Raw genomic sequence first — 115,343 nt, 5'->3', positions numbered from 1 at the left:
CCAGGCTTGTCGGGGCGGTTGCGGTCCTCGGCGTAGTCGGCAAGGCGAGAGTCGACGAACTCCTCCCACCGGGCCAGGGCGGCCGCCTCGCCGGCCTCGATATCCAGCTCGACGCCCGGGTCGGGAGCCTTGACGTGCAGCTTCGACGACACCTCCGCCGGGTCGATCCAGCTCACCTTCGCCTTCGTCGACGCCGCGGGTGCGCGCCAGCCGACCTCTCGCCACCGGGCGAAATACGGCGTGAACACCTTGTACGGCGTCCCGTCGTCTTTCGTGACCCGGCCCGGTGACACCAGATACGGCGAGCCGGTGGCCCGAAGCGCCGCGCCGGCGTCGGCCAGCGCGGCACCGACCGCGTCGTCGCGACGCACGCCGAACGGGCTGAAGTCCGCCGACATGTGGACCTCCGTGGCTCCGGTCTGCTTGCACAACAACGGGATTCGCTCTTCGGGCCGGCCACGGGTGATCAACAGCCTGCCGCCGAGGGCATCGGAGAGTGCGCGCAGGGAATCGCCGAGGAACTGCAGCCGGCGCGGTCCCGACGATTTCTCCAATCGCGGATCCAGCACGAAGCAGGCGAGCACGTCGGCGCCATCGGCGGCGGCTTCCACCAACGAAGGCAGATCGTGCAGTCGCAGATCACGGCGAAACCACAACAACGTGGACGGCATGTTTCTATGCTGCCCTGCCTGGGCATCGGATACCCAGACGAAAAGAGGCTCCCGTGGCTATCGAACACCATCCCGGATTGCAGAAGACGCTACGGCTGCGCTCAGTCGTGCTCTTCGGGCTCGCCTATATGGCGCCGATCATCGTGCTGGGCATCTTCGGCGTGATCGCCGAGAAGTCCGACGGCGGCAGCGCCGGCTCCTATCTGCTGGCCACCGTGGCGATGCTTTTCACCGCGTTCAGCTACGGGCTGATGGCGCGCCACTTTCCGGTCGCCGGGTCGGCCTACACCTACGTGCGTAAGGCGCTGGACGCCCGGCTGGGATTCATCGTCGGCTGGGCGATCCTGCTGGACTATCTGTTCCTGCCGTTGGTGATCTGGCTGATCGGCGGTGCGTATCTGTCCGGCCAGTTCCCCGGAGTGCCGTTCTGGGTGTGGATTGTCGCGTTCATCGTGACCACCTCCGCGCTCAACATCATCGGGCTCAAGGTTGCTGACCGCACCAACTTCGTGTTGATGACCTTCCAGTTGCTCATTCTGGCGCTATTCGTCGTGTTCACTATCGTGCACCTGGTCTCCACCTCCCAATCACTGGTTTCCGCAACACCTTTCACCGGTTCCGGCGGAGTTTCGGCGATCGCGGCCGGTGCCGCTGTCGCCGCGTATTCGTTTCTCGGCTTCGACGCGGTCAGCACCCTGACCGAGGAGACCCACGACGCGGAGCGAACCATCCCGCGCGCGATCGTCATCGTTGCGTTGGTGGGTGGGGCCCTCTTCGTGATCGTCTCGTATTTCGTCACCCTGGTATCGCCGGGCGGGTCGTTCGAGAACACCGATTCCCTGGCCAACGACATCGCCAAGACGATCGGCGGCAGTGTGTTTGGGGCGGTGTTCCTGGCGGGGCTGATCCTCGGCCAGTTCACCTCCGGCCTGGCGGCACAGGCCGCCGTCGCCCGGCTGCTCTACGCGATGGGCCGCGACGGGGTGCTGCCGCGCCGCGGTTTCGCGCTGGTCATCGAGCGGTTCCACACCCCGGCGTTCAACATCGTGCTGGCCGGCATCATCGGGTTGGCGGCTATTTTCCTCGACGTCGCCACGTCGACATCGTTCATCAACTTCGGCGCATTCACCGCGTTCACCCTGGTGAACCTCTCGGTCATCGGCTATTTCGTCCGGCATCGCGCCGACTCGCTGAACCCCTGGCGCTATGTTCTGCTGCCGGCGGCAGGTGTCGTCATCGATATCTATCTGCTGACTCAGCTCGACTCGCGGGCCTTGATCCTGGGCCTGAGCTGGCTGGGGTTGGGCATCATCTACCTGTTGGTGCTCACCCGGGGATTGACGCGGACGCCGCCGGAGGTGGACATCAGCGAAGCCGGCTGAGAAAAGCGGCACAATTGACGGGTGAGCCCCGCCAACCGCCTGAAGGTCCTGATCTTGGGCAGCACCGGTTCCATCGGAACCCAGGCGCTGGAGGTCATCGCCGAGAACCCGGACCGCTTCGAAGTCGTCGGTCTGGCTGCTGGTGGCGGAAACCCCGACCTGCTGGCTCGCCAGCGCGCCGAGACCGGCGTGACCAATATCGCTGTCGCGGATCCGGCCGCCGCCGAGCAGGTCGGTGACGTCACCTACAGCGGGCCCGACGCCGTCACCCGGCAGGTCGAGAACACGCAGGCCGATGTCGTGCTCAACGCCCTGGTCGGGGCGCTGGGGCTGCAGCCGACGTTGGCCGCGCTGGCCAGCGGCGCGCGGCTGGCGCTGGCCAACAAGGAATCGCTGGTCGCAGGCGGTCCGCTGGTAGTCAAGGCCGCTCGTCCCGGCCAGATCGTGCCCGTCGACTCCGAGCATTCGGCGCTGGCGCAGTGTCTGCGCTCGGGCAGCGCCGCGGAGGTCGCCAAGCTGGTGCTCACCGCCTCCGGTGGCCCGTTCCGCGGCTGGTCGGCCGCCCAGCTCGAGCCCGTCACTCCTGAGCAGGCCGGTGCGCATCCCACCTGGAATATGGGCCCGATGAATACGCTGAACTCGGCGTCGCTGGTCAACAAGGGTCTGGAGCTGATCGAGACGCACCTGCTGTTCGGCGTCGCCTATGACCGGATCGAGGTCGTGGTGCATCCGCAGTCGATCGTGCACTCGATGGTGACGTTCACTGACGGCTCCACGATCGCCCAGGCCAGCCCGCCAGATATGAAGCTGCCGATCTCGCTGGCCCTTGGCTGGCCCGACCGAGTGCCGGCCGCCGCCGCGGCCTGCGACTTCACCACCGCCTCCACCTGGGAATTCGAGCCCCTGGACGCCTCAGTTTTCCCCGCGGTTGACCTCGCCCGGCACGCCGGACAGACCGGCGGCTGTCTGACCGCCGTCTACAACGCCGCCAACGAAGAGGCCGCCGCGGCCTTCCTGGCCGGCAAGATCCGTTTCCCGGCCATCGTGCGAACAATTGCCGACGTCCTGCACGCCGCCGACCAGTGGGCCGCTGAACCCGCTACCGTGGAAGAAGTACTTGACGCGCAACGCTGGGCACGGCAACGCGCCCGCGAGGCCGTCACACAGGAGGTCGCTTCAATCCGATGATGTTCGCTCTCGGCATTGCGCTGTTCGCACTGTGCATCCTGATCTCGGTCGCGCTGCACGAGTGCGGTCACATGTGGGTGGCGCGCGCCACCGGAATGAAAGTGCGCCGCTACTTCGTGGGCTTCGGGCCCACGCTGTGGTCGACCTTCCGGCCCAACAAGCTCGGCTCCACCGAATACGGCATCAAGGCTGTACCGCTCGGGGGCTTCTGTGACATCGCCGGCATGACCGCGGTGGACGAGGTCGCACCCGAAGACCGCCCCTACGCGATGTACAAGCAGGACACCTGGAAGCGGGTGGCCGTGCTGTTCGCGGGGCCGGCCATGAACTTCATCATCGGGCTGGTGCTGGTCTATACGATCGCGGTTATCTGGGGTCTACCCAACCTGCACGCGCCGACTACCGCCGTCGTCGGCGAAACACAGTGTGTCGCATCGGAAGTCACCAAGGGCAAGCTCGGTGACTGCACCGGCCCCGGCCCGGCGGCGCTGGCTGGCATCAAGGCAGGCGATGTTGTGCTCAAGGTCGGCAACACCAACGTCAAGAACTTCGACGAGATGGTCACCGCTGTGCGCGGGGCGTCCGGCCCGACGCCGTTCGTCGTGCAGCGCACCGAAAACGGAGCCACTCGCGAATTCACCACCACCGTCGACGTCAGCTCCACCCAGCGGTTCGCGGCCAAGGAGAAGGGCGCCGAGCCGGTGCCCACCACAGTCGGCGCCGTTGGCGTCAGCATGGCGACGTTCCCGCCGACGCAGTACAACGTGCTGACGGCCGTGCCGGCCACCTTCACCTTCACCGGTGATTTGGCTGTCGAACTCGGCAAGTCTCTGGCGAAGATCCCGACCAAGGTCGGCGCGCTGATCCACTCGATCGGGGGCGGTGAGCGCGACCCCGAGACACCGATCAGCGTGGTGGGGGCCAGCATCATCGGCGGCGACACCGTCGATCACGGCTTGTGGGTGGCCTTCTGGTTCTTCCTGGCCCAGCTCAACTTCGTGCTCGGAGCGATCAACCTGGTGCCGCTGCTGCCGTTCGACGGCGGCCACATTGCGATCGCGCTCTTCGAGAAGATCCGCAATGTCATCCGATCGGCGCGCGGCAGAGTCGCCGCAGCGCCGGTGAACTACATGAAGCTGATGCCCGCCACCTACGTGATCCTCGTCGTGGTGGTCGGCTACATGCTGTTGACCGTCACCGCAGACCTGGTCAATCCAATTCGACTGTTCCAGTAGTCGGCCCAACTCTTGGAGATGAAATCGTGGAGATGAACTAGTGACTTCCATAGGCCTGGGCATGCCGGCCCCGCCGGCGCCGGTGCTGGCCCCGCGACGAAAGACCAGGCAGCTCATGGTGCGCGACGTCGGGGTCGGTAGCGAGTCCCCGATCTCGGTGCAGTCGATGTGCACCACCAAGACCCACGACGTCAATACCACGCTGCAGCAGATCGCCGAGCTGACCGCCGCCGGCTGCGACATGGTCCGGGTGGCTTGCCCGCGTCAGGAGGACGCTGACGCGTTGGCCGAAATCGCCAGGCACAGCAACATTCCGGTGATCGCAGATATCCATTTCCAGCCCAAATACATCTTCGCCGCGATTGACGCTGGCTGTGCGGCCGTGCGGGTGAACCCCGGAAACATCAAGGAATTCGACGGCCGGGTCGGCGAGGTCGCCAAGGCGGCCGGCGCCGCGGGCATCCCGATCCGCATCGGCGTCAATGCCGGCTCGCTGGACAAGCGCTTCATGGAGAAGTACGGCAAGGCCACCCCGGAGGCCCTCGTCGAGTCGGCGCTGTGGGAAGCCTCGCTGTTCGAGGAGCACGGCTTCGGCAACATCAAGATCAGCGTCAAGCACAACGACCCGGTCATCATGGTGGCCGCCTACGAACTGTTGGCCGAGAAGTGTGACTACCCTCTGCATCTCGGGGTGACCGAGGCCGGCCCGGCATTCCAGGGCACCATCAAGTCGGCCGTCGCGTTCGGCGCGCTGCTGTCGCGGGGGATCGGCGACACCATCCGGGTGTCGCTCTCGGCCCCGCCCGTCGAGGAAGTCAAGGTCGGCATCCAGATCCTGGAGTCGCTGAACCTGCGGCCCCGCGGGCTCGAGATCGTGTCCTGCCCGTCCTGCGGGCGCGCGCAGGTCGACGTCTACACGTTGGCCAACGAGGTGTCGGCGGGTCTCGACGGGCTCGACGTGCCACTGCGGGTGGCCGTGATGGGCTGTGTCGTCAACGGTCCCGGCGAGGCCCGCGAAGCCGACCTCGGCGTCGCGTCGGGTAACGGCAAGGGACAGATCTTCGTCAGGGGTGAAGTGATCAAGACCGTGCCGGAGGCGCAGATCGTCGAGACGCTGATCGAAGAGGCAATGCGACTTGCCTCCGAGATTGGCGAAGCTCAGCGCGGCACGGATGCATCTGCCAGCGGTTCACCGGTGGTGACCGTAAGCTGATGGCGTAACCCCACAGGGGTTTTCATGACCCGCAGAAAGTAACCCCATGTCGGCACCGCCACTGTTTCGTCTGGTCGACGAACGTCGGGTGTCGGTGGTGCGCGACTCCGCCTCGCTAGAGCGAGTCTTCGCCGACGATCCGGTCGGTTCCTGCATGGTGGCGGCGCGGGTTGCCGACCACGGTGTCGAGCCGCAAGCGATCGGGGGCGAGTTGTGGACGCGGCAGCGCGCCGAGGAATCGCTGTGCTACGCCGGGGCCAATCTGATCCCGCTGCGCGGCGCGCAGCCCGACCTGCATGCGTTCGCCGATAAGGCGATGAGTACGGCGCGGCGCTGTTCGTCATTGGTCGGCCGGGCCGAGTTGGTGCTGCCGATGTGGGACCGGCTGCAGAACGCGTGGGGTCCGGCTCGTGATGTGCGCGATCGCCAACCGTTGATGGCCCTCGGGGTGGGGCCGGCGTGCCGGATCGACCCGGCGGTGCGCCGGGTGCGGGTCGACGAGCTCGATGCCTACCTGGTGGCCGCAATCGACATGTTCATCGGCGAGGTCGGCATCGATCCGCGGATCGGTGACGGTGGCCGGGGATACCGTCGCCGGGTGGCCAGTCTGATCGCGGCGGGCAGGGCTTACGCGCGCTTTGAGCACGGCCAGGTGGTGTTCAAGGCTGAGGTGGGTTCGCAGTCCCCGGTGGTCGGCCAGATCCAGGGCGTGTGGGTGCATCCGGAATGGCGCGGCCACGGGCTGGGCACGGCGGGCACTGCGGCGGTGGCCGCCGCGGTCGTCGACAGCGGACGCATTGCCAGCCTGTACGTCAACAGCTTCAACGCGGTGGCCCGGGCGGCCTACGCGCGAGTCGGCTTCGCCGAGGTCGGGATGTTCGCGACCGTCTTGCTCGACTAAGCATTGGCCAACGCCCCCCGAACCGGCGGATCAATTATTGGTTAATTGCCGCTAGCGGTCGGATTTACTGTTTTCAATTCCGTACTAATGGCGTCGATACCGGCTTAACATCTGCTGTGGACGACAAATGTCGCACAACTATCGGGTAGTCCGTGGTGGGCCGCCGGGGTTTTTAGACCGCACCCATTCGCGGTAATAGCTCACGGGGGTTCGAATGCCAGGGTTTATTTGCGCACGCAATTTTCGGCTCGCTGAGACGTCGCTTGCGCCACATTGCGGTTGGGTCGGTGGGGCTCTGGTCGCGCTGGGACTGGGTACGTCGATTGCGGCGGGCTGCGGCGCCGCGGCTGCTGACAGCACACCGGGTCCGCCCAGTTCGACCTCCAGCGCTGTGCAATCGCGAGATTCCGCAGCCCCAGCCAAGGCCGTCGGCAAGTCGGGACCAGCGCTGTCACCGCGCGGAGTTGCTGTTAGTCGCGTCCAGGGGCAGCAGGCAACAATTGCCGGACCCGCGCGGCGGTCCGGGGCGAGCGCAGTTGTCGCGCCGACAGCAGTGAATGTTCCCTCGGTCGGATCGACAGGCCGCAGTGCGGCCGCCACGACAGTCACGCAAGCCGCCGCAGCGTCAGTGGGCGATGCTCTGTCCTTAAATGCGAATGTGACAACCAAGAGCGCGTCGACATTCGAAAGCCCGGTTTCGATTATTAATTCGCTTATCCGGCAGATTCAAATAACGTTCTTCAATAAAACTCCGACCATTTCCTACAATTCATCCGACAATGTGGAGAACTCTGACGGCACAATCACTGGCCAGATCATTGGCAACGACTCGGACGGTGACAAACTGACGTATACGGTCAGTAAACCGCTCAACGGCGGGACCGTAGCTATCGACCCCGATGGGTATTTCACATACACCCCCGGGGCAGATTTCGTTCAGGACGGGAGCACCGACCTCTTCACCGCCACCGTCAGCGACGCACAGAACGGCTTCCGCATCCATGGCCTGTTAGGCCTCCTGATACCCGGCTGGGGGTCCGCCGCCAGTATCAGCGTCCGCGTGAACGGGGTGTCCGCGGTGGGCAGCGACCCGGGCAGCGCTGGTGCGCCGCCCACCGATGGCGCGGGTGCTGGTGGCGGTGCTGGCTCTCCTGCTGGTGCGGGCACCGCGACCAACGACGGTTTGGGCAACTGGGGCCAGCCGACGCGCTCCACGTACTTCACGGACTCGTCGGCGCTGGCAGGGTGGTGGATTTATTCGGGACAGACGCAACAAGGCAATCGGACCGCCAGTGCGATTTCGTTTGCTGGCGGCATCATGACGCTGACCGGAGACGCCAGCGGCAACGACGCGGGCATCGCCTTAGGGCCCGGTCAGATGTACGGCGCCTGGGAAGTGCGGATGCGCGCACCGGCCGGCGCCGCGAACTACGACCCCGTCCTGCTGTTGTGGCCCGACGCCGAGAACTGGCCCACCGGTGGCGAAATCGACTTCGCGGAAATCTGGGATGACCCGGCACGCCAGGCGGTGAACTCGGTCCTGCACTACTCGTCGACCAACCAGCAGGCTGGCGCGACCATGACCATCGACGCCACCCAGTGGCACACCTACGCGGTGACATGGACTCCGACAGCGATCACCACCTACGTCGACGGGATCCCGATCTTCACCACCACCGACACGTCCACCTTCCCGCCTGGGCCGATGCACCTGTGCATCCAGCTCGATGTCGGCGGCAGTGACATCGCTGCCGGGGCGCAGATGCAGGTCGCCTGGATGAAGGAGTGGTCGCTCGATTCCATCGTCTGACGGCGGGCATCCTCGACTGGGCCACCGGCCGCCGGTGTGTTGGCGGCGGTTTCGAGTCACGGCCTCATAACATTTGCCCCAATGGCTACTTGCACCTCATTAGCAACACGAGTCACAGGGCTTGCATCGATTATGGCCGTGGTGGCGGCGTCGACGACGTTGTCGGCCTGCACTCCACGACCCGACGGGCCCGGCCCGGCCGCGGAGAAATTCTTCGCCGACCTCACCAAGGGCGACACCGCGTCGGCCGCGCAGCTTTCCGACAAGCCCGCCGACGCCCAGGCCGCCCTCAACGAGGCGTGGGCCGGCCTGCAGGCCACCCACCTCGACGCCCAGATCCTCGGCTCGCGCTACACCGAGGACACCGGCAGCGTGAACTACCGCTTCACCTGGCAGCTGCCCAAGAAGCGGACGTGGACCTACGACGGCGTGCTGCAGATGATCCGCGACGAAGGCACGTGGCGCGTGCGCTGGAGTCCCGCCGGGCTGCATCCGAAACTCGGTGAACACCAACACTTTGCGCTAGAGGCTGACGCCCCGCGGCGCGCCTCGGTCAACGAGTTGGGTGGCACCGACGTGCTGGAGCCGGGCAACCTGTACCGCTACCAGCTCGACGCTGCCAAGGCCGGCAGTGAGCTGATGTCGACCTCGCGGGTGGTCGCCGACCAGCTGCGCCCATTCGACAACACCCTGGACCCGCAATGGCTGGCCGAGCAGGCCAGCTCCTCGAGCAAGCCGCTGGAGCTGATCACCCTGCGCCCTGCCGACCACGACAAGGTCGGCCAAGCACTGGACAACCTGCCCGGCATCGTCGTCACCCCGCAGGCCGACCTGCTGCCCACCGATGACCACTTCGCCCCGGCAGTCATCGGCGAGGTGAAGAAGGCCGTCATCGACCAGCTCGACGGTCAGGCCGGCTGGCGGGTGGTCAGCGTCAACCAGAACGGCGCCGACGTCGACGTCTTGCAGGAGGTGCCGCCCACGCCGGCACCGTCGATCTCGATCACGCTGGACCGTTCCGTGCAGAACGCCGCGCAACACGCGGTAGACACCCAGGGCCGCAAGGCCATGCTGGTCGTCATCAAGCCCTCGACCGGCGAGATCCTCGCGGTGGCCCAGAACGCCGCGGCCGATGTCGACGGCCCCGCCGCCACGACGGGCCTCTACCCGCCTGGGTCGACGTTCAAGATCGTGACCGCCGGAGCCGCCATCGACCGCGACATGGCAACGCCCAACACCCTGCTGGGCTGCCCCGGCCAGATCGACATCGGCCAGCGAACGATCCCGAACTACAACAAGTTCGACCTCGGCACGGTCCCGATGTCCAAGGCGTTTGCCAACTCCTGCAACACCACGTTCGCTGAGTTGGCCAGCCGGATGCCACCGACCGCGCTGACGGTAGCGGCCTCCCAGTACGGCATCGGCCCGGACTACACCATCGACGGGCTGACCACGGTCACCGGCACCGTACCGCCGACAGTGAACCTGGCCGAACGCACCGAGGACGGTTTCGGGCAGGGCAAGGTGCTGGTCACCCCGTTCGGCATGGCGCTGGCGGCCGCGACCGTCGCCGCTGGCAAGACGCCAAACCCACACCTGATCGTGGGCAGTCAGACCCCTGAGTCCGGCGATCACCCGCCCATCACGCCGGCCATGCTCGACGGGCTGCGGCCGATGATGCGGATGGTGGTCACCAACGGCACCGCCAAGGACATCAACGACGCCGGCGACGTGCACGGCAAGACCGGTGAGGCCGAGTTCGAGGGCGGCTCGCACGCCTGGTTCGCCGGCTACCGGGGCGATATGGCCTTCGCGGCGCTGATCGTCGGCGGCGGCAGTTCGGAGTACGCCGTGCGGATGGTCAAGATGATGTTGAACGAGCTGCCCAGCGATTACCTCGCTTGACGCCTGCGGGTGTCGCCATCTGAAACTGCCCTCAACGCAACGCATTTGGTCTGTCGCTAAAAGGGCGTCGGACCAACGCTGTGGATTGGTCCCTGTTTGTTGATGTTCGCACCGGTTTGCGGCTACCTTAGGGTTCGGACACATCCACGCAGCTCATAGGTCGGGGACCATTTATGAATGCTGCGGGGCGTCCAGGAAGGCGCCTAACGCGATGCCCAGACAGCTGAAGCCACACTTCGAAAACGTCCAGGCGCACTACGACCTGTCCGATGAATTCTTCCGTCTGTTCCTCGATCCGACGCAAACGTACAGCTGCGCCTACTTCGAGCGCGACGGTATGACGCTGGAAGAGGCGCAGATCGCCAAGATCGACCTGGCGCTGGGCAAGCTGGACCTGCAACCGGGTATGACGCTGCTCGATGTCGGCTGCGGCTGGGGCTCGACCTTGAACCGGGCGCTGGAGCGCTATGACGTGAACGTGATCGGGCTGACGCTCAGCGCGAACCAGCAGGCCCACGTCGAGCAGTTGTTCGCCGCATCGGACAGTCCGCGCTCCAAGCGCGTGGAACTGCGCGGCTGGGAGCAGTTCGACGAGCCGGTCGACCGGATCGTATCCATCGGTGCCTTCGAACATTTCGGCTTCGACCGCTACGACGACTTCTTCACGTTCGCGTACGAGGCGATGCCCGACGACGGCATCATGCTGCTGCACACCATCCTCGGTCTGCACCCCGACGACGTGCTGGCGCTGGGCATACCGCTGACCTTCGACATGGCCCGGTTCTGCAAGTTCATGATCACCGAGATCTTCCCCGGCGGCCGGCTGCCGTCGGTACGGATGATAAATGCGCATGCCGTCAAGCCCGGCTTCACCGTGACCCGGTTCCAATCGCTGCAGGCCCATTACCCCACGACGCTCGACCACTGGTCAGCGGCGTTGGAAGCGCACAAGGACGAAGCCATCGCGATCCAGTCCGAGGAGGTCTACGACCGCTACATGAAGTACCTCGTGGGCTGCCCTCCCTTGTTTCGCAGCGGCTTGATCGATGTGGGTCAGTTCACGCTGTCGAAATAGCCCAATTATCAAGTAGCACAGGCACTTCGACGTGTGTGCTTAGATGATGCGTGACCAACCGGATCCAGAGTTTGTTGGGCGTCACCTATCCCGTCGTCCAGGCGCCGATGACCTACATCGCACGGGCGCCCCTCGCGGCCGCGGTTTCCGAGGCCGGCGGTCTGGGCATTATCGAGACACTCACCCCGGAGGGTCGCGCCGATCTGCGTGCGGTGCGCGATCTTACCGACCGGCCGGTGGGCGCCAACCTGATGATCCAGGGGTGGAAGCGGGACCCGTCCATCGTCGACGTGCTGGTCGAGGCGAACGTCCGGCACGTGTTCACCTCCGCGGGCGACCCCGGGCTGTTCACTGCTCGACTACACGACGCGGGCATGACGGTGGTGCACGTCGTGGGGTCGCTCAACGGTGCCCGTAAGGCGGTCGACGCCGGCGTCGATGCCTTAGTGGTCGAAGGCGTCGAGGGGGGTGGCTTCAAATCGGCGCTCGGCGCCTCCACGATGGTGCTCCTCCCGCTGATTGCCGAGCAGGTCCACCTGCCCCTCATTGCGGCTGGTGGGATCTGCGACGCCCGATCGGCCGCCGCCGCGGTGGTGCTGGGTGCCGAGGGTGTACAGATGGGTACCCGCATGCTGGCCAGCCGCGAAGCTGCCGTGCACGCCAACTTCAAGGACGCCATCGTGGCCGCCGATGATGCCGGAACGATCCTGCTGAATCTGCCCGGGAATCCCACCATGCGGGTGTTGCACGTCGGCTTGGCCCGTCGGGTGTCCACCGAGGGTGCCGCAGTTCCACTGATCGACGGTGTGACCCGCCTCTACTTCGACGGGGACATGGACGCGAGCGTGGCCAATACCGGCCAGGTCTCGTCCCGCATCGTCGAGGTCCTCCCGGTGGCTGACGTCATTCGCAGCACATGGGTGGGTGCGCAGAGCGCGCTGAGTGCGGCCACAAGTCGATTCTGAGTCACCCCGGCCGGGTCCTTGGAGGTGGCTTCTCGCGCCCTACCAACACGCTGGGGACGGGCTCTGGGCAGTGCGAACACGGATAGATTTCCCCGTGTCGGCTACCACGAGGGAGGCAGATGAAGGGCGTGTCGACGGTGCGGTCGGGAGCGGAAATCTTCGCAGCCGGTAGGGCATTGGCCGTGCCGGCGCTCTTGAGCGCGTCATCTGCGGTCGCCGACCCCAACACCACCAGCGGGCGGCGCTGAGTCAGCCGGCGACGACCTGACCACCCTGAATTTTCACCGCCACGGGCTCCAGCGGCGCCACGGCCGGCCCGCGTAGCACCGAGCCGTCGACGGCGAACCGGCTGCCGTGACACGGACAGTTGATGGTGTCACCGCTGACCGACGGCAGCGCGCATCCGGCGTGGGTGCACCGGGCGACAAACGCCTCGAACACACCGGGCGTCGGCTGAGTGACGATGGTGTCGCCGACGACCGTGCCCGACCCCACCGGGATGTCGGTGGTGGCAGCGAGAACCTGACCGGGCGTCGCGGTTGTCGGCGGCGCGACGAGCGTGCCGGTGTTGGTATTGCAGGCGGCGATCGGTGCGACCGCAGCTCCGATCAGCACGGTTCGGCGCGGCAAGGCGAACATCGCCCCAGGCTAACCGAGGGTTTTCCCGCGTCCGAACGGGTGGGCGAACAGGTACCGTGGAAAAGCCATGACCGGAATCGACCACACGCCCGCGATGCGGGTGTCCGATGCCGACCGCAACGGGACGCTGCGGCGGCTACACAACGCTGTCGCGCTGGGTCTGATCGACATCGGCGAGTTCGAGGAGCGCTCGGCGCAGGTATCGGCGGCGCGGATGCAGACCGATCTCGAGATCCTGGTCGGCGACCTGCCCGGACCGGGCGCCATCGTCACTTCCGCTGCCGATCGGGTCGAGCTGCGCGGCTGGATGGGCTCCCTGAAACGGCACGGGGAGTGGACCGTGCCGACACGGCTGGCGTTGGTGCGCCGGATGGGCTCCGTCGAGCTCGACCTCACCAACGCCCGGTTCGCCGGCCCGGTCGTCGTCATCGAGCTCGACATGGTGCGCGGCTCGGTGGACTTGCGGCTGCCCGAGGGGGCCAGCGCCTCCATCGACGACGTCACCGTCTATGCCGGTAGCGCCCGCGACCGCCGCAAGGACGCACCCGCCGAAGGCACCCCGCATGTGGTGCTCACCGGCCGGGTGGTCATGGGGTCGGTCAACGTCCGCGGTCCCAAGCATCCGCTGCTGCGGCGCCATTAGGCTGGTCACATGCCCGTACGCAGTGCACTCCGGCCCGGAGAGGTTTCACCGACCCTGCCCGTCCCCAAGACCATCGAACGTCCCGAATATGTGGGTAAGTCGACGGTGGCCGAAGGCAGCGAGCCTTGGGTCCAGACGCCCGAGGTCATCGAGAACATGCGCATCGCCGGGCGGATCGCTGCCGGCGCGCTGGCCGAAGCCGGTAAGGCCGTCGCGCCGGGGGTGACCACCGACGAGCTGGACCGCATCGCCCACGAGTACATGATCGATCACGGTGCCTATCCGTCGACGCTGCACTACAAGGGTTTTCCGAAGTCCTGCTGTACCTCGCTCAACGAGATCATCTGCCACGGCATCCCGGACTCGACCGTCGTGGAGGACGGCGACATCGTCAATATCGACGTGACCGCGTTCATCCGCGGTGTGCACGGTGACACCAACGCCACCTTCCTGGCCGGCGACGTCAGTGAGGAACACCGCCTGCTGGTGGAACGCACCCATGAGGCGACGATGCGGGCGATCAAGGCCGTCAAACCCGGCCGAGCCCTGTCAGTGGTCGGACGAGTCATCGAGGCGTACGCAAATCGCTTCGGCTACAACGTAGTTCGGGACTTCACCGGCCACGGCATCGGCACCACGTTCCACAATGGACTGGTGGTGCTGCACTACGACCAGCCCGAGGTGGAGACCCTGCTGGAGCCGGGAATGACGTTCACCATCGAACCGATGATCAACCTCGGCGCGCTGGACTACGAGATCTGGGGCGACGGCTGGACCGTGGCCACCAAGGACCGCAAGTGGACTGCCCAGTTCGAGCACACCCTGGTCGTGACCGAGGATGGCGCGGAAATTCTGACCCTGGCCCCGTGACCGGCGGCGCTCTGCTGATCGCGGGCACCACATCGGATGCCGGCAAGTCGATGGTGGTCGCCGGCCTCTGTCGACTACTGGCGCGCAAGGGAATTCGCGTCGCACCGTTCAAAGCTCAAAACATGAGCAACAACTCGGTGGTCACCGTCGACGGCGGCGAGATCGGCCGGGCTCAGGGCATGCAGGCGCGCGCAGCGGGCCTGCAACCCAGCACCCGGTTCAACCCGGTGCTGCTCAAACCCGGCAGTGACCGGACCTCACAGCTGATCGTCAAGGGCCACCCGGTCGGCACCGTCGGCGCGGCCGACTACATCGAACACCGTGATCGGCTGGCCGGGGTGGTCGCCGACGAATTGGACTCGCTGCGAGCCGAATTCGACGTCGTGGTGTGCGAGGGTGCCGGATCGCCCGCCGAGATCAACCTGCGGGCAACCGATCTGGCCAACATGGGACTGGCGCGCTCGGCGAATCTGCCTGTCGTGATCGTTGGCGACATCGACCGTGGCGGGCTGCTGGCCCACCTGTTCGGCACCGTAGCCGTGCTGTCACCGGAGGACCAGGCGCTGATCGCCGGCTTCATCGTCAACAAGTTCCGCGGCGATCCCGCGTTGCTCGCGCCCGGTCTGGACCAGCTGGCGCAGCTCACCGGCCGGCCCACCTACGGGATCGTGCCCCACTGCGACGAGCTGTGGCTGGACACCGAGGATTCGGTGTCGGTGGTGGCCGGCCAGGTGATCGGGGTGCCGGCGCCTCCGCGCGGTGAGCAGTGGCTGCGCGTGGCGGCGATCCGGTTGCCGCGTATCTCGAACTCCACCGACCTCGAAGCGCTGGCCTGTGAGCCTGGGGTGCAGGTCCGGTGGGCAGCCGAACCCACCGAAGTGGCCGACGCCGACGTCGTCGTGATCCCGGGCAGCAAGGCCACCGTCGCCGACTTGGGCTGGCTGCGGGAGCGCGGACTGGCTGACGCGATCGCCGCCCATGCCCGCGCCGGGCGTCCGGTGCTGGGGATCTGCGGCGGCTTCCAGATGCTGTGCCGGCGCATCGGCGACACCGTCGAAACCCGTTCGGGCGATGTCGACGGGCTGGGATTGTTCGACGCCGACATCGACTTCGCACCCGACAAGGTGCTGCGACGGTGGCCGAGTCCGTTGAGCGGCTACGAAATCCACCACGGCCGCGTGACGCGCTGCGCGGAGGACGAATGGTTCGAGGCCGACGGCATCGTGCAGGGGTACGTCCGGGGTGCGGTGTTCGGCACCCATTGGCACGGCCTGCTCGACAACGACGAATTCCGTCGCGACTGGCTCGCCGCGGCGGCCGTGGCGGCCGGCCGGTCCGGATTCCAGGTCGCCGGCGATGTCAGCGTGCCCGCCCGCCGAGACGCCCAGCTCGACGTGATGGCCGATCTGCTGGTCGCCCACCTCGACATCGACGCGCTGTTGTCGCTGCTAGACGGTGGTGTGCCGGTGCGCCCGACGATCAGCACGCGGCTTGATCGGTAGCCTGAGAACTATGTCGGGTCGCATGGCGGTGGTCACGACGGCGGCGGCTGCCGCCGTGCTGGTCGCCGGTTGCGGATCGACAGTCATCGGCACCGCGACGTGGCCGGGCGCAACACTGGAGAAGGCCACGCTGACTCCCGCTGACTTCCCGCCGGGCGTTCAGTACGACCGCATCGTCGAGCACCCCGGCCAGCCCGACAACACCGGCAGTCCGCCATCGATGCTGTCGCGCCCCGAAGGCTGCGCCAACGCCATGACCAACGTGATTGCCGATTCGGCTGAGCGCGGGCCCGGTAGCGCCTCGAAATACGCGGCCACCTACAACGGTGCGCGCATCGTCATGACCGTGTTGTCGTGGCCGTTGGACATGGACAAGCTCGAGGCCGCGGCCGGGCGGTGTGCGAAATTCGAAGCGTTCTTCGACTCGAAGAGCAAGGGCATTCCCATCACCACCACCGAGCTACCTCCTTTGGGGGACGACGTCCTGGCGTATCAGCAAACGATGCAGCTGATGGGTTCGCCCAGTAGTGTTTACATGGCATTCCAAAACGTGGGCAGGCACGGAATGTTCGGAATCGCTTTTCCCATGCCCGATCCCAGCATTGACGCCAAAGCGTCACTGCCGCAGACGTTCCTGGACGTCTTTGCCAAGCAGGCCGCCAAGATTCGTCAAGCCACCTGAGTAGGAGTTGAGGAACCCTGCCGAAATTGCCCGCCGAAAGCCACTTTCCCAGTAACGTGGCGAAATGCTGTCGACAATGGTGACTGTCGATGGGTTCCCCGTGCCGGTCAGCGTGACCGGCCCGGAAAAGGGGCCCTTCGTCGTGGTGCTGGGTGCGGCCCAGCATGCGCCGGCCGCCTACGACGGGGTCTGTCAGCGTTTGCACACAGCGTCCGTGCGAACGGTCGTGATCGGTGCCGACCCACGGCTGCATCCCAAGGCCGTGGTGGGCATCCTCGATGCACTCGATGTCCGCTGGGGCGTCTTGGTGGGTGACCGCGCCGGCGCTGAACTCGCCTGGGAGCTTGCTGCCACCCGCCTCGACCGGTTCACCGGTCTCGTCGTCGTTGATCGTGGCCATCCTCGGGTGCCCGACCAGAACGGCATGATCCGCGACGAGGACTGCCCGCCAGTGGAGATCAACACAACCGCGTTGGTCAGCACACCGGCCGCGCGGGCATTGGCCAGGGCCAGCCAGCGCTACGTCTACAGCGATTACCGTCTGGTGGAGTTCACCGGTCGGCGCAATGCCGCGGAGTCCACCGCGCAGCTGGCCGCCGAGATCGTGTTGCGCACCAGCACCTGGTGAGCTCAGCGCGGCGGTTCCTCAGGGGTCCAAGCCTGCGGTAGCCCGGGCTGCCCGGGAAACAGGAAATCGACGAAAGCCTGTGCGGTTGGCTGAGGCTCGTGATTGGCCAGGCCGGGTCGCTCGTTGGCTTCGATGAACACGTACTCGTCGCGAGTCACATCGGGCACCAGAAGGTCGATGCCGGTGACCGGGATGCCGATGGCGTCGGCGGCAGTCACGCCGACCCGGCACAGCGCGGGATGCACCTTGGCCGTCACGTCGTGAATGGTGCCGCCCTGGTGCAGATTCGCGGTCCGGCGAACCCGCAGCCGTTCCCCTTCGGGCAGTACGTCGTCGAAGGCCCAGCCGGACTCGGCGACGGTTGAGACGGTGACACCGTCGACGGGAATGTGCGACTCGCCCCCAGTGGCCGCGGCGCGGCGGCGGCTCTGGGTCTCGATCAGCTCCCGGATGGTGTGCTTGCCGGTGCCCACCACCTCGGCCGGCTTGCGCAGCGCCGCGGCGACCACCTTGCCGTCGATGACCACCAGGCGAAGATCGTCGCCGGGAGCACGCTGCTCGATCAGCACCTCAGGGTGCTGTTCTCTGGCCCGGGCCAGCGCGGAATCCAGTGCGTCGGGTCCGTCGACCCCGACGGTGATGCCCTTGCCTTGCTCGCCGCGGGTCGGTTTGACGACGACATCGCCGACCTCGGCCAGGAACGTATGGTCGTCGGCGTCGAAGGTGGCCAGCCGGCCCCTGGGCACCGTGATGCCGGCCTCGGAGACGATGCGGCGGGTGAGCCGCTTGTCGTCGCAGCGGCTCATCGCCACCGCAGAGGTGTATTCGCTCAACGACTCCCGGGTCACCACGCTGCGTCCGCCGTGTGACAACCGCATCTCACCGGTCTCGGCGTCGAGCACCTCGATGCGGATTCCCCGGCGCATGGCCTCGTCGGCAATGATGCGCGCGTAGGGGTTCAGATCGTCAACGGTCTCCGACGCCGGCGTGAACAGCGGTTCGTTGATCGCGTTCTTGCGTTTGACGGCCAGCACCGGCACGCGCTCGAAGCCGAGCTTCTCGTACAGCCCGATCGCTGCTTTGTTGTCGTAAGCCACCGACAGGTCCAAGTAGGCCCGGTCCCGGCCGCGGAAGATCGCGGCCAGCGTGCGCGTCAGCGAGGCGCCGATGCCGGGCAGGCTGGTCGTCGGGTCGACGGCCAGCGTCCACAGGCTGGAGCCGTCCTCGGGATCGTTGAAGAGGCGCTTGTGATCCACCCCGGTGACCGTGCCGACGATCGAACCGTCGTCGTCGCGCACCGCGACCAGGTATTCGACCGCGTCGCAGTGCAGGTGGTTGTTCCAGATCACGTCAGTCGGCGCGGCCACCATGCCGCAGCGCAGGTACACCCGGTTCATCTCGTCGGCTTCGGCTTTGTCGCGCAACGGCCGCACCGAGAACCCGATCGGGTCGGGGTCGGCCGCGTCGTCGGGGTGCAGCCGCCACCGGTAGGTGTGGCTGGGGTCGATGAACAGCTCGGCCGGCGACTTGGCCACCAGCACATGCGATTCGCGGGCGTAGATACAGATGTCCCTGCGGCCCTGCGCCTCCTGTTGCAGCACCGCGGCCAGCTTGCCTGGGTCTTCGAAGGTCTGCCCGAAAAGTAAACGGCCCCAACCAAGTTCGAGCACCACGTCGTCTCTCATCTCGATGACCAGGTGCTGCGGCGAAGCCCCGTGCAGGCCCATCGTGATCGCCTCGGTGTGGCCGCTACTCATGCGGCCGGCCCGGTGATGCCGTGCTGCTGCAGCCACAGCTCGAGAAGTCCGATCTGCCACAGTTCATTTCCGCGCAGCGGGGTCAGTCGTCCGTTGGGATCGGCCAGCAGCCGTTCGACGGCGTCGGGCCGGAACAGGCCGCGTTCCTTGGCCTGAGGCGCGTACAGCGCGTCGCGGACCATGTCCAGATACGGCCCCTCTAGGTGGGTGAGCGCGGGCACCGGGAAGTACCCCTTCGGCCGGTCGATCACCTCGGACGGAATCACTTGCCGGGCAGCCTCTTTCAATACACCCTTGCCGCCGTGGGCGGTCTTCAGATCCGGCGGGCAGGTCGCCGCCAGTTCGACCAGCTCGTGGTCGAGGAACGGCACCCGGCCTTCCAGCCCCCACGCCATCGTCATGTTGTCCACGCGTTTGACCGGGTCATCCACCAGCATCACCATGGTGTCCAGTCGCAGTGCGCGGTCAACGCCGGTCTGCGCGCCGGGCCGGGCGAAATGGTCGGCGACGAATGCCAGGCTCGGGTCGACGCCGTTGACCCGGTCGGGGGAGAGCAGGGCGGCGACGCCGTCGTGGTCGCGGTCGAAGAACGCTCCGCGGTAACGGCCGACGGAGCCCTCGACGGAGGCCGCGTCGGGCTCGCTCATCGGGGGATACCAGTGGTAGCCCGCGAACACCTCGTCGGCGCCCTGACCGGACTGAACGACCTTGACATGCTTGGCGACTTCCTGGCTGAGCAGATAGAACGCCACACAGTCGTGGGAGACCATCGGCTCGCTCATGGCGCCGATCGCGCCCTCGAGGGCGGGCAGCATCCGGGCGGTGTCGATGCGGATCTGATGATGGTCGGTGTCGAACCGCTTGGCCACGATGTCGGAGTAGGCGAACTCGTCGCCCTTGACGCCGCCGACGGATTCGAAGCCGATGGAGAACGTCGAGAGTCCGGTCTGACCCGCTTCGGCAAGCAGGCCGACGATCAAGCTGGAGTCGACTCCGCCGGAGAGCAGGCAACCAACGGGCACGTCGGCGACCAGGCGGCGCTTCACCGCGCTGCGCAGTGAATCGAGAACCGCGTCCTGCCAATCCCGTTCGCTCCAGTGGGAGCGCTCCTCGCTACGGGTGAAATCGGGTTCCCAGTAAGTGATCTCGCGGCGCGTGCCGTTGGGTTCGATCGCCATCAGGGTGCCGGGGGAGAGCTTGCGCACCCCGCTCAGGATGGTGCGGGGTGCGGGCACCACCGAGTGGAACGTGAGGTAGTGGTGCAGCGCGATCGGGTCGATGCGGGTGTCCACGCCGCCGCCGGCCAGCAGTGCGGGCAGCGACGACGCGAATCGGATGCGGTGCGAATCTTCAGTGATATAAAGCGGTTTGATGCCGAGGCGGTCGCGCCCGAGCAGCACCCGGCCGCTGTCGCGTTCGGCGATGGCGAACGCGAACATCCCGTACAGCCGCTCGACGAACCGATCGCCCCAGTGGTGGTAGGCCTTGAGCAACACCTCGGTGTCACTGTGCGAGAAGAACCGGTAGCCGTGCCCGACAAGCTCGTCGCGCAGCGCCTCGTAATTGTAGATACAGCCGTTCCAGCAGATCGTCAGCCCGAGGTCGGCGTCCACCATCGGCTGGGCCCCGGCCTCGGAGAGGTCGATGATTTTCAGCCGTCGATGGCCGAGCGCCACCCGGCCCGCAGACCACACCCCGGCCGCGTCGGGCCCGCGGCGTTCCATCGTCTCCGCCATGGCAGCCACGGCTGCCACATCGGGGACCTGACTGTCGAGGCGGACTTCGCCCGCCGCTCCACACATCGTCTCCCGACCTATCCCGTCTGCTCGCTGACTTGGCGTTTCCGTTTACCCGCGGCTGAGGAGTCCTAACCCCGGCCGAGACACCGCTCACACAAACCGCGCCCCTCGGCCAGGGGCACGAGGGGCGCGGGGCCCGCCTCACGGAGGGCCTGGGGTGTGGTCTCCTTCAGCGAATCAGGAAACCCCCTCCAGCTGTTCGCCCGACGCGTCGACCTGCTTGATCGGGCCGGTGAACCACTTCTTCACCGATACGTGCCAGTAGATGTAGAGCAGGATCAGCACACCGCCCACAAGCAGGGGGGTGTAGTTGACGTACTTCCACTCGAAGCTGTCGTCCCACGGCGTGCCACTGATCGACGTCGGGAACATCGCGATGATCGAGGTGACGATGATCTCGATCAGCGCCACCGGTGCCATCCACTTGTGGTGACCACGCAGGTTCCATTTGCCAAGCGGGAACGAGTCGCCGGCCTTCCAGCGGTAGTAGATCGGCACCGCGAAGCACAGGTACAGACCGACCACACCGATCGACACGACGGCGAAGAACGCGACCGGCACCGGTGCACCGTTGATATCCACCTGGACCAGCGCGGGCAGCGTGATGATTGCCGCGATCACCGCGGTGACGATCACCGCGTTGGCCGGCACCTTCTTGGCGCTGAGCTTCGCCCACAACTGGTGGCCGGGCACCGCCCGGTCGCGGCTGAACGCGAACAGCATGCGCGAGGAGCTGGTCTGGCAGGCGGTCGTACAGAACAACTGGCCTGCCGTCGAGATCAGCAGGACGATGCCGGCCCACTTGGAGTCCATGGCCTGAGTGAAGATCGTGGCGACCGCGCCACCACTCTTGGTTACGCCGTCGACGTCCTGCACGGCGAACAGGAAGGTCAGCAGCAGGATCCAGCCGCCGATGGCCGAGTAGAAGATCGACCGCCAGATGCCCTTGGCGGCACCGTCGGCCGCGCTCTTGGTCTCCTCGGACAGATGCGCCGATGCGTCATATCCGGTGATCGTGTACTGGGTCAGAATGGCCGACATCGGCAGCACGAACAGCAGGAAGGTGATCCCGGAGGTGGAGCCGCCGAAGAAGCCGGTGTTGTTGACCGTGGTGGCGAAGACCGTGGAGAAGCTGGCGTGCTGTTCGGGTAGCGCCCACAGGATGACGATGACCGCGGCCGCACCGATGACATGCCACCAGACCGAGATGTTGTTGATGACGGCCAGCAGGTGGCTGGAGAAGATGTTGATGACCGCGACGATCACCAGGATGCCAAGGAAGATCCAGAACGTCCGGGTCAGGCTGTAACCGGCCAGCCAGCTCTGACTGAAGGTGCCCAGCGTGAGGTCCAGGAAGGTCGCGCTGCCGTAGGCGACCGAGGCAAGGATGGCGATCAGACCGATCAGGTTCAGCCAGCCGGTGTAGTAGCCGGCCTTCGGGCCGCCGAGTTTGGCTGCCCACCAATAGATTCCGCCCGAGGTCGGGAACGCCGACACCAGCTCTGACATACAGAGCCCGATGATCAGGATGAAGACCGAGATGATCGGCCAGCCCCAGGCGATGGCCGCCGGCCCGCCGTTGTTCCAGCCCAGACCGAACGAGGTGAAGCAGCCGGCCAGGATCGAGATGATCGAAAACGAGATGGCGAAGTTGCTGAACCCGGACCAGGACCGGTGCAACTCTTGGGTGTAACCGAGGCTGGCGAGTTGCTTTTCGTCCTCGTCGAGCAGTTCGTGACCCTCTGGCACGGCGCTTCTCCTTCTGATCCGTTCTGGGCATCGATGACGGAAAGGCGCCCGCCGGCGCTCCCTGAGTAGGGACAATAGAGCGCTATTGGTCTGGTGTCCTACCTTTGGAGTGACGTTTATGTAAATCTGGAGGACGACGTTGCCGTCGTGGTGACATCCAATGGTTGACTTTCCGTCGAATCATTCTCATCGAGAGGGGCACGCGTGACGCCTGATGGTGTTGGCCGCCGCCGGCCTGGTCTGTTGTCGCAGGCCGAGCTGGAGAACATGGTGGCCGCCGGTGAGATCGACACGGTGATCGTGGCCTTTACCGACATGCAGGGCCGGCTGACCGGCAAGCGGGTGGCCGCGCGGCTGTTCGTCGAGGAGGTCGCCGCGCACGGCTCGGAATGCTGCAACTACCTGCTGGCCGTCGACGTCGACATGAACACCGTCGACGGGTATGCGATGTCGAGCTGGGAGTCCGGCTACGGCGACATGGTGATGACGCCCGACTTCTCCACTCTGCGCGTGCTGCCGTGGCTGCCGGGCACCGCCCTGGTGATGGCTGACCTGTCGTGGGTCGACGGCGGACCGGTCAACCCCGCGCCGCGCGGCATCCTGCGCGCCCAGCTGGATCGGCTGGCCCAGCGTGGGCTGGAGGCGTTCATCGGCACGGAGCTGGAATTCATGGTGTTCGACAACACCTACCGCGACGCCTGGGCGGCTGGCTACCGGGGGTTGTCCAAGGCCACCGACTACAACGTCGACTACGCGATCCACGCCTCCACCCGGATGGAGCCGCTGCTGCGTGACATTCGGCTGGGGATGGATGGCGCCGGCATGTATTGCGAAGGCGTCAAGGGGGAGTGCAACCTCGGCCAGCAGGAGATCGCGTTCCGCTACGACAGAGCGCTGGTCACCTGCGACAACCACACCATCTACAAGAACGGCGCCAAGGAGATCGCCGACCAGCACGGCAAGAGCCTGACGTTCATGGCGAAATACGATGAGCGTGAAGGCAACAGCTGTCATATTCACATCTCGCTTCGCGGCGAGGATGGCTCGGCGGTGTTCGCCGATGCCGACGAACCGCTGGGGATGTCGCCGATGTTTCGCAGCTTCATCGCCGGTCAGCTGGCGACCTTGCGCGAGTTGACCCTGTTCTATGCACCGAACATCAACTCCTACAAGCGATTTGTGGAAGGTAGTTTCGCGCCGACGGCGATCGCCTGGGGCCTGGACAACCGGACCTGCGCGCTGCGGGTGGTGGGCCAGGGCGATTCCATGCGAATGGAGTGCCGGGCGCCCGGCGGTGACGTCAACCAGTACCTGGCGGTGGCCGCGCTGGTGGCCGGCGGCCTTTACGGGATCGACAACGGGCTCGAACTGTCTGATGCCTGCGCCGGAAACGCCTACACCAGCGGGGCGCAGCGGCTGCCGACCACATTGGCCGAGGCGGCCGCGCTGTTCGAAGCGTCCACGGTGGCCCGTGAGGCGTTCGGGGACGAGGTTGTCGAGCACTACCTGAACAACGCCCGGATCGAGCTGGCCGCATTCAATTCCGCCGTCACCGACTGGGAAAGGGTGCGCGGCTTTGAGCGGCTCTGAGCGGCGCCCTGTTATCGGGCTCACCACTTATCTTCAGCAAGCCAAGAGCGGTATCTGGGACGTGCACGCGGCGTTCCTCTCGGACCGTTACATCCACGGCGTGAACTCCTCCGGCGGCATCGCCACGCTGCTGCCGCCCCAGCCGGTGGACGACGACATCGCGGGGCGGATCCTGGATGGGATCGACGGGTTGGTCCTTACCGGTGGCCGCGACGTCGACCCGGCCGCCTACGGACACGAGCCGCATCCCACGACCGACGACCCGGATACCCAGCGCGACAGCTGGGAGTTCGCACTGGTCGCCGCGGCGCTGCGCAGGCGCCTCCCGGTGCTTGGAATCTGCCGCGGTGCACAGGTTCTCAACGTGGCGCTCGGCGGCACGCTGCATCAGCACCTTCCTGACATCGTCGGTCACACCCACCATCAGCAGGGCAACGCGGTGTTCGGCACGTCGTCGATCAGCACCGTGGCCGGCAGTCGGTTGGCCGGGCTGCTCGGCGAGAGCGCGAGCGCACAGTGCTACCACCACCAGGGCATCGACAGGCTCGGTGACGGTCTGACGATCAGCGGGCTGGACGAGGACGGTGTGATCGGTGCCGTCGAAATCCCGGGCGAAGACTTCGTTCTGGCGGTGCAGTGGCATCCCGAGGAGACCTTGGACGACCTCCGGTTGTTCGCAGGTCTGGTCGAGGCGGCACGGACCTATACACACGAAAGGCTCCCTGGGGGCGGGAGCGAAGCGACACGAGGGAGAGCGCGAGCGTGAGTACGACAGAACTGGTCAACCCGGCCACCGAAGAGGCGCTGCGCACGGTCGAGCTGACCGACGTCGACGGTGTCGACGATGCGATTGCCCGGGCCAAGGTCGCGCAAAAGGGTTGGGCGGCAGCGCCTCCTGCCGAGCGCGCCGCCACACTGCGGGCCTTCGCCGCGGCGGTCGACGCCCATGTCGGGGAGCTGGCCGCCCTCGAAGTCGCCAACTCCGGGCACCCGATCGGAGCGGCCGAGTGGGAAGCAGGCCATGTGCGCGACGTGCTGCAGTTCTATTCGGCGACCCCGGAGCGCTTGTCGGGCAAGCAGATTCCGGTGGCTGGTGGTTTGGATGTCACCTTCAACGAGCCAATGGGTGTGATCGGGGTGATCACACCCTGGAACTTCCCGATGCCGATCGCGGCTTGGGGGTTTGCGCCCGCGCTGGCCGCCGGTAATGCCGTCGTACTCAAACCGGCCGAGTGGACGCCGCTGACCTCGATGCGCCTCGGCGAGCTGGCGCTGGAAGCCGGCCTCCCCGAGGGCCTGTTCCAGGTGTTGCCCGGCAGGGGTTCGGTGGTCGGTGAGCGGTTCATCAGCCACCCCGATGTGCGCAAGATCGTGTTCACCGGTTCCACCGAGGTCGGCATCAAGGTCATGGCCGGCGCTGCCAACCAGGTCAAGCGGGTGACGCTGGAGCTCGGGGGCAAGAGCGCCAATATCGTCTTCGCCGACTGCGATCTGGAGAAAGCCGCGGCCACCGCGCCCTACGGCGTCTTCGACAACGCCGGGCAGGACTGCTGCGCTCGCAGTCGGATCCTGGTGCAGCGCAGTGTGTTCGACAAATTCATGGAGCTGCTCGAGCCGGCAGTCAAGGGCCTCGTGGTCGGCAACCCCGCCGCCCGCGAGACCGAGATGGGTCCGCTGGTGTCACGCAAGCACTTCGAATCGGTGGCCGCCTACGTGCCCGACGACGCGGCTGTCGCCTTTCGCGGATCCGCGCCTGGCGGGCCCGGATTCTGGTTCCCGCCAACGGTGCTCACCCCGGACCGCACCGACCGGACCGTCACCGAGGAGATCTTCGGCCCCGTGGTCACCGTCCTGCCGTTCGAAGACGAGGCTGATGCGATCGCCCTGGCCAACGACACCGAATACGGTCTGTCCGGCTCGATCTGGACCGACAACCTGTCGCGGGCGATGCGTGTGTCGCGGGCCGTCGAGGCCGGCAACCTGAGCGTGAACTCCCATTCGTCGGTGCGGTACAACACGCCGTTCGGCGGATTCAAGCAATCCGGGCTGGGCCGCGAGCTCGGACCCGACGCACCCCTGCACTTCACCGAGACCAAGAATGTCTTTTTCGCAGTAGAGGAGAACTAGATGGATCTGTCCCAGCGGCTCAAGGACAAGGTCGCCGTCGTCACCGGTGGCGCGAGCGGTATCGGGCTGGCTGCTGTCAAGCGGATGCGGGCCGAAGGCGCGATCGTCGTCATCGGTGATGTCGACCCCAAGACCGGCCAGTCCGTCGCCAACGACCTCAACGTCACGTTCGTCCAGGTCGACGTCGCCGATCAGGCCGCAGTGGACAACTTGTTCGACACCGCTTTCGAGACGCATGGCGGGGTCGACATCGCGTTCAACAACGCCGGGATCAGCCCGCCCGACGACGACCTCATCGAGACCACCGGCATCGACGCCTGGGACCGCGTGCAGGACGTCAACCTCAAATCGGTCTTCTTCTGCTGTAAAGCCGCGCTGCGACACATGGTGCCCGCGCAGAAAGGGTCGATCATCAACACGGCGTCGTTCGTCGCGGTCAACGGCTCGGCGACTTCCCAGATCTCCTACACCGCCTCCAAGGGCGGCGTGCTGGCCATGTCACGCGAGCTCGGAATCCAGTACGCGCGCCAGGGAATTCGAGTCAATGCGCTGTGCCCCGGACCGGTCAACACCCCGTTGCTGCGGGAGCTGTTCGCGAAGGATCCCGAGCGGGCCGCCCGCCGGCTGGTGCATGTGCCGATGGGCCGGTTCGCCGAGCCGGAGGAACTCGCCGCCGCGGTGGCGTTCCTGGCCAGTGACGACTCGTCGTTCATCACCGGGTCGACTTTCCTGGTCGACGGCGGTATCACCGGCCACTACGTCACTCCGCTGTAGGAGCATCAATGGCGTTTTCGGCGGGCAGGAGCGAAGCGACCCGGGGATCTGCTGTGGTTCCGGAACCGCAGCAGGCCTCGCAGGCTCTGCTGCGTCCGGTGCGCCTCGGAAACGCCTTCGAGGACACCGTCGGTCGGCTGCTTCAGACCATCAAGCTCGGTGTGCTCGCGCCGGGGGACTCGCTGCCGCCGGAACGTGAACTGGCCACCCGCCTCGGTGTCAGCCGTGACACCGTGCGGGAGGCGATCAAGTCACTGGCCGACGCCGGCTATCTGGTGTCGCGGCGGGGCCGCTACGGCGGCACCTTCCTGGCGGAGTCGCTGCCTAGGCCGACCGAAGGTGTGGTGCGGTTCGGCCGCGCCGATATCGACGACGCGTTGCGGCTACGGGAGATCCTGGAAGTGGGTGCGGCCCGGATGGCTGCCACCCGCACCCTGACCGCGGCCGAACGAGACGGACTGTGGTCGCGGCTGTCCGACGTGCGCTGCGCGTGTCTGGAGGATTACCGGCGGCTGGACTCCCGGTTGCACCTGGCGGTCGCGGAGGCAGCCGGATCCCCGTCGCTGGTGCCGCTGGTTGCCGAGAACCGGATGCGGCTGAACGCGCTGCTGGACCAAATTCCGTTGTTGCGCCGCAACATCACGCACTCCAATGAGCAGCACGAGGCGATCGTCATCGCGATCCTGGCCGGCGATCCCGACGCGGCGGCCGCCGCCATGCAGGCACACATTGCCGGTTCGGCCGCCCTGCTGCACGGCTTCCTTGACTGACGAGAAGTAGCACTGGTCACCAACGGGTGCGATCATGCCCGGTGTGGCCACCGACAAATTGCAGACCATCGCTTACCCGGCAGCAGGTGCGCGTCCGCACCGCCGTGACGCCGAGAGCCTCGATCCCCACGTCATCGTCCTCTTCGGAGCGACAGGCGATCTTGCCAAGCGCAAGCTGCTGCCCGGTATGGCCTATCTCGTACAGTCGGCGCTCGCGCCCGAGATCCGGGTGGTCGGGACCTCGCTCGAGGAGCTCACCGACGACGAGTTCCGCGCGATCACCAGGAAGGCCGTCGAAGACTTCGGCACCCATAAGCTGACCGACGAGCAGTGGGCCAGCTTCGCCAGCCGGGTCACTTACGTCCCGCAGGGTGCCGGCCCGGCCGCGTTGGCCGCCGCAGTGGCCGACGCCGAAGCCCAACTCGGCCCGGATGTGTACAGGCTGCACTACCTTTCGGTGCCGCCCAAAGCCGCCAAGGCGGTCATCACCATGCTCAAAGAGGCCAACCTCGTCGAGCGGTCACGAGTGGTGATGGAGAAGCCCTTCGGTACCGACCTCGCGAGCGCGATCGAGCTCAACGACTTCGTGCACGAGACGTTCCGCGAGCGACAGATCTTCCGCATCGACCACTTCCTCGGCAAGGAGGCCGCTCAGAACATTCTGGCGTTCCGGTTCGCCAACGGGCTCTTCGAGCCCATCTGGAATCGCAACTTCATCGATCACATTCAGATCGACATCCCGGAGACCCTCGGTCTTGACCAGCGCGCGAATTTCTACGAGAGCACCGGCGCGTACAAAGACATGGTCGTCACTCACCTGCTGCAGGTGATGGCCTTCGTGGTGATGGAGCCGCCGACCGCGCTGGAGCCGCGCGCGATCAGCGAAGAGAAGAACAAGGTCTTTCGCTCGATGCTGCCGATCCACTGCGACCACGTGGTCCGCGGTCAATACACCGGCTATCGCCAAGAGGCCGGGGTCGCAAAGGATTCCGACACCGAGACGTTCATCGCCCTCAAGGTCGGAATCGACAACTGGCGCTGGGCCGGGGTGCCGATCTACCTGCGGACCGGTAAGAAGATGGCAGAGGGTCAGCGGATCATTTCGATCGCGTTCAAGGAAGCGCCACGCACGATGTTCCCCGCCGGCTCTGGCGTCGGCTCGCAGGGACCCGATCACCTCACCTTCGATCTGGCCGACAGTTCCAAGGTGTCGCTGTCGTTCTACGGCAAGCGCCCCGGGCCGGGTATGAAGCTCGACAAGCTCTCCATGCAGTTCTCCACCCAGGAAACCGATTCCCAGGGCGATGTGCTGGAGGCTTACGAACGGTTGATCCTGGACGCGATGCGCGGCGACCACACCCTGTTCACCACAGCCGAAGGCATCGAGTCACTCTGGGAACGCTCGGCCCAACTCCTGGACGACCCGCCGCCGGTCAAGAGCTACCCGGTCGGCACGTGGGGGCCCAATGCCATCCATCAGCTCATTGCCCCGAATGCGTGGCGGCTTCCGTTCGAACGGGCGTGGCGGGAGAAGAAGTCCTAGAGCTGGTCAGCCCACCTGGTCGTCGCGGAGGGCGGCGCTGATCAGATCCTCGCGAGCTCGCGCGACGCGTGAACGGATCGTGCCCACCGGGCACCCGCACACCTCGGCGGCCTCGGCGTAGGACAGCCCGAGCACCTGGGTCAGCATCAGGGCATGGCGACGGTCGGTGTCCAGCCCGTCGAGCAGCATCCGGATCTCGATGACGTCCTCGAACCGGGCCGCGCTCGGCCGGGTGTCCAGCAGCTGATCCAGGTCGATCGCGGCCGCGGTGCGTGGCCGGGCCTGGTTGCGGCGGATCTGATCGACGACCACCCGGCGGGCGATCGACATCAGCCAGGTGCGTGCCGAGGACCGGCCGGAAAATCGGGGCAGCGCGCCCAGGGCGCGCAGAAAGGTCTCCTGGGTGAGGTCGTCGGCCTGACCGGGGTCCCCGAGGAAGGCGACGGTACGCCAGACGTCGCGCTGGGTGGCCTTGATGAACGCCTCGAGTGCGGCTGAATCACCCCGCCCGGCGGCCAGGGCCAACACGGTCACCTGGTCGTCGTCGCGTTCTCCCACGCTCAGTGAGAGTAGGGGATCGGGAGGCCGGGCACATCTGCGGGTCAGCAACGCGGCGTAGTTTGGTGCCGACGGGGAACCCGGCGGCCTCGGCAACCGACTATCCCTGGACAGCACCAGCACTATCACTGGACAGCACCAGCTAGGGAGGGCGATGACGGTATCCGTCGTGGGCGGTCCGGCCGCTACGAACGCGGCCGGCGTCGCGCACCGCGTCGAACTCGACGTCTCTGGCATGTCTTGCGCCGCGTGCGCTGCCCGTGTCGAGACCAAACTCAACAAGCTCGACGGTGTCCGCGCGTCGGTCAACTTCGCCACCCGGGTCGCCAGCGTCGACGCGCCGGAGTCGGTGGACGCCGACGAGCTGTGCGCGGTGATCCGCAAGGCCGGCTACGACGCGGCCCCCCGGTCGGTGTCGCTGGCCGACCCGGCAGACCCCGACGACCAACTGGCCCGCAACCTGCTGCGCCGGCTGGCCATCGCCGCGGTGCTGTTCGTGCCGCTGGCCGACCTGTCGGTGATGTTCGCCGTCGTCCCCAGCACCCGGTTCGCCGGCTGGGGCTGGCTGCTGACCGCCCTGGCCGCACCGATCGTCACGTGGGCGGCGTGGCCGTTCCACCGGGTGGCCCTGCGCAACGCGCGGCACCGGACCGCTTCGATGGAGACGCTGATCTCGGTGGGCGTCACAGCGGCGACGCTGTGGTCGCTGTACACGATCTTCCTCGGTCACCACACCCGGCAGGTCCACGGCATTTGGCAGGCGCTGCTGAGCAGCGACGCGATCTATCTGGAGGTCGCCGCCGGCGTTACGGTGTTCATCCTGGCCGGCCGGTATTTCGAGGCCAAAGCCAAGTCACGTGCGGGCAGCGCGCTGCGGGCCCTGGCGGCGCTCAGTGCCAAGAACGTGTCCGTGCTGCTGGCCGACGGCAGTGAGATGGTGCTGCCGGCCGACGAGCTCAAGGAGCAGCAACGGTTCGTGGTGCGCCCCGGCGAGACCATCGCCGCCGACGGCCTGGTGGTCGAGGGCAGCGCAGCCATCGACATGAGCGCGATGACCGGCGAGGCCACACCCTCTCGCGTCCATCCCGGTGGGCCGGTGATCGGCGGGACCGTGGTGCTCGACGGCCGGCTCATCGTCGAAGCTGCCGCCGTGGGTGCGGACACCCAATTCGCCGGCATGGTGCGGCTGGTCGAGGAGGCGCAGGCGCAGAAGGCCGACGCCCAGCGGCTGGCCGACCGGATCGCCGGGGTCTTCGTGCCCGCGGTGTTCCTGATCGCGGCGCTGACCGCAGCCGGGTGGCTGCTTGCAGGAGCCGACGCCGACCGGGCATTCTCGGCAGCGCTGGCCGTGCTGGTGATCGCCTGCCCCTGCGCACTGGGGCTGGCGACGCCGACGGCGATGATGGTGGCCTCCGGACGCGGAGCCCAGCTCGGCATCTTCCTGAAGGGCTACCGCGCACTGGAGGCCATCCGCGCGGTGGACACGGTGGTGTTCGACAAGACCGGCACACTGACGACGGGGCACCTCACGGTCACCGAGGTGACGGCCGCCGACGGCTGGCAGGCAGGCGAGATCTTGGCGCTGGCCGGTGCCGTCGAGGTGGCCTCCGAACACGCGGTCGCGGTGGCGATCGCGACCGCCACCGACGACCGCCGCGCGGTGGCGGATTTTCGTGCTCACCCCGGTCGAGGGGTGACTGCGACGGTGTCGGGGCGACCGGTCATGATCGGCCGCCCGTCCTGGGCCGGCGCGCAGGCGCGGATACCCGAGTGCCTGCAGTCGGCCCGCCGAACCGGCGAATCCCGCGGCGAGACAGTCGTTTTCGTCACCGTTGACGGCGCGGTGTGCGGGGCGATCGCGGTGGCCGACGCCGTCAAGGAGTCCGCGGCCGACGCCGTGGCCGCCCTGCATCGCAGAGGGCTGCGAACCGTGTTGCTCACCGGTGACAACGCCGCCGCCGCGGGTGCGGTGGCCGCCCAGGTCGGCATCGACGAAGTCATCGCCGAGGTCCTTCCGGAGGGCAAGGTCGACGTCATCGAGCAGCTGCGCGACCAGGGCCGGGTGGTCGCGATGGTCGGCGACGGGATCAACGACGGACCTGCGCTGGCGTCGGCGGACCTCGGTCTGGCGATCGGTCGCGGTACCGACGTGGCGATCGGTGCCGCCGACATCATCCTGGTGCGCGACGATCTCGACATCGTCCCGCAGGCGCTCGACCTGGCCAAAGCCACGATGCGCACGATCAGGACAAATCTCTTCTGGGCGTTCGGCTACAACGTGGCCGCCATCCCGATCGCCGCGGCCGGGTTGCTCAATCCGCTCATCGCTGGTGCGGCGATGGCGTTCTCGTCGTTCTTCGTCGTCTCGAACAGCTTGCGGCTGCGGACCTTCGACGCCCGCGACTAGACACCGAAAGGTAGTACTCATGTCCCAGCAGACCTTCATGGTCACCGGCCTGCATTGCCAGAGTTGTGTACGGGTGGTCAGCGGCGCGTTGACGGCGCTGCCCGCGGTCAGTGCCGTCGAGGTCGACCTGGATGCCGAGGGGGCATCGACCGTAAGGGTCGACGCCGCTGCTGATCTCAGCGTCGAGCAGGTTCGGGACGCGCTGGCCGACGAGGGCGACTACACCGTCGTGGGTTGATTGCACGCCGAGTAAACCGTGCCTAGTTGATTCGGGTTAGCTGGAACGGGATCGAGATCACCAGTGGTTTGTTGATGCCGCACCCGCCGCTGGGGCCTTGGGTGATGTCGCGGCCCGCGAACATGGCGGACTTGGTGTCGTCCACCAGCCCGGTTGTGCCGTCTACTGGGTAGAACCGGTAGAGCTGGTTGCCGGCGACAGTTGTGCCGTCGGGGCAGGTTTCCCAGTCGGGCACGGGGCGTTTGATGTGCCATTCGCCTGCGGCTTGGTTGTTGATCGGCGCGGTCCAGCCTTGGTCGCTGTGGACTTCGCCGGTGCAGTTTCCGTCGGTGCAGGTGGTGGTGATGGTCCAGGTGGCGATCACCGTTGCTTCGTTGCGGTATTGGTCGTTCGTTTGTGCCCAGTCGCCGTTGGATTGGGCACGGAAGGTGCCGTTGAGCGCGCCGGCGGGGGAGCCGCTGGCGTGCGGGAGGATAGCGCTGTAGCCGGCGAGGGCCGCGGCGAGCAAGACGGCACAGGGTAATGCGCGTCGTCGTGTCATGCATCTGGGCCTGTCAGTCGGGGATGAGCGGACCGGTCGGTGTCGTGGTCGTGGCGTGGACGAGAAGCTCGGCGAGTGCGGCCGGCTGGCTGAGGAACGGCGAATGGGAGGTGTCGATGGTCAGCTGGTCGACGCCAAGACGGTGGGCGACCGTATCGGCGAGCCATCGCGGCATGGACTGATCCTGTTCGCACACAATGAAACTGCGGGGCAGGTCCGCTTCCCAGAAGTGCGGCACATGCACCGGCGCGATGGTGGTTTCCCCGAACCGTTCGGGTCCGAGGCGCTCGAAAGCCCAGCGGGCCGTCGCCTCGTCGCAGTCGTGGTAGAAGTACTTCCAGGCATGCTCGAACTCGGCGAAGGTCATGTCGCCGTCGTCGCCGAAGTGGAGGTAGCTCAACATCTCTCCGACGTCACCGTCGAGTTCGCCGTCCTCGGCGTTGTTCATGGTCATTGCTTCGGTGTAGCTGCGACCCTCGCGGGGCAACGCGGCGGCCAGGTAGACGATGTGGCGGATGCGGTCCGGGTGGGTGTCGGCACCCAGGGTGGCGTCGAATCCGCCGCCGGAGTGCCCGACGAGCACATCGCCGGGCCGCAAAACGCTGGCGACGGCGTCCCGCCGGTTGGCCAGTGTCGACTCTTCGTCGAGCCGGCTGCCGTGGCCGGGTAGGTCGATGGCGATGGCGGTGTGGCCGAGCTTCTCTAACTCGGTGATGGTCGGTGAGAAGCACCATGCGGCGTGAAAGCCGCCGTGCACGAACACGAATCGCATAGTTGGACCCTTCCTCGAGGTTTCGCTGTAGAGATGGTTGAGGCAATGTTCATTGAACGGGTAGCAGGTCTTTCCAGCTGTTGGGTGTAGCACCGGGGTCGGTGTGTCGCTGCCACGTCCCGTCGGGGGTGCGGTATTCCCCGGTATCGGGGTTGTACGCAGCGATTGCCACCGAAGGTGAATGATCGCTCGGGTTGTAGGCACTTGGCGCGGCATTCGGCGGTGGCGGCGGTGGGGTGCCTTCGAGCGGTCCGAAGATGTTGTCGTCGCTGTTGACTCGATCGTCGGGCGGAACACCTTGAGCGATCAGATTGGGGTCGATGGGGTTTGGCCCCAGGGTGTGTTCACGCATGGCCAGCGGGACGTAGGGTTTATCGCTGTCGCAGATCTCGACGGTGGGCGCGCGTTTGCCGGGGTGACCCATGCAGGGATAGTTGCGGGCTCCGCGCACCGACAGCGGTGAGTCTTGCGGCAGTTTGCAGTAGAGCCCGCTGGGGGTGTCGATTGTCGTGGTGTCGGCGGGGTTTCGCCATTGCGACGGCGGCAGGAATCCGACGGTGCATGCCGGGGGATCGTCGAGGGTGATGGAGAACTCACCAGAGGGAAGGCCGGTCGGGTTGTTTTTTGCGAGGCCATAGGATTGTTGGGCGGCGCTGTAGGGCGGAAGGAGCACCAGCAGCTGCTCCAGCGACGGGTTGTAGGTCACGCCGACCTGACCGATGGTGGTCAAGTTGGCCAACAGAATCGGCAACGTGGGTTTGAGTTCGCTGAGCAGTCGGGATAATTCGGCGGCGAAGCTGGGCCCTTTCTGCAGGATTGACCGGATCTGCGGGTCGTTGGTGGCGAGTTGCTCGGTGAATCCGGCGAGGCTGCGCGACCAAATACGGATGGCGTCACCGGTTTGGGCTTGGGTGGCCAACAACGGGCCTGCATCCTCGGCCAGCCCGCGGACCTGTGGACCGGCACCGTTGAGGTCACGGCCCAACCTTGCCGATGCGTCGATGAGCGAACTCAGGTCGTCACCGGCGCCGTTGAAGGCATTGAACGACTCGTCGAGGACGTGGCCCAGTTGGCCCTGCGGGATGCTGCCGACCAGGGACGCGACCTGGTCGAGCATCGGCCCGACGGCCTGCGGAATTATGGTGTCCTGCAGCGCAATTATCGACCCGTCGTGCAGATACGGCGGGGCGTCGGTGCGCGGCTCCAGTTCCACGAACTGCTCGCCGACCGCGGACATCGACCGCACCTGGGCTTGCAGGTTGGCAGGAACCCGGGGCGAGTCAGCTAACGATAACGTCGCCTGGGCGAGGTGGGGTCCCACGATCGTGACGTCAGTGACCTTGCCGATCTCGGCGCCACGGTAGGTCACGTTAGCGAACCGGTAAAGGCCCCCCGAACCGGGCAGTTCCATCGTGACCGTAATGCGCCCGATGCCCAGCAGGGTCGGAATCTGCATATACCCGAACAACATCGCGCTGATGCCAACGATGCCGACAACGGTGAAGATGATCAGCTGGATGCGGACGAATCGGGTCAGCACTAGCCACCACCCCCTGCGGCGGCGTCGGCCGGCGGGGTACTGCCGGTCGGGGGAGCAGCAGGCGCGGGCGGCGGTGCCAGCGGCGCGGTCAGGGGATCGTAGGTGTACTGCAACTGCCAGGGATCGCCGGGCGCGGGCACGAGAGTCGCACCCTCCTGGCCCCACCGGGTACCCAGGAACAGAGTGCGTTTCAGTCGGGGGATGGTGAGGTCGACGACGGCGAAAACGTTGAAATAGTCGCCGCGGACACCGCGGTCGATAATGTTTTGACCGAACGGGAAGGTCGTGGCGTAGGCCAAGGCGGTGTCGAGTTCGGGCCCGATATCGGCCAGCGCCTGCAGCGTTGGTTGCAGATGGGTGAGGTTCTCGACGAGATCGTGCTGGCTGTCGTCGACAAGCCGGGTCGCGGTGTCACTGAGCACCCGCAGCTTGTCGAGTGCGGTGGTGAACCGCGGACGCTCGCGGATGAGGACGTCGAGCGCTGGTGGGATGGCCTTCAGTGCATGAGTGATCGCGTCCCGCTGGGTGGCGAAGGTGTTGGCCAACCGGTCGAGGGAGTGGATGCTGGCGATGAGGGTGTCGCGTTGAGCGTCAAGGGTTCCCACGGCGGTGTCCAGGCGCGTGATCAGGTCACGCACTTGGTCCTGGCGGCCGGCGAGCGCACCGTTGAAACTGTGGATGATATCGCCGATCTGGCCAAGCCCACCCCGGGTGACGACCGCCGACAGTGCGGCCAAGGTCTGCTCGGTGGACGGATAGGTCGACGGGTCGGCCAGTGCAATCGTGGAGCCTGGGGCGAGTTGGCCGCGTGCCGCCTGCCCAGGTGGCGGGTCGAGGGCGACGTGCATCGAACCGAGCAGACTGGTTTGCCCAACGCTGGCCACCGCGTTGGCGGGGACGACGACGTCAGGCTTGATGGAGATCTCCACGTCGGCGTGCCAATTGGTGAATCGCATCGACCCGACACTGCCGACGACCACATCGTCGATTAACACTGGTGAATTCGATTCCAACGTGCCGGCATTGGCGATTTCGAGGTGGTAGATGTGTGCGCCGGGACCACGGCCGACAGCACCCGGTAGCGGCAGCGAGTTCACGCCCGTGAAAGAGCAGCCCGACACCGCTAACACTAAGCACAACCCGATGATGGCGAGCCGGCGCACCGCCGCACCGCCGCCGGTCGGGGTCATGTTGGAGGTCCCTGGCCAGCCGGCGGGGCCGGGGCGGATTCAGCAGGCAACAACACATCGCCGATAGATGGTGCGGCGACCGCGGGCGGCACGTTCTCCACGGTGGGGATGGGAGCATCGGGAAGCAGCGCCGGCGACGGGTACGCCGGCAGATTCGAACCCCCCTGCGGTAGAACGGAATTCCCGAACCCGGGCGGCGGGGTGACGTCGCCGGCGCCGGTATAGGCGGATACCGCCGGGGGATCTTGGGGCGGACCCGGTGGCGCACCGGCCCCGCCAGGCGCCAGGGCGGGATCGGAGTAGACGAGGTTGCTGGGGCTCGGTGATTTGGCGAGGTAGGGGTTGATGGGAATAGGCAGGTAATTGAAATTGAGCAGCCGCAACGCCGGGCCGAGGTATTGCTTGCAGAGTTTCGCGGTCTCCGGGGCCGTCGTGTTCTCGACGCCGCCGATTGCGCCGCAGATGAATTCGGCGGGATTGGCGAAGTTGTTGAAAATGAACGCGCCGATTGGGCTACCGGTGTCCGGGTTGTAGATGTTGTAGCCGTTGGAGAACGCGTTGGGTGCCACATGCAGCACGTTCTCCAGGTCGATGCGATGGTCGGAGACGGTTTGGGTGACATTGGCTAGCCGCCGGATCTGTTCTGCGGTTTGGTCACGGGTACCGGCGATGAACCGCCGCACGTCCTCGATGGCGCTGGACAGGGTGGTCAGTGCCGAATCCAGGTCTGACCGAGACCCGTCGAGCACACTGGTGAGCGCGGCGAAGCGGTTTTCGAACTGCACGATCTGGGTGCCTGAGTTGCGCAGCGCCGCAACGAATGTCGCGAGGTTTTTCAGGACGTCGACAAGGCTGCCGTGGCCGCTGGCAAGGATCCGGCCGACCCCGGAGAGTTGTGCCAACGTCTGCCGCAGCTTGACGCCGTTGCCGTCGAGTGCGTCCGCTGTGCTGTCGATGAATCGTGCGACTGAGGTGTCGGATGCGCCAGCCTTCGGTCCGAGTTCGGTGGCCAGCCGCATCAGTTGGGTTTTGACGTCGTCCCATTCGACGGGCACCGCGGTCCGGTCCATGGGGATGACTGCTCCGTCGGGCAGCGTCGGTCCCGCGGTCTCGTAAGCAGGCGTGAGCTGGACGTAGCGGGCTGCGACCAGGTTCTGGGCCACGATGACGGCCTTGACGTCTGCGGGTAGGCGCACGGTGCGGTCGACGGCGAGGGTGAGTTCGGAGCGTGTGCCTTGCGGATCGACCGCGGCGATGGTGCCGACCTTGACCCCGGCGACGCGGACCTCGTCGCCGGGGTAGATGCCGATCGCGGTGGTGAACAATGCGCTGACGGTGCGGTGACCAAAGTATCGCGCGTGCACGATCAGGGCCGTCGCGGTTGCCGCTACAGCAACCAGCACGACGGCCAGGATTACCGCGCTCCTGCCAGATCTCATCGCGAGCCTCCGGGAATCCCGTTGTAGGGGAAGGGGAATTCGGCGCGCGGTCCCACATTGTCGGGTGGTTGTCCGGCGTCGGCGCCGCGGCGGAAGCCGAACGCGTAGTCGAGGAATGGCTGTATCGTCTGACCGGGGATCAAGTTGGGGACGTAGGCGTTGTAGTAGAAGCCACTCGACACGGTCTCACCTTGGGTGACTTGGAATTTGGCCAAGCCCGGTAGTGCTTTGGCGATGTTGTCCCGGTTTTTCTCCAACATCGCGGTGACCGCATTGAGTTTCTCCAGGGTCGGTGCGAGCTGCTTCTCGTTGTCGGCCACCAACCCCGAGAGTTGTCGGCCCAGGACCGAGATGTTGGCGAGCAGTTCGGCGATGGCCTGCCGGCGATCGCTGAGCACACCGATTAGGTCGTTGGCGTTGAGTAACAGGGTGTTCAGCTGGTCGCTGCGTTGGGCGAGGATGCCGGTCACGTTGCCGGCGCTGGACAGCAGCGTGCGCAGGGTGTCGTTGCGGTCGTTGATCGAGCGGGAGAGGCGGGTCAAGCCGTCGAAGGTCGGGCCGAGTTGCGGGGCGATCTGGTCGAGCACGGCAGACAGGGCATCGAGGGACTGGTTGAGCGAGGCGGTATCGGTGTCAGCGGTATTCGTGGTCAAGTCGCTGACCGCCTCGGTCAACGAGTACGGCGAGAAGGTGCGGTCGACGGGGATGACGTCACCTGGACGCAAGCGGGTCGTCCCAGCGGACTCCAGGGTCAGGACGCGTTGACCCAACAGCGAGCCGGTGCGGATGTGTGCCGTCGTATCGGCTCCCAATCGGACCGAGCCGTCGACGGTGAAGGTCACCAAGGCTTTTCCGCGGTCGAGGACGACCGATGAAATGGAGCCGACCTTGATGCCGGTTTTGGTGACGTCGTTTCCCACCGCCAGGCCCCCGGCCTCGGTGAACAACGCTTGGTATCGAACCTGGGTGGCCCAGGTGGTGATTCGTTCCGTATTCAAGCCGATCATGATGGTCAGCAGAATCACGGCGAAGCCGATGAAGCCGGCTTGAATGAGTTGAGTGCCGCGGTATTTGAGCATTAGGGTTCGGCACACCGCCCCTGGTCTTGCTTGAACCACGGGAACACGGCGGTGCGGCCTTGAAGGTCACTGACCCGCAGCTGAATTCCGCAGATGTAGTAGTTCACGAAACTGCCGTAGGCGCCCAACCGGATCAGCTTGCGGTAGTTCTCCGGTGCTTTCTGCAATGCGGTGTCCAGACGCCCCTTGTCACTCTCGAGCAGCGGCGCAAGTCGAGCGAGCTGATCGACGGTTCCCTTCAGGGGAATTCGACTCTGGCCCAACAGGTCTGTGAGCGATGCGGTGCCGCGGTCGAGGGCGTCGATGGCCTCACCGACCGGCTCCCGCTGGGTCGACAGCTCGGAGATAAGGCGTTCCAACCGATCCAGCGTGGCCGAGAACTGTCCGCTGTTTTGATCGAGGGTACCTACCACCGTGTTCAGGTTATCGATGACCTGCTGGATGAGGGTTCCGTTGTCGGCCAACGCAGTGGTGAACGACGAGGTTTTCGACAGCAGCGATGCCATGGTGTCGCCCTGGCCTTGGAAGATCTGTAGTAACGAGGCGGTCAGTGCATTGATATCTTGCGGATTCAGACCCTGAATGACGGGCTTGAGTCCGCCGAGGAGCAGGTCCAAATCCAATGCCGGAGTGGTGCGTTCCAGCGGAATCTGCGATCCGGGCGGAAGCAGACGTGTCGAGCCAGGGCCGTCGACAAGCTCGAGGTAGCGGTCGCCTACCAGATTGAGGTAGCGCACCGCAGCGGCGGTTCCGCTTGTCAGCGCCACGCTGCGATCTGCATCGAACGTCACCAGGACCCTGTCTTCGCCCGCCGCGGCGACCGCCGTGACGGTGCCCACGCGGATACCCGAGGCCCGCACCGCATCGCCGGATTTGAGCCGTGAGGCGTCGGCGAAGACTGCCGAGTAGCTGTTGGTCGCGCCGCTGCGGAATTGACCGAACGCCAGAAACAACAGCCCCGTGAACGTGATCATCACGATCGCGAATACGCCGAACTTGAGGGAAATGGCCGTGTGTCGGCTCATCCGGGCTGCCCGGTCTGGAAGGAGTTTCGGGGCGGTCCGTCGATCGGTCCGAACAGCATCTGCTTCAGGCCGTCAGAGTTGAGCAGGATGCCTTGGTTGCCGTACCGGGCCGGACTGGCGCCGACGTCGGTCACCAGGAACGGCGGTCGGTTGCCGGGCGCCACGTCCGGCAGGCCCATGCAGTGGGGGCCGCCGGTGGCGGCGACTTTGGGCAGGTCTGCGGGGTAACGGTAGCGTTCGGCGCCCAATGTGAAACCCGCCGAGACCAGGATGCCGGGCAGCGGCAAGGGTGGTTGGTGGACGTAAGGGAGCATGCCGGCGATACCGCAATTGAGGGCCTGGTGATAGCGGTCGGCGAGTTCCGTCGTCGGCACGAGCAGATGGAGAACATCGGTGAGTGCCTGGCGATTTCCGCCGACGACGGCATTGCCGATATCGGCGAGCCCGATCGTGGCGATCAACAGGGCGTCGAGCTGCTGCTGCTCCTCGGTCACCGTCTGGAGGATCCGGGTGCTGTTCACGACACTGCGCAGCAGATCGGGCGCCGCGTCAGCATAGGTCTCGAGAACAGGCTGACTCAGCTGTAAGTCGCGGGTCACATTGGGCAAACTCGGTTCGATTTCGGCCAGGAACTCATCGAGATCCGACAGCGCTGGCCCGAGCTGTTCGCCGCGCCCGCGCAGCGCAGCGCCGATCGCGCCGAGTGTTTGATTGAGCTTCGTCGGGTCGATTTTGGCCAGGATCTCGGTCAGTCGCTGAAAAACCGTGTTGATCTCCACGGTGACGCGCTGAGATTCCAGCACCTGATTGGGCCGGATCGACTGCGAGGACGCTGTGTTCGGGGCGGCCAACTGCACATATTTTGCGCCGAAGACCGTGGTGGCGGAGATTTCGACGACGACGTTGTCCGGTATGGCACGAATCGTGTCGGGGTTGAGTGCCAGATGGATGGCGGCCTGCCCATTGGGCAGGTAGTCGATGGACGAGACCCGCCCGACCTCAACACCGACCATTTTCACCTTGGCGCCGGGGTCCATGACGAGTCCCGCGCGCGGTGAAAGCACTGTCACGGCTACGGATTTGGTGAAGTCACCGTTGAATGATCCGGCGGCGCCGATGACGACGCCAATGATTGCCCCGACGGTCAGCAACCCGGCCAACGGACGCGCGAAAGCTCGTTTCGTCGGCGCCGGTGCTGTCATGCGCGCGACGCTATCAGACTATCTACATATGTAGAAGAAAAATATCTACGGACGTAGAAGGCCGGACGGAGTCAGGTTGCGCGCTCCCGTATGACTGCAATCCCCGCGACCAGGGCGTGCAGGAGCTCGCCGAGGTGTGCGGCGCTGTCGACCGTGCGTTCCCCGAGCGCCAGGCGCAGCATGACGCCGTTGATGAAGGTGGTGACCGCGTAGGCCTGTTCCTCGATTAACTGTCGGTCGAGCGCCGCGCCAGGTTGGGCAAGTCTGACGGCTTCCTCGCTCAGCGCGATGAACTGGCCGATGGCGTCGGTGAATGCGCCCATGACCTCTGGGTCGCGCGAGGCGTGAAGCGACAGCTCGTATCGTGCTCGTGACCGGTTGAGGGCCGGGCCGCTAGCGGAGCGCATCGCCATCTCGGCCAGCAGAGACAGAGTGGACACCGGCGGGTCGGTATCAGCGGCGTCCGTGGCAACCGAGATGAACTCGGCGCGGTCGAGCTCGGCAACGCGCTCGGATATGGCGCGCAACAATGCTGAGCGGGTCGGAAAGTACGACGATGTCGTGCCGTCGGGTAGCTCCGCTCTCTGTTCGACCTTGCGGTGCGTCAAGCCTCGCGCACCCTCTTCGGCGAGGACGTCGATGGCGGCGTCGCAGAGTTCCCGTCGGCGTTCCTCTGCATTGGGCTTGCGTTTCCCTGTGGCAGCCTGCGGGCTGACGGACAAAAGCGTGCGCGGACGGCCGCGGTAACCCGGATCCTCGATGCGCGACTCCAACTCGACGAGCGTTCCGTCGGCGATCAGCTCGGCCACGATGGTGGTGATCGAAGAGCGGGCGAGGCCAAGCCGGTCGGCGAGATCGGCCCTGGCCAGGGGGCCGACAGTCTGCAGCAAGCGAACCACTCGTTCGCGATGTGGGGTTGGCCGCGCGCGTGTTCGCCCGTTGTCTGGTTGTGGCCGTTTCGGAATGGCCCCCGATGCCTTCATCAGTGAATTATATACGGAATATATGAATTAAATCATGGTCTGGACACCACGATCGCCGCGGCGGCCCCCACGTCCCATCCGCGGCGGTCTCAACGGCGCTTCGCCGATACCGAATCCGCAATATCAACTACTTGTTATTCTGCGGAGGCAGTCCTACCGTCGATCGTGAACCCTGTCGAAGGAGTGAACGTTGCCTCGCTTCCCCAAGCCGGCCGAAGGCAGTTGGACCGAGCACTACCCCCAGCTGGGCACCGCGCCGGTGTCCTACGAGGACTCGATAAGCCCCGAGTTCTACGAAGTCGAACGTGCGGCCGTCTTCAAGCGGGCCTGGCTCAATGTGGGCCGGGTGGAGCAGATTCCGCGCACCGGTAACTACTTCACCAAGGAACTCAAGGTCGTCAACACCTCGATCATCGTGGTGCGCAACCGGGACGGGAAGGTGAACGCCTTCCACAACATCTGCCGGCACCGGGGCAACAAGCTGGTCTGGGACGATGATCCGCGCGCGGAAAGCTCGGGCACCTGCCGCCAATTCGTCTGCAAGTACCACGCCTGGCGCTATGACCTGGACGGCAACCTCACGTTCGTGCAGCAGGAAGAGGAATTCTTCGACCTCGACAAGGACCGGTACGGCTTGGTGCCGGTGCACTGCGACGTCTGGGAAGGGTTCATCTTCGTCAACTTCGCCGCGGAACCCGAACAGCCGCTGCGGGAATTCCTGGGTCCGATGATCACCGGCCTGGAGGGCTATCCGTTCGGCCGGCTGACCTCACGCTTCTCCTACCGCTCCGAGGTCAAGGCGAACTGGAAGCTGTACTTGGACGCGTTCCAGGAGTTCTACCACGCACCGGTTCTGCATGCGAACCAGTCGCCGGCCAAGTATTCGCAGGCCGCGGCCGAGGCTGGCTTCGAAGCCCCGCACTACCGCATCGACGGGCCGCACCGGCTGGTGAGCACCTCCGGGGTGCGGGTGTGGGAGATGGATTCGGAGATGCGCAAGCCGATCGAAGATATCTGCCGCAGTGGGCTTTTCGGGCCATGGGATGGACCCGATCTCGGCGAGATGCCAGCGGGGCTGAATCCCGCCAAGTGTGATCCGTGGGGTCTTGACTCATTCCAGCTGTTCCCCAACTTCGTCATTCTGATCTGGGGGCAGGGCTGGTACCTGACCTACCACTATTGGCCGACGTCGCACAACACCCACATCTTCGAGGGCTCGGCGTACTTCCCGGAGCCGCGCAGTCCGCGGGACCGCATCGCGCAGGAGTTGGCCGCCGCCTCGTTCAAGGAGTACGGCCTGCAGGATGCCAACACCCTGGAGGCCACTCAGATGATGGTCGAGTCGGGGTATGTCGACAGGTTCCCGCTCAATGACCAGGAGGTGCTGTTGCGGCACCTGCACAGGGAGACCGCCGACTGGGTCTCCGATTACCAGCGCAAGAAGGCGGGGGTGTGAGGCCGATGCCCATGCTGCCTGAGGAATTCGCCGAGCTCGAACAGTTCACGGACTGGTGCCTGCCCACTGAGTCGCAGCGCTATGCCAAGCGGCTGGGCAGCACGATGGCCGACATGCAGGCGTTCTACGACGCCATCACCCCGCGCGCCGAAGAGGCAATCGCGTTCTGCGACAAGTTCTCTCTCGACGATCTGCCCGAGGACGTGCTGAACCTGATGCACCTGCTGTACTCGATGATCATCGTGTCCTTCCCAGCGGAGTGCTGGAAGCAACCGAAGGTGCCCGATACCGGTTCTACCAGCCTCGATTGCGTCATCGAACCGGTCCCATGAGCGGGCCGCTGGTTCTGCGTGCCGCCCGATGGGCCGACATCGGGGCCGGGCAGGTGCGGTCCCCGGCGGTCGTCGTGGTCGCCGGCCATCGCATCTCGGCGGTGAATCCGACTGAACCTTTACCGGATTCCGCCACCGTCATCGACCTCGGCGACGTGACATTGCTGCCCGGGCTGATGGACATGGAGCTCAACCTGCTCATCGGCGGTCCCGGCGGCCCCGACGGACTGCCCAGCCCGATGCACGGTGTGCAGGACGATCCGGCGTACCGGACGCTGCGGGGGGCGGTGAATGCGCGAACAACGCTGGAAGCCGGGTTCACCACTGTGCGCAACCTCGGCCTGATGGTCAAGACGGGCGGCTACCTTCTCGACGTCGCGCTGCAACGCGCGATCGACCAGGGCTGGCACATCGGTCCGCGGATCTATCCGGCCGGCCACGCGGTGACTCCCTATGGCGGGCATCTGGATCCGACGGTCTTCCAGCGACTGGCTCCGGGCATCATGCCGCTGAGCGTTGCCGAGGGTATCGCCAACGGGGTGCCGGATGTGCAAGCCTGCGTGCGGTATCAGATCCGCCACGGCGCAAAGCTGATCAAGGTGTCGGCCTCCGGCGGCGTGATGTCGCACAGCACCTCGCCGGGGTCGCAGCAGTTCTCCGATGCCGAATTCGAGGCGATCGCCGACGAGGCCCACCGGGCCGGTCTTCGCGTCGCCGCACACGCGGTGGGGGACAGCGCGATCCAGGCGTGTATTCGCGCGGGCATCGACTGCATCGAACACGGCTTCCTGGCCTCCGACGAGACCATTCAGATGATGGTCGATCACGGCACGTTCCTGGTGTCCACCACGTATTTGACCGAGGCAATGGCGATCGACCGCATCGCCCCGGAACTGCGCCGCAAGGCCGAAGAGGTGTTTCCGCGGGCGAAAGCGATGCTGCCCAAGGCGATCGCCGCAGGTGTGCGGATCGCGTGCGGCAGCGACGCCCCGGCCATACCGCACGGCCAGCAGGCCAAGGAGATCTGCGCACTGGTGAATCGGGGCATGACCCCGATCCAGGCGCTGCGCGCGGCGACGATCACCAGCGCCGAGCTGATCGACGCCGACGACGAACTCGGCCGCCTCGCACCGGGCTATCTGGCCGATATCATCGCGGTACCCGGAGATCCCTCCGCCGACATCACTACGACATTGGACGTGCGATTCGTCATGAAGAACGGCGAGATTTACAAGCAGCCGGCAGCGCAATGAAGAATGGGCAAGAGAACCTCCTCTGGCTGCTCAAGCAGGCCTTCCACTACTCGGGGCACACCGTCAACGAGGCGATCAGCAAGCACGGCGTCACCAGTGCCCAAATCGGCCTGCTGCGTCAGCTCGCCGACGAGCCGGGATTGTCCGGGGCCGAACTGGGCCGCCGGCTGCTGATCAGCCCGCAGGGTGCCCAGTTGGCGTTGGCCACCCTGGAGCGCAACGGCCTCATCGAACGCAAACCCGATCCCGAGCATGGCCGCATCCAACGCGCCTACCTCACCGAGAAGGGCCGTCGCATCGTCACAGCGGCTAATGCCGACGCCGTCGCCGCCCACGATGAACTGTTCTCGGTGCTGAATCCCGAAGAACGTAAGACGTTGGCCGAGTTGCTGGTTCGCATTGTCGTGCAGGGGCACGGCGAGGTCTCGTTCACTCTGCATCCCGACGCCGACTGACCGGTTGTGGGGAGTTCTCGCACGCCATGACCGAGCGCCGAGCACCGCAGATCTCTTCTCGAAAGCAGCCCAAACAGGCCCGTTCGGCCGAACTCGTTGCAACGATCCTCGAAGCGGCCACCCAGGTCTTGACTAACGAGGGGGCCCAGCGCTTTACGACGGCGCGAGTCGCGGAGAGAGCCGGCGTCAGCGTCGGGTCGCTGTATCAATACTTCCCGAACAAAGCGGCGATCCTGTTCAGGTTGCAAAGCGACGAGTGGCAGCAGACGACGGAGATACTGCACACCATCATCGAAGACGCCCGCAAGACGCCAATCGAACGGCTCCGCGCCCTGGTTCATGCCTTCATCCGCTCGGAGTGCGAAGAGGCCCCCATGCGGGTGGCGCTCAGTGATGCGGCGCCCCTCTATCGCGACGCGCCCGAAGCGCAAGAGGCGCAAGCATCGGGTGACGCGGTCTTTCAGTCGTTCATGCACGAGTTGCTGCCCAACGCGGGTAAGCGAACTCGTACGCTCGCCGGCGACCTGATCGGGACAACACTCACGACAGTGGGAAAAGAGTTCTCCGAACGCCCCCGCACGCCCGCGGAGATCACCGCCTACGCCGAGGCGATGGCGGACATGTTCTGCGCCTACATCACCGAACTGGCCCATAGGACGCCCGAGAAAACCTGACGAACCGCTGACAGGCCCGCCGACGCTCACGCCGTCGGACGCCCCGAAATCCCAGGTGAGTCCATGCCTGCCGGTGTGCCGATCGCCGGGCTGGAATGCGAATACCAAATGCGACGAAATGATCGTATTCTTGCGGTACATCACGTTCTAGGGAGTACCACGATGAACACCCTCGCCTCCAATCCCGTTGCTGCACTGCTTGATCGCTTGTTTGCCATCGACGAAAGCGCCTCGCCTGCCAATCATCCCTCCATCCCGCAGCGCTGGAAAGACATGTCGCAGGAGCAACAGCACGCGATGGTCCGAAGCAAGACGGACTACACCGAGCTCTACCTTCTCTTGAAGGACATCCCGTTGTCGGTGTCGCGAGAGACTGGCCGCTTGCTCTACATGCTCGTGCGTAGTACCCGCGCAACTACGGTCGTGGAATTCGGTACTTCGTTCGGTCTTTCGACCATCTGCTTGGCAGCGGGCCTGCGCGACAACGGCGGGGGCCGGCTGATCACCAGCGAATTCGAGCCGTCCAAAGTGGCGCGCGCGCAAGCGAATCTCGAGGAGGCCGGTCTGGCTGAGCTGGTCGACTTCCGCGAAGGCGACGCACTCGAGACTCTCAGCGCCGGCATCCCGGACGAGGTGGACTTGCTGTTGCTCGACGGCGCCAAGCCGTTGTATCTCGACATCCTCGCCCTCATCGAACCCCGTCTGCGGGTGGGCGGCTTGGTCGTGGCGGACAATGCTGATTTCAACCCAGAGTTCTTGTCCCACATGCGCGACCCTGCGCGAGGCTATCTGACGGCGCCGTGCGGCTCGGACGTCGAACTTTCGCTGCGTGTTGGGTCGTGAACCCCGACAAGAAGGTCTTGATCTGCGGCGGCGGTGTCGCAGGGCCTGCATGCGCGTATTGGTTGAACAAGTACGGCTATACCGTCGTGGTGGCCGAGAAGGCGCCGGGCCTGAGGGACGGTGGTCAGAACGTCGACATCAAAGGGGCCGGGCAACGAGTCATCGAGAAGATGGGGCTCGTCGACGCCGTCATCGCCAAGGACACGCAGGAGCAGGGCCAGAAGTACCTCGACGCGGCTGGTCACGTAGTGGCGACCCTTCCGAAGCAGGCATTCGGTTCCCTCACAAACGATTTCGAGATACTCCGCGGTGATTTCGCTCGAATCCTGTACGACCTCACGCAGGACCAGTGTGAGTACCGATTCGATACTGTGGTCGCGTATCTCGAAGAGAAAAGTCACTGCGTGTCGGTGACTTTCGGCGACCGTACGGTCGAGGATTTCGAGTTCGTGGTATGTGCTGAGGGTATGGGCTCCTCAACCCGACAGATGGTGATGGCGCAGGAGGTGCGCTTTCGCTATCTCGGTGCCCATATGTCGTTCTTCAACATTCCGCGACGCCCCGAAGATGACCATTGGGCTCTCACCGTCAACGGCCTTGGCGGCACATTCCTCACATTGAGGCCGGGCAACGACACGGAGACGACGGTTCTCCTCACGTTTCTCGCACACGAGGATGGCACGCCCGGCGATGCTGCCGCCCCGAAAGACCTACTCCGGCGGGCCCTTGACGGACGGGGAACGATCGCCGATCGGGTGAGCTCGGAGTTGGACGCCGTCGAGGACTTCTACTTCGGGCCGATGAGCCAGGTCCACGTCTCGCGGTGGTCGAAGGGTCGGGTTGTGCTCGTGGGTGACGCCGCCTACTGCCCGACGCCGTTCACCGGATCGGGTACCGCTTTGGCCCTCGTCGGCGCATACGTCCTCGCCGGTGAGCTCTCGCGGCATCGTGATCACGCCGAAGCGTTCGTCGCCTACGAGAGGCTGGTACGTCCCTACGCCGAAGCCGCGCAGAACCAATTGACCCCGGCATTGATCCGATTCATTCACGTCAAGACCCGACTGGAGGTGGCGCTGGCGCACCTCCTGATCCGAGGGATCGCGCTCGGCGCCACGCAACGGATCGCGAAGCTGATCGCAGACCGGCGCGGGACAGAAGTGGCGGACGAGTTCGTTTTGGCGGACTACTTCTAGGCCTTGTCCGCGAAGTGCTTGATGATAATAACAAGTACTTGATATTGTGGCCCGCAATGGCAACGACAGTCAGCGGCGACGAATGTGTACGGCTGCGGATTTCCGACGTGAAGTCCGAGACCGCCGACTGTGTCTCGTTGGTCCTCGACGTGCCTTCCGATCACCGAGACCGGTTCCGTTATGTCGCGGGTCAGTACCTGACACTGCGGGTGACGGTCGGGGGCGTGGAGCACCGCCGGTGCTATTCGATGTCGTCGTCGCCGGCGCTGGCTGAGCCGCTGCGAATCACCGTCAAACGTGACCCGGGCGGGGTGGTCTCCAACTGGATCAACGACACCCTGGTAGCCGGCGCCGAGATCCACGCCGAAGCGCCTCAGGGGCGATTCGTGTTGGACTCCTCCGATCGCGACATCGTGGCCTTCGCCGGCGGCAGCGGCATCACACCGGTGTTCTCTCTGATTCGTACGGCACTGGCTACGACGCAGCGCGGGGTTCAGCTCTTCTATGCCAACCGCAGCGCGGACTCGGTGATCTTCGATGAGCCGTTGCGCGACCTCCTCGAGGAGTATGGGAACCGGATCGCGGTACACCACCATGTGGATACCGTGCGCGGCGTGGTCACCGCCGGCGTGCTGGCGGATTTCCTCGCACGTGTAGGTGATGCCGAATACTTCGTCTGCGGTCCAACCCTTTTCATGGACGCGGTCGAGGCGAGGCTGTGCGAGATGGCGGTGCCCACGGATCGTGTGCACCTGGAGCGGTTCGTCACCGCCACACCGCAGGCCGCGCCCGGCGAAACCGACGTCACCAAAGAGGTGATCATCGAACTGGATCGGCGCTCCACCACGGCGCGGTATCGGTCCGGCAACACGCTGCTGCAGACCGCGCGGCTGGCGGGCCTGAAGGCGCCGTCGTCGTGCGAAACCGGTTCGTGCGGAACGTGTATCGCCCAGGTGACCGAGGGCGCCGCGCGGATGCTGAACAACAACGCGCTCACCGACGACGAGGTCGACGACGGCTGGGTGCTGACCTGCCAGGCCATGCCCACCACCACGACGGTGCGGGTCATCTATGAGTAACAGGGGAGTGGTCGGTGTGAGTCGAGTAGCGGTGGTCACCGGCGGAGGTTCCGGCATGGGCGAAGCGACGTGCCACGAGCTGGGTCGCCGCGGCAACCAGGTCGCCGTCCTGGACCTCAACGAGACTGCGGCGCAACGCGTTGCCGAAGACCTGCGCGCGCAGGGAGTGGCCGCGATCGGCGTCGGCGCTGACGTCACCGACCGACCCGCGATGGAAGACGCGTTCGCAAAAGTGCGCTCCGAGCTGGGGCCGACGACGATCCTGGTCACCAGCGCAGGGCTGTTCGGCTTCTCGCCATTCCTGGACCTCAGCGTCGAAGCGTGGGATCGGGTTGTCGCGGTCAACCTGACGGGGACGTTCCACGCCTGCCAGCTCGCGGTGCCCGACATGCTCACCGCCGGCTGGGGGCGCATCATCATGATCTCGTCGTCGAGTGCCCAGCGGGGTTCGCCGGAAATGGCGCATTACGCCGCGTCCAAGGGCGCGGTGCTGAGCCTGACCCGGTCCTTGGCCCGTGAGTACGCCGCGCGCGGCATCACCGTCAACAACATCCCACCGTCGGGGATCGAGACGCCGATGCAGCATCAACAGCAGGCCGCCGGAATACTGCCGCCGACCGAGCAGATGGTCGCCAACATTCCGATTGGGCATATGGGCACCGGCGACGATATCGCCGCGATGGTCGGATTCTTGAGCTCAGATGAGGCCGGATTCATCACCGGTCAGACCATCGGTGTCAACGGCGGCTCAGTGATGTGAACATCGTGGCCGCGCAGACCTTGTCAGCCCTAGTCCGACACCAGTAGGAGGTTCCCATGGCAGTCACCTGGCCCAAGCCGCCGGAGGGTAGCTGGACCGAGCACTACCCCGACCTGGGCACCGGTCCGATCTCCTTCAAGGACTCCACGTCGCCAGAGTTCTACAAACTCGAAGGCGAGGCCATCTTCAAACGGGCCTGGCTCAATGTCGGCCGGGTGGAGGATGTTCCGCGCGTCGGCAGTTACTTCACCAAAGAGATCGAAATCGCCCTTGCGTCGGTGATCGTGGTCAAGGGTAGGGGCGAGAGCATCCGGGCCTTCCACAACATCTGCCGCCATCGCGGGAACAAGCTAATGTGGAACGACTATCCCAAAGAAGAGGTCAAGGGGAGCTGCCGGCAGTTCACCTGTAAGTACCACGGCTGGCGCTACGGGCTGGACGGCGCGCTGACGTTTGTGCAGCAGCAGGGGGAGTTCTTCGACCTGGACAACGCGGACTACGGCCTGAGCCCGGTGCACTGCGATGTGTGGAATGGGTTCATCTTCATCAACCTCGACCGCGAGCCCCGCCAGACGTTGCGAGAGTTCCTCGGCCCCATGGTGACCGGGATGGACGGCTATCCGTTCGACAAGCTCACCGAGCGCTACGAGTGGGTGGCCGACAACAACAGCAACTGGAAGATCTTCGCCGATGCCTTCCAAGAGTACTACCACGTGCCGTCCTTGCACCCCCAGCAGGTGCCGCCGGAGGTGCGCGTTCCCAATGCCGGCTTCACCTGCGCGCACTTCCAGATTGACGGGCCGCACCGCGTGGTGTCCACTGCGGGTACCCGGCGGTGGCTGCTTCCCCCGGAGTACATGTATCCGATCGAACTCGCCACCCAGAGTGGGCTCGTCGGGCCCTGGCGCACACCGGATCTCGGCGAGCTGCCAGCCGGCCTGAATCCAGGCGGTATCGAGCCGTGGGGCATCAGTAACTTCCAGATCTTCCCCAATATCGAGATCCTGATCTACGGCGGCTGGTATCTGCTCTACCGCTACTGGCCAACCTCCCACAACACCCACCGATTCGAGGCGTTCACCTACTTCTCGCCCGCGCGAAATGTGCGGGAACGCATTGAGCACGAGGTGGCCTCGGTAGTCCTCAAGGAGTTCGCCTTGCAGGATGCCGGCATGTTGGGCGGCACTCAGGCTGCGTTGGAAACCGGTGTCATCGATGAGTTTCCGCTCAACGACCAGGAAATCCTGGTTCGCCATCTGCATAAGTCTGTCGTCGACTGGGTCGAGGACTACCAGCGTGACACCGCAACGGCGGGGGTGTAGCGGTGTCAGACGCTATGTTGCCCAGTGCTTTTGCTGATCTCGAGCCGTTCGCCGACGTGTGGTGTCTGCCTACTGAGACGCAGCGGTGGGACCGGCGGGTGACCAGCAGCATGGCCGAGATGGAAGCGTTCTACAACGCGTTCTTCCCCCGGCTGGAAGAGGCCATCGACTACTGCGACAAGTTCTCGCTGGACGAGTTGCCCGAGGATGCCACCAACCTGCTGCACCTGATCTATTCACTGGTCATCGTGGCGATGGCGGTCGAAATCATGCACCAGCCCCGGCCCGTCGACGCGTGCGATGCCATCATGGTCCGCATCGGCGAACCCCGACCCTAGGAAGCCAGCCATGAGCACGTTGACCATCACCAAACTCACCTCAACAGTGGGCGCTGAGGTCACCGGATTGAAATCCGACGAACTCGGCGCCGACGATTCGCTGGCCGGTGTCATCTTGGAAGCGCTGGAGGACAACGGAGTTCTGGTGTTCCCCGGCCTGAACCTGGAACCGGAGGCGCAGGTCGCGTTCTGCAGCCGCCTCGGTGAGGTGGACCGGTCGTCCGACGGTCACCACCCGGTGTCCGGCATCTATCCGATCACCATGGACAAGTCGAAGAACGCTAGCGCCAATTACCTACGGGCAGCGTTCATCTGGCATATCGACGGGTGTACGCCGCTACATGACGAGTGCCCGCAGAAGGCCACGCTGCTGTCGGCCAAACAGGTGGCAGCCGAGGGCGGGGAGACTGACTTCGCCAGCGCCTATAAGGCGTACGACATGTTGAGCGACGACGACAAGGACTGGCTCGGTTCGATGCGGGTCGTGCACTCCCTGGAGGCCTCGCAGCGCCGGACCACTCCCGACCCGTCGCCGGAGGACCTGGCCCGCTGGCGTGCCCGCCCGACTCACGAGAACCCGCTGGTGTGGACCCACCGCAGCGGCCGAAAGTCGTTGGTGCTCGGCGCATCTGCCGACCACATCGTCGGCATGGACGTCGACCGGGGCCGAGCCGTCCTCGGCGACTTGCTCGAGGCTTCAACGCAGCCCGGCAATGTGTACAGCCACACCTGGTCGGTGGGGGACACTGTCATCTGGGACAACCGTGGGGTCCTGCACCGAGCGGGCCAGTACGCCGACGACTCGGGCCGATTGATGTTGCGTACAACGATATTGGGTGACGAACCCATCGAGTGAGCTGATCAGCGCCGGTTCTTGGCGAGCTCGCTCAGCATCGCGTTGTAGGCGTCGAGGTCGTCGTCATAGTGCGCGTCGGCATGCCGATCGCTGCGCACCGCGGTCCGCCGGTCTTGTCGGGCCCACTGGACCACCAGGGCCACCACGACGACGATGATCGGCAGCTCGCTGGAGCCCCACGCGATCGCACCGCCCAGATGCTGGTCGTCGTTGAGGCTCGCCAGCCACGGCAGGTCGACGTAGCGATAGAAGGTGCCCCCGATGACCGACGTCATCGTCATCGTCGCTATGCCGAAGAACGCATGGAATGGCATGACCGCGAACAACATACCGAGCCGGCCGATGAAAGGCAGTCGCTTCGGGCCGGGGTCGATACCGATGATGCCCCAGAAGAACAGGTATCCGGTGATCATGAAGTGCAGGCTCATGAGCTCGTGACCCCAGTGATAGCGCACCAGGGTGTCGAACAGCGGGGTGAAGTACACCGCGTACAGCGAGCCGACGAACAGCACGAAAGCCGTTGCGGGATGGGACAGGAACCGTGAGATCGGCGAATGCACCAACCACACCAGCCATTCCCGCGGCCCGGGTGGGTGCCCCGCGCCCGCGACAGGCTGGGCCCGTAACGCCAGGGTGATCGGCGCACCGAGGACCAGGAACACCGGGATGAACATATTCAGCGCCATGTGCTCGGACATGTGCACGCTGAACATCGCCGACCCGTAGGCACGCACACCCGAACTGGTGGCGAGCAGCAATGCCGCACAACCGAACAGCCACGCCACCAACCGCCCCGGCGGCCAGCTGTCACCCCGTCGCCGCAGCCGGATGACACCTACTACATAGGCGCCCGCCAGTAGCAGGGCCGCCACCCCGAGGAGGACGTCGAAGCGCCAGACGGTAAGGAGGCGAAGCACATTCGGGGGATCGGGCAGCTGATAGCCCAGGAACACATCCCACGCGGTGAACTGATGGGTGAGCAGGCGCGGCGCAGTCTGAATCGCCATGGCCGAGATCGCCGCCACCGCCAGCACGGCGGCCTGCGCAGCCACCGACGCGCGCCTGATGAGCAGGCTGCCCAGCAGTGCCGCTCCGGCCAGCGCTCCCAGCCGGCCATAGTCCGATCCGATGAGATGAGCCGGTGTTGCCAACAGGAACAACAGCAGCGCGCCATACGCCAGCGCCACGGCACCGGCGACGACCTCGATCACCAGAACCCGCCGGCGCAGTTCGGCTTTCGGCGGGGCGATCGCGGCGCTGACCTTGACGCCGGCCAGCACCGCCAGCGCGAGCGCGAACACGATCACCGCACTTGTCGCGTAGTCGTGGTCGGGACCCTGGCCGGCATTGCCGCTGACGGGCAGCGCGATCACTCCGACGAAGGTGGGTATCACCAGCGCGGCGTGCCACACCCAGCGCACTGTCAGCCGCAACGCAACCGTCACCATTGCGGCCACCGCCGCGGCGACGATCCAGCCGCGCGCCATCTCCGATGCGCCGAGCGCAGTTCCGAGGCCACCGCCGCTGACCAACCGGGTGACCGACAGGCCGGTGGCGTCGGCGGACTGGATCACCACCATCGCCAGCGCACTCACCAGCCACAACGGTGCCAGGCGTTCGGCCAGCAGATGCACTCGGAACGATGCCGCATCGAGCACCCCGCGTTCGTCGGGCTCGGCGGTGATCACGACGAAGACCAGAGACCCGAGGCAGATCGCGGCGGCCAGGGTGGCGGTGAAGTAACCCACCACCTCAGCGACGCTGGTCGCGGTCCCCGGATAGGAGGCACCGATCGCCGTGAAGCGGCGCTCGCCGGAGGTCACGGCGTAGACGACCAGGGCGGCGACCATGGCCAGATAACCGCCGAGGATCCATCGACCCGTCGGCCGGGCATCAGCCTGGGTCGACTCCATCGTGGAAAGTCTACGACTGGCCGTCGTAGTCGGGTCGCCTCGGTGGGAACTTTCTGGTCCGATGGTTCGACCAATGCTTTCGACCAATGCTGAAGCCCGCGAACGAACGGAGGAACAACACGGTGATCCACGATCTCGCCCTGCGATGGATCGTCACCATCCTGTTCGTCCTCGGTGCCGCGGAGTGCCTCTATGCGCTCGCCGTCGGCAACCGGCGACCCGCGACGATCATCAGCCAACTGCTGCACGTCGCGATGGCAGCGGCGATGGCGGTGATGGCCTGGCCTTGGGGCGCGGCCCTGCCGACCGTGGCACCGATGGTGTTCTTCCTGTTCGCGACAGGCTGGTTCGTCGCGGTGACGGCAAGCCCGATCGGCGCCGGTCACCGGGTCGCCGGGACGTATCACGCGCTGATGATGCTGGCGATGGCATGGATGTATGCGGTGATGAATGGTCACCTGCTGCCCGGCCAGGGTTCCTCCGTCGGCAGCGGCGCGCCCGCGCAGGTGGGGCACTCGGGGCATGCGGGGATGACCATGCCCGGCATGGCTATGCCGGGGATGGTCATGCCGATGGACGACAGCTCCGGCGGCGGGTACCCGGCCTACATCACCGTCCTGAATTGGGTGTGCACGGTCGGCTTCGCGCTCGCTGCGGGGTACTGGCTGGTCCGGTATCTCGCCATGCGCATGGACCGCGAGCCGGATGACGCCGGCCTGCCACTGGGGTTTCTGTGCCAGTCGATGATGGCCGCGGGCATGGCGATCATGTTCGGGGTCATGCTGTAGGCGCTCAGGCCGCCGAGCCGTCGGTGGGGTAGAGGTGCCCGCGCCGCCGTCCGCGAGCAGCTTTGTCGGGCAACACCACATCGGTAGTGACAGGCAGTGCATCGGATCGAGGTGACGGTCCAGACGGGCCTGCCTTGCGCCACACCAGCAGCGCCAGGACGGTTCCGGCCAGCACCGGCAGATGCGACAGGACCCGATCGAGGCTCACCGCACCCGACATCGCGTCGCTGACCACGTAGCCGGTGAGGATCGCGGTGAACACCGTCAGCACCCCGGCCAGGCCTGCGGCTGCGGCCGGCCGCACCGCGGCCACCACCATGATCACGCCCAGCGCCGCCGACCACGCCGTCGACTCGTTGAGCAGGTGCCCGCCCATCATTGCGTGATGGGCCGCCGCCGACGTCCCGATGTTGACGCCTGACGCCTGCGCGACCGCCAACCCCACCTGCAGCAGTCCGACGATCGCCAGCGTCCACCGCAACCAGGGCCTTGGCGCCCGCGACAACGTGGGCCGCTCGGTGGCCGCGGCGACGGCCGCGACCTGGGACCGGCCGGCCAGCCGACGCAACTGCTGCGTCTGCTCGACGGCTCGCGCGTACCAATCGCGGCAGTTCGCGCAGGTCGCGACATGCTCGTCGACCCGGGCGGCGGGAACGGGTTCGCGTTCGCCGTCGATCCGGGCTGACAACGCCTCCTGGGCGACATCGCAGTCCACGGTCCAATAGTCGCGTATGGAGGCCGGATTGTTCCAGCGTCCCGGGCGCGGCCGCCCGCCTGGGCTAGATTCCTAGGCATGGACGGGCCAGGAGACGAGGTCAAAGTCCAGCTCGCCTCGTCCGCGCTGGCCGACGTCGACATTCACGGCTGGACCCAGCGCTTCGACCTGTTGTCCGACCCGCACCGGCTGGAGATCCTGCTCGGGCTGCACCGGGCGCCCGGGATCTGCGTCGGCGACCTCGCCGCCGCCGTCGGACGATCAGAAAACGCTGTCTCCCAAGCCTTGCGGGTGTTGCGCCAGCAGGGCTGGGTCACCTCGACACGAGTGGGCCGACAGGCCAGCTACCGCCTGGAAGACCACACTGTGCACGACCTGTTGCACTGGATCGGTGCTGCTCACACCGAGTGATCCGGGTTAGCTAGTGCCGACGCGACGGCGGCCAGCGGGGCTCGCCGCACAACGCCAATAGCGCGTTCTCGATCACCTCGGGCAGCGCCGGGTGGATCCAGTACTGGCCGCGGGCCATGTCCTGGCCGGCCAGCCCGAAACTCATCGCCTGGATCAGCGGCTGGATCAACGACGACGCCTGGTAGCCCATGATGTGGGCGCCCAGGATCGTGCCGGAATCCTGCTCGACGATGATCTTGGCGAAACCGGTGTGGTCCTCCATCGCCCAGCCGTAGGCCACGTCGGAGTAGTCCTGCACCTTGACCTTGATGGCGTAACCGGCTGCGCGGGCCTCGTTTTCGGTCAGGCCGACCGACGCGATCTGCGGATCGGTGAACACCGCCGACGGCACGAAGCGATGATCGGAGGCCATCAGGGTCTCGGTGTCGTCCCAGGCCTGCAGCAGGTTGTGCCGCACCACCCGGGCCTCGTGGTTGGCGACGTGCTTGAGCTGATAAGGGGAGGACACGTCGCCGAGCGCGTAAACGTTACGCGCCGTGGTCCGTTGGAATTCGTCGACGACGACGAATCCGTTCTCGTCGAGTTCGACCCCGGCGAGATCGGTGTCCATCAGATCCCCGTTGGGGATCCGGCCGGTGGCCACCAGCACGGTGTCGGCTGCCACCGAGGAGCCGTCGTCGAGCTCGACGACCACCTGCGAACCCTCGCGGTGCGCACCGACCATATTGCGATGACTGCGGATCTCCCACTTCTTGCCGGCGATATCGGTGAACCGCTCACAGAGGGTGTCGTCGCAATGCGACAACATCCCGCCGCCGCGGATCACGATCGTCACGCGGGTGCCCAACGACGAGAACACGTGCGCGAACTCGGCGGCGACGAATCCGCCACCGATGATCACCAGGTGCTTGGGCAGTTCGGGGATACGCATGATGGTGTCGCTGGTGTGCACCTGCACGCCACACCCCGAGATGGCTTCCGGAATCATCGCCCGTGCGCCCGCGGCGATCACCACCTGTTCGGCGGTGAACTCTTCGCCGTTCTCGGTGCGCAGCTGGTAACCGTTCTCGGTGCGACCGGTGAAGCGAGTGTGGCTGCCGTAGACCGTCACGTTCGGCAGCGAACGGCGGTAGTGCTCGCCGCCGGCCGCCAGCGGGTCGATGCGGCCGAAGACGCGCGAGACGATGTCGTTCCAGCGCACCCCGTCGATGTGGGCGTCGACGCCGTACCGGCCGGCCTCGCGGATGGTCTGGGCCACCTCGGCGGCGTAAACGAACATCTTGGTGGGGATGCAGCCCACGTTCAGGCAGGTGCCGCCGAACACCCCCTGCTCGCAGATCGCGATCTTCTTGTCGGCGTAGTGCTCGTCGGCAATGGTGTTGCCCGAACCCGTACCGATGATCGCGATATCGAAGTGCTCCAACGACATTCCCCTTATCCCCGATCGGCGGCCGGTGCGGCCGATTCCAGATGCGCACGGTAGAAATCCAGCCAGCTGGACAGGTCGCGATACGACTGGACCCTCGGCTCGGTCAGCGACAGGAACACGTCGTGCTTGGCGTCACGGATCGGAACGACGGTCGTGCGGTTGCCGATACAGCCCGCCCAGCGTGCGATCTGGGTGACGTCGAGTACGGCGTCGCCGCGCTGCATCGCAGACGCGTCGGCGCTCTCGGTCACGCTGTGGTCGGAACGCAGGATCAGATTCGGCACACCCACATCCAGCCCGCGATGCAGCGTGGCATGGCCACGGCGGATCGCATGGATCCAGCCGAACGTCACCGGGAAACCGCCCAGCGGCTTCCACTGCAGGTTGTAGTCGAACTCGCCGTCGTAGTCGCGGTGCAGCGTCAACCCGTAGCCGCCCTTGGTGGTGCCGCGCACCACCCTGGTCTTGCGCACCCGCGACATCGCGCCGATCGCCGTCGACGTCAGCAGGGTGCGCAGGATCGCCGGGCCGTGCAAGTCCAGCCACGGGCTGTTGAGCACCAGACCGGCAAGCGAGAGCGCCGCCGTCGCGTTGCGGCGACGCACCCGGTTGAGCCACAGCGACACGATCAGCCCGCCCGCGGAGTGGCCGTACACCAGGATCTTGGTGCCTGGGTTTTCGGCGGCGATGATCGCGACCGCCTGTTCCAGCTCACGGTCGTAGCGGGCGAGGTCGGTGGTGAAGTGTGGGGTTTGACCGTCGCGCCAGGACCGGCCGCACTTGTGTTGGTCCAGCGCATAGAACCGGAATCCGGCGGCCGCGAAGTGGTCGGCCAGTTCGGTGTTGAAGAAGTAGTCGGTGAATCCGTGCACCGCCAGGACGGTGTGGGCGGCCGGTGCGCCGCCCGCGGGCCGTACCAGCGTGGCGAAGAGATCGCCTTCGCCGTCGGGGTCCGGCCCCAAGGCCAAGGAGGCCTGTTGATAGCCGGGAAGGACATCGTCGGCCCATTCGGCCTGCGCTGCCGTCACAGGCCTTACCTTAGTAGCGACGATGCCCAGGGGTGTGGCGCTGGCGACTCTCCCGAATAACTGAGTCTTAGTCGGGATAACCTGACTGTTGATACAGCTGTTACGAGTGAAGGACGGCGAGACGGTGTCTGATAACACCAAGACCGACGTGGTGCTGGTTGGCGCGGGAATCATGAGCGCGACCTTGGGTGCCCTGCTGAGACTGGTTCAACCGGATTGGTCGATCACGCTGGTCGAGCGCCTCGACGCTGCGGCGGCTGAGAGCTCCGATCCGTGGAACAACGCGGGCACCGGCCACTCAGCGCTGTGTGAGCTCAACTACACGCCGGAAAAGGCCGACGGCACGATCGACATCGCCAAGGCCATCAACGTCAACGAACAGTTCCAGGTCACCCGGCAGTTCTGGAGCTATGCGCACGAGAACGGCATCCTGCCCGACATTCGCAGCTTCCTGAACCCCATCCCGCACGTCAGCTTCGTGCAGGGCACCGACCACGTCGACTACCTGCGCCGTCGCCGCGACACCCTGGTGCGCAATCCGTTGTTCGCCACGATGGAGTTCATCGACGACCGCGACGAATTCACGCGGCGCCTGCCGCTGATGGCCAAGGGCCGTGACTTCTCCGAGCCGGTTGGGCTGAACTGGACCACCGACGGCACCGACGTCGACTTCGGGTCGCTGACCCGTCAGCTGCTCGGCTACGGCACCGAACGCGGGATGACCACGCTGTTCGGCCATGACGTGACTGACCTGCACAAGGAATCCGACGGCGGCTGGACGGTCAAGATCCACAATCGGCGCACCGGTCAGAAGCGCAAGCTGTCGGCCAAGTTCGTGTTCGTCGGTGCCGGCGGCGGTGCTCTTCCGCTGCTGCAAAAGGCCGGCATCCCCGAGGCCAAGGGCTACGGCGGGTTCCCGGTCAGCGGACAGTGGCTGCGCACCGGCAACGCCGAGCTGGCCGCCGCGCACCAGGCCAAGGTGTACGGCCTGCCGCCGCTGGGCGCCCCGCCGATGTCGGTGCCGCACTTGGATACTCGCGTCATCAATGGCCGTTCGTGGCTGCTGTTCGGCCCGTTCGCCGGCTGGTCGCCGAAGTTCCTCAAGGAAGGCAAGATCACCGATCTGCCGCTGTCGGTGAAGCCCAACAACCTTGCCTCGATGATCGGTGTAGGGCTCACCGAGATGGGCCTGCTTAAGTACCTCATCGGTCAGCTGGCGCTGTCCGAGGCCGCCCGGGTCGACAACCTGCGCGACTTCGCCCCCACCGCAAGAGATTCCGACTGGGAGCTCGATATCGCCGGCCAGCGCGTGCAGGTGATCCGCCGCGACGCCAAGAAGCTCGGTGTGCTCGAATTCGGCACCACGGTGCTGGCGGCCGGCGACGGTTCCATCGCCGGCCTGCTTGGCGCATCCCCGGGCGCCTCCACCGCAGTCCCGGCGATGATCGAGGTGCTGGAACGCTGTTTCCCCGATCGCTACCAGGGCTGGGTGCCCAAGCTCAAGGAGATGGTGCCGTCGCTCGGCGTCAAGCTCTCGGAGAACCCGGCACTGTTCGACGAGGTGTGGGCGCACGGTTCCAAGGTGCTCGGGCTGGGCAACGGGGCCGCCGGCCGCGCCGCCCTTGCCGCCGGGCCGGATACCGCTTCCGTCGCTTCGGGTTCCGTCGCTTCGGGTTCCGGTAGCCCGGAACCTGCGGGGGTGGTGTGACGGTCGCCTTGCGCCGCTCCTGGGCCAAGGACCTCGACGCGGCCACCCTTTATGAGCTGCTGAAGCTACGGGTCGAGGTGTTCGTGGTGGAGCAGGCCTGCCCGTATCCGGAGCTCGACGGCCGTGACCTGCTGGCCGAGACCCGTCACTTCTGGCTCGAGCAGTCCGACAACACGGTGATCGCCACGCTGCGGCTGATGGAAGAGCACGCCGGCGGGGAGAAGAGCTTCCGCATCGGCCGGGTGTGCACCCAGCGTGCCGCGCGGGGCCATGGCCACACCACCCGGCTGCTGCAGGCCGCGATCGCCGAAGTCGGCGACTACGTATGCCGGATCGACGCCCAGACCTACCTCGCGGACATGTATGCCCGGCACGGCTTCGTCCCAGCCGGGGACGAATTCGTCGAAGACGGTATCCCGCATGTGCCGATGGTGCGGCGCACCACCGGAGCCGCTTGGCCGGCGACATCGGATACCGCCGCCGAAGCCGAACAGCCGTGAGCGCGCCCGCTTTTCCGTTCAGCGCGATCGTCGGCCACGACCAGCTGCGGCTGGCCCTCGTACTCTGTGCGGTACGCCCGGAGATCGGCGGGGTGCTGATCCGCGGCGAGAAGGGCACCGCGAAGTCGACGGCGGTACGAGCCCTGGCCGAAGTGCTGACCCAGGTCGATTCCGGTGCGCGGCTGGTCGAGTTGCCGATTGGGGCGACCGAGGACAGGGTGGTGGGTTCGCTGGATCTGCAGAAGGTCCTGCGCGACGGCGAACACGCGTTCTCGCCGGGTCTGCTGGCCCGCGCGCACGGCGGCGTGCTCTACGTCGACGAGGTCAACCTGCTGCACGACCACCTGGTCGACATCATGCTCGATGCGGCCGCCATGGGCCGGGTGCACATCGAGCGGGACGGGATATCGCACTCCCACGAGGCACGCTTCGTGCTGATCGGCACCATGAATCCCGAAGAGGGCGAACTGCGTCCGCAATTGCTGGACCGTTTCGGGCTGACGGTCGACGTGCACGCCTCCCGCGATGTGGCGGTGCGCAGCGAGGTGATTCGTCAGCGGCTGGCGTACGAGGCCGACCCGGTCGACTTCGCCGCACGACACACCGAGCAGGACACCGAGCTGGCTCGTCGTATCGCCGCCGCGCGATCGCGGGTGGCCGACGTGGTGCTTCCCGACGCAGAACTGAACCGGATCGCGGCGCTGTGCGCGGCGTTCGACGTCGACGGCATGCGCGCAGATCTCGTGGTGGCGCGCACCGCTGTGGCGCACGCGGCCTGGCGGGGCGCAGAAGCTGTGGCCCAGGAAGACATTCGGGTGGCCGCCGAGCTGGCCCTGCCGCATCGGCGTAGACGTGACCCGTTCGATGATCCCGGTCTCGACCCGGCACAGCTCGACGAGGCGTTGGCCGCCACCGACAGCGGCCCCGAGCCGGAGCCCGACCCCGATCCGTCCGGCGGCGGGCAGTCGGTTGACGGATCGGCCGAACCATCAGCGCCGCAAGGTAATTCATCGTCCTCGCCGCGCCCCTCGGCACCACCGGCCGCGACGTTTCGAACCCGCGCGCTGACCGTGCCCGGAGTGGGGGAGGGCAACCCCGGCCGGCGCTCGCGCGCGCGCAACCGATCGGGGGCGGTGATCACTGCCACCGACGCCCCCGGCCAGGGCCACGGATTGCATTTGTTCGCCACCGTGCTCAACGCCGCGGGCAACGGCCGGCTGCGCCCGCAGCCCGAGGATGTGCGCCGGGCGGTCCGGGTGGGCCGGGAAGGCAACCTGGTGATCTTCGTGGTCGACGCGTCGGGGTCGATGGCCGCGCGGGACCGGATGTCCGCAGTGTCCGGGGCCGCGCTGTCGCTGTTGCGCGACGCATATCAGCGCCGCGACAAGGTCGCCGTGATCACCTTCCGGCAGGACGGCGCCCGGGTCCTGCTGCCCCCGACGGGGTCGGCACATATCGCCTCGCGCAGGCTGACCCGGTTCGACACCGGGGGGACCACGCCACTGGCACAGGGACTTTTGGCCGCCCGCGACGTCGTGGTTCGTGAGCGGGTCAGGGACCGGACCCGACGCCCGCTGGTGGTCGTGCTCACCGACGGCAGGGCCACCGGTGGTCCTGATCCGCTGGGGCGCAGCCGCTCTGCAGCTCGCCGTCTGGTGGCTGAGGGGGCCGCCGCGGTGGTGGTCGACTGCGAAACGTCCTATGTCCGGCTCGGCTTGGCGGCTGATCTGGCCGAGCATCTGGATGCCCCGCTGCTGCAGTTGGAGCAGCTGCGCGCAGACTATCTGGCACAGGCTTTGCGTCGCGCGGCCTGATTGTTGGAAGGGGACCATCCATGCCGCAGGGCCAGCCCGTCGCCGTACCCGATGACGGCCTGACCACCCGAGCCCGCCGCAACACCCCGGTGCTCGCGGTCCACACCGGTCCCGGCAAGGGCAAGTCGACCGCGGCATTCGGAATGGCGTTGCGGGCGTGGAACGCCGGTATGAGCGTGGCGGTGTTCCAATTCGTCAAGAGTGCCAAGTGGAAGGTCGGCGAAGAGTCGGCGTTCGCCGCGCTGGGCCGGCTCAACGCCGAGCAGGGTCTCGGCGGTGCGGTCGAATGGCACAAGATGGGTAAGGGGTGGTCGTGGATACGCCAGCCCCGTAAGTCCGATTCCCCAGACGACCACGCCATTGCTGCCGCCGATGGCTGGACCGAAATCGCCGGGCGGCTGGCCGAACAGCGGCACGACTTCTACGTCCTCGACGAGTTCACCTACCCGCTGAAGTGGGGCTGGGTTGCCGTGGATGACGTAGTCGACGTGCTCCTTAACCGGCCGGGTGCTCAGCATGTGGTGATCACCGGCCGCGACGCCCCGCAGCGGCTGATCGACGCTGCGGACCTGGTGACCGAGATGAGATGCGTCAAACACCCGATGGACGCCGGCCGCAAGGGCCAGCGCGGCATTGAGTGGTAAGCACAATGAGCAGCGTCCCCGCCGTCGTGATCGGCGCCCCCGCATCGGGGAGCGGGAAGACCACAGTCGCAACCGGTTTGATCGGCGCGCTGCGGGCGGCCGGACATCGAGTGGCGCCGTTCAAAGTCGGCCCCGACTTCATCGACCCTGGCTACCACGCGCTCGCCGCGGGCCGGCCGGGCCGCAACCTTGACCCGGTCCTGGTCGGTGAAGAGCTGATCGGCCCGCTGTACCGGCACGGCGCCCGCGACGCCGACATCGCCGTGATCGAAGGTGTGATGGGCCTTTTCGACGGCCGCATCGACGAGCAGATCGTCACCCCGGCCCGCGGCTCGACCGCGCACGTCGCCGAGCTACTGGGCGCGCCGGTGCTGCTGGTCGTCGACGCGCGCGGCCAGAGTCACAGTATCGCCGCTGTGCTGCAAGGGTTTTCCACCTTTCATCCCGGTGTTCACATCGGTGGGGTGATCCTCAACCGGATCGGCACCACCCGCCACGAACACATCCTGCGGCAGGCCTGCGAGGCGGTCGGGGTGCCGGTGCTCGGCGCGATACCGCGGCACGACGAATTGTCGGTGCCCTCCCGGCATCTGGGTCTGGTGACGGCCGTCGAACATGGTGCGCAGGCATATACCGCGGTTGACGCGATGACCACGCTGATCGCCCGCCACGTCGACCTGGCCGCCGTCGTCGCGCTCGGCGGCTCGCGGGTGTCTGCGGCAACCTGGGCGCCCGACGATGTCGTCGGTGAACCCGCGGAAGGCAGCCCCGTGGTGGCCGTCGCCGCCGGTAAGGCCTTCAGCTTCGGCTATGCCGAATACCCCGAACTGCTCCGCGCCGCTGGCGCCGGCGTCGTCGAATTCGACCCGCTCACGCAAACACTGCCCGCGCACACCACGGCGCTGGTGCTGCCTGGTGGCTTTCCCGAGCAACACCTGGGTGAGTTGTCGGCCAATGCCGAACTGCGCACCCAGATCCGCGAACTGGCCCGTCGCGCACCCGTGCACGCCGAATGCGGCGGACTGGCCTATCTGATGGACGACCTGGACGGTCACCCGATGTGCGGGGTGCTGGCCGGTTCGGCCCGGTTCACCCAGCGGCTGACCCTGGGCTACCGCGACGCTGTGGCGTTGGCCGAATCGTCACTGCACCCGGCGGGACAGCGCGTCGTCGGCCACGAATTCCACCGCACCACAGCCGAATTCGTCGGTGGATTCGACCCGGCCTGGGCGTTCCGGGGGCGTGACCGCCAGCCGGTGCGCGAAGGCGCGGTGTGTGCGGGGGTGCACGCTTCATATCTGCACACCCATCCTGTTGCCCAGCCGCGCTCGGTCGCACGGTTTGTTCAACACGCGGCCGCATTCACTAAGCTCGCCCGGTGACCGAGAACGCCTACCTCGTCGGCCTGAAGCTGGCCGGTAAGAAGGTCGTGGTGATCGGCGGCGGGACGGTCGCCCAACGACGCCTACCGCTGCTCATCGCAAGCGATGCCGACGTACACGTGATCGCCCGCGCCGCGACTCCGGCGGTGGAAGTCCTGTCCTCCCAGAAGCCGGGTATCACGTTGGCATTGCGGGACTATCGCGACGGCGACCTCGAGGGCGCCTGGTATGCCATCGCCGCGACCGACGACGCGGACGTCAACGCGGCCATCGTCGCCGAGGCCGACCGGCGTCAGATCTTCTGTGTGCGCGCCGACGTCGCCAGAGAAGGCTCGGCCGTCACCCCGGCTTCGTTCGACCACGACGGGTTGGTGATCGGCGTGCTGGCCGGCGGGGAACACCGCCGCTCGGCGGCCATCCGCTCCGCCATCCACGAAGCGTTCCAGCAGGGGCTGATCGCAGCCGAAACGGCCGACGCGACGCCCGGCACCGTCGCGCTGGTGGGCGGCGGGCCCGGTGACCCCGAGCTGATCACCGTCCGCGGCCGCCGGCTGCTGGCCCGTGCCGACGTCGTCGTCGCCGACCGGCTGGCCCCACCGGAGCTGCTCGCCGAACTCGGGCCGCACGTCGAAGTGATCGACGCCGCCAAGATTCCCTACGGGCGGGCGATGGCTCAGGAAGCGATAAACGACGTTCTTATAGAACGGGCCCGGCAGGGCCGCTTCGTCGTGCGCCTCAAAGGCGGAGATCCGTTCGTCTTCGCCCGCGGATATGAGGAAGTTCTCGCCTGCGCCGAGGCCGGAATACCGGTCACAGTGGTGCCGGGTGTGACCAGTGCCATATCGGTGCCCGCGATGGCCGGGGTTCCGGTCACCCACCGGGCGGTCAATCACGAATTTGTGGTGGTCAGCGGCCATTTAGCACCTGACCATCCGGAATCGTTAGTGAATTGGAATGCATTGGCCCAATTGTCGGGAACGATAGTTTTGCTGATGGCGGTCGAACGCATCGAATTGTTCGCAGACGCCCTGACCGCAGGCGGTCGACCTGCGGAAACGCCGGTTCTGGTGGTGCAGCACGGAACAACAGCCGCTGAACGGATTGTGCGGACCACGCTGCGGGACGCGCCGGAGCGCATAAAAGCTGACGGAATTCGGCCGCCGGCGATCATCGTCATCGGTCCCGTCGTAGGACTGAGCGACCTTCGGCGCTTATAGATTCCTTAAGATTACTGTAGGGTAGCTCGCTATGACGGCTCTCAACGACGCTGAGCGAGCGAGCAATCGCCACGCCGACAGTTCAGAGCGCGCTGTCCCCATGCGCCTCGAGCCGGCGACCATAGTGCCGGCCAGCAAGTATCCGACCTGGCTGCCGTCGCGACGCTTCCTCGCCGCGGTGACCGCCATCGGCGGTATGCAGCTGCTGGCAACCATGGACAGCACTGTCGCGATCGTCGCGTTGCCCAAGATTCAGGACGAGCTGAGCCTGTCCGATGCGGGCCGCAGCTGGGTCATCACCGCCTACGTGCTGACGTTCGGCGGCCTGATGCTGCTCGGCGGCCGGCTGGGCGACACCATCGGCCGCAAGCGCACCTTCATCGTCGGTGTCGCGCTGTTCACCATCGCCTCGGTGCTGTGCGGTATCGCCTGGGACGAGACCACCTTGGTCGTCGCGCGCCTGCTGCAGGGCGTCGGCGCCGCGATCGCCTCACCCACCGGTCTTGCGCTGGTGGCCACCACCTTCCCGAAGGGGCCCGCGCGTAACGCCGCGACCGCGGTGTTCGCCGCCATGACGGGCATCGGCTCGGTGATGGGTCTGGTGGTCGGCGGGGCGCTGGTCGAGGTTTCGTGGCGATTCGCGTTCCTGGTGAACGTGCCGATCGGCCTGCTGATGATCTACCTGGCCCGCAACACCCTGCGGGAAACCCAGCGCGAGCGGATGAAGATGGACGCCGCGGGTGCGCTGCTGGCCACCATCGGCTGTACCGCGGCGGTGTTCGGATTCGCTCAGGCACCCGAGAACGGCTGGGCGTCCCCGGTGACGCTGGCCGCCGGTGCCGCAGCCGTCGTGGCCTTCGTCGCGTTCGTCTTCGTCGAGCGCCGGGCCGTCAACCCCGTGGTGCCGTTCAGCCTGTTCCGCGATCGCAACCGGGTGGCCACTTTCGCCGCGGTGTTCCTCGCCGGCGGCGTGATGTTCACGCTGACCGTGCTGATCGGCCTGTACGTGCAGGACATCATGGGCTACAGCGCGCTGCGCGCAGGCATCGGCTTCATTCCATTCGTGATCGCACTCGGCATCGGTCTGGGCCTGTCGTCGCAGCTGGTGTCGTACTTCCCGCCGCGGCTGCTGGTCATAGCCGGGGGCGTGCTGGTTCTGGGCGCGATGATCTACGGCTCCACGCTCAACGGTGGCATCCCGTACTTCCCGAACCTGGTCATCCCGATCACCGTCGGGGGCTTCGGCATCGGCATGATCGTGGTGCCCCTGACCGTGTCGGCCATCGCCGGTGTCGGCTTCGACCAGATCGGCCCGGTATCGGCGATTGCGCTGATGCTGCAAAACCTTGGCGGCCCGGTCGTTTTGGCCATCATCCAGGCCGTGATCACCTCGCGGACGCTGTACCTGGGGGGCACCACCGGCCCGGTCAAGAAGATGAACCCGGCGCAGCTGCACGCCCTGGATCAGGGTTACACATACGGCCTGCTCTGGGTCGCCGCCGTCGCAGTGATCGTGGGTGCGGTGGCGCTGTTCATCGGCTACACCGCAGCGCAGGTCGCGCACGCGCAGGAAGTCAAGGACGCGATCGACGCCGGAGAGCTTTAGTCTCCATTCGGTTTCGGCGCGGTTTCCCGCGCTGCGGCCTGCCGGTCCGCCCAGTTCGGGGCGGTAGGGTTGCTATTCATGTCTGGCGTGAGCGGTCCTCTACCCGCCACCAGGCAGCTTGCGTCCCGCGTCCTAGGCGTCGCGATCGTCGCCATCACCGGTATGCAGCTGATGTCCACGCTGGACGGCACCATCGTGATCGTCGCGCTGCCGCGTATGCAGGCCGAGCTCGGCCTGTCTGATGCCTCCAAGAGCTGGGTGATCACGGCCTACGTGCTGACGTTCGGCGGGCTGCTGCTGCTCGGCGGCCGCGTCGGCGACGCGGTGGGCCACAAACGGGCCTTCATCTCCGGCGTCGGGGTGTTCACCATCGCCTCGCTGGCCTGCGGGTTGGCCAACGACCAGTGGACGCTGATCGTGGCGCGCGCGGTGCAGGGCATGGGCGCCGCGGTGGCCGCACCGACCGGTCTGGCGTTGATCGCCACGACCTATGCCGTGGGGCATGCGCGCAATCAGGCGCTGGCGGTGTCGGCGGCCATGCAGGGCCTCGGGTCGGTGCTGGGCCTCGTCCTGGGCGGTGCGCTGACCGGCCTGTCGTGGCGGCTGGCGTTCCTGGTCAACGTGCCGATCGGGATCTTCATCATCGTCGTGGCACTCACCCGGCTCGAGGAAACCCGGCACGAACGCCTCAAGCTCGATGTCAGCGGTGCGATGCTGGCCACGCTGGCGTGTACATCGGCCGTGCTGGTCTTCACCCAGGGCCCGCCCCGAGGCTGGATCGATCCGTGGGTGATCGGCGCGGGAGTGGCCGCGGCGGTGTTCTTCGTCTCCTTCCTGGTCGTCGAGCGCAGCGCCGACAACCCGCTGGTGCCGTTCTCGATATTCGACAACCGCAGCCGGGTCGCCTCCTTCGTGGCGTACTTCCTGGCCGGCGGCGTGATGCTCACCCTGAGCGTGATGATCGGTCTGCTCGTCCAGGACGTACTCGGCTACTCGCCGCTGCGGGCGGGTATTTGCTTCATGCCGTTCGCCGCCGCGTTCGTGGTGGGCAACGTGGCAGCCACCAAGCTGGCGCTGCGGGTGCCGCCGCGATGGGTGATCCTCGGTGGCGGGCTGCTGGTGCTGGCAGCCATGCTCTACGGCTCGACGCTGAACCGCTCGATCCCGTATTTCCCCGACCTGTTCGTCCCGATCGCCGTCGGCGGCCTGGGAATCGGGATCATCTCGGTGATCCTGCCGCTGTGCACGCTGGCCAACGTCGGCCCGCGGGAGATCGGCCCGGTCTCGTCGGTCACCCTGATGGTGTTCAATCTCGGCGGCCCGCTGGTGCTCGTGGTGATTCAGGCCGTGCAGACCTCCCGCACGCTGTATCTGGGCGGGACGACGGGACCGGTGAAATACATGACGCCCGCGCAGCTCGACGCGCTCGGTTACGGCTACACGTATTCGCTGCTGTGGGTGGCGGGTATCGCGGTTCTGGTCGGGGTTGCCGCCCTGGGGATCGGCTTCTCCACCAGGGACATCGCCGCCGCACAGCACACCCGCGAAGCCGTCGAGGCCGGCGAGCTGTAGCCCGCTCACACTGCGGCATACACGTGCGTGAACTTATCCTTACCCAGCCGGTACGGCGCGGTAACGGATCCGGGTGGAAGGAGGCCGAGGCTGTGGGTGATGAGCGTGGTTGCTGTACCGTACGAGCCCTTCGAGTCCTGGCCCAACCGGCCGGCGCATCCCGCTGATCAGGCGCAGGCACGCATTTTCGAGGACATCCTGCGCCGAGAGCTGGACGATGTCGAACAATTCGAGTCCAATGCGCGCATCAACGAGGTGCGTGGACTGCTCCACGCCCTGCGGATGCGGTTCGGGTAAGGCTCAGCGGCGCGCCCGCACCAGTCGATAGCCGCCGTAAACCGCCGCTGCGACAAGGAAATTCACGAAGTACGCCAGATCGGCCCCATGCAGCGCGGTGGCCACCGGACCGACGATCAAATTGGTGTGCATGAACGGGACTGCCGCGGCGAAGGCGACGAAGAACGCCCCCAGCGCGACGAGAGCGTCGGTGCGCGGAGTCACCTCTGCGGCGGGGTTCACGGTATCCCGCCCGGCGCTGCGGTAGCGCCAGTCGATGGCCACGATCGCCACGAATGCGGGGATCCAGTAGCTGACGAACAGCAGCACACCCTGGAAGCGTGCGGCCAGGTCACCGGAGTGCAGCCACATGATGAGCGCGAAGGCGATCACCACCACCACGACCGCCGACACCGGCCGTCGCACCCGCACGCCGACGGTCTGCAGCGCCAGCGACCCGCTGTAGTCGTTCATCGCGTTGGAGGCCACCGAGCCCAGCGCGATCGCCACCAACGCCAGCCCGCCCAGCAGCCCGCCGCCCATGATCTCGCGCACGCCCTGCGCCGTCTGGTCGGTGAGCGTGCCTGCGGCGGCCACGCCGATGGCCTGTACGGCGATGTAGGCCACCGCCAGGCCGCCGAACGTGTAGCCGAACACGGCCGTTCGGGACGTATTCACCGGCAGGTAGCGGCTGTAGTCCGAGGCGTAGCTGGCCCACGAGATGGCCAGGCTCAGCGCGATGGTGACTTCCAGCACGAACGCGCCGGCCAGATCCGCGCCTGCCAGCGTGGGCAGCGAGACCACCTGGTGGCCGCTGATGAGCTTCCAGGCGAACACCGCGAAGGTCACGACGAGCACGACGGTCATCACCGCTTGCACGCGGTGGATCACCTCGTAGCCAAACACACCGACGGCGCCCTGGGCAGCCAGCACGATCACGACCGCAAGCCAGAACGGAATGCCGATCAACTCGGCCAGTGCCTCGCCGCCGAACAGCCCGACCAGGCCGTCCCAGGCGATCGATGACAACCACTGGATCACCGCGACCACACCGACGGTGCCGCCAAATGCCATGCGCGCGTTGGGCAATTGCGCGGTACCGGTGCGCGGGCCCCAGGTGGACAGGTAGCCGACGGCCAGCGAACCGATGAGAGTGCCGATCACCATCGCCAGTAGGCCGAGCCAGAAACCCAGCCCGAGCACCACGGCCAGCGTCCCGGTGAACACCACCGTCATGTTGACCTGAGGGGCGAACCACACCGTGAACAGCCGCCGCGCGGCCCCGTACCGGTTGCCCGGCGGGATCGGGGCGATGCCCTGTGTCTCGACCGCCATGTCGCCGACATGCGTCGGCATCCGGCCGGAGTAGGTTTGGGCCGCCAGGGCAGAAGCTGTGGGCGACGATTCAGGTGTCACCCACCCACCCTAGAGTGCCGGTGACCGCCCCACACTGCCGGAGGAAGATAAGCCCAATGGTCACGACGCCGCCTAACAAGCACGTAGCTCCCGAGCCGCCGGAGACGTGGCAGGACCGCTTCCGCGACGCCGTCGCTCCGCGCACGCTGGCGCTCGGGGTCGGTGTGCTCTTACTGCAGTTCGCGTTCATCCTGTCCTACCTCGGCGCGTTCCATTCGCCGACGCCGCACCAGATCCCGGTCGCCGTCGTCGCGCCCGCACAGGTGGCAGGGCAGGTCGTCGGCCAACTCAACGGCCTGGCCGGTAGCCCGGTGGCCGCCTCGGCGGCCACCGACGAGAACGCCGCCCGCGCGGCGCTGCGTACCGGCGATGTCTCCGGCGTCTACGTCCTCAACCCGGCCGGCACCGAAGACCGGCTGCTGGTCGCGTCCGGTGGCGGCACCGCCGTGTCCGGTGCTCTCGAGCAGATCTTCACCAAGGTGACCGCGGCCCAGCAGCGCAGCGTCGCCGTCGACGACGTCGTGCCGCTGTTCTCCGGCGACGCCCGCGGGCTGTCCGGCTTCTATCTCGTGGTGGGCTGGGTGGTCGGCGGGTACTTGTTCGCCTCGATGCTCGGCATCGCGAAAGGCTCACGGCCGGCGACCTTTCCGCGCTCGCTCTGGCGGCTGGGCGCCACCGTGCCCTATGCGCTGGCATCCGGATTCGGCGGCGCGGTGGTGGCCGAGCCGGTGCTACACGCCATGAACGGTCACTTCTGGTCGATCGCCGGGATCGGCACGCTGGTGACATTGTCGGCGGCGACGGTCACCATCGCGTTGCAGATCCTGTTCGGAGTCATCGGCATCGGGCTCACCGTGGTGATCTTCGTCATCCTCGGCAACCCGTCGGCCGGTGGTGCCTACCAACCCTCGGTGCTGCCACCGTTCTGGCGTGCGATCAGCGGTGTGCTGCCCAACGGCGCGGGCACTGACGCCGTCCGGCGGATCGTCTATTTCGACGGCCACGGTCTGACGCATCCAATCGTCGTGCTGGTCTGCTGGATCGTCGGCGGTGTGGCGGTCAGCCTGGTCGGGGCGGCGATGGTCCATCGCGGCAAGCCCGCGGCCACGTAACGATGGACGGCGACGCCCGGCTCACCCGCCAGGAGGCCTCCGACGCGGTCGCCGGCCTGGGCTGGCGGCTGGTGCTCGGCGCGATCTACGCCGAGGTCCCCGTGTCGTCGCTGGCGCAGGGCAGTCAGGTGGCTGCGCTCGCGGTAGAGGCCGCAGGCGACGACGGTCAGGGCCATCTGAGCGTCGACATCAGGGCGCAGCGCGCGGTCCTGCGCCTGCAGTCGGCAGCTCAGTCGGCGATGACGGCATTGGATATTCAACTGGCGCAGACGATTTCGGCGGCGCTGACCGGACGTGGGCTGCGGCTGGTGCCAGGCTCGGTGCAGGCGCTGGAGATCGCCATCGATGCACTCGACGTCCGCGCTGTCCGCCCGTTCTGGAAGGCGGTCACCGGCTATGTCGACGAGTCCGGACCCTCCGACCTGGCGGACGGTCTGATCGATCCGTCCGGACGCGGTCCGGCGATCTGGTTTCAACAGATGGACGCCCCGCGACCGCAGCGCAACCGCATCCACCTCGACGTCGACGTGCCCCACGAGGCAGCGCCCGCGCGCATCGAGGCGGCGCTCGCGGCCGGCGGGAGGCTGTTGTCCGATGCGAGGGCGCCGGCCTTCTGGGTGCTGGCCGACCCTGAGGGCAACGAGGCCTGCATCTGCACCTGGCAAGGACGCGACTGAGGCGATCGCTAGGCTGGCCCACTGTGATCACCCGTATGTCCGAGCTGTTCTTGCGCACCCTGCGCGACGATCCGGCCGACGCCGAAGTGCCCAGCCACAAACTGCTGATCCGGGCCGGCTATGTCCGGCCGGTGGCGCCGGGGCTGTACACCTGGCTGCCGCTGGGTCTGCGCGTGCTGCGCAAGATCGAGAAGATCGTGCGCGAGGAGATGGTCGCGATCAACGGACAGGAGATCCTGTTCCCGGCGCTGCTGCCGAAGGCGCCGTATGAGACCACGAACCGGTGGACGGAGTACGGCGACGGGGTGTTCCGGCTCAAGGACCGCCGCGACAACGACTACATGCTCGGCCCCACCCACGAGGAGTTCTTCACCTTGACGGTGAAGGGGGAGTACAGCTCCTACAAGGACTTCCCGCTGTTGATGTTCCAAATCCAGACGAAGTATCGCGACGAGGCTCGCCCCCGGGCGGGCATCCTGCGCGGGCGCGAGTTCATCATGAAGGACTCGTACTCCTTCGACGTCGACGACGACGGCCTCAAGACCGCCTACCACGCGCACCGCGAGGCATACCAGAAGATGTTCGAGCGCATGGCAATTCGCTATGTGATCGTCTCAGCGGTGTCTGGCGCGATGGGCGGGTCGGCCTCCGAGGAGTTCCTGGCCGAAAGCGAGATCGGTGAGGACACCTTCGTGCGCTGCCTACAGTCCGGGTATGCGGCCAATGTCGAAGCGGTCATGACCGCCGTGCCGGAGGTACGGCCGCTGGATGGTCTGCCCGAGCCCGTCGTGCACGACACCGGGGACACCCCGACGATCGCGACCCTGGTCGAGTGGGCCAACTCCGCGGGCCTGGGTCGGGAGGTGACGGCCGCTGACACCTTGAAGAACGTGCTGCTGAAAGTTCGCCAGCCCGGCGGTGAATGGGAACTGCTGGGCGTCGGTGTGCCCGGCGACCGCGAGGTCGACGACAAGCGTCTCGGCGCGGCGCTGGAGCCGGCGGAATACGCACTGCTCGACGACACCGACTTCGCCAAGCACCCGTTCCTGAAGAAGGGATATATCGGCCCGAAAGGCCTGCTGGCCAACGGTGTTCGCTATCTGGTGGATCCGCGGGTCGTGAACGGGACGACCTGGATCACCGGCGCCGACGAAACCGGAAAGCATGTCGTCGGCCTGGTGGCTGGTCGCGACTTCGTCGCCGACGGCACCATCGAGGCTGCCGAGGTACGCGACGGCGACCTGTCGCCGGACGGCGCCGGTCCGTTGGTTTCGGCCCGTGGCATCGAGATCGGCCACATCTTCCAACTCGGCCGTAAGTACACCGATGCGTTCTCCGCCGACGTGCTCGGCGAGGACGGCAAGCCGGTGCGGCTGACGATGGGCTCCTACGGTGTCGGCGTGTCGCGGCTGGTCGCGGTGATCGCCGAACAGCAGCACGACGAACTCGGGTTGCGCTGGCCGTCGTCGGTATCGCCGTTCGACGTGCACATCGTGATTGCGAACAAGGACGCTGCCGCGCGTGCCGGTGCCGAGGAATTGGCTCGCGATCTGGACCGCCTGGGCCTCGAGGTCCTGCTCGATGACCGCACCGCGTCCCCGGGGGTCAAGTTCAAGGACGCCGAGCTGATCGGTGTGCCGAGGATCGTCGTGGTGGGGCGTGGCTGGGCTGACGGTGTCGTCGAGCTGCGCAACCGATTCGGCGGCGACAGCCGCGAGATCGGCGTCGACGGCGCCGTCGCGGAGATCGCTTCAGCGCTGGCCGAAGCGCAGCCCTAGCTATTAGCTGCCGCCGGGGAACGGCACTGTCACCGGCTGAACTCCCAGGACCTTCTTCCAGCGCGCCGCGGCGAGTGCCGACTCGGTCAGCGCAGTGACCCCGAACGTGCGGTCCTGCTCGGAGCTCGCCTGCTCTATCGCCGCACGCCAGGCCACCGCGCAGTCGTTCTCCATGCGCACCGCCAGGTTGCCCGCATCGATGGGGTTGTTCACCGGCATCGGCAGCTGATAGCCGGCAGCCGGCAGCGGTGCTTTCGCCGAGCGGCCGGTCAGCATCGCGATCGCCGCCTCGCGGCGCTCACGGTGCTCGGCGAATGCCGCGGAGACCAATTCGTTCTCGTCGGGCGAACTGTGCGCCGACACCATGCCGTAGCCATAGATCGCGGCGTGTTCGGCGGCCACTGCGTCGAACAGCGCGGCTGCGGCGGCGTCCGACGGCCGGTCGGGGTTCGGCGTGTTCGAGGGGGCCGGCTCTGGTGACGTCGTTGAAGTCGGTGACGTCGTTGAAGTCGGTGAAGTCGGTGAAGTCGGTGAAGTCATTGCCCAACCTTCCCTGAGGGCAGGGCCACCGTGTAGGCGGTGACGCAGGAGGCCGCAATCGAGCCGAGCAGCCCGGCGCGGTAACCGGACAGGGTGGCCGCCAGCTTGGCGGCGCTGTCGGCCGAGGTGCGCAGCGCGGCGGCGACGTCGGCCACCGCCGGCGGGGCAGCCGGGCCTGCCGTGGTGGTCGTCGGCGATGTGCTGCTCGTCGCTGACGCGGATTTGCCGGCGACCCGGGCGATCTCCTCGGCGAGCGCGCTGGCGTGTCGCGCGCGTTCTGCTGCCACCTCGGTCAACGCGGGCGCGATGGTGGGCGGTGCGGCTTTGGCCGCCGCGGCGGCCAGTTCGCTGTCGTGGCGGGCCAGTTCGGCCTGCGGCACCAGCGGATCGGGTTCGGGCGGCGGTGTCGTCGCGCACGCGGTGCCCGAGGCGCTCACCAGCGCGAGCAGCGCCAGCCCTCGAGCGCCGTCGACTAGAACTCGTCGCCGCGTGATGGCTGGGAAAGGGCTGGGATCTCGGCTCAGCACGCCAACATCCTGCCATTGCCGCGGCCTGTGCTGGCGTATCGTTGAGGGCTGGCTCTCGCAGAGCCCTGCATCCGACGCAGATCAGAACAACTCAAGATGAGGAGCTCGCCGTGGCTGGCCGTTCTACGGGGCTACCAACCCAGAAGCAGGTGATCGAGCTACTCGATGGTGAGTTCGTGCGTGCCGGATACGAAATCGAAGACGTCCTGATCGACGCCCGCACCCAACCGCCACGGATCACGGTCATCGCCGACGGCGACCACCCGCTGGATCTGGATATCGTCGCCGAACTGGCCCGGTCGGCGTCGGCCCTGTTGGACGGCCTGGACAGCGACGCCCCCTACGTCCTGGAAGTCACCTCGCCGGGGGTAGACCGACCGCTGACTACCGAGAAGCACTTCCGCCGAGCCCACGGCCGCAAGGTGGATGCCGAACTCGGCGACGGAACCACCGTCACCGGCCGGCTCGGGCAGGTGTCCGACGGCGCCGTCGACCTGGTCGTGCGTGATCGCGGCGACTGGGCGGTGCGCCGGGTTCCACTCGACCAGATCGTCAAAGCCGTTGTACAGGTTGAGTTTTCGCCACCGAAGCCGCGCGAGCTCGAATTGGCGGGGGCAGCAGGAACGGAGGCCGGAGCATGAACATCGATATGACCGCCTTGCATGCCATCGAGGTCGATCGCGGCATCTCTGTCGACGAGTTGCTCGACACCATCAAGTCGGCACTGCTGACCGCCTACCGGCATACCGAGGGTCATCAGCCCGACGCGCGCATCGAGATCGACCGGAAGAGCGGCGTTGTGCAGGTGATGGCCCGCGAGACCGACGACGACGGCAACCTGATCAGCGAATGGGACGACACCCCAGAGGGTTTCGGTCGAGTCGCGGCCACGACGGCCCGCCAGGTCATGCTCCAGCGGTTCCGCGACGCCGAAAACGAGCGCAGCTACGGCGAATTCTCTGCGCGGGAGGGCGACATTGTCGCCGGGGTGATTCAGCGCGACGCCCGCGCCAACGCCCGCGGTCTGGTGGTCGTGCGGCTGGGCAGCGAGACCAAAGGCGCCGAAGGCGTCATTCCCTCCGCCGAGCAGGTTCCCGGTGAGAGCTACGAGCACGGCGACCGGTTGCGCTGCTATGTGGTCGGAGTCAGTCGCGGTGCGCGCGAGCCGCTGATCACGCTGTCGCGCACCCACCCCAATCTGGTCCGCAAGCTGTTCTCGCTGGAGGTGCCCGAGATCGCCGACGGGTCGGTGGAGATCATCGCGGTAGCTCGTGAGGCCGGGCATCGGTCCAAGATCGCTGTGCAGTCTCGGGTTCCAGGACTCAACGCCAAGGGCGCCTGCATCGGTCCGATGGGCCAGCGAGTGCGCAACGTGATGAGCGAGCTGTCCGGCGAGAAGATCGACATCATCGACTTCGACGACGATCCGGCTCGCTTCGTCGCCAATGCACTCTCGCCGGCCAAGGTGGTCTCGGTGGCGGTCATCGACGCCACCACCCGCGCCGCGCGGGTCGTGGTGCCCGATTTCCAGCTGTCGCTGGCGATCGGCAAGGAGGGGCAGAATGCTCGGCTGGCCGCCCGCCTTACCGGCTGGCGCATCGATATCCGCAGCGATGCGGCGCCGCCGGACAGCGGCGCTGAAGGCTGAGTTTCCACTAGGGAATGGCAATCTGCGTGACCCACATCGCGAGTGGTAAACAAATTCAGCAAACGTTCGGGCACTGAATTTGAGTTAGATGTGATGCCTAAATCGCGCTCCGACGCACGGTGAGCGAATTTCCCCCCCGTTTTTGTTTTCGGCAGGCCACTGGGGCTCGTCCAAATGCGCTGTTTTGTCAGCTCCTTCGGCTTTGCTGTCAACGGCCGGAGAATTGACTTTTAGATTCAAAATTCGCGGCTGCGCTGTAGTGTCGTGCCGATGGGGGATATGTGGGTGACATTCTTTGTCTCCGTTGTGGCAAACCCCTCAGCCCTCGGCTTCGGAATACGACTGGACGGATCGGGCACCGGTGATCGCATCGGAATTTGATGGAGATGCTCACCTTGCTGTCGATGTCCTGATAATCGGGGCCGGTCCGACCGGGTTGACGGCCGCGGATGCCTGCGTCTCCGCCGGGGCTTCGGTGGCCCTCGTCGAGCGAACCGCACGGGTAGGCGGGCTGGCGCGCTCGGCGACGGTGGCCGGCAACGATATCGACCTCGGTGGTCACCGATTGCTGTCGACGACACCGAAACAACGCCAGGTGTGGCTGGATTTCGCCGATCGGCTCGGTGATATCCCGATGTCCGACATCGGCCGGCGCAGCGGAATCCTGCGTGACGGCTACGTGGTCGCCTATCCCTTCGAATGGCGCCAGTTCCGCGATTCGGTGCCCTGGCCGGTGCGTGCCCGATCGGCGGCATCGCTGGTGGCTCACTGGGCGAAGGCGCCGACCGGCCGGGACGACCGCACCCTAGACGACTGGGTGAAAAACCGGTATGGGCCTTTTCTGGCCGAGACTTTCATGGCCCCTCATGCTAGGAAAGTGTTCGGCATCGACCCCAGGGACATCCCGGCCGCGTGGGCGTCGCAGCGGATTTTGTCCCCGCGTTTCGGCTCGGTAATCGCGATGGCGCTGCCACGGCCGGGTCGCTCCCCTCGTCCTACCGAGGTGGTGGACAGGTTTCTGTATCCGCAAGGGGGAGTGGGGGTCCTGTGGTCGGGGCTGGCCGAATCGCTTGGCGAGCAAGTGAATTGGCTCTTCGACTCCAGGGTCACCTCGATCACCAAGCCCGCACGCGGACGGTTCAGCGTCGTGGTATCGGGTCCGGACGGCAATATCGAAGTGTCGTGTCGGCGCATCATCTCCACGGGCCGCCCCGAGGATCTCGCCATGAGCCTGGGGCTCGACAAGCTCGCCGCCGCCGTCGCACAGCGGTCCGGGCGGCGCGATCTGGTTGTCGGTGTGGTGCACGTCCGCGACAGCCCCGCCAGCTGGCGCGGCTATCAGTGGCTGTACACCCATGACACCGGCATTCGCGCGCACCGCTTCAACAACTACGGCGAGTGGACGAGCCTGCACTGCCCGGTCGGTCTGATCGGCCTGGAATACACCGTGCCGACCGGGCAGACGTTCGACGTCGCTGCCCAGGCGTTGAAGGACATGTCGATCTTGCTTCCCGGTGGTGTCGTGGACTTCCTCGGCTCGGAAGTCGCGACCGACGCATACTCGAACTTCGACGCCACCGCCGATCAGCTGGATCGGCTCGACCAGGCGTTGCGCAGCTTCGGGGACGGAATCATCAGTACCGGACGCCAGGGCGCCGGGATTTACATCAATCTGGATCAGGCGATGCGGCTGGGCGCACGGGTTGCCGCACTGCCCTGCCGGTACGCCGGGGTCGTCGGCCGCGAGGATTACTCGCCCTACCAGGAGAAAGCGGGCTGACGATCGGGGCGGCCGTCGTCGGCGCCCAGCCCGGAATTGGCCAGCGAAGGGTGGTTCTGAGCGCTATCGCGATGACGGTAGACTGTGCCGTGATCCAGCGCGAGACTCCGGCTCCCGAGAGACGGCATCGACGCACCGAAGGACCGGTGCGGACATGCCTCGGGTGCAGGAAGCGAGAGTTGGCCGTCGATCTCCTCCGAGTGGTGGCAGTGTCGGACGGGAACGGTGAACGCACCGTAACCGTTGACCAGACCGGTAACCTCCCGGGTCGGGGTGCTTGGCTGCATCCCAATGATCGGTGCCTTGAGGCAGCGATTCGGCGGCGAGCTTTCGGCCGAGCGTTGCGCATCACCGGTTCACCGGACACCTCCGCGGTGGTCGAGTGCGTCAGAGCCCAACAAGCTCTGCACGGCTCTCCCAGCCCGGCAAGAGAACAGGTAGCGAAGAACATGAGCACACCGTGAAGTTCCGACGATGACCATGCGTCGTAGCTAAACCCGAGGCGCGGCCTACCACCGCTGTCGCCTCTTGAGTAGGAGATGTAGTGGCAGGTAAGGCCCGTGTACACGAGTTGGCCAAAGAACTCGGTGTCACCAGCAAGGAAGTTCTCGCCCGTCTGAGCGATCAGGGCGAATTCGTAAAATCCGCCTCGTCGACGGTGGAAGCCCCGGTAGCGCGCCGCTTGCGCGAATCGTTCGGCGGCGGCAAGCCCGACAAAGCCCCAAGCAAGCCCGCACCGGCCAGTGCCGCCGGAAACGGCGCGCCGCCCAAGCCGGCGCCGGTTTCCGACGGCGCGGTCGCGACCGCGCCGCCCGTGCCGGCCGCGCCCAAGCCGGCGGCCCCCGCCCCGGCGGCGCCTCCGCCGGCTCCGCCCGCGCCAGCGGCTCCGCCTGCTCCTGCGGCCGCCGCAGCAGCACCGGCACCGACACCCGCACCGGCGCCGGCACAGCCCGGGCCGTCACCGACGCCCGGCCCCCGGCCGGGTCCGGCAGCGCCCAAGCCCGGCATGCCGCGCCCGCCGCGAGTCGGCAACAACCCGTTCTCTTCAGCCCAGCCGGTCGAGCGGCCGGCACCGCGCCCGCAGCAAGGCCCGCGGCCCGGGCCCGGCGGCCCGCGACCCGGCCCGGGCGGTCCGCGTCCGGGCGGTGCCACTCCCGGCAACATGCCGCCGCGTCCGCCCGGCGCGCGCCCCGGTGCGCCCGGTCGTCCCGGTGCTCCCCGTCCCGGCGGCGGGCCTCGGCCCGGCCCCGGCGGTGGCGGTGGTCGTCCCGGTGGCGGTGGCGGTGGTAACTACCGCACCGGCGGCCCCGGTGGTGCAGGCGCAGGAGCCGGCGGCGGCGCAGCTGCCGGTGGCTTCCGAGGCCGTCCCGGTGGTGGCGGTCCCGCTGGTGGTGGTGGCGGTGGTCGTCCCGGTCAGCGCGGTGGCGCGGCCGGTGCGTTCGGTCGTCCCGGCGGTGCCCCACGTCGTGGCCGCAAGTCGAAGCGCGCAAAACGCGCCGAGTACGAGAGCATGCAGGCGCCGGTCGTCGGCGGCGTGCGGTTGCCGCACGGCAATGGCGAGACCATCCGGCTGGCCCGCGGCGCGTCGCTGTCCGATTTCGCCGAGAAGATCGACGCCAACCCGGCCGCACTGGTCCAGGCGCTGTTCAACCTCGGCGAGATGGTGACCGCGACCCAGTCGGTCGGTGACGAGACTCTCGAGCTGCTGGGCAGCGAGATGAATTACGTCGTGCAGGTGGTGTCCCCGGAAGACGAGGATCGCGAGCTGCTGCAATCCTTCGACCTCACCTATGGCGAGGACGAGGGCGGCGAGGAGGATCTCGAGTTCCGTCCGCCTGTCGTCACCGTCATGGGTCACGTCGACCACGGCAAGACCCGACTGCTGGACACGATCCGCAACGCCACGGTCCGTGAGGGCGAGGCCGGTGGCATCACCCAGCACATCGGTGCCTACCAGGTGACCGTCGAGCACGACGGCGTCGAGCGCCTCATCACCTTCATCGACACCCCCGGTCACGAGGCGTTCACCGCCATGCGTGCCCGTGGTGCGAAGGCCACCGATATCGCGATCCTGGTGGTCGCCGCCGACGACGGTGTGATGCCGCAGACGGTGGAGGCCATCAACCACGCGCAAGCGGCCGATGTGCCGATCGTGGTGGCGGTCAACAAGATCGACAAGGAGGGCGCCGACCCGGCCAAGATCCGGGCGCAGCTCACCGAATACAACCTGGTGGCCGAGGAATACGGCGGCGAGACCATGTTCGTCGATATCTCGGCAAAGAACGGCACCAACATCCAGGCGCTGGAAGAGGCGGTGCTGTTGACCGCCGACGCCTCGCTGGATCTGCGGGCCAACCCCGATATGGAAGCCCAGGGTGTGGCGATCGAAGCGCACCTGGACCGCGGTCGCGGTCCGGTGGCGACCGTGCTGATCCAGCGCGGCACGCTGCGAGTCGGCGACTCGATCGTGGCCGGCGACGCCTACGGACGTGTGCGCCGCATGGTCGACGAGCACGGCGAGGACATCCACGAGGCGCTGCCCTCGCGGCCTGTCCAGGTCATCGGCTTCACGTCGGTGCCCGGCGCGGGTGACAACCTGCTCGTCGTCGACGAGGACCGCATCGCCCGTCAGATCGCGGACCGCCGCAGTGCGCGCAAGCGCAATGCGCTGGCCGCACGCACTCGTAAGCGCATCAGCCTGGACGATCTGGATGCCGCGCTGAAGGAAACGTCGCAGCTGAACCTGATCCTCAAGGGCGACAACTCCGGCACCGTGGAGGCGCTGGAGGAGGCCCTGCTGGGTATCGAGATCGGCGACGAGGTCGAACTGCGCGTCATCGACCGCGGTGTCGGTGGTGTCACCGAGACCAACGTCAACCTGGCGTCGGCGTCGAATGCCATCATCATCGGCTTCAACGTGCGCTCCGAGGGCAAGGCCACTGAGTTGGCCAACCGCGAGGGCGTGGACATCCGGTACTACTCGGTGATCTACCAGGCCATCGATGAGATCCAGAGCGCGCTCAAGGGCATGCTCAAGCCGGTCTACGAGGAGCGCGAGCTCGGCCGCGCGGAGATTCGCGCGATCTTCCGCTCGTCGAAGATCGGCAACATCGCGGGTTGCCTCGTGCAGTCCGGCATCATGCGGCGCAACGCCAAGGCGCGGTTGCTGCGTGACAATATCGTCGTCGCCGAGAACCTCACGGTCTCCTCGCTCAAGCGGGAGAAAGATGACGCCACCGAGGTGCGCGAGGGTTACGAATGCGGTCTGACGCTGACGTACTCCGACATCAAGGAGGGCGACGTCATCGAGACGTACGAGCTCGTTGAAAAAGAACGTGTCTGATGAGCGGAGCGAAAAAGACCTTCTCATCTGAGTGGGACGTTCGATAATGGCAGACCCAGGACGGGCGAAGCGACTCTCGAAGCGCATCGCCACCATCGTCGCTTCGGCGATCGAGTTCGAGATCAAGGATCCGCCGCTGGCGTTCGTGACGGTCACCGACACCAAGGTGACTGGTGACCTTCACGACGCCACCGTGTATTACACGGTGCGCGGCAACACCCTGGACGACGAGCCGGACTATGCAGGGGCGGCCGCGGCGCTCGAACGGGCCAAAGGCACGCTGCGCACGAAGGTCGGCGCCGGCACCGGCGTGCGGTTCACGCCGACCCTGGCCTTCGTTCTGGACAAGGTGCCCGACACCGCGCAGAAGATGGAGGAGCTGCTCGCCAAGGCGCGCGCTGCCGACGCCGATGTCGCGCGGATTCGTGCCGGTGCCACTCCTGCGGGAGACGCGCAGCCGTACCGTGTGGTAGGAGAAGAGGGAACTTCCGAGCAGGACGACCAGGACACCGGTGACCGCGATCGATTCGACGACTGAAATCACCCGCCTCGGCAGGCGGGTGGATTCGCACGGCGCCGTCGATATCCTCAGCGGCGCCGAGTCGGTCAGCGTCCTCTGTCATGTGCACCCCGACGCCGACAGCATCGGCGCCGGTCTGGCGCTGGCATTGATCCTCGAGCGCGACGGTGTCGACGTCCAGGTGAGCTTCGCGACGCCGTCGAAACTGCCTGAGTCGTTGCACATGCTGCCGGGTGGCCACCTGTTGGTGGCGCCAGGGGAGATGCGCCGCGATGCCGATCTGGTGGTGACCGTCGACGCCCCGAGCATCAACCGCCTCGGCGGGCTGGCCGAGCTGACCCCGCCCGGGCGTGAAGTTCTGGTCATCGACCACCACAAGTCGAACACATTGTTCGGTAGCGCGAATCTTGTTGACCCGAAAGCGGATTCGACCACCATGGTGGTCGCTGAGCTCCTCGACGCGTGGGACAAGACGATTGACCGCGACGTCGCTACCTGTCTGTACGCCGGGCTGACCATCGACACGGGTTCGTTCCGCTGGGCGTCGCCGCGAGCGCTACGGCTGGCGGCCCGGCTGGTGGAGCTCGGTGTGGACAACGCCACGATCAGCCGGGAACTGTTCGACACCCACCCGTTCGTGTGGCTGCCCCTGCTGGGCCGGGTGCTGTCCAGTGCCCAGTTGGTGCCCGAGGCGGCCGACGGGCGTGGGCTTGTCTACGCGGTGGTCGCCCACGAGGACTGGATGGAGAACCGGTCCGAAGAGGTGGAGAGCATCGTCGACATCGTGCGCACCACCCACGAGGCCGAGGTCGCGGCGGTCTTCAAGGAGATCGAGCCGCAGCACTGGTCGGTGTCGATGCGGGCCAAGAGCTACGACCTGGCCAAGGTTGCCAGTGGTTTTGGCGGCGGCGGCCACATGCTGGCCGCCGGGTACTCCGCGTCCGGTCCGATCGACGATGTCGTGAGGCAGCTGACCGCAGCCCTTGACTGATTCGGTCGACGACGCCGGGCGGCAGGAGCGGAGCGACCCGGGGCAAGCCACGGCCGTGACGGGGCGTCGCATCGCCGCGCTGGCGTTTCCCGCGCTGGGTGTATTGGCCGCCGAGCCGCTCTATCTGCTGTTCGATATCGCGATCGTCGGGCGTCTCGGTGCGCTGAGCCTGGCGGGCCTGGCGATCGGTGGGTTGATTCTCTCGGTCGTGAGCGCGCAGCTCACCTTCTTGTCCTATGGCACGACGGCGCGTTCGGCCCGCTTCTACGGGGCGGGAAACCGACTGGCGGCGGTCGGCGAGGGTGTGCAGGCCACTTGGCTGGCGCTGGCCATGGGCGCGGCGATCGTGACCGTGGTGCAGCTGGCTGCCGTCCCACTGGTGTCGGCGATCGCGGGCACCAAGTCCAGTGGCGGCGACATCGCCGCCGCCGCGATGCCGTGGGTGCGCATCGCGATCTTCGGAGTGCCGGCCATCCTGATCTCGGCGGCCGGCAACGGCTGGATGCGCGGCGTGCAGGACACCATGCGGCCGCTGCGCTACGTGCTGGTGGGATTCGGCATCTCGGCCGTCCTGTGCCCGCTGCTGGTGTACGGCTGGCTGGGCCTGCCGCGGTTGGCACTGGCCGGTTCGGCGATCGCCAACCTGGTGGGGCAGTGGCTGGCCGCCGTGCTGTTCTGCGGCGCGCTACTGGCCGAGAAGGTACCGCTGCGATTGGACACCTCAGTGCTGCGGGCGCAGGTCGTGATGGGCCGCGATCTGGTGGTGCGCACCATGGCGTTTCAGGCCTGCTTCGTCTCGGCGGCCGCGGTGGCCGCGCGGTTCGGTGCGGCAGCTGTCGCCGCGCACCAAGTGGTGCTGCAGCTGTGGAATTTCCTTGCCCTGGTGCTGGATTCGCTGGCGATTGCTGCACAATCGCTGGTCGGCGCCGCGCTCGGTGCGGGGCGCACCGCGCACGCGAAGTGGGTGGCATGGCGGGTGACGGTGTTCTCGACGATCGCTGCGGCGGTGCTGGCTTTCGCCTTCGCCGTCGGTTCCTCGGTGCTGCCGTCGCTGTTCACCGATGATCGCTCGGTGCTCGCCGCAATCGGGGTGCCGTGGTGGTTCATGGTGGCCCAGCTGCCGGTCGCCGGCGTCGTCTTCGCGCTCGACGGGGTGCTGCTGGGCGCCGGTGACGCCGCGTTCATGCGCACCGCGACCTTGGCGAGCGCACTCATCGGCTTCCTGCCCCTGATCTGGTTGTCGCTGGCGTTCGGCTGGGGCCTGCTGGGCATCTGGTCGGGGCTGAGCACGTTCATGGTGCTGCGGATGGTGTTCGTCGGGTGGCGGGCCTTGTCGGGGCGCTGGCTGGTGCCGGGGACGACCTAACGGTGGGCGATTGCCGCCCAGCCAAAGTCGTTGGTGCGCACGTCGACTCCCTCGAAGCCGGCTGCGGTCAGCCGGTCCGCCAGCCCGGCCGGGTCGATGGGGTTGTAGATGTCGCCGTCGTGCGCATTCTCCATGTCGTCGCTGCCGAGGCTGTCGCTGGCCACCAGCGTGGCGCCGGGCCGCAGCACCCGCGCCACCTCGCCGAACAACCGGTCCTGCAGCTCGGGCGTGGGTACGTGGTGCAGCATGGTGAAACACGCCGCCCCGGAGAATCGCCCGTCCGGGAAGTCCAGTGCGGTGGCGTCGCCGCGCACGATCCGCACCGAAGGCGCGTCGGCGAACCGCTCGGTGAGCATCGCCGCCAAGCGGTCGTCGATCTCCACACAGGTCACCTGAGGCACGGAGGTGCTCAGCACGTCGGTGACGGCGCCGAAGCCGGGCCCGACCTCCAGCACGTCGTCCCCGAGGTCGGTATTGCCCAGCACCCACGGCAGGATCTGCTCTCGCATGATCTGACGCCACTCGTCGCTGCCGCAGACCTCGTGTGCTTCATTCATGGGCCATACCCTAAACGTCGCCCGAATCGCGGCAAACTGAAATTTTGCTGAGATCGCTCTCTGGTCCTCAGTCATACGGTATTAATGAACGTTGCTGACAGATCGCCTAGGTCCGGGGGTGCCATGATTTCGACAGCATTTGGGTTCCGCGCCGGTTCTGCCGTATTTGCCGTAGGGCTGGGGCTCGCTGTCGCCGCCAGCCCCGGCATCGCGGTAGCTGACACTCCGGATACGGGCTCTGCCTCTCAGCCGTCGGCGCCGTCGGGGCCGCGCTCGGTGGGCACGTCGCGCCGCGCGGCGCATGAGCTGTCGACGGCCAGATCGGATGTGACGACGAAATCCGCCCGCACGACGTCGACACCGAGATCGAGGCCGGCTGCGAGCCGCCCGAGTGTTGCTCGGCAAGCCTTCGACGACCCTGTGCCCGCGGATTCGCGCGAACAGACTTCGCCTTCCACAGCCAGTGCGACAAATTCAGCTGTGGCCGAACAGTTTTCGATGGCCGATCCGGTCGTGGCAGCGGTAGCGGCGCCCAGGGCCGTAGCGGCGCCGGCCCGGCCGGCAGCGGCTGCGTCTCTCACACCGACCGACATCGTCACAAGCTTGCTGTCGCTGTTCGGAATCAAGGGCCTGCCACCGTCGCCGGTGCAGCTGCTGACCGGCATGCTGGCGTTGATCCGCCGCGAGATCGAGGCTGTCCTACATCCGCAGGCGGCGGTGCCCAGTGTGTCGATCACCGGCGGCACCGTGCTCGAAGGCAACAGCGGGACGACGCCCCTGGCGTTCACGGTGACGCTGTCCCACGCGTCGACGACAACGGTCACGGTCAGCTACACCACCGCCGACGGGACGGCGACGGCCGGCCAGGACTACACGGCGAGCGCGGGTAAGGTGACGTTCGCCCCCGGAGTGGTGTCGCAGGTGATCGACGTCAGCGTGCTCGGTGACACCACTGTGGAACCCACCGAGACGTTCACCGTCACACTGTCGAATCCGTCCGGTGCCACCATCGCCACGGCGTCGGCGGTCGGCACGATCACGAATGACGACACCGCAACCACGCCCGGCGGAACCGCCCAGTGGGGTAAGGCGTACTTCTCCCCGTACGTCGATATGGGCTCCTACCCGGTTCCCAATCTGCTGCAACTCGCGAAGGCCTACGGCACTTCGTTCATGACGCTGGGCTTCATGCAGGCCGACGCCAACGGCAACCTCGCCTGGGCGGGATTGGCTGCGCTGGAACCGAATTCGACCAACGAACAGGCAGTGGCGATCAACGCCTCGATCGCCACCTTCAAGGCAGCCGGCGGCGACGTGATGATCTCGTTTGGCGGCCAGGCCGGCACCAGCATCGCGCAGGCCTATGCCTCCGAAGGTCGCAGCGCCCAAGACTTGGCCAACGCCTACGCTGCCGTTGTCAACACCTACGGTGTCACCCACCTCGATTTCGACATCGAGGGCGCCGCGGTGGCCGACCCGGCCTCGATCGCTCTCAACAGCCAAGCCCTCGCCCTGCTCCAGAAGGCCAACCCGGATGTCCAGATCTGGTACACACTTCCGGTGTTGCCGACCGGCCTGACCGCCGACGGTCTCAACGTCGTGGACTCCGCGCTCAGTGCCGGGGTCAAGCTCGCCGGCGTCAACGTGATGGCGATGGACTACGGCGAGTCCGCTGCGCCCACCAGCGGACCGAACGCGCAGACCATGGGCGCCTATGCGATCGAATCCGCCGAGTCCACCTACAGCCAGCTCACGACGCTGTACGCCAAACACGGGCAGAACTTCGCGTGGAGCAACATCGGAGTCACCCCGATGCTCGGTGTCAACGACATCAGCACCGAGGTGTTCACTGTCGCCGACGCGCAGGCCCTGGAGAACTTCGCCGTCACGAACGGCATTGGCATGCTGTCGATGTGGCAGGTCCTTCGCGACACCCCGGGCACTCTCGGGCAGTCCACGATCAGCGCGTCGGGGCTGAGCGATCCCGCGGGCAGTTTCAGCAATGTCTTCAACCACTACGGCACGACCAACGTTCTCAACTACGACGCCGGCAGCGGAGGATCCAGCGGTGGTGGGGGTAGCACTCCGGTGACGGGCGGCACTTCTACGACCATCACTTGGGCGTGGGGCGCCAACCAGGTGCTCGACTTCAACCCCGCGAAGGACACGCTGAACTTCGTCTGGATGCAGGCAGACCAATTCGATGTCACCCAGACATCTGACTCGGTGGTGATCACCATCGTCGGCAACAACAGCAGCTACACATTGCAGGGCGTGACGCTGAGCCAACTGCAGATGGGCAACATCATCGCCAACGACGCCGGCACGCTGGCGAAGTGGCAGAGCCTGCTCAGCAGTACGAAAGCCGTTTGACCCGAGGCTATTTCACCTGCGAGCGGCCGCGCTCGATCACCGAGGCGCGACTGGCCGCGATGTCGTCACCGGAGGTCTGCGCCATCCACGCGCGGGCCGACATCGCCTCGATCCACAGCCCCGAGTCGGTCTGGTCCGCATCGATGCGGTGATACGAGGCGAGCAGCGCGCGCACGGCCCTCTGGTTGTTGCCGACGATCGAGGCGGCCACCGCACGGGCAGCGGGTAGCAACTCCTCATGTGCGACGACCTGGGTGACGAGCCCGGCGCGCAGCGCGTCCTCGGCTGACAGATAATCGCCGGTCAGGCTCATCCGCCGGGCGAGGCCGACGCCGACCTTCTGAGGCAGCCGCACACTGAGACCCCAGGTCGGCAGCAGACCGACCCGGGCATGGGTATCGGCGAAGCGGGCTTGCTCGGAGGCGATCAGGATGTCGCAGTACAGCGCCAGCTCCAGCCCGCCGGTCACCGCGGCGCCGTTGATCGCCCCGATGACGGGCTTGGTCATCGGCGGCCACTTCGGCGAGATATCGGGAAGCTCGGTGGTGTCGCCGAGCTCCTTGAGGTCCAGGCCCGCGCAGAAGACCGGGTCGGCACCCGTGACGATGATGACGTCGACATCGGCCTCGGCGTCGGCCTCGCGCAGCGCACGGAAGAACTGGCTGCGCAGCGCACTCGACAGCGCATTGCGGGCACCGGGTCGATTCAGTGTGACTGTCCGGACCCGGTCGGTGGTTTCGATGAGCAGGATGTCGTCGCCGGTCATGGTGACACCGTATCGGCAGTCCGCTAGCGGGCTGAGTGCGCCGCCTCGGTTCTCGGCGGGCGGGCGGTCGTCGGAGATCGCGGCGGGCCGCCGCTCGGCGGGTTGGTCGGGTCGATACCCGCCGCTGGACGAGGAGTGAAATCGTGTGGCGCACCGTCTGGCCAGGGCAGCCGCACGGGCCCGGTGTTCGTTGTGGTGGCGCCATTGGACCCCGAACTGGCGGCTACGCAAGCCGGTGCGAATTGTGCTGTGCCGCATGGGCTTATTGCGGTCGTGGAGCGCTGGACGGTGCTCGCGACCTCGGGTACACGTGTGGCGTCAGGCGCGTTGCGCTGGCCCAAGGGCGTAGTGGGCACGGGAGACGGTGCGGCCTGCGTCGGTTGCGTCCGCCCGGTCCGGACCGGGTCGGCCGTCGTACAGGTGTCGGCCCTGGACTGTAGGCGCGCCTGAAGGGTGGAGCCGGCATCGGGCGTTGTGCGCGTAGACGCCCGCCGGATCTGTGCGGCCGGGGCCGAACAATCACCGACTTCGACGACACCGTCGAACACCGGAACGCCACCGAGCGCGCTCGGGACGTACCAGGCCAGCCACATCGGCCGGGCCGCCACGCCCCTGCTCGCATCGATCACCGAGGAGAGCTTCTGCTCGGCGACAGCTGCGTCAGCGGGCACGGTGGCCTCCAGGGCTTGCACCCTGCCGCCGTCGATCCGCACTCCGAAGACATCGACTCCGACGGTGTCGAGGAATTGCTGCACCGCGGTCTGGTCGTTGGCGCTGAGAGGAAAGGAGACCACCGTCCGGGGGGTTTGGCGAGACGGCGTTGACGGTGATACCGACATCGTGACCGCGGTGTCCCCGGCGGTTTGCCGCACCACATCGACGAGGTCGGCATCCGGCGTGCGGCTGTCGGTGAACGACAGCTGGTTGACGTCGCCGTCGTCGTCGCGGAACCAGTCGATCCGGCCGTCGGCGTTCGCGGCGATCGCGCGGAGTCGTTCCGCGTCGTCGGCGATTTGCCCGGCATCGACGCGCGACTGGCGGGTGATCGTCACCGGTTTGTCCGAGGTAACCCAGAACTCGACATTCTGGGTGTAGTTGCTGACCAGCGCGGTGTGGGTGGCGGCGATGCGGTCGGCCACCGCGGTGATCTGTTCGCGGGTCGCGGTCGGCACGTCGACCGCGATGGTGAAAGTTACGCCCTCGGCGTAGTTCTCGTCGTGGTAGACCCATGCATCGGTCACTCCGGGCATCGCCATCAGTGCGGTCTGCAGGTCGTCGGCCACCTCGGTCAGGTTGGCCGGACCGCCACAGCCGGGGAGCACGGTGGCGCCGATCAACAGAGCCAGCGCCGAGCAGGCTCGGCTCATCCGCCGCATTCGCCACGGTGGCGCTGCGGACAGGAACTGGCTCACAACCCCGTCCTCCAGTTTTCTCGTCGCAGGCACACGCGCAGCCCGCCCGATCAGACAGTCGGGGTAAATCTACTCTCGCGATACATACTTGTGGGGACCCTCGCCGACTCCTTAGCTGGGAGTTTGCTCAGGCCAGGTCGAAGTCCGCGTCGATATCGTCGCGGGACAGGTCCGAGGCGGTCAACACCCACCTCCCGACGACCACGGCAACGAGAAGGTCGGTTCGGTGCTGGTCGGCGTCGGGGCCCGCGGCTTTGTGGCACAGGCGGCGCAAGTCGGCGGAGATGCTGGTGATTCGCGGCGCGATGTCGGCGATTCGATGCGATTGCGCCAGCGACGTACCCAGCAAGGCGCTGGCCATGCGAAGTTCGCCTTGCGGCGGGGCAGTGATCGCCTCGAGCGGGTGTACCGCGAACGTCGTCATCACGAGCTCGTAGGCGCGGTCGAGGGCCGACCGGTAGAGCGGCGCCTTACCGGGAAAATGGTGGTGCACCGCCGGGCGGGTGATGCCGACGAGGTCGGCGACTTCCTGCAGCGTGGCGGCGTCGTACCCGCGATAGGCGAAAATTCGCATCGCCGAGGAGACGATCATCTGCCGCCGCACATCGGTGTTCGAGCCGCGGGGCCGGCCCACCGATCGCTTGCTCACCGCCCGCGGAGCGGCCGCCCGGCTGGGCTTCGCTCGGCCACGGAGGGGTGCGTCCTCCGTGCCGGTCGGTGCCAGTCCCGCAGTCAAGATGGGCCCTCCTCGTCCCGTGAAATCGACAGCTTGGCGGCCACGCTAGGTTCCGAACTTATGAGCCAGATGGGAGCCGCATATCAATCAGATCAACGCCGGCGGTGAGTTCATGGCCCCGACCACAGGCATGCTGGACAGCATGTGCCGAAACATCACCGAGTTGCGCGGCCTGGAGCCGGCGGCGACCAGCGAAGAGATCACCGCGGCCGCTCGTCAGTACATCCGCAAGGTCAGCGGGATCACTCGTCCTTCTGACGCCGTCGCCGATGCCTTCGAGGCGGCGGTCGCCGAGGTTGCTGCCACCACTACGCGACTGCTCGCCGAACTGCCTGCCCGGCGTCAGCCGCCGAAGGCGATTCCGCCGCTGCGCCGACCCGAGGTCATTGCCCGGCTCGCGGCGACATGACGGCAGCGCTCAAGGAGTGGAGCGCCGCCGTGCACGCCCTGCTGGACGGCCGCCAGACCGTGCTGCTGCGTAAAGGCGGTATCCACGAGAAGCGTTTCGCCGTGGCCGCCAACGAGTTCCTGTTGTTCCCGACGGTCGCGCACAGCCACGCCGAGCGGGTGCGCCCCGAGCATCGTGGCCTGCTCGCCGAATCCGCTCCGGACAGTACCGACGATCAGTTGGTGATCCGAGCGGCAGCGAAAGTCATTGCCGCCATAGCGGTGTCGAACGCTGACGGGCTGTCCGACATCGAGGATTTGCACATCTGGACCGCCGAGTCGGTACAGGCCGACCGGCTCGACTTCCGGCCTCGTCACAGGCTGACGGTGCTGGTGGTCCAGGCCGTGGCCCTCGTCGAGCCGATTCAGCTGGGGCGGGAGCCGCAGTACGGCGGCTGTACCAGCTGGGTGCAATTACCCATGACGGGAGTCCTGGGCGACCCGGTACACGATGCTGCCGAGCTAGGGGAGATCGCTGGTCGGGTCCGCACCGCCGTCGGATGACGGCAGGCCCGCCGAGGCAGGCAGGATCAGCGTGGACACCCCGCCGGCGCCGTGGTGCACGGTGTGCAGCGATGGCACCATGCGCTGCCCGGTGAGCAGAGGTTCGCCGGTGCCGAGGTTTCGGGCGTAGCGGGGATGCGATCCGCCGGCGATCAGCACCCGGACCCGAGTTCCGGCGGGGAAGCGGTGCGCGATCGCATCGAGCTCGACACGGATCGGACCCCGTGCAGGAGCACTCAGCCGTCGATAACCGTCGCTGACATTGCGGGAGCGTCCGCGGCGGTCCACCTCGCTGACGCGGACGAACACGTCGACGTGGTCGATATCGGACTCGTGGGTCAATTCGACGACCGGGTTGCCGAACACGTACAGGTCGGCGTCCAGCGGTCCGCTGGTGAAGCTGAGTACGTCGGCGCGCTCGGCCAGTGCGGAGTCGTCCTGGTAGCCGCTTTTCTGGGCCAGCAGCCGTCCGCCCACGGTCGGCGTCGGGTCGGCGGGGTCGTAGCGGAAGGTCGACGGTGCCGCCTGCGCCGGTGGCGCCGCGGCGGCCAGCCCGCCCGACGGCTGCAGGTACAGCACGCCCTGACCGGTGGCGGGTGGCCAGTCGGGCAGGTCGAGCCAGCCGTAGTGGGCGACGTACACCCGGACCGGGCTGCGCGGGGCGGCTGGCCGAACTCCGGACAGGCGCGTGCCCAGCCAGCTCAGTGTCTGCTCGGCGGCGATCCCGCCGGCTTTGGTGATCATGTCGCTGTGCGCCCACGGCCCGACCGTCATCGCGACGTCGACTCCGCGGTCACGCAGGTGGCGGAACTGCACCAGGGTCTGCTCGAGGAACACGTCCTGCCAGCCGCTGATCAGCAGTACCGGTAAGTCGCAGCGGTCCAGTGCGGACGTCATTCGCATCGTTTCCCAGAACGGGTCGTCGGCACCTGGGTGCTCGATCCACGACTCGTACCAGGGGGAACCGGTACCGAGCAGGTCGCGGCCCGCGCTGCCCAGGGGCAGGTCGAGTGTGGCGCGTTCGAGCCGGCGTGCGGCGCGGCTCTGTAGCGCCAGGCGCCGCGGGATCGCGTCCTCCTGGTGGGCGACCATGTCCGACCAGCCCAGGAAGTCGCTTAGCGAGAACGATCCGGTGCCCCACGACGAGGCATGAAAGTCGTGCGGCCCGACGGTGATCACCGCGGCGGCCAATTCCGGCGGCGGGTCCGACAACAGGGCCCACTGGGTGAAGCCCAGGTAGGACAGCCCGATGGTGGCGAATTTGCCGGTGAACCACGGCTGCCGTCGCAGCCACACCACGGTGTCGGCGGCATCGTCGGCCTCGTGCACCATCGGCACGAAGTCGCCGCCGGATCCGAACGTGCCGCGCACGCTTTGCAGCAGGACGTGATAACCGCGCGCAGCGTAGAGCTGCGCGTAGACCAGGGAGAACGGGAACGAGCGACCGTAGGGGCCGCGGACCAGGATGGTGCCCGAAGGCGTGTCTACGGTCGGTGCGTAATGGGTGGCGCGCAGGACGGCGCCGTCGCGCATCGGGATGCCGACGCCGCGGTGCACGGCGTAGTCGTTGGTGGGCGGCGCTATCCGCAGGAAACGGGAAACGCCGCGGTCGACGAACTGTCTGAGACTGCTTCGCACGCCGCTCAGAACTTGCAGTACGGGGTGAGTTGCTGGGCGCGCATCAGGTTCTCCTGCTTGCAGTCGACGTCGGGCGCGCTGCGGCGGCCATGTCTCCGCCTCTGCGGTCAGCCCCGACCGCTGGCAGTCTAACCGGCTGCTCGCCAGTAGGCTGGCGTGTTGTGGCACCCACGCTCTGGGCGATCAGTGACCTGCACACGGGTCACACCGGCAACAAGCCGGTCACCGAATCGCTGTATCCATCGACGCCGGACGACTGGCTGATCGTCGCCGGCGACGTCGCCGAGCGCACCGACGACATCCGCTGGTCGCTGGACCTACTGCGCCGGCGCTTCGCCAAGGTGATCTGGGTGCCGGGCAATCACGAGCTGTGGACCACCAGCAAGGACCCGGCCCAGCTATTCGGCCGCGCGCGCTACGACTACCTGGTCAACATGTGCGACGAGATGGGCATTGTCACCCCCGAGCATCCCTTTCCGGTCTGGACCGAGCAGGGCGGCCCGGCGACCATCGTGCCGATGTTCCTGCTCTACGACTACACGTTCCTGCCTGCGGGGGCGACCACCAAGGCCGAGGGCCTGGCGATCGCCAAGGCGCGCAACATCGTCGCGACCGACGAATTCCTGCTGTCGAGTGAGCCATACGCCACCCGCGACGCATGGTGCCGAGATCGGTTGTCGCACACCAGGGCCCGGCTCGAGGAACTCGACTGGATGACGCCGACGGTGTTGGTGAACCACTTCCCGCTGCGCCGGGAACCCTGCGATGTGCTGTTCTTCCCGGAGTTCTCGCTGTGGTGCGGGACAGTGGAGACCGCCGACTGGCACACCCGCTACAACGCGGTCTGCTCGGTCTACGGGCACCTGCACATTCCACGGACCACCTGGTATGACGGGGTGCGCTTCGAGGAGGTATCCGTCGGATATCCGCGAGAGTGGCGGCGGCGCAAGCCTTATCGGTGGCTCCGCCAGATTCTGCCCGACCCGCAGTACGCGCCGGGCTATCTCAACGACTTCGGCGGGCATTTCGTCATCACTCAGGAGATGAAGGAGCAGTCGGAGAAGTTGCGCGACCGGCTGCGCAGCCGACGCGAATGAGCGAACTGATGGCGGCAGTGCTGCCCGATATCGCCGACCTGGTCTACGCCGAGGCCTTCGACGATCCGCCTGGCCTGACCCCGCTGCCCGAGGAGGAGCCGCTGATTGCGAAGTCGGTGGGCAAGCGGCGGAACGAGTTCATCACCGTCCGGCACTGTGCTCGGGTGGCGTTGGGGAAACTCGGTCTGCCGCCAGTGCCAATCCTCAAGGGCGACAAGGGTGAACCGTGCTGGCCCGACGGCGTCGTGGGCAGCCTGACCCATACCCAGGGATATCGCGCTGCCGTGGTGGGGCGCAGTGCGACGGTCCGTTCGGTCGGCATCGACGCCGAGCCCCACGGCGTGTTGCCCGACGGGGTGCTCAATGCCATCAGCCTGCCCGCCGAACGGTATGAGATCGCGGCACTGCCCGGTGGGCTGTACTGGGACCGAATCCTGTTCTGTGCCAAGGAAGCGACGTACAAGGCGTGGTTCCCGCTGGCCCAGCGGTGGCTGGGCTTCGAGGACGCACACATCACCTTCGGCGTCGACCCGTCCGGGGTGTCCGGGACGTTCGTCTCGCAGATCCTGATCGACCCGGCCGCCCGCTTCGGCCCGCCGCTGAACGAGCTTGCCGGCCGGTGGTCGGTGGGTGGTGGGCTGGCGTTGACGGCCATCGTGCTGTGAGCGGGCCCGAGGCCGGCATTGTCGTCGTCGACAAACCGCCCGGCATGACGAGCCATGACGTGGTCGGGCGTTGCCGGCGGATCTTCGGCACCCGCAAGGTAGGCCACGCCGGTACCCTGGACCCGATGGCCACTGGCGTTCTGGTCATCGGAATCGAGCGAGCCACCAAGATCCTCGGCCTGCTGACGGCTACGTCGAAGTCGTATGCCGCGACCATCCGGCTGGGGCGGTCCACCGCCACCGATGACGCCGAAGGTGAAGTGCTGCAGGATATTTCCGCCGGGCATGTCACTGACGATCAGATACAGGCGGGGATCGCCGACCTGCGGGGGGAGATCGCGCAGCGGCCTTCGGCGGTGAGCGCGGTCAAGATCGGTGGTAAGCGGGCCTACCAGCTGGTCCGCGAAGGCCAGGATGTGCAGCTGGCCGAGCGTACGGTTCGTATCGATCGGTTCGACGTGCAGGACATCCGGCGCGACGACCCGTTCGTCGATATCGACGTCGAGGTGGACTGTTCGTCGGGCACCTACATTCGGGCCCTGGCGCGCGATCTCGGTGATGCGCTGGGCGTCGGCGGACATCTGACTGCGTTGCGTCGCAGCCGGGTTGGCGGTTACGGACTCGATCACGCTCGGTCACTGGACGAACTCGCCGAACTGCCGCGGCTCAGCTACACCCTCGACGAGGCGTGCCTGCTGGCGTTTGCGCGCCGCGACATCACCGCGGCTGAAGCCGAAGACGCCAGCCATGGCCGGCAGCTGAGTGCCGCGGGAATCGGCGGCGTTTATGCCGCAACCGATCCCGACGGGCGGGTGATCGCGCTGCTGGAGGACAAAAGTGGCCGGACCAAATCCGTTGTGGTGATCCGTCCGGCGACGCTGTAGATCACTCACCGAGAATCTCCTGCGCGTAGGCGAAGGCGGCGTCCTCGTCCTCGGCGTCGAAGTCGCACAGCCTGGCCACGCGGCTTTGACGACCGACGCCGACGAGAACACGGGCCCGGTCGTAACGCTGGCCGTCGGCTCCCACGCCGTCTCGATACAGTCGCCCGACGAAGATCTCCGGTGACAGCCAGTGGATCGCCGAAAACCAGGAACGTAAAGACTTAACCATGTTGTGCAGTTCAACCAAGCTCGCTCGCAGCTCGTCCGCCGAGCGATCGGGAAATCCTGAGCGGGAACGGTTCTCGACAACAAGGTCAGGCCAAATGTAATCGGCGAACATGGTGTCGAAGTCTGTCCGGTTCATCGCCGTCATCAGTCCGAGCGTCGCAAGCCCCGAGCGAGCTGCGCTCGCTCCTTCACCTGCGTAGTAGCGCTCTTCCATTTCGCGGTAGGCACCCTCGAAATCGTCGGGACCGAAACGAGCTTCCCACCCGATCAGGCCGCCTTCGTCGAGTTCCAACAGATGGAGATGAGCGGTCTCATTCCCCGAGCCGTCGGTCCATCGGGTCCGGTAGAGCGCCAAGTTGTCGCCCCGCACCGCCAGCAATCGAGCCTCGAAAAGGTTGTACTGCGAGAGAATTCGCTCTATGGCGCGCTGCACCTCTTCCTTGCCCTGGACCGGGCTGCCGCTGTAGCGACGCCGGTCGTGTAGGACGTAGCGGTCCCCGACGCACGCGATGGCTGCCCGGGCATCGCAAGCCGTCATGGCCCGGGCCATCTGCTGGAACAGCGTGCTGGCGCGGTTGGTCAGTGCCAGCGGACTTCTGTCGATTCGCGTCAGTTCCTCGGCGTAAGCGAACGCCGCTTCTTCGTCGTGGACGTCGAACTCGCACAGCGACGTGAAGCGTCCATCTCGGACCTGGCCCACGTAAATCCGCGTCCATGCGTATATCTCGTCGTCAGCCGCACGTTCATGACGCGCGACCATCACGTTGTCAGCCACCCAGCAGACTGCGGAGGCCCAGACCCGGTAGGCCCCCACCATGCCACCGAGCTCCTCGACACTGCGGCGCAACTCCGCGGTGCTGCGACGGGGGAACACCGATCGGGACCGGCTCTCGATCTGGAGGCCCGGTGCGAACATGCTGAATGTGCTGTCCAAGTCGCCGCGGTTTTCGGCCAGTACCAGCTCGATCATTCCCGCGCCCTCGGCGGCGTGAGCCGCCCCGGCCCCGGCGTAGTAGCGGCGTTCGAGTTCTCGGTAGGCGCTCTCGAAGTCGTTCTCGTCGAAGGTGCCGTGATAGACGATCCGGCCGTCGGTGTCAGTTTCGCCGATCACCAAGCTGATCGTCTGGTTGCCGGCTTCATCAGACCACACCGCCTGTGAAAGATTCAGTGTGTCGCCACGAACGGCCAAGGTACGCAACATGAATCGGGTGTAGTGGCCGCGCAGACGCGCAGATGCTGCCCGCACCGCCGCACGCCCGACGATCGGGTCACCGTTGAGCCGCCTGCGGTCGTCATAGACCACCTCGTCGGAATACAGCGCGACCGCTGCCTCGACGTCACCTGATTGCATTGCCGTGACCACCAGGTCGGCGACCTCGCACGAGCGGTTTGTCGTCGGCAGCCGGCCAGACTTGGGCGCGGCGACACGCTCGGCGTAGGCGAAGGCCTCGTCTTCGTCGGCAACGCCGAACTCGTGGACGGCCATCAGCCGGCCGCTGTCGCACTGGGATACGAAGATGAAGTTCCACCGGAAGTCTTGGCCGTCGGCTCCGTTGGCCTGTATGCCGTCGGTCCCGTTGGCCTGTATTTCGCCCAGCCCGATGCTGCAGGTGGGGGACAGCCAGAGTAGGGCGGGAACCCAGTGTCTTGGGGAGGACACCTGATGTCCCCGCTCCCGCGTCCGGCGGAACATGTCGTCGACGGACCGTTCCTTGGCTTTCAACGCTTCTGGTGGTGCATACCAGCGGAATTCGGGATCCGAGACATGGCGAACCGCATCTATGTCGTCCTGGCTGATTCCCGCGACCCAGTCCGCGGACGGCAAGCCGTTCGTCGCGAATTGAGCGCCTTCGCCCGCGTAGTAGCGGCGTTCCATGTCACGGTAGGCCGACCAGAAGTCGTCTTCGTCGAAGCGGCTGTGGTAGCAGACCAGTCCATCGGCGCCGAGCTCGTAGACGCCGACGTATCTGGCCTCGTTCCCGGCATCGTCCGACCAACGAGTCCAGCCCAGGTAGACACTTTGTCCCCGGACGGCCAAGCTGTGTGCTTCGAAGTGGCTGTACTGCAGCAAAATTCGCTCGACGCCAATGCGCAGCTCGGATATTTCCCGGATGGGATTACCGGCGAGGCGGCGATGATCGGCATAGACGAACCGCTCCGACCAGTGGCTGAGGACGGCGTCCGGATCGCCGGCTTGCATCGCGGCGATCAGCGAGTCGCCGGCGGCAGTGGCGCTGTTGGCAACGCTGAACCGACTTGTTCGGCGACCCCTGTCGAGTGTGGAATCGCGCGGCGGCACGACGTCCACCGCCGCGGCAGGTTCGGCGGCTCGCCCCGCTGCGAATACGGCATCCTTTGCGGCATAAAGCGCCTCCGCATGGCGCAGGGCATCGGTTGCGCCCCGCCCGTCCCCGGCGGCCTTCAGTACTCGGCTCAGCGCCAGGCACGCTTCGGCATGGTCGAGCACCAGATCGGTTCCCGCGCCCACCCCGACCGCGTCCCGAGCCATTGCTACCGCAGGATCATGCGCTCCCTGTGCCGAGAGGATTTCTGCCCGCACCGAACGCCAGGCGATCGCCGTCTTCAGGTTGTGGCCGGCAATGCGTTCACTCTCTGCCGCGTAGCGCTCGGCTTCGTCCAGGCGCCCCTGCGCCAGAACTGATCTGGCGAGCAGGGCGGCAGCCTGACCGGAGTCGGCGCCGACGCCGAGGGCATCGAGTCCTTCCAGCGCGACCCGGAAATGCGGCTCGGCGGCGACCGCGTCGCCCACCATCAACTCGATGATGCCGGCAAACAACTCGGTCTCCATCAGCCCGTGCCGAAGGCCCAGGTCGGCCACCACTCTGCGGGCGTCGGCCAACATCGAGCGCGCCTTGTCCGGTCGCCCACGGAGCAGTTCGAGCACTGCCAGACACCGCAGCGACGTGGCCTCCAGTGACGGTGCCGCGGTCGCCATTCGCTGCATCCGAACCACATCCAGGCAGCGGCCACCTGCTTTCGGTGCCGGGCTCGGGCCCCACAGCGCGGCATTGGGCGCAGCCCCCAGTGCCGCGGTGATCTGTCGGTGGTCCCCACTCTGGCGACCTGCGACCAGAGCTTCGAACAGGTCGGCCTCGCAGTCGCCGACCCGGCCGAGCCGTGCCCGCGCATTCGCCCTTACCCCGTGCGCTTTGGCCAGTCCGGCGGCGTCTGCGCGCCGGCTGAACTCGTCGATCGCGTCGGCCAATCGGGCGTCGACGTCCAGTAATCGGGTGGGGTCGGTGTACACGGTCAGCTGGCAGCGATAACACGTCGCCCACGGCGCCAGCTCCTGTCCGGCAATACTTTCCAGATCGTCGACCAGCGGAGTGCCGGCAGCTACGTCTCCTGCCGACAGGAAGGCTTCACAGCCTACCAACAGCAGTTCGGCCCGAAGAGAAGAGTCAGTGACCGCCAGAGACGCACCCCGCGCCGCCTGACTGCCCGCCGAACCGAGTTCGTCGCGGTCGAGCGCGCGCCGGGCCGAGGCCAGATAATTGCGGGCGGAGCGCAGGGCGAGGTCGGCGGTCTGCCCGTCGCGCAGGCCGAGGTCACATCGGTACCCATGGGCCGCTTCGAGATTGCGGGCAATCACCTCGTCGGACTCGAACGCCACGCTGGCACCGCCCGCGTGCACCCAGTTCGCCAGGCGTTCATGGAGATCCGCGCGCTCGGATTTCAATAGCCTGCGGTAGGCGACGTCGCGGATCAGCACATGATGGAAGCGCCAGACCGGCTCGTCGCCGGCGTAGGACCCGCTCGGCTGGGCAAGGTCGAGGCGGCGCAACCGGTTGAGGGCCGATATGATCTCGGCTCCGCCGGCACCGGCAAGGGCGGCCAGCGCGCTGGGCGAGAAGTCTGTGCCGATCACCGAGGCGATCTCTAGGACCCGGCGATTTGCTGAGCTCAGCCGTTCCAGCCGAGAAGCCAGCAATGCCTGGATCGTTGGTGGGACGGCGATGGCGTCGACGTCGACGGTCAGGCTCCAGCCCCCGGGTTTGGCCACCAGAACGCCGTCGTGCACGAGCATGCCGACCAGTTCCCTTACGAACAACGGATTCCCGCCGGTCGACGCCGGCAGCCGGCTCAGCAGTTCATCCGGAAGCTGGTCGGTGCCGAGGACGCGGGCGGCGAGTTCGGCGGTCGCAGCAGCTTCGAGCCCGCGCAGGCGCAGCGCGTCGGCGACCCAGGCGCCGACGGTGACGAGATCGGGCCGCGACTCTCGCAATTCGGGCCGCGCCAGCGCGATCAGCAAGACCGGCGCGCCGCGCACCCATTCGACGAGGTGCTCGATGAAGTCAAGCAGCAGGGTGTCTGCCCACTGGATATCGTCGACGACGATGATCAGGGGAGTGTCGGTGGCGAGCACCTCGACGAAGCGGCGACCAGCCCAGAACGCCTCTTCGACCGAGCCGGCGACTCCCGCGGTCATCCCGGTGAGGTCACGCAGAATCCGTTCCCTCTCTGCGATACCCGCGGGCACGTCCATGTCGAGATCGCGGGTTCGCAATACGTCGACAAACGGAGCCATGGCCGGGCTGCCCTCGACGGCACAGTGCGCCCTGACGACTCGGGCGTCGTCGCCCAGTGTTCCGATGAATTCGGCCGCCAGCCGGGTCTTGCCGACCCCGGGGTCGCCGATGATCGTGACCAGGCGGGCAGTGCGAGTTGCCAGCGCATCATCGAAAACCGTTTGCAGGCGCGCTAATTCATTGCGCCGACCAACGAAGGGAATCGCATCGGTGGCGTCGGCCCTGCCGACCCACTGATAGACCGGTACCGCCGCGGCGCGGCCCTTGACCTGCACGGCGCCCCGCGCGTCGTAGCGGTGCTGCCCTCGTGTCGAGCGCCACGTTTCCTCGCCGACGACGACATGGCCGTGCGGGCATTCGGATTCCAGCCGGGCCCCGACGTTCAATGCGTCACCGACGAGGTCGGCGTCGTCCGTGCCGACCACCACCTCGCCGGTGTTCACGGCGACCCGCAACGCCAGCTCGACGCCGTGAATCTCCGCCAGGCGACTTGCCAGCCCGACGAATCGCTCCTGCAGCTCGACCGCGGCATCGACGGCATGGCCGGCATCGCCGGCCCCGATCTCGGGCACACCCCAGACCGCCATGAACCCGTCGCCGATGTACTTCGTCACGCCGGCGCGGTGCCGCTGCGCAGCAGAGCGCAACAACTCGTGATACTGGCCGATGACTTCCCGTGCTGTCTCCGGGTCGACCAGCTCCTCGAACGCCGTCGATCCCGCGAGGTCGGCGAACAGGACCGTGACCGTCTTTCGGGCTGGACCCGAAAGGGATTGCTGTCCTTGATTATCGAGGGACGCGCCGCACGCCCGGCAGAACCGTGCTGTTGCACTGGCGGCAACTCCGCATGCACCGCACGACCGCTCCAGCGTGGCGCCGCAGCCCTCGCAGAAGCGGGCGTCCGCTTCGTTCGCTGTGCCGCAGGTAGTGCAGGCGGGCTCGGCCATCTCAGTCCGGCCTCAGTGCCAACGCGTCGTGATCGTGGATCGCTGCCGCTGAGTTCACCACCATGCTGCGAAGCAGCGCCAATTGGCGTTCGTTTGTGATGTCGGCTTGACCGGCACCGATCACCGGGTAGGCGAAACACCAGGCTGTGGTCAGCCGATAGTCGTGCAGCAATTCTGTTGCGGGATAATCGATTCCGAACTCAGCGAGAACCTGGGCATAACGGTCCAGCAACGCGGACTCGCACGCGCGCCGAGTATCGGTGGCGAGGCTCTGACTCAGGAAATAACCCACGTCGTACGCGCCGCGGCCCGCACTTGTGACCTGCCAGTCCAGCGCGGTCACCGGCGGGTCGTCAGGTTCGACGGCGAAGAACAGTTGGTCGAGCCGCAGGTCACCGTGCAGGAAGGTGTGCGGTGGTCGCATGATCTGATTCAGATACCACGGCACCAGCGATGGGAATCGCTCGCCGAAAACCCGCATCTCGGGGGACAGGTCGGCACCGAGTCTGTCCAGAAAGCGCGGCCAGGCGGCCTCGAAGTTTCCGGCGAGAACGGCCGGGAAGGGCGGTGTGCGGTAGGAACTCAACCACGGCAGTGTGGTGAGGCGCTCGCTGTCCCACCACTGAGCGTGGTGGCGGGCGATCGCGTCGACGACGACCGTGGCGTCCTCCGCGGTGCACCCGATGGTCTGGTCGACCACCCGGAGCCGTCCCAGATCCTCGAGCACAAGGACGAAGTCGTGGGTCAGTTCGTCGAACGCGGCGAAGTACGGCCGGGCGGGCGGAAGCGGATTCGCCAAGCCGATTTCGGAGTAGAAGCGCACCTCGCGCAGGTAGAACTCCAGCGGCTCGCAGACCATGGTTCTGGCCCGCTCGTCCAGTGTCGGAAACTTCAACACCACTGACTCCGGCACGCCGGGGCCCTCGAGATGGGCGCGATAAATCCGCCCGAGCAGCCCGACGCCGACACCGATCTGCTCGAGCCGGCAATGCCGAACGTCGGCGTTCAGGATTTCGCTAAGCCAGGCCCCTGTCACAGACATGGGGTCGACAGGAAACCACGCCATCCGCCCCCGTCCCTCCCGTGGATGAGAGGGATTTTACGGAATTAGGCCGCTGAGCATGCGATTTCCGCGTATCCGAGAGATGTTTGCCCGACGGCCGTCTCAGCCGACAACCCAGATCGCCTGGGCCGCAGGGCTGCCCAGATCTACCGTGTTCGCTGCGCCGTCTGATGACTCCACCGACACCGAGATCACGCCGGCGAAATCGCGCCGCGCGAGAACCCGCAGCCGGGAGTCAAGACTGATGCCGACGGTGTCGAAGTAGCGCAACATGTCTGGGTCGGCATCGGAAATCCGGGCCACCGTGCCGAGTTCGCCGTCGACGCACGCCGACAGCTGGCGGGCCGGCGGAGTGGGGACCAACCCGTCGGCCGAGGGGATGGGGTCGCCATGCGGATCGCGGGTCGGGAAGCCCAGTTTGGCGTCGATGCGGTCGAGCATCATGTCGCTGATAGCGTGCTCGAGAATCTCAGCCTCGTCATGCACCTCGTCCCAGCTGTAGCCGAGTTCGCGCATGAGGAACGTCTCCAGCAGGCGGTGGCGGCGCACGACTGCCAGGGCTGCACGCCGTCCGCGCTCAGTCAGCGTCACCGCGCCGTATTTCTCGTGGTCCACCAGGCCCTGGTCGGCGAGGCGGCGGATCGACTCCGACGCGGTGCTGGCCGACACCCCGATGCGCTCGGCCAGCAGCTTCGTGCTGACCTTCTCCTGCGACCACTCCTGGGCGCTCCAGATGGTTTTGAGGTAGTCCTGAGCGACCGTTGTCAGGTCGTGTACCCCGGGGTTAGGGCTCTCGTCAGGACTCACACCCAAAAGTTTAGGCATTCATTACCTGATCTGGGGATCTAGCGTGTCTCGCCGTGGGAGCGCGCCGTAGGCTGATCGACGTGGAGCGGTGGCGCGGACAGGACGAGATCCCCTCGGACTGGGGCCGGTGCGTGGTGACCATCGGGGTGTTCGACGGGGTCCACCGCGGGCATGCCGAGCTGATCGCCCGCGCGGTCAAGGCAGGTCGTTCGCGTGGCGTGCCGACAGTGCTGATGACGTTCGATCCGCACCCGATGGAAGTGGTGTTCCCCGGAAGTCACCCGGCCCAGCTGACGACGCTCGCGCGCCGCGCCGAGCTTGCCGAGGAACTGGGGATCGACGTGTTCCTGGTCGTGCCTTTCACCACCGATTTCATGAAGCTCACCCCGGATCGCTATATCCACGAGTTGCTGGTGGAGCGGCTGCACGTTGTCGAAGTGATCGTCGGCGAGAACTTCACCTTCGGCAAGAAGGCGGCCGGAAACGTCGCCGCCCTGCGTAAGGCCGGTGACCGGTTCGGCTTCGCGGTCGAGAGCATGTCGCTGGTCGCCGAACACCATCAGAGTGAGACGGTCACGTTCTCCTCGACCTACATCCGGTCCTGTGTCGATGCCGGTGACGTCGTGACGGCCGCCGAGGCACTGGGCCGTCCGCACCGCGTCGAGGGCGTGGTGGTGCGCGGCGACGGGCGAGGGCGGGTGCTGGGCTTCCCGACCGCCAACGTCGCACCGCCGATGTACTCCGCGATCCCGGCCGACGGCGTCTACGCCGCGTGGTTCACGGTGCTGGGCCACGGGCCGGGCACCGGCTCGGTAATACCGGGGGAGCGGTATCAGGCCGCGGTCTCGGTGGGCACCAACCCGACGTTCTCCGGGCGCACCCGCACCGTGGAGGCGTTCGTCCTGGACACCGCCGCCGATCTCTACGGCCAGCATGTCGCGGTGGACTTCGTCGCCCGGTTGCGCGGCCAGCTCAAGTTCGACTCGGTGCACGACCTGGTCGAGGCGATGGGCAAGGACACCGAGAAAGCCCGCGCGATCCTGTCGGCGCAGGACTGACGATTCCTAGGACGCGATCAGCGCGTCGATCTGGTTGATCGCCAGCGTGGAGCCCTCGACCACACCCATGTCCAGCACCTGCTGCAGTCCCTCGGCGGACGCGAACGTGGCGACGTAAACCGCGCGGGTGCCGCCGTCGTGCTCGGTGAAGGTGTAGGTGTTCTTCGAGACCGGCAGGTCGGGGTTCGGGTTGAAGTCGGCGTCGGCGAAGCCGTCGAGGAACGAAAAGCTCGTCGGCTCGTTCACGGCGGTGATTTCCCAGTATCCCGCGTACTTCTCGCCGTCCGGGCCGGTCATGAAATACGTCGTGCGACTGCCGGGCGTCAAGGTGTGGTCGACGACGGTGGCCGGATGCGACGGCGGACCCCACACCTTCTCCAGCTGGCGTGGGTCGGCGTAGACCTGCCAGATCCGCGACACCGGCGCGGCGAAGTCCGCGGTGATGGTCAGGGTCAGGTTCTCGAGGTCGTGTTGCACGTCGGTCACGGGCATGGTGTCAGTCCTCTTCGGTGTCGGATGCGATGAGTTCGTCGATGCGGGCGATACGACCGCGCCAAACCTGTTCGAGTTCTGTGAGCAGGGCGGCGACCGACCGGACGGCCGTCACGTCACCGCTGGCCAGTTGCTCGCGGCCGCGGCGCCGCTTGGTGATCAGCCCGGCCTTTTCCAGGACGACGACGTGTTTCTGCACCGCGGCAAAGCTCATGTCGTACTTCAGCGCGAGTGCCGAAACCGAGTGCTCTCCGGCCAGCGCCCGGCGCATGATGTCGCGCCGCGTCCGGTCGGCGAGGGCGTGGAACAGGGCGTCTGTCCGGTCCTCGAGGTCTACGGTCACGAAGACAACATACAACCATTCGGTTGTATGTTGTCAAGATGCTGTCCTTTTGCGATTTCGGTTCGTCGTACTCCCGCTGTTAGAGTTGCCCACCGATACGCGTGTGCTGCAGTCCGCGGCGGCTCACGATTGATTCCCTACGCGGCACCGATGTGATGGAGATGTTTTCGTGGCACTGACTGCCGAGCAGAAGAAGGAAATCCTGGGCCAGTACGGTCTGCATGAGACCGACACCGGTTCGCCGGAGGCGCAGGTGGCGCTGTTGACCAAGCGCATCGCCGACCTCACCGAGCACCTCAAGGAGCACAAGCACGACCACCACTCGCGGCGCGGGCTGCTGCTGCTGGTCGGTCGTCGCCGCCGGCTGCTCAAGTACGTCGCCGCCCTCGATGTCGCGCGCTACCGCACGCTGATCGAGCGGCTGGGTCTGCGTCGCTGAGCGGCGCAACCCGCCGTGTAACATAGGGGCCGTTGCGAGCCGGTTCCCGGCTCGAACATCGGGTGCGGTTCATGCATATCCGCGTGTCCCGTTCCCGCCGCGTCATAGCGAAGCTTCCCTGATCGGGCGGTCTTCGGTAGTGGCTGCCGGGCCCCAGCGAACTGGGGAGTGCCCGGCCGCTTCGATCGACGGCCGTAGCCGCATCCAGGCCCAAGCCTCGTAGTGCTCAGGTCTTTCCTGGGTTCACCTGTGACGTCGCGAAACAGCTGAACAGTGAAACTCAGAAAGGCTGAACGGGCATCTATGTCTGTAGCTGAAATCGACGAAGGCGTCTTCGAGTCGACCGCCGTCATTGACAATGGGAGCTTCGGCACCCGCACCGTACGTTTCGAGACCGGCCGGCTGGCCCAGCAGGCCGCCGGCGCCGTCGTCGCCTACCTCGACGACGAGACCATGCTCCTGTCGGCGACCACCGCCAGCAAGAGCCCCAAAGACCATTTCGACTTCTTCCCGTTGACCATCGACGTCGAAGAGCGGATGTACGCCGCGGGTCGCATCCCGGGCTCGTTCTTCCGTCGCGAAGGCCGTCCCTCCACGGACGCGATCCTGACCTGTCGTCTGATCGACCGGCCGCTGCGTCCGACCTTCATCTCGGGTCTGCGTAACGAGATCCAGGTCGTCGTCACGATCCTGAGCCTGGATCCCAAGGATCTGTACGACGTTCTGGCGATCAACGCCGCATCGGCTTCCACCCAGATTTCCGGTCTGCCGTTCTCCGGCCCTGTCGGCGGCGTGCGCGTCGCCCTGATCGACGGCCAGTGGGTCGCCTTCCCGACCGTCGAGCAGCTCGAGAATGCCGTATTCGACATGGTCGTCGCGGGTCGTAAGGCCGGTGACGATGTGGCGATCATGATGGTCGAGGCCGAGGCCACCGACAACGTCATCGAGCTGATCGCCGGTGGCGCCGGCGCGCCGACCGAGGCCGTGGTGGCCGAGGGGCTCGAAGCCGCCAAGCCGTTCATCGCCGTGCTGTGCGACGCCCAGAAGGCGTTGGCGGACAAAGCTGCCAAGCCGGTTGCCGACTACCCGCTGTTCCCCGATTACCAGGACGACGTCTACGCGTCGGTGGCGTCAGTGGCGACCGAGGACCTGTCCAAGGCCCTGCAAATCGCCGGCAAGCACGAGCGCGACGAGCGCACCGACGAGATCAAGGGTGAGGTGCTCGACCGGCTGGCCGAGCAGTACGCCGGGCGCGAGAAGGAGATCGGCGCGGCCTACCGCTCGCTGACCAAGAAGCTTGTGCGCCAGCGCATCCTGACCGATCACTTCCGCATCGACGGCCGCGGTGTCACCGACATCCGTGCCCTGTCGGCCGAGGTCGCGATCATCCCGCGGGCACACGGCAGCGCGTTGTTCGAGCGTGGCGAGACTCAGATCATGGGTGTCACCACCCTCGACATGGTCAAGATGGCACAGCAGATCGACTCGCTGGGGCCGGAGACCTCCAAGCGCTACATGCACCACTACAACTTCCCGCCGTATTCGACCGGTGAGACCGGCCGCGTCGGTTCGCCCAAGCGTCGCGAGATCGGCCACGGTGCGCTCGCCGAGCGCGCTCTGATGCCGGTGCTGCCGAGCGTTGAGGAGTTCCCGTACGCGATTCGTCAGGTGTCGGAAGCGTTGAGCTCCAACGGTTCCACCTCGATGGGTTCGGTGTGCGCGTCCACCCTGTCGCTGCTGAACGCCGGTGTGCCGCTGAAGGCCCCGGTCGCCGGTATCGCGATGGGCCTGGTGTCCGACGACATTGAAGTTGACGGCAAGACGGAGCGTCGCTTCGTCACGCTGACCGACATCCTCGGCGCCGAGGATGCCTTCGGCGACATGGACTTCAAGTGCGCAGGCACCAAGGAGTTCGTCACCGCGCTCCAGCTCGACACCAAGCTCGACGGCATCCCGTCCCAGGTGCTGGCCGGTGCGCTGGCCCAGGCCAAGGATGCGCGCCTGACCATCCTCGAGGTGATGGCCGAGGCCATCGACGCCCCCGACGAGATGAGCCCGTACGCCCCGCGCGTCACCGCCATCAAGATTCCGATCGACAAGATCGGCGAGGTCATCGGCCCCAAGGGCAAGATGATCAACTCGATCACCGAGGAGACCGGCGCGTCGATCTCGATCGAGGACGACGGCACGGTGTTCGTCGGTGCCACCGACGGCCCGTCGGCCCAGGCGGCGATCGACCGGATCAACGCGATCGCCAACCCGCAGCTGCCCAAGGCCGGCGAGCGGTTCCTCGGGACCGTGGTCAAGACCACCGATTTCGGTGCGTTCGTCTCGCTGCTGCCCGGTCGTGACGGCCTGGTGCACATCTCGAAGCTGGGCAAGGGCAAGCGGATCAACAAGGTCGAGGATGTCGTCTCGGTCGGTGACAAGCTCCGTGTGGAGATCGCCGACATCGACAACCGCGGCAAGATCTCGCTGGTCCTGGTATCGGAAGAAGGGGCAGAGGCTTCCGATGAAGCTCCGGCTCCTGTTGATGCCGATGCCGCGACCGCCAGCAGCTAACCCCGCACTCTGCCGTGGCCGGCGCCTCAATACCGAGGCGCCGGTTGCGGTGCGGCGTACCGTACTTCCCGGCGGTCTGCGGGTCGTCACCGAATATGTGCCGTCGGTGCGGTCGGCGTCGGTAGGTGTCTGGGTCAACGTCGGTTCCCGCGACGAAGGCCCGACCGTCGCCGGTGCCGCTCACTTCCTTGAGCACCTGCTGTTCAAGGCGACTCCGACCAGAACCGCGGTCGACATCGCGCAGTCCGTCGACGCCGTCGGTGGTGAGCTGAACGCGTTCACCGCCAAGGAACACACCTGCTACTACGCCCACGTCCTGGACGACGACCTGGAAATGGCTGTCGATCTGGTCGCCGACGTGGTGCTCAACGGCGTCTGTGCACCGCATGACGTCGAACTGGAACGCGACGTCGTGCTCGAAGAGATCGCGATGCGCGACGACGACCCCGAAGACGCCCTCGGGGATGTCTTCCTGACGGCCATGTTCGGTGACCATCCCGTCGGGCGGCCGGTGATCGGCAGTGTCGATTCAGTTTCCGGAATGACCCGCGCGCAGTTGCACTCCTTCCACGTGCGTCGCTACACCCCTGAGCGAATGGTCGTCGCGGTGGCGGGCAATATCGACCACGACGAGGTGGTCCGGTTGGTGCGCAAGCACTTCGGGCCGCGCCTGGTCAAGGGGCGCAAACCGCAGGCACCGCGCAAAGGCGCGGGGCGGCTGACCAGCCGACCCAGCCTGGAGCTGATCAACCGCGACGGCGAGCAGACCCATCTGTCCCTGGGTGTGCGAGTCCCCGGGCGGCACTGGTCGCAACGCTGGGCGCTGTCGGTACTCAACACCGCATTGGGCGGGGGCCTGAGTTCACGGCTCTTCCAACAGATTCGGGAGAGCCGCGGCCTGGCCTATTCCGTGTTCTCGACGGTTGACACGTTCTCCGACACCGGGGCATTGTCGGTATATGCGGCCTGTCTGCCGGAGCGCTTCGACGAAGTGGTGCGATTGACCACCGAGGTTCTCGACGACGTGGCGCGCGACGGCATCACCGAATCCGAGTGCCGGATCGCCAAAGGGTCGATCCGCGGCGGTTTGGTACTGGGCCTTGAGGATTCGGCGTCGCGGATGCACCGCCTCGGCCGTAGCGAGCTCAACTACGGCGAGTACCGCAGTGTCGCCAGCACGCTGCAGCGCGTCGACGAGGTGACCCTCGAAGAAGTCAACGCGATCGCCCGCCAGGTGCTGACAAAGCCCTTCGGTGCCGCCGTCCTGGGCCCTCATAAGTCCAAACGATCACTACCACAGCCACTTCGGACTATCAGGAGCTAGCCGTGACCTTCAGCCTGCACGATTTGGCGGTACCCATTCTCGGTGCACCAATGGCAGGCGGTCCGAGCACACCCGCCCTGGCAGCGGCGGTCTCCAACGCCGGCGGTCTGGGATTCCTTCCGGCCGGCTATCTGAGCGCTGAGAAATTCGCCGACACGATCGCCGAGGCCAGATCGCTGACGACGGCCGCTATCGGCGTGAATCTCTTTGTGCCGCAGCCATCGGCCGCAACCGCCGAGGGGCTTCAGCGCTACCGCGAGCTGCTGGCCCCGTTGGCCGAACACTACGGTGCCGAGGTTGCCCGTCCCCGGCCCGACGACGACGGGTGGGAGGCCAAACTCGATGTCCTCGCCGACACGGCACCGGAGGTGGCGTCGTTCACCTTCGGTTGCCCCAGTGCCGAAGTCCTTGGGCGCCTGCGTGACCGCGGGGTACTGACCGTGGTGACCGTGACCAATCCGGACGAGGCGGCGGTCGCGGTCGCGGCCGGCGCTGACGCCCTTGCCGTCCAGGGTCCCGAGGCCGGTGGCCATCGCGGCACCTTCGATCCCGTCGCCCTGCCCGGCGACGAACCACTCGATACCCTGCTGGCGGCGGTCGTCGCCGCGCATGACCTGCCGGTGATCGCTGCCGGCGGGTTGTCCACCGCCGCCGATGTCCGGCGGGTGTTGGATAGGGGAGCCGTCGCCGCGCAAGCCGGTACGGCATTTCTGCTGTCCGACGAGGCCGGAACCAATACCCCTTATCGGGCGGCGCTGACCGACGGTCACTTCACCGAAACCGTGGTGACGAGGGCGTTTTCGGGTCGGTACGCGAGAGGGTTGGCCAACGGTTTCACCGCTCGCTATGACGAGGTGGCCCCACTGGGCTACCCGGAGGTCAACCAGATGACCGGTCCGATGCGCAGGGCGGCGGTGGCTGCCGGTGACCCGAACGGCACCAACTTGTGGGCGGGCACGTCGTGGCGTCACATCAGCGGGGGTCGGGCCGGTGACATCGTCGCGGCGCTGGCGCGGGGCGTTGGATGAGCCTGGCGCGTCGTCGACTGCTCGTCGGGGGACTGGCGCTGACCGTCGTGGCGGCATGCGGTGACAAGACGTCGCCCACGCACCCGACGCTCAGCGATCCGGCCGAGCCATTGCCGCCGCTCGAGCAGCGCATCGCGGCGCTGGAGACACGGCACAACGCATTCATCGGGCTGTACAGCCGGAACTTGGATTCGAACCTGTCGGTGATGCATCGTGTCGACGACCCGTTCGCGATGTGCTCGACTTTCAAGGCCTACCTCTCGGGCCGGGTCCTGCAGAAGGCTCAGGCCGGCGAGCTGCGGCTCACCGACACCGTGGTGGTCGATCCTGACCTGCTGCGAGCCAACTCGCCGCGCACGGAGCCGAATGTCGGTAAGCCGATGGCACTTTCGGACCTGTGTGCGGCGGCCCTGCAGGTCAGCGACAACACCGCGGCCAACCTGCTGCTGCGGGTCATCGGCGGGCCGCCGGCGATCACCGCGTTCGCCCGGTCGATCGGTGATGCCCGCACCCGGCTGGATCGCTGGGAGACCGAACTCAACTCGGCCCTTCCCGGCGATCCGCGCGACACCAGCACACCACGGGCACTCGGTGGCGGTGTATCGACTCTTCTGACCGGCAACGTGCTCGATGACGTGCACCGCAAACAGCTCGAGGACTGGATGCGTGCCAACAGCACGTCGAGCATCCGAGCCGGATTACCGGCCGGTTGGACCACCGCCGACAAGACCGGCAGTGGTGACTTCGCCAGCACCAACGACGTCGGAATCGCGTTCGGGCCGAACGGCGAACGCGTACTGCTGGCGATCATGACCCGCACACAGTCCAACGACGCGAATGCGCCGGCGTTGCGCGATCTGATCGGGGAGGTCACCACTGCGGTGTTGCCGGAGCTGACGCGCCCGCGATGAGTTTTGCTCAGGGCGCCAGTCAGCCTTAACGATCGACCCATGCGTAGAACATCAGCCGAGAGGATTCATCGTGAGTGAGTACGCCGCCCCGATAGGGGCGCCCATCTGGTTCGACGTGATGAGCAGTGACCCGGCGCGCACCGCGGCGTTCTATCACGAGATCTTCGGCTGGGAGGTCGAAGATCCGCAGGCGGAGTTCGGTGGCTACCAAAACTTCACCCGCAACGGTAAGCGGGTCGCCGGGCTGGTCCCGCAGATGGGCGACGGGGGGCCGGCGAACATCTGGTCGGTGTACTTGCACACCGGCGACGGCAACGCCACCATCGCGGCGGCAGAAGCCGCGGGGGCGACCGTGATGGTGCCGCCGATGACGGTCGGCGATCTGGGCTCGATGATGGTGGTCGTCGACCCTGCCGGGGCCGTCATCGGCTTCTGGCAGCCCGGCACGCACGCCGGGTTCACCGAGTGGGGTGAGCACGGCACCCCCTACTGGTTCGAATGCCAGAGCAAGGACTACGACGCCTCACTGGCGTTCTACCGCGAGGTTATCGGTGCACGCATCGACGAGATCGGAACCGGCGGCGCCCCCGACGCGGTCGGGCCCGAGCGCTACGGGCAGGTGTTCGTCGGGGAGAGCGCCTATTCAGGAATCATGGACGCGGCCAAGCTCTTTCCCGCGGAGATGCCGTCGTTCTGGCAGGTATACATCAACGTCGATGACGTGGCCGCGACGGTGAAACAGAGCCAGGCGCTCGGCGCAGAGATCCTGATGCCCGGGGAGGACACGCCGTGGGGCACTCTTGCGGTGCTCAGGGATCCGTTGGGTGCGCTGATCTGTCTCGGCCATCCGCCGGCCGGTATGACGAAGCCCTGAGTCTCAAAAGTCAACGAACCGGGACGCTACGGTGAGCAGTCCCGGTTCGCTGTGGGGGTGAGCCGTTGGCTCACAAAGGTTCTCAGGCCAGCAGGCCGGCCGGATCGGTGTAGGGCAGGGCGAGGTCGTGGGCGACCTCGTGGTTCAGCAGATGGCCCTGATGCGTCGACAGGCCCTTGGCCAACGCCGGATCGGACAGGCAGGCGTCCTGCCAACCCTTTTCGGCGAGCTTGATCACGTACGGCATGGTGGCGTTAGTCAGTGCGTAGGTTGACGTGCGCGGAACCGCGCCCGGCATGTTGGCCACGCAGTAGAACACCGTGTCGTGCACACGGAACGTCGGGTCGTCGTGCGTGGTGGGTTTGGAGTCCTCGAAGCAGCCACCCTGGTCGATGGCGATGTCCACCAGTACAGCACCCGGCTTCATCTGTGCCACAGTCGCATTGCTGACCAGCTTGGGGGCCTTGGCGCCGGGGACCAGCACCGCGCCGATGACCAGGTCCGCGTGCTTGACGGCGTCCTCGAGGTCGAGCTGCGAGGAGTACCGGGTCTCGATGGCACCGCCGTATTCGGCGTCGATCTTGCGCAAGATGTTGACGTTGAGATCGAACACGGTGACGTGCGCGCCCATACCCCAGGCGACGGCGGCGGCGTTGTCGCCGGCCATGCCGCCACCGATGACCACGACCTTTGCCGGGGCGACGCCGGGGACGCCACCCATCAACACGCCGCGGCCGCCCTGAGTGCGCATCAGGTGGTAGGCGCCGACCTGAGCGGACAGCCGGCCTGCCACTTCGCTCATCGGAGCGAGCAGAGGGAGCGCCACCGACCCGTCTGATCCAACGGTCTGGACGGTCTCGTAGGCGATGGAGGTGGTGCCCGACGCCAGAAGGGCATCGGTGCAGGGCCGCGATGCGGCCAGGTGCAGATAGGTGAACAGGGTCTGGCCCTTGCGCATGCGCGAGTACTCGGGCTCGATGGGCTCCTTGACCTTCAGCAGCAGGTCGGCCTCGGCCCATACCTGATCGGCGCTGTTGATGATCTGCGCGCCGGCGCCCTTGAAATCGGCGTCGTGGATGGCCGAGCCCTCGCCAGCGCCGGCCTGCACGATCACCTCGTGGCCGCGGCGGACCAGCTCGGACACGCCAGCCGGGGTGATGGCGACGCGGTACTCGTTGTTCTTGATCTCGGTCGGGATGCCGACACGCATGATCGCTCCTAGTTCGGGAATTGGCTTACAAGAATTGTGAAGAACTATCGACGCAAAGGCAATCAAGACGACAAAGATTCGGTAGGGTTGCTGTGTGGCTGAAGGATCATCCAAAAATGCTGTCCGATCGCAGGCTGCGTCGAAGAATGTTCGGGCCGCCGATCTCGACGAAGTGGACCGGCGCATCCTGGCGGCGCTGCATGCGGATGCGCGGATCTCCAACAGTGCGCTGGCCGACATCGTCGGCATCGCGGCGTCGACCTGTCATGGCCGGGTACGACGGCTGCAGGACCTCGGGGTGATCCGTGGTTTTTACACCGACATTGATCCGGTCGCCATCGGCCTGCGGCTGCAAGCGATGATCTCGGTGAGCCTCCAAGCCCATGCTCGCGGCAAGATCCTCACCTTCATCGAGCAGATCCGGCGCAAGCCGCAGGTGATGGACGTGTACTTCCTGGCCGGCGCCGACGACTTCATCATCCACGTGGCCGCCCGCGACACCGACGATCTGCGCTCGTTCGTCGTCGAGAACCTCAACGCCGACGCCGACGTCGCCGGCACGCAGACATCGCTGATCTTCGAACATCTTCGGGGTGCCGCTCCGCTCTAAGCGGCGCCCGCGTCGTCGGCTGGTGGGTCGGCATCGTTTTCCAACAGCCTCTCGGGGTGGTGGTAGTCGTTGACGCCGCCGCGCAGCATGGGGAGCGCGGGTGGTGGGATCCATTCGGTGTGGCCGTCTGCGAGTTTTCGGGTGGCCCAGCCGCCGGTTTCGAC

The 115,343-nt window shown here is 66.5% G+C and carries 105 protein-coding genes and 1 pseudogene (1 of these 106 running past the window's edge); 71 read left to right on the top strand and 35 right to left on the bottom strand.

From position 1 onward, the window contains the following. Positions 1-671, bottom strand: partial view of a cryptochrome/photolyase family protein gene (locus CG716_RS02560; protein ID WP_094476170.1) — the 5' portion only. Its footprint begins 676 nt before the window's first position; only the first 671 of its 1,347 coding nucleotides appear in the window; it begins with the start codon at positions 669-671; its stop codon lies off the left edge, out of view. Between the two features lie 53 nt (positions 672-724). Here CG716_RS02560 and CG716_RS02555 point away from each other — a divergent pair, with 53 nt between their 5' ends. From CG716_RS02555 to CG716_RS02515, 9 genes are all read left to right on the top strand, one after another. Continuing rightward, positions 725-2,053 (top strand): APC family permease, encoded by a 1,329-nt coding sequence (locus tag CG716_RS02555; RefSeq protein ID WP_234817682.1) that lies wholly within the window; start codon positions 725-727, stop codon positions 2,051-2,053. A 21-nt stretch (positions 2,054-2,074) separates the two neighbouring features. After that, entirely contained in the window at positions 2,075-3,241 is a 1,167-nt protein-coding gene (dxr, locus tag CG716_RS02550) for a 1-deoxy-D-xylulose-5-phosphate reductoisomerase (RefSeq protein ID WP_094476168.1), read from the top strand. Then, complete coding sequence (locus tag CG716_RS02545; RefSeq protein ID WP_094476166.1) at positions 3,238-4,476, top strand: M50 family metallopeptidase; 1,239 nt, start codon at positions 3,238-3,240, stop codon at positions 4,474-4,476. Before dxr ends, CG716_RS02545 begins: the two co-directional genes overlap by 4 nt. A gap of 61 nt (positions 4,477-4,537) precedes the next feature. Further along, on the top strand, positions 4,538-5,689 hold the full coding sequence (gene ispG, locus CG716_RS02540; protein ID WP_094476164.1) for a flavodoxin-dependent (E)-4-hydroxy-3-methylbut-2-enyl-diphosphate synthase: 1,152 nt from the start codon (positions 4,538-4,540) through the stop codon (positions 5,687-5,689). A 46-nt stretch (positions 5,690-5,735) separates the two neighbouring features. Beyond that, the gene (locus CG716_RS02535; RefSeq protein WP_094476162.1) at positions 5,736-6,590 is read left to right on the top strand and encodes a GNAT family N-acetyltransferase; all 855 of its coding nucleotides are present in this window, start codon (positions 5,736-5,738) and stop codon (positions 6,588-6,590) included. A gap of 214 nt (positions 6,591-6,804) precedes the next feature. After that, positions 6,805-8,400: a family 16 glycosylhydrolase gene (locus CG716_RS31030; RefSeq protein WP_094476160.1), complete on the top strand. Its 1,596-nt coding sequence runs from the start codon at positions 6,805-6,807 to the stop codon at positions 8,398-8,400. Between the two features lie 81 nt (positions 8,401-8,481). Beyond that, positions 8,482-10,305 carry a penicillin-binding transpeptidase domain-containing protein gene (locus tag CG716_RS02525; protein WP_094476158.1) on the top strand — a complete coding sequence of 608 codons (1,824 nt, stop codon included), beginning with the start codon at positions 8,482-8,484 and terminating at the stop codon, positions 10,303-10,305. 211 nt (positions 10,306-10,516) lie between these two features. Then, a complete protein-coding gene (locus CG716_RS02520; protein ID WP_094476156.1) occupies positions 10,517-11,380 on the top strand; it encodes a cyclopropane mycolic acid synthase family methyltransferase in 864 nt (287 codons plus the stop codon). A gap of 50 nt (positions 11,381-11,430) precedes the next feature. Further along, positions 11,431-12,345, top strand: coding sequence for an NAD(P)H-dependent flavin oxidoreductase (locus tag CG716_RS02515; protein ID WP_094476154.1), 915 nt, complete (start codon positions 11,431-11,433; stop codon positions 12,343-12,345). A 249-nt stretch (positions 12,346-12,594) separates the two neighbouring features. Here CG716_RS02515 and CG716_RS02510 read toward each other — a convergent pair whose 3' ends face one another. Then, positions 12,595-12,984: a QcrA and Rieske domain-containing protein gene (locus CG716_RS02510; RefSeq protein WP_094476152.1), complete on the bottom strand. Its 390-nt coding sequence runs from the start codon at positions 12,982-12,984 to the stop codon at positions 12,595-12,597. A 67-nt stretch (positions 12,985-13,051) separates the two neighbouring features. Here CG716_RS02510 and CG716_RS02505 point away from each other — a divergent pair, with 67 nt between their 5' ends. The 5 genes from CG716_RS02505 (at position 13,052) to CG716_RS02485 (ending at position 17,309) form a co-directional block, all read left to right on the top strand. Further along, the gene (locus CG716_RS02505) at positions 13,052-13,627 is read left to right on the top strand and encodes a DUF1707 SHOCT-like domain-containing protein (RefSeq protein WP_094476150.1); all 576 of its coding nucleotides are present in this window, start codon (positions 13,052-13,054) and stop codon (positions 13,625-13,627) included. A 9-nt stretch (positions 13,628-13,636) separates the two neighbouring features. Then, positions 13,637-14,497, top strand: a complete 861-nt coding sequence (map, locus tag CG716_RS02500) for a type I methionyl aminopeptidase (RefSeq protein WP_094476148.1) — start codon at positions 13,637-13,639, stop codon at positions 14,495-14,497. Then, a complete protein-coding gene (locus CG716_RS02495) occupies positions 14,494-15,999 on the top strand; it encodes a cobyric acid synthase (RefSeq protein WP_094476146.1) in 1,506 nt (501 codons plus the stop codon). Before map ends, CG716_RS02495 begins: the two co-directional genes overlap by 4 nt. Before the next feature lie 10 nt (positions 16,000-16,009). Then, positions 16,010-16,681 (top strand): hypothetical protein, encoded by a 672-nt coding sequence (locus CG716_RS02490; protein ID WP_094476144.1) that lies wholly within the window; start codon positions 16,010-16,012, stop codon positions 16,679-16,681. Between the two features lie 64 nt (positions 16,682-16,745). Further along, positions 16,746-17,309, top strand: coding sequence for an alpha/beta hydrolase (locus tag CG716_RS02485; RefSeq protein WP_094476142.1), 564 nt, complete (start codon positions 16,746-16,748; stop codon positions 17,307-17,309). 2 nt (positions 17,310-17,311) lie between these two features. On the opposite strand, the gene ngg is transcribed toward CG716_RS02485, so the two are convergent. The 3 genes from ngg to CG716_RS02470 all read right to left on the bottom strand — a co-directional run bounded on the left by ngg (position 17,312) and on the right by CG716_RS02470 (position 22,614). Beyond that, the gene (gene ngg / locus CG716_RS02480; protein WP_094476588.1) at positions 17,312-19,066 is read right to left on the bottom strand and encodes an N-acetylglutaminylglutamine synthetase; all 1,755 of its coding nucleotides are present in this window, start codon (positions 19,064-19,066) and stop codon (positions 17,312-17,314) included. Then, complete coding sequence (locus tag CG716_RS02475; RefSeq protein ID WP_094476140.1) at positions 19,063-20,868, bottom strand: N-acetylglutaminylglutamine amidotransferase; 1,806 nt, start codon at positions 20,866-20,868, stop codon at positions 19,063-19,065. The genes ngg and CG716_RS02475 overlap by 4 nt, the downstream gene beginning before the upstream one ends. A 174-nt stretch (positions 20,869-21,042) precedes the next feature. Beyond that, complete coding sequence (locus tag CG716_RS02470) at positions 21,043-22,614, bottom strand: amino acid permease (protein WP_094476138.1); 1,572 nt, start codon at positions 22,612-22,614, stop codon at positions 21,043-21,045. A 267-nt stretch (positions 22,615-22,881) separates the two neighbouring features. On the opposite strand from CG716_RS02470, the gene CG716_RS02465 reads away from it, so the two are divergent. From CG716_RS02465 to zwf, 6 genes are read left to right on the top strand one after another with little or no spacing between them, the layout of a single operon-like run. After that, on the top strand, positions 22,882-24,204 hold the full coding sequence (locus tag CG716_RS02465) for a glutamine synthetase family protein (protein ID WP_094476586.1): 1,323 nt from the start codon (positions 22,882-22,884) through the stop codon (positions 24,202-24,204). Continuing rightward, a complete protein-coding gene (locus CG716_RS02460; RefSeq protein WP_094476136.1) occupies positions 24,191-24,970 on the top strand; it encodes a gamma-glutamyl-gamma-aminobutyrate hydrolase family protein in 780 nt (259 codons plus the stop codon). Before CG716_RS02465 ends, CG716_RS02460 begins: the two co-directional genes overlap by 14 nt. Then, positions 24,967-26,331, top strand: coding sequence for an aldehyde dehydrogenase family protein (locus tag CG716_RS02455; protein WP_094476134.1), 1,365 nt, complete (start codon positions 24,967-24,969; stop codon positions 26,329-26,331). Before CG716_RS02460 ends, CG716_RS02455 begins: the two co-directional genes overlap by 4 nt. Further along, a complete protein-coding gene (locus CG716_RS02450; RefSeq protein ID WP_094476132.1) occupies positions 26,332-27,105 on the top strand; it encodes a 3-oxoacyl-ACP reductase in 774 nt (257 codons plus the stop codon). A gap of 53 nt (positions 27,106-27,158) precedes the next feature. Continuing rightward, positions 27,159-27,875, top strand: a complete 717-nt coding sequence (locus tag CG716_RS02445; RefSeq protein WP_165774003.1) for a FadR/GntR family transcriptional regulator — start codon at positions 27,159-27,161, stop codon at positions 27,873-27,875. A gap of 43 nt (positions 27,876-27,918) precedes the next feature. After that, complete coding sequence (gene zwf / locus CG716_RS02440; protein ID WP_094476584.1) at positions 27,919-29,418, top strand: glucose-6-phosphate dehydrogenase; 1,500 nt, start codon at positions 27,919-27,921, stop codon at positions 29,416-29,418. A 6-nt stretch (positions 29,419-29,424) separates the two neighbouring features. Here zwf and sigC read toward each other — a convergent pair whose 3' ends face one another. Then, complete coding sequence (gene sigC / locus CG716_RS02435) at positions 29,425-29,976, bottom strand: RNA polymerase sigma factor SigC (protein ID WP_094476128.1); 552 nt, start codon at positions 29,974-29,976, stop codon at positions 29,425-29,427. A gap of 154 nt (positions 29,977-30,130) precedes the next feature. Here sigC and CG716_RS02430 point away from each other — a divergent pair, with 154 nt between their 5' ends. Then, positions 30,131-32,383, top strand: coding sequence for a heavy metal translocating P-type ATPase (locus CG716_RS02430; RefSeq protein WP_094476126.1), 2,253 nt, complete (start codon positions 30,131-30,133; stop codon positions 32,381-32,383). Between the two features lie 19 nt (positions 32,384-32,402). After that, positions 32,403-32,621 carry a heavy-metal-associated domain-containing protein gene (locus CG716_RS02425; RefSeq protein WP_094476124.1) on the top strand — a complete coding sequence of 73 codons (219 nt, stop codon included), beginning with the start codon at positions 32,403-32,405 and terminating at the stop codon, positions 32,619-32,621. Between the two features lie 22 nt (positions 32,622-32,643). On the opposite strand, the gene CG716_RS02420 is transcribed toward CG716_RS02425, so the two are convergent. The 9 genes from CG716_RS02420 to CG716_RS02380 form a co-directional block, all read right to left on the bottom strand. After that, positions 32,644-33,129, bottom strand: a complete 486-nt coding sequence (locus CG716_RS02420) for an Rv2253/PknI dimerization domain-containing protein (protein WP_234817681.1) — start codon at positions 33,127-33,129, stop codon at positions 32,644-32,646. Positions 33,130-33,175: 46 nt separating this feature from the next. Then, positions 33,176-33,934, bottom strand: coding sequence for an alpha/beta fold hydrolase (locus CG716_RS02415; protein WP_094476120.1), 759 nt, complete (start codon positions 33,932-33,934; stop codon positions 33,176-33,178). A 49-nt stretch (positions 33,935-33,983) separates the two neighbouring features. Next, positions 33,984-35,474, bottom strand: a complete 1,491-nt coding sequence (locus tag CG716_RS02410; RefSeq protein ID WP_094476118.1) for an MCE family protein — start codon at positions 35,472-35,474, stop codon at positions 33,984-33,986. Next, the gene (locus CG716_RS02405) at positions 35,474-36,664 is read right to left on the bottom strand and encodes an MCE family protein (protein ID WP_094476116.1); all 1,191 of its coding nucleotides are present in this window, start codon (positions 36,662-36,664) and stop codon (positions 35,474-35,476) included. The genes CG716_RS02410 and CG716_RS02405 overlap by 1 nt, the downstream gene beginning before the upstream one ends. Further along, positions 36,661-38,103: an MCE family protein gene (locus CG716_RS02400; protein ID WP_094476114.1), complete on the bottom strand. Its 1,443-nt coding sequence runs from the start codon at positions 38,101-38,103 to the stop codon at positions 36,661-36,663. The genes CG716_RS02405 and CG716_RS02400 overlap by 4 nt, the downstream gene beginning before the upstream one ends. After that, positions 38,100-39,182: an MCE family protein gene (locus CG716_RS02395; protein WP_094476112.1), complete on the bottom strand. Its 1,083-nt coding sequence runs from the start codon at positions 39,180-39,182 to the stop codon at positions 38,100-38,102. The genes CG716_RS02400 and CG716_RS02395 overlap by 4 nt, the downstream gene beginning before the upstream one ends. After that, positions 39,182-40,207 carry an MCE family protein gene (locus tag CG716_RS02390; RefSeq protein WP_094476110.1) on the bottom strand — a complete coding sequence of 342 codons (1,026 nt, stop codon included), beginning with the start codon at positions 40,205-40,207 and terminating at the stop codon, positions 39,182-39,184. Before CG716_RS02390 ends, CG716_RS02395 begins: the two co-directional genes overlap by 1 nt. Then, on the bottom strand, positions 40,204-41,409 hold the full coding sequence (locus CG716_RS02385) for an MCE family protein (protein WP_094476108.1): 1,206 nt from the start codon (positions 41,407-41,409) through the stop codon (positions 40,204-40,206). The genes CG716_RS02390 and CG716_RS02385 overlap by 4 nt, the downstream gene beginning before the upstream one ends. 71 nt (positions 41,410-41,480) lie before the next feature. Next, positions 41,481-42,299: a TetR/AcrR family transcriptional regulator gene (locus tag CG716_RS02380; protein ID WP_234817680.1), complete on the bottom strand. Its 819-nt coding sequence runs from the start codon at positions 42,297-42,299 to the stop codon at positions 41,481-41,483. Between the two features lie 283 nt (positions 42,300-42,582). Between CG716_RS02380 and CG716_RS02375 the strand changes: the two genes are divergently transcribed. The 12 genes from CG716_RS02375 (at position 42,583) to CG716_RS02320 (ending at position 52,953) form a co-directional block, all read left to right on the top strand. Then, entirely contained in the window at positions 42,583-43,848 is a 1,266-nt protein-coding gene (locus tag CG716_RS02375) for an aromatic ring-hydroxylating oxygenase subunit alpha (protein ID WP_094476106.1), read from the top strand. Further along, positions 43,845-44,180, top strand: a complete 336-nt coding sequence (locus CG716_RS02370; protein ID WP_207760555.1) for a hypothetical protein — start codon at positions 43,845-43,847, stop codon at positions 44,178-44,180. The genes CG716_RS02375 and CG716_RS02370 overlap by 4 nt, the downstream gene beginning before the upstream one ends. Beyond that, positions 44,177-45,433, top strand: a complete 1,257-nt coding sequence (locus tag CG716_RS02365) for a metal-dependent hydrolase family protein (RefSeq protein ID WP_094476102.1) — start codon at positions 44,177-44,179, stop codon at positions 45,431-45,433. The genes CG716_RS02370 and CG716_RS02365 overlap by 4 nt, the downstream gene beginning before the upstream one ends. Then, entirely contained in the window at positions 45,430-45,888 is a 459-nt protein-coding gene (locus CG716_RS02360) for a MarR family winged helix-turn-helix transcriptional regulator (RefSeq protein ID WP_094476100.1), read from the top strand. Before CG716_RS02365 ends, CG716_RS02360 begins: the two co-directional genes overlap by 4 nt. Before the next feature lie 26 nt (positions 45,889-45,914). After that, positions 45,915-46,562, top strand: a complete 648-nt coding sequence (locus tag CG716_RS02355; RefSeq protein WP_094476098.1) for a TetR/AcrR family transcriptional regulator — start codon at positions 45,915-45,917, stop codon at positions 46,560-46,562. A gap of 162 nt (positions 46,563-46,724) precedes the next feature. Beyond that, complete coding sequence (locus CG716_RS02350) at positions 46,725-47,405, top strand: O-methyltransferase (RefSeq protein WP_094476096.1); 681 nt, start codon at positions 46,725-46,727, stop codon at positions 47,403-47,405. Further along, positions 47,402-48,598: an FAD-dependent monooxygenase gene (locus CG716_RS02345; protein WP_165774002.1), complete on the top strand. Its 1,197-nt coding sequence runs from the start codon at positions 47,402-47,404 to the stop codon at positions 48,596-48,598. The genes CG716_RS02350 and CG716_RS02345 overlap by 4 nt, the downstream gene beginning before the upstream one ends. Positions 48,599-48,654: 56 nt before the next feature. Then, positions 48,655-49,677, top strand: a complete 1,023-nt coding sequence (locus CG716_RS02340) for a ferredoxin--NADP reductase (protein WP_094476092.1) — start codon at positions 48,655-48,657, stop codon at positions 49,675-49,677. Continuing rightward, positions 49,670-50,437, top strand: a complete 768-nt coding sequence (locus tag CG716_RS02335; RefSeq protein WP_207760554.1) for an SDR family NAD(P)-dependent oxidoreductase — start codon at positions 49,670-49,672, stop codon at positions 50,435-50,437. The genes CG716_RS02340 and CG716_RS02335 overlap by 8 nt, the downstream gene beginning before the upstream one ends. Before the next feature lie 56 nt (positions 50,438-50,493). After that, a complete protein-coding gene (locus tag CG716_RS02330; protein ID WP_094476088.1) occupies positions 50,494-51,759 on the top strand; it encodes an aromatic ring-hydroxylating oxygenase subunit alpha in 1,266 nt (421 codons plus the stop codon). Between the two features lie 14 nt (positions 51,760-51,773). Beyond that, positions 51,774-52,097 carry a hypothetical protein gene (locus CG716_RS02325; protein WP_094476086.1) on the top strand — a complete coding sequence of 108 codons (324 nt, stop codon included), beginning with the start codon at positions 51,774-51,776 and terminating at the stop codon, positions 52,095-52,097. A 10-nt stretch (positions 52,098-52,107) separates the two neighbouring features. After that, entirely contained in the window at positions 52,108-52,953 is an 846-nt protein-coding gene (locus CG716_RS02320) for a TauD/TfdA dioxygenase family protein (protein ID WP_094476084.1), read from the top strand. Between the two features lie 5 nt (positions 52,954-52,958). Here CG716_RS02320 and CG716_RS02315 read toward each other — a convergent pair whose 3' ends face one another. Next, entirely contained in the window at positions 52,959-54,866 is a 1,908-nt protein-coding gene (locus CG716_RS02315) for a cytochrome c oxidase assembly protein (protein ID WP_094476082.1), read from the bottom strand. A 122-nt stretch (positions 54,867-54,988) separates the two neighbouring features. Between CG716_RS02315 and CG716_RS02310 the strand changes: the two genes are divergently transcribed. Further along, positions 54,989-55,654 carry a DUF5134 domain-containing protein gene (locus CG716_RS02310; RefSeq protein WP_094476580.1) on the top strand — a complete coding sequence of 222 codons (666 nt, stop codon included), beginning with the start codon at positions 54,989-54,991 and terminating at the stop codon, positions 55,652-55,654. A gap of 4 nt (positions 55,655-55,658) precedes the next feature. Here CG716_RS02310 and CG716_RS02305 read toward each other — a convergent pair whose 3' ends face one another. After that, positions 55,659-56,369: a zf-HC2 domain-containing protein gene (locus CG716_RS02305; protein WP_094476080.1), complete on the bottom strand. Its 711-nt coding sequence runs from the start codon at positions 56,367-56,369 to the stop codon at positions 55,659-55,661. A 78-nt stretch (positions 56,370-56,447) separates the two neighbouring features. On the opposite strand from CG716_RS02305, the gene CG716_RS02300 reads away from it, so the two are divergent. Then, on the top strand, positions 56,448-56,780 hold the full coding sequence (locus CG716_RS02300; protein WP_094476078.1) for an ArsR/SmtB family transcription factor: 333 nt from the start codon (positions 56,448-56,450) through the stop codon (positions 56,778-56,780). 10 nt (positions 56,781-56,790) lie between these two features. Here the strand turns inward: CG716_RS02300 and mtr are convergent, their stop codons facing one another. Together mtr and CG716_RS02290 are read right to left on the bottom strand one after the other, a co-directional pair. Next, entirely contained in the window at positions 56,791-58,203 is a 1,413-nt protein-coding gene (gene mtr / locus CG716_RS02295) for a mycothione reductase (protein WP_094476578.1), read from the bottom strand. Between the two features lie 11 nt (positions 58,204-58,214). Next, the gene (locus tag CG716_RS02290) at positions 58,215-59,237 is read right to left on the bottom strand and encodes an alpha/beta hydrolase (RefSeq protein ID WP_094476076.1); all 1,023 of its coding nucleotides are present in this window, start codon (positions 59,235-59,237) and stop codon (positions 58,215-58,217) included. A 124-nt stretch (positions 59,238-59,361) separates the two neighbouring features. Here CG716_RS02290 and mqo point away from each other — a divergent pair, with 124 nt between their 5' ends. The 9 genes from mqo (at position 59,362) to CG716_RS02245 (ending at position 69,977) form a co-directional block, all read left to right on the top strand. Beyond that, positions 59,362-60,945, top strand: a complete 1,584-nt coding sequence (gene mqo / locus CG716_RS02285) for a malate dehydrogenase (quinone) (protein WP_094476576.1) — start codon at positions 59,362-59,364, stop codon at positions 60,943-60,945. Next, complete coding sequence (locus CG716_RS02280; protein ID WP_094476074.1) at positions 60,942-61,445, top strand: GNAT family N-acetyltransferase; 504 nt, start codon at positions 60,942-60,944, stop codon at positions 61,443-61,445. Before mqo ends, CG716_RS02280 begins: the two co-directional genes overlap by 4 nt. Next, positions 61,442-63,259 (top strand): VWA domain-containing protein, encoded by a 1,818-nt coding sequence (locus CG716_RS02275; RefSeq protein ID WP_094476072.1) that lies wholly within the window; start codon positions 61,442-61,444, stop codon positions 63,257-63,259. The genes CG716_RS02280 and CG716_RS02275 overlap by 4 nt, the downstream gene beginning before the upstream one ends. A 20-nt stretch (positions 63,260-63,279) precedes the next feature. Beyond that, positions 63,280-63,903 (top strand): cob(I)yrinic acid a,c-diamide adenosyltransferase, encoded by a 624-nt coding sequence (cobO, locus tag CG716_RS02270; protein ID WP_094476070.1) that lies wholly within the window; start codon positions 63,280-63,282, stop codon positions 63,901-63,903. A 5-nt stretch (positions 63,904-63,908) separates the two neighbouring features. Further along, complete coding sequence (locus CG716_RS02265) at positions 63,909-65,285, top strand: cobyrinic acid a,c-diamide synthase CobB (protein ID WP_094476068.1); 1,377 nt, start codon at positions 63,909-63,911, stop codon at positions 65,283-65,285. Then, positions 65,282-66,502: a uroporphyrinogen-III C-methyltransferase gene (cobA, locus tag CG716_RS02260; RefSeq protein ID WP_094476066.1), complete on the top strand. Its 1,221-nt coding sequence runs from the start codon at positions 65,282-65,284 to the stop codon at positions 66,500-66,502. Before CG716_RS02265 ends, cobA begins: the two co-directional genes overlap by 4 nt. 31 nt (positions 66,503-66,533) lie before the next feature. Further along, positions 66,534-68,108 (top strand): MFS transporter, encoded by a 1,575-nt coding sequence (locus CG716_RS02255; RefSeq protein ID WP_094476064.1) that lies wholly within the window; start codon positions 66,534-66,536, stop codon positions 68,106-68,108. Between the two features lie 78 nt (positions 68,109-68,186). Further along, complete coding sequence (locus CG716_RS02250) at positions 68,187-69,680, top strand: MFS transporter (protein WP_094476062.1); 1,494 nt, start codon at positions 68,187-68,189, stop codon at positions 69,678-69,680. A gap of 105 nt (positions 69,681-69,785) precedes the next feature. Then, positions 69,786-69,977: a hypothetical protein gene (locus CG716_RS02245; protein WP_133066855.1), complete on the top strand. Its 192-nt coding sequence runs from the start codon at positions 69,786-69,788 to the stop codon at positions 69,975-69,977. 3 nt (positions 69,978-69,980) lie between these two features. On the opposite strand, the gene CG716_RS02240 is transcribed toward CG716_RS02245, so the two are convergent. Then, positions 69,981-71,312, bottom strand: coding sequence for a purine-cytosine permease family protein (locus CG716_RS02240; RefSeq protein WP_094476058.1), 1,332 nt, complete (start codon positions 71,310-71,312; stop codon positions 69,981-69,983). 116 nt (positions 71,313-71,428) lie between these two features. On the opposite strand from CG716_RS02240, the gene CG716_RS02235 reads away from it, so the two are divergent. Genes CG716_RS02235 through CG716_RS02225 form a run of 3 tightly spaced genes read left to right on the top strand, consistent with a single transcriptional unit; the run spans position 71,429 to position 74,939 of the window. Beyond that, positions 71,429-72,484, top strand: coding sequence for a DUF3533 domain-containing protein (locus tag CG716_RS02235; protein WP_094476056.1), 1,056 nt, complete (start codon positions 71,429-71,431; stop codon positions 72,482-72,484). Between the two features lie 2 nt (positions 72,485-72,486). Beyond that, positions 72,487-73,161 (top strand): 4a-hydroxytetrahydrobiopterin dehydratase family protein, encoded by a 675-nt coding sequence (locus tag CG716_RS02230; RefSeq protein WP_094476054.1) that lies wholly within the window; start codon positions 72,487-72,489, stop codon positions 73,159-73,161. A 23-nt stretch (positions 73,162-73,184) separates the two neighbouring features. Continuing rightward, positions 73,185-74,939 carry a proline--tRNA ligase gene (locus CG716_RS02225; RefSeq protein ID WP_094476052.1) on the top strand — a complete coding sequence of 585 codons (1,755 nt, stop codon included), beginning with the start codon at positions 73,185-73,187 and terminating at the stop codon, positions 74,937-74,939. Positions 74,940-74,942: 3 nt separating this feature from the next. Here the strand turns inward: CG716_RS02225 and CG716_RS02220 are convergent, their stop codons facing one another. Both CG716_RS02220 and CG716_RS02215 read right to left on the bottom strand, forming a co-directional pair. Then, entirely contained in the window at positions 74,943-75,479 is a 537-nt protein-coding gene (locus CG716_RS02220) for a ferritin-like domain-containing protein (RefSeq protein ID WP_094476051.1), read from the bottom strand. Further along, positions 75,476-76,006 carry a hypothetical protein gene (locus CG716_RS02215; RefSeq protein ID WP_094476049.1) on the bottom strand — a complete coding sequence of 177 codons (531 nt, stop codon included), beginning with the start codon at positions 76,004-76,006 and terminating at the stop codon, positions 75,476-75,478. Before CG716_RS02215 ends, CG716_RS02220 begins: the two co-directional genes overlap by 4 nt. A 110-nt stretch (positions 76,007-76,116) precedes the next feature. Between CG716_RS02215 and rimP the strand changes: the two genes are divergently transcribed. From rimP to CG716_RS02175, 8 genes are all read left to right on the top strand, one after another. Then, positions 76,117-76,647 carry a ribosome maturation factor RimP gene (gene rimP / locus CG716_RS02210; RefSeq protein WP_094476047.1) on the top strand — a complete coding sequence of 177 codons (531 nt, stop codon included), beginning with the start codon at positions 76,117-76,119 and terminating at the stop codon, positions 76,645-76,647. Beyond that, complete coding sequence (nusA, locus tag CG716_RS02205) at positions 76,644-77,654, top strand: transcription termination factor NusA (protein WP_094476045.1); 1,011 nt, start codon at positions 76,644-76,646, stop codon at positions 77,652-77,654. The genes rimP and nusA overlap by 4 nt, the downstream gene beginning before the upstream one ends. Positions 77,655-78,015: 361 nt before the next feature. Next, entirely contained in the window at positions 78,016-79,434 is a 1,419-nt protein-coding gene (locus tag CG716_RS02200) for an NAD(P)-binding protein (RefSeq protein ID WP_165774001.1), read from the top strand. A 71-nt stretch (positions 79,435-79,505) separates the two neighbouring features. Next, a complete protein-coding gene (locus tag CG716_RS02195; protein WP_094476574.1) occupies positions 79,506-79,898 on the top strand; it encodes a YlxR family protein in 393 nt (130 codons plus the stop codon). Positions 79,899-79,978: 80 nt separating this feature from the next. Beyond that, a complete protein-coding gene (gene infB, locus CG716_RS02190; RefSeq protein ID WP_094476041.1) occupies positions 79,979-82,777 on the top strand; it encodes a translation initiation factor IF-2 in 2,799 nt (932 codons plus the stop codon). Between the two features lie 46 nt (positions 82,778-82,823). Continuing rightward, positions 82,824-83,315: a 30S ribosome-binding factor RbfA gene (gene rbfA / locus CG716_RS02185; RefSeq protein ID WP_094476039.1), complete on the top strand. Its 492-nt coding sequence runs from the start codon at positions 82,824-82,826 to the stop codon at positions 83,313-83,315. Continuing rightward, a complete protein-coding gene (locus CG716_RS02180) occupies positions 83,290-84,288 on the top strand; it encodes a DHH family phosphoesterase (protein WP_094476037.1) in 999 nt (332 codons plus the stop codon). Before rbfA ends, CG716_RS02180 begins: the two co-directional genes overlap by 26 nt. Then, positions 84,281-85,654 (top strand): MATE family efflux transporter, encoded by a 1,374-nt coding sequence (locus tag CG716_RS02175; protein WP_420093166.1) that lies wholly within the window; start codon positions 84,281-84,283, stop codon positions 85,652-85,654. The genes CG716_RS02180 and CG716_RS02175 overlap by 8 nt, the downstream gene beginning before the upstream one ends. Here the strand turns inward: CG716_RS02175 and CG716_RS02170 are convergent. Next, positions 85,651-86,211, bottom strand: a complete 561-nt coding sequence (locus tag CG716_RS02170; protein ID WP_094476035.1) for a class I SAM-dependent methyltransferase — start codon at positions 86,209-86,211, stop codon at positions 85,651-85,653. The genes CG716_RS02175 and CG716_RS02170 overlap by 4 nt on opposite strands. A gap of 245 nt (positions 86,212-86,456) precedes the next feature. Then, complete coding sequence (locus tag CG716_RS30620) at positions 86,457-86,792, bottom strand: hypothetical protein (RefSeq protein WP_234817678.1); 336 nt, start codon at positions 86,790-86,792, stop codon at positions 86,457-86,459. A gap of 22 nt (positions 86,793-86,814) precedes the next feature. On the opposite strand from CG716_RS30620, the gene CG716_RS02165 reads away from it, so the two are divergent. Continuing rightward, positions 86,815-88,584 (top strand): Calx-beta domain-containing protein, encoded by a 1,770-nt coding sequence (locus tag CG716_RS02165; protein WP_234817677.1) that lies wholly within the window; start codon positions 86,815-86,817, stop codon positions 88,582-88,584. Between the two features lie 7 nt (positions 88,585-88,591). On the opposite strand, the gene CG716_RS02160 is transcribed toward CG716_RS02165, so the two are convergent. From CG716_RS02160 to CG716_RS02150, 3 genes are all read right to left on the bottom strand, one after another. Then, positions 88,592-89,350 (bottom strand): enoyl-CoA hydratase, encoded by a 759-nt coding sequence (locus tag CG716_RS02160; protein ID WP_094476031.1) that lies wholly within the window; start codon positions 89,348-89,350, stop codon positions 88,592-88,594. A 23-nt stretch (positions 89,351-89,373) separates the two neighbouring features. Further along, positions 89,374-90,762 (bottom strand): hypothetical protein, encoded by a 1,389-nt coding sequence (locus tag CG716_RS02155; RefSeq protein ID WP_133066854.1) that lies wholly within the window; start codon positions 90,760-90,762, stop codon positions 89,374-89,376. Between the two features lie 127 nt (positions 90,763-90,889). Further along, the gene (locus CG716_RS02150; protein ID WP_133066853.1) at positions 90,890-91,498 is read right to left on the bottom strand and encodes a TetR/AcrR family transcriptional regulator; all 609 of its coding nucleotides are present in this window, start codon (positions 91,496-91,498) and stop codon (positions 90,890-90,892) included. 142 nt (positions 91,499-91,640) lie between these two features. On the opposite strand from CG716_RS02150, the gene CG716_RS02145 reads away from it, so the two are divergent. Continuing rightward, complete coding sequence (locus tag CG716_RS02145; protein WP_094476570.1) at positions 91,641-91,907, top strand: DUF2277 domain-containing protein; 267 nt, start codon at positions 91,641-91,643, stop codon at positions 91,905-91,907. Further along, entirely contained in the window at positions 91,904-92,449 is a 546-nt protein-coding gene (locus tag CG716_RS02140) for a DUF1802 family protein (RefSeq protein WP_094476025.1), read from the top strand. Before CG716_RS02145 ends, CG716_RS02140 begins: the two co-directional genes overlap by 4 nt. On the opposite strand, the gene CG716_RS02135 is transcribed toward CG716_RS02140, so the two are convergent. Beyond that, positions 92,408-94,087, bottom strand: a complete 1,680-nt coding sequence (locus CG716_RS02135) for a CocE/NonD family hydrolase (RefSeq protein ID WP_094476023.1) — start codon at positions 94,085-94,087, stop codon at positions 92,408-92,410. The genes CG716_RS02140 and CG716_RS02135 overlap by 42 nt on opposite strands. A 161-nt stretch (positions 94,088-94,248) precedes the next feature. Here CG716_RS02135 and CG716_RS02130 point away from each other — a divergent pair, with 161 nt between their 5' ends. From CG716_RS02130 to truB, 3 genes are read left to right on the top strand one after another with little or no spacing between them, the layout of a single operon-like run. After that, positions 94,249-95,184: an ACP phosphodiesterase PptH gene (locus CG716_RS02130; RefSeq protein ID WP_094476021.1), complete on the top strand. Its 936-nt coding sequence runs from the start codon at positions 94,249-94,251 to the stop codon at positions 95,182-95,184. After that, positions 95,181-95,849 carry a 4'-phosphopantetheinyl transferase PptT gene (pptT, locus tag CG716_RS02125; protein ID WP_094476019.1) on the top strand — a complete coding sequence of 223 codons (669 nt, stop codon included), beginning with the start codon at positions 95,181-95,183 and terminating at the stop codon, positions 95,847-95,849. Before CG716_RS02130 ends, pptT begins: the two co-directional genes overlap by 4 nt. Beyond that, entirely contained in the window at positions 95,846-96,733 is an 888-nt protein-coding gene (truB, locus tag CG716_RS02120) for a tRNA pseudouridine(55) synthase TruB (protein WP_165774000.1), read from the top strand. Before pptT ends, truB begins: the two co-directional genes overlap by 4 nt. 1 nt (position 96,734) lies before the next feature. Here the strand turns inward: truB and CG716_RS02115 are convergent, their stop codons facing one another. The 3 genes from CG716_RS02115 to mntR all read right to left on the bottom strand — a co-directional run bounded on the left by CG716_RS02115 (position 96,735) and on the right by mntR (position 104,328). After that, the gene (locus CG716_RS02115) at positions 96,735-102,458 is read right to left on the bottom strand and encodes an AAA family ATPase (RefSeq protein ID WP_094476015.1); all 5,724 of its coding nucleotides are present in this window, start codon (positions 102,456-102,458) and stop codon (positions 96,735-96,737) included. A gap of 1 nt (position 102,459) precedes the next feature. Further along, positions 102,460-103,500 (bottom strand): protein kinase family protein, encoded by a 1,041-nt coding sequence (locus tag CG716_RS02110; protein ID WP_234817676.1) that lies wholly within the window; start codon positions 103,498-103,500, stop codon positions 102,460-102,462. Positions 103,501-103,623: 123 nt separating this feature from the next. Further along, positions 103,624-104,328 carry a manganese-binding transcriptional regulator MntR gene (gene mntR / locus CG716_RS02105; protein ID WP_264005032.1) on the bottom strand — a complete coding sequence of 235 codons (705 nt, stop codon included), beginning with the start codon at positions 104,326-104,328 and terminating at the stop codon, positions 103,624-103,626. An 80-nt stretch (positions 104,329-104,408) separates the two neighbouring features. On the opposite strand from mntR, the gene CG716_RS02100 reads away from it, so the two are divergent. Next, entirely contained in the window at positions 104,409-105,386 is a 978-nt protein-coding gene (locus CG716_RS02100) for a bifunctional riboflavin kinase/FAD synthetase (RefSeq protein ID WP_094476009.1), read from the top strand. Between the two features lie 6 nt (positions 105,387-105,392). On the opposite strand, the gene CG716_RS02095 is transcribed toward CG716_RS02100, so the two are convergent. Together CG716_RS02095 and CG716_RS02090 are read right to left on the bottom strand one after the other, a co-directional pair. Next, positions 105,393-105,878, bottom strand: a complete 486-nt coding sequence (locus CG716_RS02095; protein ID WP_094476007.1) for an SRPBCC family protein — start codon at positions 105,876-105,878, stop codon at positions 105,393-105,395. Positions 105,879-105,882: 4 nt separating this feature from the next. Continuing rightward, on the bottom strand, positions 105,883-106,221 hold the full coding sequence (locus tag CG716_RS02090) for an ArsR/SmtB family transcription factor (RefSeq protein ID WP_094476005.1): 339 nt from the start codon (positions 106,219-106,221) through the stop codon (positions 105,883-105,885). 169 nt (positions 106,222-106,390) lie between these two features. Here CG716_RS02090 and rpsO point away from each other — a divergent pair, with 169 nt between their 5' ends. The 7 genes from rpsO (at position 106,391) to CG716_RS02060 (ending at position 113,359) form a co-directional block, all read left to right on the top strand. Then, on the top strand, positions 106,391-106,660 hold the full coding sequence (gene rpsO, locus CG716_RS02085; RefSeq protein WP_094476003.1) for a 30S ribosomal protein S15: 270 nt from the start codon (positions 106,391-106,393) through the stop codon (positions 106,658-106,660). 57 nt (positions 106,661-106,717) lie between these two features. After that, a complete protein-coding gene (locus CG716_RS31280) occupies positions 106,718-106,768 on the top strand; it encodes a 4Fe-4S binding protein (RefSeq protein WP_110883933.1) in 51 nt (16 codons plus the stop codon). Between the two features lie 195 nt (positions 106,769-106,963). Then, positions 106,964-109,222 carry a polyribonucleotide nucleotidyltransferase gene (locus tag CG716_RS02080; RefSeq protein ID WP_094476001.1) on the top strand — a complete coding sequence of 753 codons (2,259 nt, stop codon included), beginning with the start codon at positions 106,964-106,966 and terminating at the stop codon, positions 109,220-109,222. Next, positions 109,200-110,546 carry a M16 family metallopeptidase gene (locus CG716_RS02075; RefSeq protein WP_094476568.1) on the top strand — a complete coding sequence of 449 codons (1,347 nt, stop codon included), beginning with the start codon at positions 109,200-109,202 and terminating at the stop codon, positions 110,544-110,546. The genes CG716_RS02080 and CG716_RS02075 overlap by 23 nt, the downstream gene beginning before the upstream one ends. Positions 110,547-110,548: 2 nt before the next feature. Next, complete coding sequence (locus CG716_RS02070; protein ID WP_094475999.1) at positions 110,549-111,574, top strand: nitronate monooxygenase; 1,026 nt, start codon at positions 110,549-110,551, stop codon at positions 111,572-111,574. Further along, the gene (bla, locus tag CG716_RS02065; protein ID WP_094475997.1) at positions 111,571-112,485 is read left to right on the top strand and encodes a class A beta-lactamase; all 915 of its coding nucleotides are present in this window, start codon (positions 111,571-111,573) and stop codon (positions 112,483-112,485) included. Before CG716_RS02070 ends, bla begins: the two co-directional genes overlap by 4 nt. Positions 112,486-112,555: 70 nt before the next feature. Next, complete coding sequence (locus CG716_RS02060; RefSeq protein ID WP_094475995.1) at positions 112,556-113,359, top strand: VOC family protein; 804 nt, start codon at positions 112,556-112,558, stop codon at positions 113,357-113,359. An 82-nt stretch (positions 113,360-113,441) separates the two neighbouring features. Here CG716_RS02060 and ald read toward each other — a convergent pair whose 3' ends face one another. After that, on the bottom strand, positions 113,442-114,569 hold the full coding sequence (gene ald / locus CG716_RS02055; RefSeq protein WP_094475993.1) for an alanine dehydrogenase: 1,128 nt from the start codon (positions 114,567-114,569) through the stop codon (positions 113,442-113,444). Between the two features lie 94 nt (positions 114,570-114,663). Here ald and aldR point away from each other — a divergent pair, with 94 nt between their 5' ends. Continuing rightward, on the top strand, positions 114,664-115,179 hold the full coding sequence (gene aldR / locus CG716_RS02050) for an HTH-type transcriptional regulator AldR (RefSeq protein WP_094475991.1): 516 nt from the start codon (positions 114,664-114,666) through the stop codon (positions 115,177-115,179). Here the strand turns inward: aldR and CG716_RS30615 are convergent. Further along, positions 115,176-115,343 (bottom strand): annotated as a pseudogene (locus tag CG716_RS30615) (HNH endonuclease signature motif containing protein); the annotation flags it as partial. The gene aldR and the pseudogene CG716_RS30615 overlap by 4 nt on opposite strands.

The sequence above is a fragment of the Mycolicibacterium sphagni genome (assembly GCF_002250655.1).
In the GTDB taxonomy this organism is placed as follows: domain Bacteria; phylum Actinomycetota; class Actinomycetes; order Mycobacteriales; family Mycobacteriaceae; genus Mycobacterium; species Mycobacterium sphagni.
The sequence above is the reverse complement of the archived record's forward strand: the minus strand, read 5'-3'. Positions and strand labels throughout refer to the sequence as shown.

What these genes read in the sequence shown, in the direction of transcription:
- CG716_RS02110 (WP_234817676.1), bottom strand. Translation starts at nt 103,500, where the DNA reads ATGTCTGTGACAGGGGCCTGGCTTAGCGAAATCCTGAACGCCGACGTT.
- CG716_RS02430 (WP_094476126.1), top strand. Translation starts at nt 30,131, where the DNA reads ATGACGGTATCCGTCGTGGGCGGTCCGGCCGCTACGAACGCGGCCGGC.
- CG716_RS02395 (WP_094476112.1), bottom strand. Translation starts at nt 39,182, where the DNA reads ATGCTCAAATACCGCGGCACTCAACTCATTCAAGCCGGCTTCATCGGC.
- CG716_RS02170 (WP_094476035.1), bottom strand. Translation starts at nt 86,211, where the DNA reads ATGAATGAAGCACACGAGGTCTGCGGCAGCGACGAGTGGCGTCAGATC.
- CG716_RS02320 (WP_094476084.1), top strand. Translation starts at nt 52,108, where the DNA reads ATGAGCACGTTGACCATCACCAAACTCACCTCAACAGTGGGCGCTGAG.
- pptT (WP_094476019.1), top strand. Translation starts at nt 95,181, where the DNA reads ATGAGCGAACTGATGGCGGCAGTGCTGCCCGATATCGCCGACCTGGTC.
- CG716_RS02400 (WP_094476114.1), bottom strand. Translation starts at nt 38,103, where the DNA reads ATGAGATCTGGCAGGAGCGCGGTAATCCTGGCCGTCGTGCTGGTTGCT.
- CG716_RS02300 (WP_094476078.1), top strand. Translation starts at nt 56,448, where the DNA reads ATGGACGGGCCAGGAGACGAGGTCAAAGTCCAGCTCGCCTCGTCCGCG.
- CG716_RS02405 (WP_094476116.1), bottom strand. Translation starts at nt 36,664, where the DNA reads ATGACCCCGACCGGCGGCGGTGCGGCGGTGCGCCGGCTCGCCATCATC.
- CG716_RS02335 (WP_207760554.1), top strand. Translation starts at nt 49,670, where the DNA reads ATGAGTAACAGGGGAGTGGTCGGTGTGAGTCGAGTAGCGGTGGTCACC.
- CG716_RS02545 (WP_094476166.1), top strand. Translation starts at nt 3,238, where the DNA reads ATGATGTTCGCTCTCGGCATTGCGCTGTTCGCACTGTGCATCCTGATC.
- CG716_RS31030 (WP_094476160.1), top strand. Translation starts at nt 6,805, where the DNA reads ATGCCAGGGTTTATTTGCGCACGCAATTTTCGGCTCGCTGAGACGTCG.
- CG716_RS02360 (WP_094476100.1), top strand. Translation starts at nt 45,430, where the DNA reads ATGAAGAATGGGCAAGAGAACCTCCTCTGGCTGCTCAAGCAGGCCTTC.
- ald (WP_094475993.1), bottom strand. Translation starts at nt 114,569, where the DNA reads ATGCGTGTCGGCATCCCGACCGAGATCAAGAACAACGAGTACCGCGTC.
- CG716_RS02465 (WP_094476586.1), top strand. Translation starts at nt 22,882, where the DNA reads ATGGTGGCCGCCGGTGAGATCGACACGGTGATCGTGGCCTTTACCGAC.
- CG716_RS02415 (WP_094476120.1), bottom strand. Translation starts at nt 33,934, where the DNA reads ATGCGATTCGTGTTCGTGCACGGCGGCTTTCACGCCGCATGGTGCTTC.
- CG716_RS02080 (WP_094476001.1), top strand. Translation starts at nt 106,964, where the DNA reads ATGTCTGTAGCTGAAATCGACGAAGGCGTCTTCGAGTCGACCGCCGTC.
- CG716_RS02520 (WP_094476156.1), top strand. Translation starts at nt 10,517, where the DNA reads ATGCCCAGACAGCTGAAGCCACACTTCGAAAACGTCCAGGCGCACTAC.
- CG716_RS02325 (WP_094476086.1), top strand. Translation starts at nt 51,774, where the DNA reads ATGTTGCCCAGTGCTTTTGCTGATCTCGAGCCGTTCGCCGACGTGTGG.
- CG716_RS02095 (WP_094476007.1), bottom strand. Translation starts at nt 105,878, where the DNA reads ATGCCCGTGACCGACGTGCAACACGACCTCGAGAACCTGACCCTGACC.
- CG716_RS02355 (WP_094476098.1), top strand. Translation starts at nt 45,915, where the DNA reads ATGACCGAGCGCCGAGCACCGCAGATCTCTTCTCGAAAGCAGCCCAAA.
- CG716_RS02535 (WP_094476162.1), top strand. Translation starts at nt 5,736, where the DNA reads ATGTCGGCACCGCCACTGTTTCGTCTGGTCGACGAACGTCGGGTGTCG.
- CG716_RS02475 (WP_094476140.1), bottom strand. Translation starts at nt 20,868, where the DNA reads ATGTGTGGAGCGGCGGGCGAAGTCCGCCTCGACAGTCAGGTCCCCGAT.
- CG716_RS02505 (WP_094476150.1), top strand. Translation starts at nt 13,052, where the DNA reads ATGACCGGAATCGACCACACGCCCGCGATGCGGGTGTCCGATGCCGAC.
- CG716_RS02220 (WP_094476051.1), bottom strand. Translation starts at nt 75,479, where the DNA reads ATGACTTCACCGACTTCACCGACTTCACCGACTTCAACGACGTCACCG.
- ngg (WP_094476588.1), bottom strand. Translation starts at nt 19,066, where the DNA reads ATGAGTAGCGGCCACACCGAGGCGATCACGATGGGCCTGCACGGGGCT.
- CG716_RS02195 (WP_094476574.1), top strand. Translation starts at nt 79,506, where the DNA reads ATGACGGTAGACTGTGCCGTGATCCAGCGCGAGACTCCGGCTCCCGAG.
- CG716_RS02250 (WP_094476062.1), top strand. Translation starts at nt 68,187, where the DNA reads ATGTCTGGCGTGAGCGGTCCTCTACCCGCCACCAGGCAGCTTGCGTCC.
- CG716_RS02485 (WP_094476142.1), top strand. Translation starts at nt 16,746, where the DNA reads ATGCTGTCGACAATGGTGACTGTCGATGGGTTCCCCGTGCCGGTCAGC.
- CG716_RS02350 (WP_094476096.1), top strand. Translation starts at nt 46,725, where the DNA reads ATGAACACCCTCGCCTCCAATCCCGTTGCTGCACTGCTTGATCGCTTG.
- CG716_RS02160 (WP_094476031.1), bottom strand. Translation starts at nt 89,350, where the DNA reads ATGACCGGCGACGACATCCTGCTCATCGAAACCACCGACCGGGTCCGG.
- CG716_RS02240 (WP_094476058.1), bottom strand. Translation starts at nt 71,312, where the DNA reads ATGCCGACGCATGTCGGCGACATGGCGGTCGAGACACAGGGCATCGCC.
- nusA (WP_094476045.1), top strand. Translation starts at nt 76,644, where the DNA reads ATGAACATCGATATGACCGCCTTGCATGCCATCGAGGTCGATCGCGGC.
- rbfA (WP_094476039.1), top strand. Translation starts at nt 82,824, where the DNA reads ATGGCAGACCCAGGACGGGCGAAGCGACTCTCGAAGCGCATCGCCACC.
- CG716_RS02510 (WP_094476152.1), bottom strand. Translation starts at nt 12,984, where the DNA reads ATGTTCGCCTTGCCGCGCCGAACCGTGCTGATCGGAGCTGCGGTCGCA.
- CG716_RS02265 (WP_094476068.1), top strand. Translation starts at nt 63,909, where the DNA reads ATGAGCAGCGTCCCCGCCGTCGTGATCGGCGCCCCCGCATCGGGGAGC.
- CG716_RS02235 (WP_094476056.1), top strand. Translation starts at nt 71,429, where the DNA reads ATGGTCACGACGCCGCCTAACAAGCACGTAGCTCCCGAGCCGCCGGAG.
- cobO (WP_094476070.1), top strand. Translation starts at nt 63,280, where the DNA reads ATGCCGCAGGGCCAGCCCGTCGCCGTACCCGATGACGGCCTGACCACC.
- CG716_RS02385 (WP_094476108.1), bottom strand. Translation starts at nt 41,409, where the DNA reads ATGACAGCACCGGCGCCGACGAAACGAGCTTTCGCGCGTCCGTTGGCC.
- CG716_RS02315 (WP_094476082.1), bottom strand. Translation starts at nt 54,866, where the DNA reads ATGGAGTCGACCCAGGCTGATGCCCGGCCGACGGGTCGATGGATCCTC.
- map (WP_094476148.1), top strand. Translation starts at nt 13,637, where the DNA reads ATGCCCGTACGCAGTGCACTCCGGCCCGGAGAGGTTTCACCGACCCTG.
- CG716_RS02340 (WP_094476092.1), top strand. Translation starts at nt 48,655, where the DNA reads ATGGCAACGACAGTCAGCGGCGACGAATGTGTACGGCTGCGGATTTCC.
- CG716_RS02425 (WP_094476124.1), top strand. Translation starts at nt 32,403, where the DNA reads ATGTCCCAGCAGACCTTCATGGTCACCGGCCTGCATTGCCAGAGTTGT.
- bla (WP_094475997.1), top strand. Translation starts at nt 111,571, where the DNA reads ATGAGCCTGGCGCGTCGTCGACTGCTCGTCGGGGGACTGGCGCTGACC.
- CG716_RS02230 (WP_094476054.1), top strand. Translation starts at nt 72,487, where the DNA reads ATGGACGGCGACGCCCGGCTCACCCGCCAGGAGGCCTCCGACGCGGTC.
- CG716_RS02450 (WP_094476132.1), top strand. Translation starts at nt 26,332, where the DNA reads ATGGATCTGTCCCAGCGGCTCAAGGACAAGGTCGCCGTCGTCACCGGT.
- CG716_RS02525 (WP_094476158.1), top strand. Translation starts at nt 8,482, where the DNA reads ATGGCTACTTGCACCTCATTAGCAACACGAGTCACAGGGCTTGCATCG.
- ispG (WP_094476164.1), top strand. Translation starts at nt 4,538, where the DNA reads ATGCCGGCCCCGCCGGCGCCGGTGCTGGCCCCGCGACGAAAGACCAGG.
- CG716_RS02140 (WP_094476025.1), top strand. Translation starts at nt 91,904, where the DNA reads ATGACGGCAGCGCTCAAGGAGTGGAGCGCCGCCGTGCACGCCCTGCTG.
- CG716_RS02490 (WP_094476144.1), top strand. Translation starts at nt 16,010, where the DNA reads ATGTCGGGTCGCATGGCGGTGGTCACGACGGCGGCGGCTGCCGCCGTG.
- CG716_RS02365 (WP_094476102.1), top strand. Translation starts at nt 44,177, where the DNA reads ATGAGCGGGCCGCTGGTTCTGCGTGCCGCCCGATGGGCCGACATCGGG.
- CG716_RS02390 (WP_094476110.1), bottom strand. Translation starts at nt 40,207, where the DNA reads ATGAGCCGACACACGGCCATTTCCCTCAAGTTCGGCGTATTCGCGATC.
- CG716_RS02330 (WP_094476088.1), top strand. Translation starts at nt 50,494, where the DNA reads ATGGCAGTCACCTGGCCCAAGCCGCCGGAGGGTAGCTGGACCGAGCAC.
- CG716_RS02255 (WP_094476064.1), top strand. Translation starts at nt 66,534, where the DNA reads ATGACGGCTCTCAACGACGCTGAGCGAGCGAGCAATCGCCACGCCGAC.
- CG716_RS02115 (WP_094476015.1), bottom strand. Translation starts at nt 102,458, where the DNA reads ATGGCCGAGCCCGCCTGCACTACCTGCGGCACAGCGAACGAAGCGGAC.
- CG716_RS02145 (WP_094476570.1), top strand. Translation starts at nt 91,641, where the DNA reads ATGTGCCGAAACATCACCGAGTTGCGCGGCCTGGAGCCGGCGGCGACC.
- CG716_RS02075 (WP_094476568.1), top strand. Translation starts at nt 109,200, where the DNA reads ATGCCGCGACCGCCAGCAGCTAACCCCGCACTCTGCCGTGGCCGGCGC.